This window comes from Sutterella massiliensis, from assembly GCF_016899755.1.
Classification (GTDB): Bacteria; Pseudomonadota; Gammaproteobacteria; order Burkholderiales; family Burkholderiaceae_F; genus Sutterella; species Sutterella massiliensis.
Genome location: NZ_JACJJC010000002.1, coordinates 115343 through 230685, shown reverse-complemented (window position 1 = coordinate 230685; position 115343 = coordinate 115343). Strand labels below are relative to the sequence as shown.

Annotated in this window: 95 protein-coding genes, 2 tRNA genes, 1 other RNA gene and 1 pseudogene (2 of these 99 running past the window's edge); 66 read left to right on the top strand and 33 right to left on the bottom strand. The window is 62.2% G+C overall.

Going from position 1 to position 115343, the window contains the following annotated elements; genetic code table 11:
* From H6A60_RS02385 to H6A60_RS02345, 9 genes and pseudogenes are all read left to right on the top strand, one after another.
* Window positions 1-52 carry the 3' portion of a riboflavin synthase gene (locus H6A60_RS02385; RefSeq protein WP_205101819.1) on the top strand. The gene continues 566 nt to the left of window position 1, outside the view, so 52 of the gene's 618 nt are visible here — the last part of the coding sequence; its start codon lies off the left edge, out of view; its stop codon occupies window positions 50-52.
* Window positions 53-307: 255 nt separating this feature from the next.
* Window positions 308-1396, top strand: coding sequence for an NADH:flavin oxidoreductase/NADH oxidase (locus tag H6A60_RS02380; protein ID WP_205101818.1), 1089 nt, complete (start codon window positions 308-310; stop codon window positions 1394-1396).
* Window positions 1397-1648: 252 nt separating this feature from the next.
* Window positions 1649-2152 carry a 6,7-dimethyl-8-ribityllumazine synthase gene (gene ribH, locus H6A60_RS02375; protein WP_205101817.1) on the top strand — a complete coding sequence of 168 codons (504 nt, stop codon included), beginning with the start codon at window positions 1649-1651 and terminating at the stop codon, window positions 2150-2152.
* A gap of 2 nt (window positions 2153-2154) precedes the next feature.
* Complete coding sequence (nusB, locus tag H6A60_RS02370; RefSeq protein WP_205101816.1) at window positions 2155-2667, top strand: transcription antitermination factor NusB; 513 nt, start codon at window positions 2155-2157, stop codon at window positions 2665-2667.
* A gap of 119 nt (window positions 2668-2786) precedes the next feature.
* The gene (thiL, locus tag H6A60_RS02365) at window positions 2787-3779 is read left to right on the top strand and encodes a thiamine-phosphate kinase (protein WP_205101815.1); all 993 of its coding nucleotides are present in this window, start codon (window positions 2787-2789) and stop codon (window positions 3777-3779) included.
* Between the two features lie 38 nt (window positions 3780-3817).
* On the top strand, window positions 3818-4345 hold the full coding sequence (locus tag H6A60_RS02360) for a phosphatidylglycerophosphatase A family protein (protein ID WP_205101814.1): 528 nt from the start codon (window positions 3818-3820) through the stop codon (window positions 4343-4345).
* Between the two features lie 166 nt (window positions 4346-4511).
* A complete protein-coding gene (locus H6A60_RS02355; protein ID WP_439145072.1) occupies window positions 4512-5042 on the top strand; it encodes a CinA family protein in 531 nt (176 codons plus the stop codon).
* A gap of 96 nt (window positions 5043-5138) precedes the next feature.
* Window positions 5139-6440, top strand: a pseudogene (locus tag H6A60_RS02350) (hemolysin family protein); the annotation flags it as partial.
* A 394-nt stretch (window positions 6441-6834) separates the two neighbouring features.
* Complete coding sequence (locus H6A60_RS02345) at window positions 6835-8151, top strand: hypothetical protein (RefSeq protein WP_205101811.1); 1317 nt, start codon at window positions 6835-6837, stop codon at window positions 8149-8151.
* Window positions 8152-8255: 104 nt separating this feature from the next.
* On the opposite strand, the gene pyrF is transcribed toward H6A60_RS02345, so the two are convergent.
* The gene (gene pyrF, locus H6A60_RS02340; protein WP_205101810.1) at window positions 8256-9071 is read right to left on the bottom strand and encodes an orotidine-5'-phosphate decarboxylase; all 816 of its coding nucleotides are present in this window, start codon (window positions 9069-9071) and stop codon (window positions 8256-8258) included.
* Window positions 9072-9410: 339 nt separating this feature from the next.
* Between pyrF and H6A60_RS02335 the strand changes: the two genes are divergently transcribed.
* On the top strand, window positions 9411-10040 hold the full coding sequence (locus H6A60_RS02335) for a hypothetical protein (protein ID WP_239477534.1): 630 nt from the start codon (window positions 9411-9413) through the stop codon (window positions 10038-10040).
* 135 nt (window positions 10041-10175) lie between these two features.
* On the opposite strand, the gene groL is transcribed toward H6A60_RS02335, so the two are convergent.
* Both groL and H6A60_RS02325 read right to left on the bottom strand, forming a co-directional pair.
* The gene (gene groL, locus H6A60_RS02330) at window positions 10176-11810 is read right to left on the bottom strand and encodes a chaperonin GroEL (RefSeq protein ID WP_205101809.1); all 1635 of its coding nucleotides are present in this window, start codon (window positions 11808-11810) and stop codon (window positions 10176-10178) included.
* A 61-nt stretch (window positions 11811-11871) separates the two neighbouring features.
* Window positions 11872-12159 carry a co-chaperone GroES gene (locus tag H6A60_RS02325; protein ID WP_205101808.1) on the bottom strand — a complete coding sequence of 96 codons (288 nt, stop codon included), beginning with the start codon at window positions 12157-12159 and terminating at the stop codon, window positions 11872-11874.
* A 470-nt stretch (window positions 12160-12629) separates the two neighbouring features.
* On the opposite strand from H6A60_RS02325, the gene dacB reads away from it, so the two are divergent.
* Window positions 12630-14282, top strand: a complete 1653-nt coding sequence (gene dacB, locus H6A60_RS02320) for a D-alanyl-D-alanine carboxypeptidase/D-alanyl-D-alanine endopeptidase (protein ID WP_205101807.1) — start codon at window positions 12630-12632, stop codon at window positions 14280-14282.
* Between the two features lie 63 nt (window positions 14283-14345).
* Here dacB and H6A60_RS02315 read toward each other — a convergent pair whose 3' ends face one another.
* From H6A60_RS02315 to H6A60_RS02305, 3 genes are all read right to left on the bottom strand, one after another.
* Window positions 14346-16685 carry a protein-disulfide reductase DsbD family protein gene (locus H6A60_RS02315; RefSeq protein ID WP_205101806.1) on the bottom strand — a complete coding sequence of 780 codons (2340 nt, stop codon included), beginning with the start codon at window positions 16683-16685 and terminating at the stop codon, window positions 14346-14348.
* 18 nt (window positions 16686-16703) lie between these two features.
* Window positions 16704-17993, bottom strand: coding sequence for a glutamate-1-semialdehyde 2,1-aminomutase (gene hemL, locus H6A60_RS02310; protein WP_205101805.1), 1290 nt, complete (start codon window positions 17991-17993; stop codon window positions 16704-16706).
* Between the two features lie 369 nt (window positions 17994-18362).
* Window positions 18363-19526: an outer membrane beta-barrel protein gene (locus H6A60_RS02305; protein WP_205101804.1), complete on the bottom strand. Its 1164-nt coding sequence runs from the start codon at window positions 19524-19526 to the stop codon at window positions 18363-18365.
* Window positions 19527-19728: 202 nt separating this feature from the next.
* Here H6A60_RS02305 and rnpB point away from each other — a divergent pair.
* The 17 genes from rnpB (at window position 19729) to lpxC (ending at window position 40526) form a co-directional block, all read left to right on the top strand.
* An RNA gene (gene rnpB, locus H6A60_RS02300) (RNase P RNA component class A) lies at window positions 19729-20040 on the top strand.
* 366 nt (window positions 20041-20406) lie between these two features.
* A complete protein-coding gene (locus H6A60_RS02295; RefSeq protein ID WP_239477533.1) occupies window positions 20407-20862 on the top strand; it encodes a division/cell wall cluster transcriptional repressor MraZ in 456 nt (151 codons plus the stop codon).
* A 44-nt stretch (window positions 20863-20906) separates the two neighbouring features.
* Complete coding sequence (rsmH, locus tag H6A60_RS02290; protein WP_205101803.1) at window positions 20907-21908, top strand: 16S rRNA (cytosine(1402)-N(4))-methyltransferase RsmH; 1002 nt, start codon at window positions 20907-20909, stop codon at window positions 21906-21908.
* A gap of 14 nt (window positions 21909-21922) precedes the next feature.
* Entirely contained in the window at window positions 21923-22360 is a 438-nt protein-coding gene (locus H6A60_RS02285; RefSeq protein WP_205101802.1) for a hypothetical protein, read from the top strand.
* On the top strand, window positions 22357-24195 hold the full coding sequence (locus H6A60_RS02280) for a peptidoglycan D,D-transpeptidase FtsI family protein (protein ID WP_205101801.1): 1839 nt from the start codon (window positions 22357-22359) through the stop codon (window positions 24193-24195). The genes H6A60_RS02285 and H6A60_RS02280 overlap by 4 nt, the downstream gene beginning before the upstream one ends.
* Window positions 24196-24220: 25 nt before the next feature.
* Complete coding sequence (locus H6A60_RS02275) at window positions 24221-25792, top strand: UDP-N-acetylmuramoyl-L-alanyl-D-glutamate--2,6-diaminopimelate ligase (protein ID WP_239477532.1); 1572 nt, start codon at window positions 24221-24223, stop codon at window positions 25790-25792.
* Between the two features lie 31 nt (window positions 25793-25823).
* Window positions 25824-27305, top strand: a complete 1482-nt coding sequence (locus tag H6A60_RS02270; protein ID WP_205101800.1) for a UDP-N-acetylmuramoyl-tripeptide--D-alanyl-D-alanine ligase — start codon at window positions 25824-25826, stop codon at window positions 27303-27305.
* Between the two features lie 68 nt (window positions 27306-27373).
* Entirely contained in the window at window positions 27374-28528 is a 1155-nt protein-coding gene (gene mraY / locus H6A60_RS02265; RefSeq protein WP_205101799.1) for a phospho-N-acetylmuramoyl-pentapeptide-transferase, read from the top strand.
* 36 nt (window positions 28529-28564) lie between these two features.
* Window positions 28565-30115, top strand: coding sequence for a UDP-N-acetylmuramoyl-L-alanine--D-glutamate ligase (murD, locus tag H6A60_RS02260; RefSeq protein WP_205101798.1), 1551 nt, complete (start codon window positions 28565-28567; stop codon window positions 30113-30115).
* Between the two features lie 38 nt (window positions 30116-30153).
* The gene (gene ftsW, locus H6A60_RS02255; protein ID WP_205101797.1) at window positions 30154-31350 is read left to right on the top strand and encodes a putative lipid II flippase FtsW; all 1197 of its coding nucleotides are present in this window, start codon (window positions 30154-30156) and stop codon (window positions 31348-31350) included.
* Window positions 31350-32456, top strand: a complete 1107-nt coding sequence (gene murG / locus H6A60_RS02250) for an undecaprenyldiphospho-muramoylpentapeptide beta-N-acetylglucosaminyltransferase (RefSeq protein WP_205101796.1) — start codon at window positions 31350-31352, stop codon at window positions 32454-32456. The genes ftsW and murG overlap by 1 nt, the downstream gene beginning before the upstream one ends.
* 173 nt (window positions 32457-32629) lie before the next feature.
* Window positions 32630-34027, top strand: a complete 1398-nt coding sequence (murC, locus tag H6A60_RS02245) for a UDP-N-acetylmuramate--L-alanine ligase (protein ID WP_205101795.1) — start codon at window positions 32630-32632, stop codon at window positions 34025-34027.
* Window positions 34028-34106: 79 nt separating this feature from the next.
* Window positions 34107-35051 (top strand): D-alanine--D-alanine ligase, encoded by a 945-nt coding sequence (locus tag H6A60_RS02240; protein ID WP_205101794.1) that lies wholly within the window; start codon window positions 34107-34109, stop codon window positions 35049-35051.
* Between the two features lie 60 nt (window positions 35052-35111).
* Entirely contained in the window at window positions 35112-36770 is a 1659-nt protein-coding gene (locus H6A60_RS02235) for a cell division protein FtsQ/DivIB (protein ID WP_205101793.1), read from the top strand.
* Window positions 36767-38017 carry a cell division protein FtsA gene (gene ftsA / locus H6A60_RS02230; RefSeq protein ID WP_205101792.1) on the top strand — a complete coding sequence of 417 codons (1251 nt, stop codon included), beginning with the start codon at window positions 36767-36769 and terminating at the stop codon, window positions 38015-38017. The genes H6A60_RS02235 and ftsA overlap by 4 nt, the downstream gene beginning before the upstream one ends.
* Before the next feature lie 125 nt (window positions 38018-38142).
* Window positions 38143-39405 carry a cell division protein FtsZ gene (ftsZ, locus tag H6A60_RS02225; RefSeq protein ID WP_205101791.1) on the top strand — a complete coding sequence of 421 codons (1263 nt, stop codon included), beginning with the start codon at window positions 38143-38145 and terminating at the stop codon, window positions 39403-39405.
* 176 nt (window positions 39406-39581) lie between these two features.
* Window positions 39582-40526: a UDP-3-O-acyl-N-acetylglucosamine deacetylase gene (gene lpxC / locus H6A60_RS02220; protein WP_205101790.1), complete on the top strand. Its 945-nt coding sequence runs from the start codon at window positions 39582-39584 to the stop codon at window positions 40524-40526.
* A 31-nt stretch (window positions 40527-40557) separates the two neighbouring features.
* Here lpxC and H6A60_RS02215 read toward each other — a convergent pair whose 3' ends face one another.
* Window positions 40558-42699 carry a hypothetical protein gene (locus tag H6A60_RS02215; RefSeq protein ID WP_205101789.1) on the bottom strand — a complete coding sequence of 714 codons (2142 nt, stop codon included), beginning with the start codon at window positions 42697-42699 and terminating at the stop codon, window positions 40558-40560.
* Between the two features lie 472 nt (window positions 42700-43171).
* Here H6A60_RS02215 and secA point away from each other — a divergent pair, with 472 nt between their 5' ends.
* The 3 genes from secA (at window position 43172) to H6A60_RS13910 (ending at window position 48259) form a co-directional block, all read left to right on the top strand.
* Window positions 43172-45901, top strand: a complete 2730-nt coding sequence (gene secA, locus H6A60_RS02210) for a preprotein translocase subunit SecA (protein WP_205101788.1) — start codon at window positions 43172-43174, stop codon at window positions 45899-45901.
* A 191-nt stretch (window positions 45902-46092) separates the two neighbouring features.
* On the top strand, window positions 46093-47481 hold the full coding sequence (locus H6A60_RS02205) for a hypothetical protein (RefSeq protein ID WP_205101787.1): 1389 nt from the start codon (window positions 46093-46095) through the stop codon (window positions 47479-47481).
* 97 nt (window positions 47482-47578) lie between these two features.
* Entirely contained in the window at window positions 47579-48259 is a 681-nt protein-coding gene (locus H6A60_RS13910; protein ID WP_338054826.1) for an NUDIX domain-containing protein, read from the top strand.
* 130 nt (window positions 48260-48389) lie between these two features.
* Here H6A60_RS13910 and H6A60_RS02195 read toward each other — a convergent pair whose 3' ends face one another.
* The 6 genes from H6A60_RS02195 to H6A60_RS02170 all read right to left on the bottom strand — a co-directional run bounded on the left by H6A60_RS02195 (window position 48390) and on the right by H6A60_RS02170 (window position 53418).
* The gene (locus tag H6A60_RS02195) at window positions 48390-49952 is read right to left on the bottom strand and encodes an ABC transporter substrate-binding protein (RefSeq protein ID WP_205101786.1); all 1563 of its coding nucleotides are present in this window, start codon (window positions 49950-49952) and stop codon (window positions 48390-48392) included.
* A 301-nt stretch (window positions 49953-50253) separates the two neighbouring features.
* Window positions 50254-50508: a DNA gyrase inhibitor YacG gene (locus tag H6A60_RS02190; protein ID WP_205101785.1), complete on the bottom strand. Its 255-nt coding sequence runs from the start codon at window positions 50506-50508 to the stop codon at window positions 50254-50256.
* Between the two features lie 59 nt (window positions 50509-50567).
* Window positions 50568-51335 carry a cell division protein ZapD gene (gene zapD / locus H6A60_RS02185; protein ID WP_205101784.1) on the bottom strand — a complete coding sequence of 256 codons (768 nt, stop codon included), beginning with the start codon at window positions 51333-51335 and terminating at the stop codon, window positions 50568-50570.
* Window positions 51336-51567: 232 nt separating this feature from the next.
* Window positions 51568-52188: a dephospho-CoA kinase gene (coaE, locus tag H6A60_RS02180; RefSeq protein WP_205101783.1), complete on the bottom strand. Its 621-nt coding sequence runs from the start codon at window positions 52186-52188 to the stop codon at window positions 51568-51570.
* Window positions 52189-52322: 134 nt separating this feature from the next.
* A tRNA-Pro gene (locus tag H6A60_RS02175) sits at window positions 52323-52399 on the bottom strand.
* A gap of 20 nt (window positions 52400-52419) precedes the next feature.
* Window positions 52420-53418, bottom strand: a complete 999-nt coding sequence (locus tag H6A60_RS02170) for a polyprenyl synthetase family protein (protein ID WP_205101782.1) — start codon at window positions 53416-53418, stop codon at window positions 52420-52422.
* Between the two features lie 368 nt (window positions 53419-53786).
* Here H6A60_RS02170 and rplU point away from each other — a divergent pair, with 368 nt between their 5' ends.
* From rplU to H6A60_RS02140, 6 genes are all read left to right on the top strand, one after another.
* Window positions 53787-54098, top strand: coding sequence for a 50S ribosomal protein L21 (gene rplU, locus H6A60_RS02165; protein WP_205101781.1), 312 nt, complete (start codon window positions 53787-53789; stop codon window positions 54096-54098).
* Between the two features lie 36 nt (window positions 54099-54134).
* Complete coding sequence (gene rpmA, locus H6A60_RS02160; protein ID WP_205101780.1) at window positions 54135-54398, top strand: 50S ribosomal protein L27; 264 nt, start codon at window positions 54135-54137, stop codon at window positions 54396-54398.
* A 195-nt stretch (window positions 54399-54593) separates the two neighbouring features.
* Window positions 54594-55694 carry an Obg family GTPase CgtA gene (gene cgtA / locus H6A60_RS02155; RefSeq protein WP_205101779.1) on the top strand — a complete coding sequence of 367 codons (1101 nt, stop codon included), beginning with the start codon at window positions 54594-54596 and terminating at the stop codon, window positions 55692-55694.
* Between the two features lie 253 nt (window positions 55695-55947).
* Window positions 55948-57075 carry a glutamate 5-kinase gene (gene proB / locus H6A60_RS02150; RefSeq protein WP_205101778.1) on the top strand — a complete coding sequence of 376 codons (1128 nt, stop codon included), beginning with the start codon at window positions 55948-55950 and terminating at the stop codon, window positions 57073-57075.
* A gap of 98 nt (window positions 57076-57173) precedes the next feature.
* Window positions 57174-58409, top strand: a complete 1236-nt coding sequence (locus H6A60_RS02145; protein WP_205101777.1) for a sugar transporter — start codon at window positions 57174-57176, stop codon at window positions 58407-58409.
* An 89-nt stretch (window positions 58410-58498) separates the two neighbouring features.
* A complete protein-coding gene (locus H6A60_RS02140; RefSeq protein ID WP_205101776.1) occupies window positions 58499-60253 on the top strand; it encodes a proline--tRNA ligase in 1755 nt (584 codons plus the stop codon).
* Window positions 60254-60422: 169 nt separating this feature from the next.
* Here H6A60_RS02140 and tolA read toward each other — a convergent pair whose 3' ends face one another.
* The 4 genes from tolA to ybgC are packed head-to-tail and all read right to left on the bottom strand — an operon-like array spanning window position 60423 to window position 63498.
* Window positions 60423-61850: a cell envelope integrity protein TolA gene (gene tolA, locus H6A60_RS02135; protein WP_239477531.1), complete on the bottom strand. Its 1428-nt coding sequence runs from the start codon at window positions 61848-61850 to the stop codon at window positions 60423-60425.
* Window positions 61851-61889: 39 nt separating this feature from the next.
* Window positions 61890-62321, bottom strand: a complete 432-nt coding sequence (locus H6A60_RS02130; RefSeq protein WP_205101775.1) for a biopolymer transporter ExbD — start codon at window positions 62319-62321, stop codon at window positions 61890-61892.
* A 6-nt stretch (window positions 62322-62327) separates the two neighbouring features.
* Window positions 62328-62996: a protein TolQ gene (tolQ, locus tag H6A60_RS02125; RefSeq protein ID WP_205101774.1), complete on the bottom strand. Its 669-nt coding sequence runs from the start codon at window positions 62994-62996 to the stop codon at window positions 62328-62330.
* A gap of 58 nt (window positions 62997-63054) precedes the next feature.
* Window positions 63055-63498 (bottom strand): tol-pal system-associated acyl-CoA thioesterase, encoded by a 444-nt coding sequence (gene ybgC, locus H6A60_RS02120; RefSeq protein WP_205101773.1) that lies wholly within the window; start codon window positions 63496-63498, stop codon window positions 63055-63057.
* 317 nt (window positions 63499-63815) lie between these two features.
* Here ybgC and H6A60_RS02115 point away from each other — a divergent pair, with 317 nt between their 5' ends.
* From H6A60_RS02115 to H6A60_RS02100, 4 genes are all read left to right on the top strand, one after another.
* A complete protein-coding gene (locus tag H6A60_RS02115) occupies window positions 63816-66062 on the top strand; it encodes an ABC transporter substrate-binding protein (protein WP_205101842.1) in 2247 nt (748 codons plus the stop codon).
* Complete coding sequence (locus H6A60_RS02110) at window positions 66059-67036, top strand: ABC transporter permease (protein ID WP_205101772.1); 978 nt, start codon at window positions 66059-66061, stop codon at window positions 67034-67036. The genes H6A60_RS02115 and H6A60_RS02110 overlap by 4 nt, the downstream gene beginning before the upstream one ends.
* A gap of 101 nt (window positions 67037-67137) precedes the next feature.
* Window positions 67138-68739: an ABC transporter permease gene (locus H6A60_RS02105; RefSeq protein WP_205101771.1), complete on the top strand. Its 1602-nt coding sequence runs from the start codon at window positions 67138-67140 to the stop codon at window positions 68737-68739.
* A gap of 1067 nt (window positions 68740-69806) precedes the next feature.
* Window positions 69807-71756, top strand: coding sequence for a dipeptide ABC transporter ATP-binding protein (locus H6A60_RS02100; RefSeq protein WP_239477529.1), 1950 nt, complete (start codon window positions 69807-69809; stop codon window positions 71754-71756).
* Window positions 71757-71775: 19 nt separating this feature from the next.
* Here the strand turns inward: H6A60_RS02100 and ruvB are convergent, their stop codons facing one another.
* From ruvB to ffh, 4 genes are all read right to left on the bottom strand, one after another.
* Window positions 71776-72825, bottom strand: a complete 1050-nt coding sequence (gene ruvB, locus H6A60_RS02095; protein WP_205101770.1) for a Holliday junction branch migration DNA helicase RuvB — start codon at window positions 72823-72825, stop codon at window positions 71776-71778.
* A gap of 192 nt (window positions 72826-73017) precedes the next feature.
* The gene (gene ruvA, locus H6A60_RS02090) at window positions 73018-73593 is read right to left on the bottom strand and encodes a Holliday junction branch migration protein RuvA (protein WP_205101769.1); all 576 of its coding nucleotides are present in this window, start codon (window positions 73591-73593) and stop codon (window positions 73018-73020) included.
* Window positions 73590-74234: a crossover junction endodeoxyribonuclease RuvC gene (gene ruvC, locus H6A60_RS02085; RefSeq protein WP_205101768.1), complete on the bottom strand. Its 645-nt coding sequence runs from the start codon at window positions 74232-74234 to the stop codon at window positions 73590-73592. Before ruvC ends, ruvA begins: the two co-directional genes overlap by 4 nt.
* An 8-nt stretch (window positions 74235-74242) precedes the next feature.
* Window positions 74243-75655: a signal recognition particle protein gene (ffh, locus tag H6A60_RS02080; protein WP_205101767.1), complete on the bottom strand. Its 1413-nt coding sequence runs from the start codon at window positions 75653-75655 to the stop codon at window positions 74243-74245.
* A 330-nt stretch (window positions 75656-75985) separates the two neighbouring features.
* Between ffh and H6A60_RS02075 the strand changes: the two genes are divergently transcribed.
* The 4 genes from H6A60_RS02075 (at window position 75986) to H6A60_RS02060 (ending at window position 78561) form a co-directional block, all read left to right on the top strand.
* Window positions 75986-76792: a cytochrome C assembly family protein gene (locus tag H6A60_RS02075; protein WP_205101766.1), complete on the top strand. Its 807-nt coding sequence runs from the start codon at window positions 75986-75988 to the stop codon at window positions 76790-76792.
* A 7-nt stretch (window positions 76793-76799) separates the two neighbouring features.
* Window positions 76800-77081, top strand: a complete 282-nt coding sequence (locus tag H6A60_RS02070) for a PP0621 family protein (RefSeq protein ID WP_205101765.1) — start codon at window positions 76800-76802, stop codon at window positions 77079-77081.
* 5 nt (window positions 77082-77086) lie between these two features.
* On the top strand, window positions 77087-77764 hold the full coding sequence (gene ampD / locus H6A60_RS02065; RefSeq protein WP_239477528.1) for a 1,6-anhydro-N-acetylmuramyl-L-alanine amidase AmpD: 678 nt from the start codon (window positions 77087-77089) through the stop codon (window positions 77762-77764).
* 245 nt (window positions 77765-78009) lie between these two features.
* On the top strand, window positions 78010-78561 hold the full coding sequence (locus tag H6A60_RS02060) for a YggT family protein (protein WP_239477527.1): 552 nt from the start codon (window positions 78010-78012) through the stop codon (window positions 78559-78561).
* Window positions 78562-78738: 177 nt separating this feature from the next.
* Here the strand turns inward: H6A60_RS02060 and H6A60_RS02055 are convergent, their stop codons facing one another.
* From H6A60_RS02055 to H6A60_RS02030, 6 genes are all read right to left on the bottom strand, one after another.
* A complete protein-coding gene (locus H6A60_RS02055; RefSeq protein ID WP_205101764.1) occupies window positions 78739-79755 on the bottom strand; it encodes a carbohydrate kinase family protein in 1017 nt (338 codons plus the stop codon).
* A gap of 178 nt (window positions 79756-79933) precedes the next feature.
* A complete protein-coding gene (locus H6A60_RS02050) occupies window positions 79934-80785 on the bottom strand; it encodes a zinc-ribbon and DUF3426 domain-containing protein (RefSeq protein WP_205101763.1) in 852 nt (283 codons plus the stop codon).
* 30 nt (window positions 80786-80815) lie between these two features.
* The gene (prmA, locus tag H6A60_RS02045; protein WP_205101762.1) at window positions 80816-81727 is read right to left on the bottom strand and encodes a 50S ribosomal protein L11 methyltransferase; all 912 of its coding nucleotides are present in this window, start codon (window positions 81725-81727) and stop codon (window positions 80816-80818) included.
* Between the two features lie 219 nt (window positions 81728-81946).
* Entirely contained in the window at window positions 81947-83308 is a 1362-nt protein-coding gene (gene accC / locus H6A60_RS02040) for an acetyl-CoA carboxylase biotin carboxylase subunit (protein WP_205101761.1), read from the bottom strand.
* A 17-nt stretch (window positions 83309-83325) separates the two neighbouring features.
* A complete protein-coding gene (gene accB / locus H6A60_RS02035; RefSeq protein ID WP_205101760.1) occupies window positions 83326-83799 on the bottom strand; it encodes an acetyl-CoA carboxylase biotin carboxyl carrier protein in 474 nt (157 codons plus the stop codon).
* Window positions 83800-84231: 432 nt separating this feature from the next.
* Entirely contained in the window at window positions 84232-84924 is a 693-nt protein-coding gene (locus tag H6A60_RS02030; protein WP_205101759.1) for a hypothetical protein, read from the bottom strand.
* A gap of 330 nt (window positions 84925-85254) precedes the next feature.
* On the opposite strand from H6A60_RS02030, the gene mpl reads away from it, so the two are divergent.
* The 6 genes from mpl (at window position 85255) to mgtE (ending at window position 92676) form a co-directional block, all read left to right on the top strand.
* A complete protein-coding gene (mpl, locus tag H6A60_RS02025) occupies window positions 85255-86694 on the top strand; it encodes a UDP-N-acetylmuramate:L-alanyl-gamma-D-glutamyl-meso-diaminopimelate ligase (protein WP_205101758.1) in 1440 nt (479 codons plus the stop codon).
* Window positions 86695-86831: 137 nt separating this feature from the next.
* The gene (locus H6A60_RS02020) at window positions 86832-87509 is read left to right on the top strand and encodes a YqiA/YcfP family alpha/beta fold hydrolase (protein ID WP_205101757.1); all 678 of its coding nucleotides are present in this window, start codon (window positions 86832-86834) and stop codon (window positions 87507-87509) included.
* 236 nt (window positions 87510-87745) lie between these two features.
* Window positions 87746-89761, top strand: coding sequence for a ribonuclease catalytic domain-containing protein (locus H6A60_RS02015; RefSeq protein ID WP_205101756.1), 2016 nt, complete (start codon window positions 87746-87748; stop codon window positions 89759-89761).
* A gap of 20 nt (window positions 89762-89781) precedes the next feature.
* Window positions 89782-90369 carry a YrbL family protein gene (locus H6A60_RS02010; protein ID WP_205101755.1) on the top strand — a complete coding sequence of 196 codons (588 nt, stop codon included), beginning with the start codon at window positions 89782-89784 and terminating at the stop codon, window positions 90367-90369.
* A 1-nt stretch (window position 90370) separates the two neighbouring features.
* Window positions 90371-91015, top strand: coding sequence for a YrbL family protein (locus tag H6A60_RS02005; protein WP_205101754.1), 645 nt, complete (start codon window positions 90371-90373; stop codon window positions 91013-91015).
* 134 nt (window positions 91016-91149) lie between these two features.
* On the top strand, window positions 91150-92676 hold the full coding sequence (gene mgtE / locus H6A60_RS02000) for a magnesium transporter (RefSeq protein ID WP_205101753.1): 1527 nt from the start codon (window positions 91150-91152) through the stop codon (window positions 92674-92676).
* 92 nt (window positions 92677-92768) lie between these two features.
* Here mgtE and H6A60_RS01995 read toward each other — a convergent pair whose 3' ends face one another.
* Window positions 92769-93056, bottom strand: a complete 288-nt coding sequence (locus H6A60_RS01995; protein ID WP_205101752.1) for a KTSC domain-containing protein — start codon at window positions 93054-93056, stop codon at window positions 92769-92771.
* A 348-nt stretch (window positions 93057-93404) separates the two neighbouring features.
* Here H6A60_RS01995 and H6A60_RS01990 point away from each other — a divergent pair, with 348 nt between their 5' ends.
* Entirely contained in the window at window positions 93405-94451 is a 1047-nt protein-coding gene (locus H6A60_RS01990; protein ID WP_239477526.1) for a lytic transglycosylase domain-containing protein, read from the top strand.
* Window positions 94452-94504: 53 nt separating this feature from the next.
* On the opposite strand, the gene H6A60_RS01985 is transcribed toward H6A60_RS01990, so the two are convergent.
* A complete protein-coding gene (locus H6A60_RS01985; protein ID WP_205101751.1) occupies window positions 94505-95248 on the bottom strand; it encodes a 16S rRNA (uracil(1498)-N(3))-methyltransferase in 744 nt (247 codons plus the stop codon).
* A 127-nt stretch (window positions 95249-95375) separates the two neighbouring features.
* Between H6A60_RS01985 and H6A60_RS01980 the strand changes: the two genes are divergently transcribed.
* The 5 genes from H6A60_RS01980 (at window position 95376) to pepT (ending at window position 102318) form a co-directional block, all read left to right on the top strand.
* Entirely contained in the window at window positions 95376-96449 is a 1074-nt protein-coding gene (locus H6A60_RS01980; RefSeq protein ID WP_205101750.1) for a glycosyltransferase family 9 protein, read from the top strand.
* 149 nt (window positions 96450-96598) lie between these two features.
* On the top strand, window positions 96599-98608 hold the full coding sequence (gene tkt / locus H6A60_RS01975) for a transketolase (protein WP_205101749.1): 2010 nt from the start codon (window positions 96599-96601) through the stop codon (window positions 98606-98608).
* Window positions 98609-98631: 23 nt separating this feature from the next.
* Entirely contained in the window at window positions 98632-99645 is a 1014-nt protein-coding gene (gene gap / locus H6A60_RS01970) for a type I glyceraldehyde-3-phosphate dehydrogenase (protein ID WP_205101746.1), read from the top strand.
* A gap of 95 nt (window positions 99646-99740) precedes the next feature.
* Window positions 99741-100940, top strand: a complete 1200-nt coding sequence (locus H6A60_RS01965) for a phosphoglycerate kinase (protein WP_205101743.1) — start codon at window positions 99741-99743, stop codon at window positions 100938-100940.
* Window positions 100941-101055: 115 nt separating this feature from the next.
* On the top strand, window positions 101056-102318 hold the full coding sequence (gene pepT / locus H6A60_RS01960; RefSeq protein ID WP_205101740.1) for a peptidase T: 1263 nt from the start codon (window positions 101056-101058) through the stop codon (window positions 102316-102318).
* 124 nt (window positions 102319-102442) lie between these two features.
* Here the strand turns inward: pepT and H6A60_RS01955 are convergent, their stop codons facing one another.
* Entirely contained in the window at window positions 102443-103105 is a 663-nt protein-coding gene (locus H6A60_RS01955; RefSeq protein ID WP_205101735.1) for a VTT domain-containing protein, read from the bottom strand.
* Between the two features lie 225 nt (window positions 103106-103330).
* Between H6A60_RS01955 and mutL the strand changes: the two genes are divergently transcribed.
* Both mutL and miaA read left to right on the top strand, forming a co-directional pair.
* Window positions 103331-105601 carry a DNA mismatch repair endonuclease MutL gene (gene mutL / locus H6A60_RS01950; RefSeq protein ID WP_205101734.1) on the top strand — a complete coding sequence of 757 codons (2271 nt, stop codon included), beginning with the start codon at window positions 103331-103333 and terminating at the stop codon, window positions 105599-105601.
* 3 nt (window positions 105602-105604) lie between these two features.
* On the top strand, window positions 105605-106582 hold the full coding sequence (gene miaA, locus H6A60_RS01945) for a tRNA (adenosine(37)-N6)-dimethylallyltransferase MiaA (protein WP_205101733.1): 978 nt from the start codon (window positions 105605-105607) through the stop codon (window positions 106580-106582).
* Window positions 106583-106705: 123 nt separating this feature from the next.
* On the opposite strand, the gene purM is transcribed toward miaA, so the two are convergent.
* Window positions 106706-107734, bottom strand: a complete 1029-nt coding sequence (gene purM, locus H6A60_RS01940) for a phosphoribosylformylglycinamidine cyclo-ligase (RefSeq protein WP_205101731.1) — start codon at window positions 107732-107734, stop codon at window positions 106706-106708.
* 288 nt (window positions 107735-108022) lie between these two features.
* Between purM and H6A60_RS01935 the strand changes: the two genes are divergently transcribed.
* The 6 genes from H6A60_RS01935 to rfbC all read left to right on the top strand — a co-directional run bounded on the left by H6A60_RS01935 (window position 108023) and on the right by rfbC (window position 112341).
* Window positions 108023-108784, top strand: coding sequence for an HdaA/DnaA family protein (locus H6A60_RS01935; protein WP_205101730.1), 762 nt, complete (start codon window positions 108023-108025; stop codon window positions 108782-108784).
* A complete protein-coding gene (locus H6A60_RS01930) occupies window positions 108781-109479 on the top strand; it encodes an HAD family hydrolase (protein ID WP_205101728.1) in 699 nt (232 codons plus the stop codon). The genes H6A60_RS01935 and H6A60_RS01930 overlap by 4 nt, the downstream gene beginning before the upstream one ends.
* The gene (pcnB, locus tag H6A60_RS01925; protein ID WP_205101727.1) at window positions 109472-110944 is read left to right on the top strand and encodes a polynucleotide adenylyltransferase PcnB; all 1473 of its coding nucleotides are present in this window, start codon (window positions 109472-109474) and stop codon (window positions 110942-110944) included. The genes H6A60_RS01930 and pcnB overlap by 8 nt, the downstream gene beginning before the upstream one ends.
* Before the next feature lies 1 nt (window position 110945).
* Window positions 110946-111440: a 2-amino-4-hydroxy-6-hydroxymethyldihydropteridine diphosphokinase gene (gene folK / locus H6A60_RS01920; protein ID WP_205101724.1), complete on the top strand. Its 495-nt coding sequence runs from the start codon at window positions 110946-110948 to the stop codon at window positions 111438-111440.
* Window positions 111441-111543: 103 nt separating this feature from the next.
* Window positions 111544-111627 (top strand) — tRNA-Leu (locus tag H6A60_RS01915).
* A 141-nt stretch (window positions 111628-111768) separates the two neighbouring features.
* The gene (rfbC, locus tag H6A60_RS01910; RefSeq protein WP_205101723.1) at window positions 111769-112341 is read left to right on the top strand and encodes a dTDP-4-dehydrorhamnose 3,5-epimerase; all 573 of its coding nucleotides are present in this window, start codon (window positions 111769-111771) and stop codon (window positions 112339-112341) included.
* A gap of 19 nt (window positions 112342-112360) precedes the next feature.
* Here the strand turns inward: rfbC and mog are convergent, their stop codons facing one another.
* Entirely contained in the window at window positions 112361-113917 is a 1557-nt protein-coding gene (gene mog / locus H6A60_RS01905; protein ID WP_205101717.1) for a molybdopterin adenylyltransferase, read from the bottom strand.
* A 97-nt stretch (window positions 113918-114014) separates the two neighbouring features.
* Window positions 114015-114587 (bottom strand): ribosome biogenesis factor YjgA, encoded by a 573-nt coding sequence (gene yjgA, locus H6A60_RS01900; RefSeq protein ID WP_205101710.1) that lies wholly within the window; start codon window positions 114585-114587, stop codon window positions 114015-114017.
* 90 nt (window positions 114588-114677) lie between these two features.
* Here yjgA and H6A60_RS01895 point away from each other — a divergent pair, with 90 nt between their 5' ends.
* On the top strand, window positions 114678-115343 hold the beginning of the coding sequence (locus H6A60_RS01895; protein ID WP_205101708.1) for a metallopeptidase TldD-related protein. It continues 768 nt past the right edge of the window; the window shows 666 of its 1434 coding nt (coding positions 1-666); it begins with the start codon at window positions 114678-114680; its stop codon lies off the right edge, out of view.

Here is a 115343-nt window from a genome sequence, read left to right as displayed (position 1 = left end):
GCGCTACATCGAGCGCATGGTGTCGCTGCGCGACGACGACGCGCTCTTCTAAGTTCCGAAGGAACGGGGCTCGAGCGCTGACTCGAATGCCTTCTTAGCGTTCCATTCTTTTCGGACGGCCAACACAAAGCCCGCGGCGCCTTCGGCGCACCGCGGGCTTTGCTTTGGGATGAAAAAGCCGAGCGACTTTTCAATGCGCCAAAAGCGCTTTTCGGCGGACGGACGGATAATGGATGTCGCTGCGGCTCGGACATCTCGACGCGTTTCGAGTGTGTGGAGCCGAATAAAAACAAGGAGGCAGTCCAAAATGAATCCCGTGCTTTTCACGCCGCTTAAGCTCGGCGAAGTGACGGCGGCAAACCGCATCGCCGTGCCGCCGATGTGCATGTACAGCGCCAAGATCGGCGTCGCTCAGCCCTTCCACCTCGCGCATTACGCGAGACTCGCGCAGTCGGGCGCGGGACTCGTTTGCATTGAAGCGTGCGCGGTGACGCCCGAAGGGCGCATCACCGAGGGCGACCTCGGACTTTGGTCGGATGAGTGCGAAGCGGGCATTGCTGCCGTTGTTGACGCGATGCGCACTGCCGCGCCGGGCGTGAAGATTCTTATTCAGCTTTCGCACGCCGGACGCAAGGCGAGCCGCACGGCGCCCTGGCTCGGCAGCAAGCCCCTTGGGATTGCCGAAGGCGGCTGGCGCGTGCGCGCGCCGAGCGACATTGCTTTCGGCGCCGACGGCCCCAGGCCCCTGCCGCTCGACTTCGACGAGTGCGGCGCACTCGTTCGCGCATTCGCCCAAGCCGCCAAGCGCGCCGAACGCGCGGGCGTCGACGGCATTGAACTTCATATGGCACACGGCTACCTCATTCACGAGTTCCTTTCGCCCTTGTCGAACACCCGCATTGACGAGTACGGCGGTGCCTTTGAAAACCGCACGCGCTTTGCCTTTGAGACGGCCGACGCCGTCAAGAGCGCCGTTGCCGCGCGCACGGCCGTGGGGCTGCGCGTCTCGGCAACCGATTGGGTCGAGGGCGGCTGGACGCTTGAGGAGACGATCGAACTCGTGCACGGCATGAAGCGTCACGGTCTCGACTTTGTCGACGTCTCGACGGGCGGACTCGTGCCGGACGCTCGCATTGAAGAGGCGCCGGGCTACCAAACGTCTTTTGCTGCGCGCGTCAAGGCTGCCGTCGACATGCCCGTCTTCGCGTGCGGGTGCATCACCGAGGCCGAACAGGCCGAAACGATTCTTCGCGCTGGCTTGGTCGACGGCATCGATGTCGGGCGCGGCATGCTCGACGATCCCAACTGGGGCTGGCACGCTGCGCGTGCGCTCGGCCTCAAGGCCGTGCCCGGACTCGCGGTGCCCCCGCAGTACGAGCGAGGACTGCGGCTCTGAGGCTAAGCGGCGTAGGCGCTTATGCCGAAAGTTGGGGGCTCGAAAGAGAATTCCTCAGGGCTTCAAGGTAAAATGGAGAGTTCAGCGACGGCGCGCCACTGCGGTGCGCCGCTCGCGGGTTTGTGCTTAATTGGCCGGTGGCGGCGCGGGGCGAAACAGCGCTTCTGTGCGGTGCCGGCACTCGAATCAATGCTTCCAGCCGCTGCGCGCGTTTTGAAGAAGTGCGCGGCAAGACTCGAAGAGGAGAAAAAAATGGCTGTTGATGTGATTCCCACTTCCCTCGACGGAACGGATCTCCGAATCGGGATTGTTGTCGCCCGATTCAACGAATACGCCGGCCGCGGCGAATACGAGGCCTGCATGGATGAGCTGCGCAAGCTCGGTGTGATGGACGAAGACGTCACCAAGGTGTCGGTCCCGGGGGCGCTCGAAATTCCGCTCGCGCTCCAGAAGCTCGCGCAGACCGACGAATACGATGCGCTCATCGCGCTCGGCGCCGTCATCCGCGGTGAAACCTATCACTTCGAAATCGTTTCGAACGAATCGGCCGCCGGCATCATGCGTGTGTCGCTCGACTTCGAAATTCCGATCGCCAACGGCGTGCTTACCACGAACGACGACGAACAGTGCGAAGAGCGCATTGACATGAAGGGCCGCGACTGCGCCCGCTGCGCCGTCGAAATGGCCAATCTCGCCAAGGAGTTCGTCTCGGCCGAAGATTTCGAACCCGAAGACGACGAAGAAGAGGACCGCTGAGCATGACCGGCACGCAAAAGACGCATCGTCGTCCGCACTCCGCGCGACACCTTGCGCGCGTCTTCACGCTGCTCGGCCTCTATCAGTGGATCGCCGACCCGACGCTGCGCTACACGGAAATCGAGTCGCACCTCGCGGGCCTCATCAACGAAGAGAGCGGCGAGCTTGAAGGCAGCGACATTTCGCCTGCGGACTTCGAGCGCGCCGACAAGACGCTCTTTCACGATCTGCTCTCGGGGGTGCTCCTCGATGCGCAGGCCGTTGAAGAAGTCTTCAAGGCCTTTGTCGACCGCGATCTCAAGCGCGTTTCGCTCGTTGAGCGCGCGATTCTCTTTCTCGGCACGTACGAGCTGATGAAATGTCCGCAGACGCCCTACCGCGTTGTGCTCAATGAGTCGATTGAGCTCGCCAAGCAGTTCGGCAGCGGCTACCGCTTCACGAACGCCGTGCTCGAGCACGTCGCGCAGACCGTGCGTAAGACTGAGTTCGACGCCGATCACGCGGCTAAGGCTTAATGCGCTTGACTGGGTCGACGGCACAAAAGCCGGACGCTCGGAAAGCGAACGGAGGCTCTCCGGCGGTGCGAAAGCGCTCCGCGGAGGGCCTTTTTTGCGCGATTGAGGAGAAGAAAAAAATGGCGCAAAGAGGGGAATTCCAGATTATTGAACGCTTTTTCACGCACGAAACATTCGGTGCGTGGAAAAGTCAGGGCGTGGGCGACGACTGCGCGATCATCGATACGGGTGCGGGCCGTTTGGCCGTGACGACCGATATGATGGCGCTCGGTACGCACTTTTTGCCCGATGCGGATCCCGAGGACGTGGGCTACAAAGCGCTTGCCGTCAATCTCTCGGACCTCGCGGCAGCGGGCGCCGTTGCGCGCGCCTTTTTTCTCTCGATCGGGCTGCCGCGGCGCGACGACGGGTGGCTCGCGGACTTTTCGCGCGGTCTCATGAGACTCGCCGAAACCTCGGGCTGCGCGCTTTTGGGGGGCGACACCACGCGTACGCCCGAAGTGAACGGGCGGCACGCGCCCGTGACGATTTCGATCACGGCGATGGGCGACCTGCCCGCGGGCATGGGTCTCACGCGCGCGGGCGCCAAGCCGGGCGACGATATCTGGGTTTCGGGCACCGTGGGCGACGCTTACGCAGCGCTCAAGTGCCGCTGGGGTCACTGGGACCTCATGCCTGATGCGCAGGCCGCCTGCTTTGCGCGCATGGATCGTCCGACCCCGCGCAATGCGCTCGGCGAAGCACTTCTGCCGCTCGCGCATGCCTGCGCGGACATTTCCGATGGACTGCTTGCGGACTTGGGGCATATTCTCGAGCGCTCCGGCGTCTCGGCCGAAATCGACTGGGAGTCGATTCCGATTTCGCTTGCGCTCAAGTCGCTCACGATCGCCAAGCAGCACGAAGCGGCGCTCGCGGGCGGCGACGACTACGAGCTTGTCTTCACGGCTGCGCCCGACATGGCCGAACGCATCTGGGCCGCGGGGCTCGCCACGGGCACGCCCGTGACGCGCATCGGCCGCATCACAGAGCAAAGCGCGAGGAACCTCACGGTGCGCGACGCCCAAGGGCTCCCCGTCGTCTTCGAGCGGGCGGGGTTCGATCACTTCGCCTGACAAGCGGTCCCTAGAGAGGCCTCCCCAAAGGAAGAGCATTGTTTTCGAAATACGATCCCTCGAATCCCGCCAACCGCGTGCGGCTCACGATGCGCTTTGCTTGGGCCAAGCCCTCGCACGTCGCGGCGACTTTCTTCGGTGCCGGGGCGCTTCGCCCCGCTCCGGGCACTTGGGGTACGGCTGCGGGCGTTGCCGTTTATGCGCTTCTTTCGCCCTTCATGGCGCCTTGGGGATTTGTCGGCTGGGCGGTTCTGTCGGCTGCGGTCTTTGCGCTTGGCGTCTGGGCTGCGAACGACGTCGCGCGCGATCTCGGCGTAGAGGACCACGGCGGGATCGTTCTTGATGAGGTTGTTGCCGTGTGGCTCGTCTGCGCGGGCGGGCCAGACGATTGGTGCTGGTGGATTGCGGCCTTCTTTGCTTTTCGCTTCTTCGATATCGTCAAAGTCTGGCCGGGCTCTTGGGCCGACCGCACTATTCATGGCGGCTTCGGCGTCATGGTTGACGACCTCTTTGCGGCGTTTTATGCCTGGGGCTCCCTGCGGCTTTGCGAGATGTTCCTTCGTTGATTGGGCGACGCGAACGTGCCGGTCGTGTTGTTCGCATGCTCGAGTGAGTGCCTGTTGACGCGTGCGTAGGCAACCGCATGCAAGGTATGCTAAACGTCGACCATCAATTCTTTCGGGCGCGCAGCGAACGATCGACCAAGCCGGCGCGCAGCTTCCAATGGCAGATTTGAACGAGCAGGCGGCGCTTGCCGCCGAAATCCTCGGCAGCCTCGCGCTCGAAGGCCGCCACACGATTGCAACGGCCGAGAGCCTCACGGGGGGCGCCGTTTCGGCGGCGATCACGAGCGTGGCGGGCGCTTCACAGTGGTTCGAGCGCGGGTTTGTCGTTTATACGGCGCGCGCCAAAAGCGAGATGCTCGATGTGCCGCCCGAACTCATTGAAAAAGAGGGCGTCGTGTCGCTTGCCGTCGCGCACGCGATGGCGCGCGGCGCCGCCGCAAGAAGCACCGCCGACTTGTCCGTTGCGCTCACGGGCGTTGCAGGTCCCACGGGCGGCACGCCCGAGACGCCTGTCGGCACCGTTTGCATCGGCTGGGGGCAGAAACTCTTTGACGGTACGGTCGTGACGGCGGCGCGCCGCATCAACGTGCCGGGTAGCCGCGCCACCGTCATTGCGGGCGCCAAGCGCGTTGCGCTGCAAGGGCTCATCGCACTCATCAAGGGCGAAAATCCCGCGGGGATGCCCTGCGAATTTTGACCGAGATCCGATCGACATCGACCGAACTTATGGCTGCGGGGCAGCCCCATTGTCGCTTCGGATCCCAACCACACTTTTCGAAAAAGGCAACCGACTATGTCGAGCTGGCTGGACGTACTCATCCTTCTCTTTCTGATCGGCCTCAACGGCGCCTTTGCCATGAGCGAAATCGCGCTCGTGACGAGCCGCAAGGCGCGCCTGCAGCTTCTTGAGGACGATCGCGTCGCGGGCGCGGCCCGTGCACAGGAACTCAATCGCGATCCCACGCGCGCGCTCTCGACCATTCAGGTCGGCATCACGTCGATCGGCATTCTCTCGGGCATTGTCGGGGAGTCGGCGCTTGCCGCACCGGTCGCGTCGCTTTTGACGGCGCTCGGCGTGGCACCCGCCACCGCCAAGGGGGTGGGGCTTCTCGTCGTGGTTGTTCTCATCACGTACTTCTCGATCGTTTTGGGCGAACTTGTCCCGAAGCGAATCGGGCAGCTCTCGCCCGAGCGCATCGCCTGCCGCATTGCCAATCCCATCCATTACCTGTCGATCGCTGCGGCGCCCTTTGTGAAGCTTCTGAGCTTTTCGACTCACGCGATCATGCGCCGGCTCGGCGCCGATGAGAAGCAGGACGCGGGCGTTACAGAAGAGGAAATTCACGCCATGATCGACGAAGGCGAAGAGTCGGGCGTGATCGAGTCCGTGGAGCGCGACATGGTGCGAAATGTCTTTCATTTGGACGATCGTCAGGTGGGCTCGCTCATGACGCCGCGCGCGAACATCAGTTGGATCAATCTCGAAGACAGCCGCGAAGTCAACATTGAAAAGATCTGCCGCTCCAAGCGCTCGCGCATGCCCGTGTGCGAAGGAAGTCTCGACAATGTCAAAGGCTTTTGCTCGACGCGCATTCTTATGCAGCAGATGCTCGAAAACGGCAAGCCCAATTTCCGCAACAACTTGGCGCCCGCTACCTATGTACCCGAGTCGCTCACGGGCATGGAGCTCATGGAGCATTTCCGTAAGACCGACAGCCCCATGGCGCTCGTCGTTGACGAGTACGGCGAAGTGCAGGGGCTCGTGACGCCGCGCGATCTTCTCGAGGCGATTGCGGGTGAATTCAAGCCCGAGACGCCCGAAGCGGCAAGCGTGACGCGCCGCGAGGACGGCTCGCTTCTGTTGGGCGGCATCATTTCGATTCCGGAAATGAAGGACGTGCTTGACATCCGCAGCGTGCCGCTCGAAGACGAGGGGCGCTACCAGACGCTCGCCGGGATGATCATGCTGCTTTTGGGGCGCATGCCCAAAGAGGGCGATATCGTCGAGTGGTCCGGTTGGCGCTTTGAAGTGGTCGATATGGACGGGCGACGCATCGACAAGGTGATTGCTTCGCGCCCGAAGCCCGGCGCCGCCGTGAAGGCCGCACTCGTGAAGATCAGTAAGCCCATTGCGCTCGCAGCCGACGCGGCCGTGAAGTCGACGAAGGCCTCGTTCTCGGCGGCAAAGGTTCCGGCTAAGACCGCTGAGAAAGCGACGGACAAGGCAGCCGATAAAACGGATAAAGCGCCCGAGAAAGTGCTCGGACGCGTGTCGCTCAAGCTCGAGCAGCGTGCGAGCGCGGCTGCCGGGACGCGAAAGACCGTGCAAGCGGCACGCGATCGAGCGAGCGGAGTGCAGCAGACACCAACGAATGAAGAGCCGCTGCGTGACCGGTCGGCGGTAAAGCGGGCGGCACCGGACCCGGTGACGCGCGCCGATCAGGGTGCGCGCACGCTGAGCACGGACCATCCGACGAGCGAGGACAAAGATGAATAAAAAACTCATTGGGGGTGTCGTCGCGGTTGCTCTCGCCGCAGCAGCGGGCGTGGGGCTCGTTGCGACGGAAAAGCGCGCATTTGAGACGGCGCTCCGCGATTTTGCGGCTGCCGCACCCGAGGGGGTTTCGATTGAAGCGGACATTACCGGGTCGGACTTCCTTTCGACCGAGTTTTCCGTTCGCATCGGTGAGGCCGCGGGGAACTTTGCCGCGCGCTGGCAGGGTCGAGCTGAGTACGGCTTCGGGACCGTGGTGCGTGCGTCACTCGACGATCGCCGCGATCTCGGCCGCGTCTTGGCGGATATGGGCGTAGCGGGTTTTCGCGACGAACTTGAAATTGAATGGGCGCCGTGGCGCAAAGAGGTGCCGGTCCGTTGGCGGACAGCCGGGTTTGACTATCTGCCCGACGGCAAGGCCGGTCCCGGAGCGCTCACCTGCACGGTCGAACCCTTGCGGTTCGAGGGGGCGGTGAAGGACGGCCGCTTCGTGCGGTTCGATTACGCGGGAGAAGGCTTCGGGTGCAGTGCGGGCGGCAGGCAGCAGCTTTCCGTCAAGGACTTTGCACTGTGCTATGAAGAAAAAGCAGCACCCGACGCCGAAACGCTCAAGCACCTAGCACCCCTCTTTCCGAGCGAAGCTTCGCTTCGCGTCGGCGTGATTTCGGGTGAAGGTTTTTCGATGAAGTCGCTCGCGCTCGCTTCAACGCTCGCGAAAGCGGCCGATGCGGAAAAGACCGGCAAGGCCGAAATGTCGGATAAAACGCAGAAGACCGCTGCCGGTGAGAAGCCGGATGCCCGCTGGCGGCAGACGTTCGACGGCGCCGTCGAGTCGCCTGTCTTTGAGAATGCGGCAATCGGCGACCGAATCGCGGTGCGTCTGCATCTCGAAGGTTTGACGCAGACCTTGGCCGACAATCTTGTGGGGCTGCAGGTCGCAATGCTCGCGCTCGGCGACGAGTCGCTTTTGGCGGCGGGTGCCGTCAAGGCCGTTGAAGATGCGTTCATGCGCGGCGGTCTCGCGCTCAACCTTGAAACGCTCTCGCTCGAGCACAAGGGCGAGCGCGCCGAAGCCGCCGGGCGCATCGCCTTCATGGGCGACGCCGAACGCGACCGTGCGGCCGCATTCGATCCGAATCGAGGCGTCTCGCTCGGTGCGCTCTCTGTATCGGTTCCGGCCTCAATGATCGACGAAAAGACGGCGGCTCCCTTTATTGAAAGCGGTGCGCTGCGTCTTGTATCGGGCTTCTACCAGTCGCACCTCGAATTGTCGACGGCGGGCGTTCGCGCCAACGGCGTGCCGATTTTCTGAGCGCACCGAGCGCACGTAAGCGAAGCACTCAAGAAAAACGGGCGCCCTCGATCGGATCGGGACGCCCGTTTTGTTCGGCGCGTAGAGCGCCGGAGCGGCTCGCTTTAGAGGCGGGCGCTATTGATCGCGTCGCGCGTTTCTTCGGCGGCGATTTTGGCTTTTTCCTGCCAATCTTCACCCTTGCTCGCGTAGATGATCGCTCGGCCCGAGTTGATCACCATGCCGTCGCCGCGCTCGGTACGGCCGGCCTTGACGCAGTCGTTGATGCTGCCGCCCTGCGCGCCGATACCCGGCACAAGGAGCGGTACGTCGGGCGCAATGCTGCGAACGCTCGCGAGTTCAAGGGGATAGGTTGCACCCACGACGAGGCCGAGCTGTCCGTTTGTGTTCCAGTCACTGGAAACGAGGCGCGCGACACGCTCGTAGAGGCGTTCGCCGTCGATCTTGAGCATCTGTAAATCGTCGCCGCCCTTGTTGGAGGTGCGGCAGAGGATGAATGCACCCTTGTCGCGGTAGGCGAGGTAGGGTTCGATCGTGTCGAACCCCATATAGGGCGAGAGCGTTACGCAGTCGGCCTTGTAGCGTTCAAACGCTTCGCGCGCGTAGTGTTCGGCCGTCGAGCCGATGTCGCCGCGCTTGGCGTCGAGAATCACCGGAATGCCGGGATGATTTTCGTGGATGTAAGCGATCACGTCTTCGAGCTCGCGCTCGGCGCCGCAGCTCGCAAAATAGGCAATCTGCGGCTTGAAGGCGCAGACGGCGTGCGCCGTGGCGTCGACGATGCCTTTGCAGAAATCGTAGATCGCGCCGGGCTTGCCCTGAAGGGGCAGCGGGAAGCGCGCCGGGTTCGGGTCGAGGCCGACGCAAAGAAGCGAATTGGCGCTTTGCCAGCGCGCGGCAAGCATCTCGGTGAAGGTCATGGCGTCAAAAAATATAAAAAGCCGGGGAAACGATTCTCGAGCGCAAGGGCCCGAGCGCGCAAAAGGGCTGCACTCGGTCGAGCCCGAAGAGGTCGGGCGTCATTCTACCGAAGCGCCTGCAGTTGAACCAGACATTTTGAGGCGCTTTGCGAAGCCGATTGGGCAGGATCGAGGCGAAATCGGGCGCAATCGGTTGATTACAGGACTGCATGATTGCGCTACGATGAAAGCCGACTCGACGCAAACGTCCTCGTCGGGACTTGGCGGCCCGAGCGCTCGCTCGGGCGGTCGAAGGCATCCCGCAGGGCGCATGCACCGCGACTTCTATGGGAGGAAAGCATGAGCTTTAACTATCGAATGGACCGCCGCAGCGCGCTGCGTGCGGCCTTTGCGGCCGGTTTGGCCGCGGCGGGCGCCTCGGGCGCACCGCTTCTTGCGAACGCCTACGAGTCAAAGTGGCCCGCCAAACCCCGCGTGCCGACGGACCTCAATCTCGAAGAGCTCTTCGTCGAGCTTGAAAAGGGCGGCAAGGGCCTGCGCATCTCCGAAGTCAAAGACGCGCCCACTGTCTACATGCTTTTCGATACCCAGTGCAGTTGGTGCGTTTGGGAAGAGGCGCAGTTTGAACCGTTCTTTGACAAAGTGAACTTCGTTTGGTTCCCGGTGGCGCTTCTCTCCCCTTGGAGCCCGCTTCAGGGGGCGGCCATTCTCGCGGCCAAGGACCCCATCGCGGCTTGGAAGTTGCATCGCGATCACTTCAAGGATCCGGACTTCCGGGGCTTGGACGTGCGCAAGATGGATATTCCCTTCGATATGCAGAAGGCCGTTTGGGACAATTCGAAGATTTATCGCCGCGCGGGCGGCCGTGAGGTGCCCTTCGGCGTGATGAAGACGACGAACGGTCGCTATGTGCCGATTCCGGAAATGAAGCGCGAAGAGTTTGTGTCCGTGACGGGCATCGATCTCTAAGGTTGAACCCCGTCGAGAGCAAGACTCGACAAAAAAAGGGCGTCCTCCGCAAAAGAGGACGCCCTTTGAATTCCTGCATGCGTCGGCGCTCGTTAAAGCGCCTGGCGCATGCTTGAAGCCAAGAAGCGGCGAAGATTACATCATGCCGCCCATGCCGCCCATGGCATCCATGCCGGCCGGGGCCTTTTCTTCAACGGGGAAGTCGGCCACCATGCAGTCGGTCGTGAGGATGAGCGAGGCGACGGAGGCCGCGTTCTGCAGCGCCGTGCGGGTAACCTTCGTCGGGTCGAGAACGCCCATTTCGACGAGGTCGCCGTATTCGCCCGTCTGGGCGTTGTAGCCGTAGTTGCCTTCACCGTTGGCGACGTTGTTCACAACGACGCTCGGTTCGTCGCCGGCGTTGGCGACGATCTGGCGCAGCGGCTCTTCCATCGCGCGCAGCACGATCTTGATGCCGGCGTTCTGTTCGTCGTTGGCGCCCTTGAGGTCCTTGATGGCGAGCTTGGCGCGGATGAGCGCAACGCCGCCGCCCGGGACGATGCCTTCTTCAACGGCAGCGCGCGTGGCGTGCAGCGCGTCTTCGACGCGGGCCTTCTTTTCCTTCATTTCGACTTCGGTCGCAGCACCCACCTTGATGAGCGCAACGCCGCCGGCGAGCTTGGCAACGCGTTCCTGAAGCTTTTCACGGTCGTAGTCGCTCGTGGCGGCTTCGATCTGCGTGCGGATGTTCTTCACGCGGTTTTCGATGGCCTCGGCAGAGCCGGCGCCGTCGATGATCGTCGTGTTTTCCTTCGAGACTTCGATCTTCTTGGCCGAGCCGAGTTCGGCGAGCGTAGCCTTTTCGAGCGAGAGGCCGACCGTGCTCGTGATCACCGTGCCGCCCGTGAGGATGGCGATGTCTTCAAGCATGGCGGTGCGGCGGTCACCGAAGCCCGGCGCCTTGACGGCGCAGACCTTGAGGATGCCGCGGATCGAGTTCACCACGAGCGTGGCGAGCGCTTCGCCGTCGATGTCTTCAGCGATGATGAGCAGCGGACGAGCGGCTTTGGCAACCTGTTCGAGGATCGGGAGCAGTTCGCGAATGTTGCTGATCTTCTTGTCGTGCAGAAGAACAAACGGATTTTCGAGAACGGCAGCCTGCTTTTCGGGCTGGTTGATGAAGTAGGGCGAGAGATAGCCGCGGTCGAACTGCATGCCTTCGACGACTTCGAGTTCGTTCTTGAGGCTCTTGCCGTCTTCGACCGTGATCACGCCTTCCTTGCCCACCTTGTCCATGGCTTCAGAGATGATTTCGCCGATTTCATGGTCGGAGTTCGCGGAGATGGCGCCCACCTGAGCGATTTCCTTGTTCGTGGTCGTCGGCTTCGAGAGGAGCTTGAGCTCTTCGATGGCGGCGGCAACAGCCTTGTCGATGCCGCGCTTGAGATCCATCGGGTTCATGCCGGCGGCAACAAACTTCATGCCTTCGTCAACGATGGCCTGCGCGAGCACCGTAGCGGTCGTCGTGCCGTCGCCGGCGTTGTCGCTCGTCTTCGAAGCGACTTCGCGAACCATCGCGGCGCCCATGTTTTCGAACTTGTCCTTGAGTTCGATTTCCTTGGCGACCGAAACGCCGTCCTTCGTGACGGTCGGACCGCCGAAGGCGCGTTCGAGCACGACGTTGCGGCCCTTCGGACCGAGCGTGACCTTGACGGCATCGGCGAGAACATTGATGCCGCGAACCATCTTGGAGCGGGCGTCGTCACCAAAGAGAACCTGCTTAGCAGCCATTTTCTTCAATCCTTAATCAGTAAATTCGTATCGGAAATTGTGTGCGCGAAATCAAAGGCGATTATTCGAGAACGCCCATGATGTCTTCTTCGCGCATGACGAGAAGCTCTTCACCGTCGACCTTGACGGTCTGGCCGGAGTACTTGCCGAAGATCACGCGGTCGCCGACCTTGACGTCGGGCGTGATGATGCGGCCGGCTTCATCGCGCTTGCCCGGACCCACGGCGATGACTTCGCCCTGATCGGGCTTTTCACCGGCGGCGTCGGGAATGACGATGCCGAAGGCGGTCGTCGTTTCGGCTTCAAGGCGCTTGATGATGACGCGGTCATGCAAAGGACGGATCTGCATCTCAGATATCTCCAATCAACAAACTTGGTTGCCGTCTCCGCGGGTGCCCTTCCTGGGGCCGCCGAATCGGGAGGCGGACGAAGAAAAAACCGGCCGAAGGCGCAGCTGCGAGCGGGCATCCGACCCGACTTCGCGGCGCTTTCGCCATGCATACTCCCCATATGGGGACGGGCCCAATTTTTTTCAAGAGCGTCAGGCAAAAAAATATTTCGATTGTTTTCAGTGACGGAGGCGCTTGTCGAAGCAGGGCCGAAAGTCTGTCAAAAGGCGGCAAAAAGGCGCGAAAAAGCGTTTAGAGACGACGTAATTGCGTGAAATAAAGACGGCGTCGTAGTGCGGAGCTCGCTTTTCCGTTGGAGGTATCATCAAAAGAAGTCCGCAGAAAAAGTGTGGTGCATTTTCTTTTTTTTTCCTTCGAGGGTGAGCCCGTGAGAGCATCTTCAGCACGATTCCTAAAGCAGAGCACGCCGATGCGTGCTCTTGGCGCCGCGCTTTGCGCGGCGTGCTTCACGCTCTGGGCTGCAAGCCCTGCGGCGGCGCAGCCCAAGCCGAGCGAAAGTGTCGCCAAGACGGCAAAGGCCGTCTCGAGTGTGCCCGAAGCGATTGCGGGCGCTGCCAAGCGCTACAAGGTCGATCTTGACGATGTCGTGATTGCCGTGATGCCGCTCGAAGGCGTGAGGCTCGACGCGTCGGGCCGCTCGAACGTCTCGACGCTGCCGCTGCGCTACGGACTTAATGCCGAGCGCAGCGTGCGGCCCGCTTCGACCGCGAAGCTCGTGACGACGCTTGTCGGACTCGAGACGCTCGGCGCGGGCTTTCACTGGTACACGCGTTTTTTTGCCGATGCCGAACCGGACGCCAAAGGGCGGCTCAAGGGCAACATCTATGTACGAGGCGGCGGCGACCCGACGCTTGTGATCGAAGACTTTGCACTTCAGGTCGACAAGCTCGCACAGCTCGGCGTCAAGCACATCACGGGCAATCTCGTTGTCGATCGCTCGTACTTCAACGTGCCGCCGATCGACGAGAGCGCCTTTGACGGCAGAAGCTCTCGCCCCTACAACCTCGGACCCGATGCGGCGCTGCTCAACTACCGCAACCTCTCGCTCGAACTCGTGCCCGATCGCGAAGCGGGCGTAGCGCGCGTTGTCGCGCTACCGCCGATGGCGGGCGTGCGGCTGCCGAAAACCGTGAAGCTCACCAAAGGCGGGTGCGGCGACTGGAAAACGAAGTTGGGCTTCAAGCTGCGCACGGAGAAAACAGGCGCCAAGCGCGTCGTCTTCAACGGGGGACTGCCGCGCGCATGCGGTCCGAAGGTCTACAACGTGATTGCGTTCGAGGCTGACGAATACTTCGAGCGCGTTTTCCGCGCACTTTGGGAAAAGGACGGTCGCACGTGGAAGGGGCGCGTCGTCGAGGGACGCGTGCCCGAATCGGCTGAGCGGCTCTTTACGCGCATGTCGCCTTCGCTCTCCGAAGTGCTCCCCCTCATTAATAAATGGTCCAACAACACCATGGCCCGGCACGTCTTTCTCACGCTCGGCCAAAAGAAGGTGAAAGAAGAGGAAGAGGCGGCTCGAAAAGCCGAAGCCGCCGAAGAAAAAGCGGCCAAATCCGAGAAAGCTGCGAACGCCGGGAAGGCCGCCGCCAGCAAGAACGCGTCGCCCAAGGCGGTTGAACTCAAGGAATTCCCGCGCGGCACGACCCTCGAAGACGCCCGCACGGTTGTGGCCGAGTGGCTGCGCGAGCGAGGCATTGACGAGAAGGCCGTCTACATCGAGAACGGTTCGGGGCTTTCGCGCGAGACGCGCGTGACGGGCCGCGTCATGAGCGAGATTCTCGCCGCAGGCTGGCAAGGACCGTACTGGCCGGAATTTGCCGCATCGCTTCCGATTTCCGGCGAGGACGGCACCATGGTCCGGCGCAAGACGGCCGTCGCGCACGGGCGCATCAAAACGGGGTTCTTGAACGACGTGCGAGCGATCGGCGGCTACGTGCAGACGCGTGCGGGCGAGCGCTACGCGATTTATGCGAGTGTGCACGGCGCTAAAAGCGTCGCTCGCGGGATTCCGTTTCTCGACCGGGTGATCGACTGGGTGTATGAACTGCCCGCCTCCCGCTGAGAGCGATTGCCGCCAACGAAAAACGGCGTCCGAACCGGACGCCGTTTTTCTTGGCGAGCGCTTTTACTTTTTCCCGATCGCCTCGAGCACGATCGAGGGTGTTAGAAGCTCGGGGAGCACCTCAACACCGCCGCCCGGGCGGTAGATGAGGTAGAGTGGCACGCCGCTGCGGCCGAACGCTTCGAGAACCGATGTGATCGCGGGATCGCGGTTCGTCCAGTCGCCCATGAGGCGCACGTAGCCGAGTTCGTTGAAGCGTTCGACAACTTCGTCGCGCTCCAGTGCGGCAAGCTTGTTGGCCTGACACGTAACGCACCACGCGGCCGTGAAGTCGACAAAGACCGGTCGGCCCTGCGCGAGTGCGGATTCGACGGCCGCTTCGCTCCAAGGCTGCCAGCCCTCGGCAACGGTGCGGTCCGCACGCACGAACATCTCGAGGTTCGCCGCCGCGACGGAAGCCGCCGCGAGAATCGCCATGGCAGCCATGACCGGGCGGTTGCGCCCGAGCCCCCACTGCTCGCGTCCGAGGAGCCAGCAGAAGACGGCTGTCGCACCGAGACCGCAGACGACCACAAGCATGCCGAAGAAGTCGACCTGCTTGCTGAGCACCCAGCCGAGCCAGATGACGGCTGCGGCCATCGGAACGGCCATGATTTTGCGGAAGGTTTCCATCCAGGGACCGGGCTTGGGAAGGCGCTTGGCCCACTGCGGGAAGACGCAAAGGAGCAACCACGGCATCGACATCCCTAGCCCGAGCGCCACGAAGACGAGAAGCGCCTCAATGGCGGGCTGCGTGAGTGCGTAGCCCAAAGCCGCTCCCATAAAGGGTGCCGTACAGGGGCTCGCGACAATGACGGCGAGTACGCCCGTGAGGAACGAGCTTGCCAAGCCCGTCTTCGGTGCGTCGCGCAGCACTTTGGCGTCGGCAACGCGCGACCCAGCAGTGAACTCGAAGAGCCCTGCGAGGTTCATCGTGATGGCGCCAAAGAGCAGAATGAGAAGCGCCACCACCCAGGGCGACTGCAGCTGAAAGCCCCAGCCGAGGGCGCCCCCCATCGCGCGAAGTGCGAGAAGCACGCCCGAGAGCACGGCCATCGTGAGGACGGAGCCCGACGTGAAGGCGAGACCGTGCCCGAGGAGGCGTTCGCCGCGTTGCGCGCCGCCGATGAGCTGCAGGAGCTTCAAAGAAAGCACCGGGAAGACGCACGGCATCAGATTGAGAATGAGGCCCCCCGCGAAGGCGAAGACGAGCGCCGAGAGCGTCGTGAGGGACTGCGCCGCACAGGCGCCGCGATCTGCAAAAGCAGCGCCCGCGCCTGCGTCGCTTGAAGCCGCGGCACTTCGAGGCGCCGCAGGCGGCACGATCTCGCCCGCTTCAAGCGGAATCGACGCTTCGATCGCCCAGCCGCCAGCGGCGGGGCCGCCGTCGGCGACGAGAATGCCTTCAATGGCTTCCGTAGGCGCGTTGGCGAACTTTTCGTGCGCGGCGATATAGAGCGAACTCGCCGCGGCGCGCTCAAGCGTTACGTCAGCCGAGGACGACTGTCCGTCGGCTTCGCTCAACGCTGCGGCCCGCGTTTCGAAAACGGGGGCTTCGGCGTAGTTGACGACGTTGCGTTCGCTCGGGAAGAAGTCGAGCGAACGCTTCACGGGCAGGCCCGCGAGCTCGTCGATGCGGATCTTCGTGCCGTCGATCACGGCGCGTAGCGACTCGGCGCTCGCGGGCGTTTCGGGAATGCGTTTGAGCGCCTCGCCGATCAGGGCGGCATCGGGACCGGGCTTGGCGGAAACGCGCAGCGGCAGCCGCAACTCCGCGTCGGCCGATTCCGGCACGCACATGTCGCGGCAGGCGAGATAATCGACGTGCAGCCGAATACGAACGCTTCCCGAGGTGCCCGCCGAGCGCGGGATCTCGACGCGAAGCGGGAACGCGGTTTCACCCCCGTAGCCAAAGCTCGTGATGTTGCCTGTGAGGAGCCGCTCGGGGAGCGGGAATGCGGGCGCCGTGGCTTTGAAGCCCGGCGGCAGCGTAAAGGTGAATTCCGGGGGCAGCCCCGCTTCGCCCGGATTCTTCCAGTAGGTGTGCCAGCCCGCCTCGTGCTCGAAGACGACGGCCAAGCGGTTCTCCGCCTGCGGCGTCAACGCATCGTTTTCGGCCGCAAGGCGCACGCGCACGTGGCGCGGCTCCGTTCGTTGGCCGGATGCCGCACCCTTGGCTGCGTCGATCGCCGAGAGCCACCCGTCGCCAGAAGGCGCCGCAGCGGCAGGCGCGGCGACGCCCGCGCCTAGGGCGAGCGCCGTGCCGAACGCGAGTAGCGCCCGAGCGGCGTCTTTCGCTGCCGAGTGCGCGTTCTTCAAAAGTGAACCGAGGGCGCGCGGCATGCTGAGACCGTACGTCTTCATAAAAGCTCTCTCAAGGGATTAGTGCTTGGCGATGTCGGCGAACGTTTCGCGAGCCGCTTCGATCGTCTTTTCGATCACCGCATCGTCGTGCGTGATCGAAACAAACCCGGCTTCGAAGGTCGAGGGCGCGAAATAGACACCGCGCTCGAGCATGCCGTGGAAGAAGCTGTTGAAGAGCGCCTGGTCGGCCTTCATTACGTCGGCAAAGCCCTTGGGCTGCTCGGGCAGGCAGTAGATGCCGAACATGCCGCCCACGCTGTCGCCGCAGAAGTTTTCGATGCCCGCTTCGCGCGCGGCGGCCGTGAGGCCCGCGATGAGTTTTTCAGTCTGACTGCCGAGCTTTTCGTAAAAGCCCGGCGTCTGGATGAGACGCAGCGTCGCGAGGCCGCTTGCCACGGCAACGGGGTTGCCAGAGAGCGTGCCCGCCTGGTAGACCGGACCGCAGGGCGCGACCTTTTCCATGATGTCGCGGCGCCCGCCGAAGGCGGCAACGGGCATGCCGCCGCCGATCACCTTGCCGAGCATCGTGATGTCGGGCGTGACGTTAAAGAGCGACTGCGCGCCGCCCAGGGCCACGCGGAAGCCCGTCATCACTTCGTCAACGATGAGAAGCGCGCCGTGTTCGGTGCAGAGGCGGCGCATCGTGTCGATAAATTCCTGCGTGCCGCGCACGAGATTCATGTTGCCCGCGAACGCTTCGACGATCACGCATGCAATGTCGTCGCCCCACTGACGGAAGGCGTCTTCAAGCTGTTGCGGGTTGTTGTATTCGAGCACGAGCGTGTGTTCCGTAACGGAAGCAGGAACGCCCGCCGACGAGGGATTGCCGAAGGTGAGGAGCCCGGAGCCCGCCTTCACGAGAAGCGAGTCGGAGTGGCCGTGGTAGCAGCCTTCGAACTTGATGATCTTGTTGCGGCCCGTGTAGCCGCGTGCGAGGCGGATGGCCGACATTCCCGCTTCGGTGCCCGAGGAGACGAGGCGGACCTCTTCGATCGAAGGCACGAGCTTCACGATTTCCTGTGCGATGCGCACTTCGCCTTCGGTCGCCGCGCCAAAGGAGAGACCGTTGTCGACGGCGGCCTTGACGGCGTCGACCACTTCGGGGTTGTTGTGTCCGAGGATCATCGGACCCCAGCTGAGTACGTAGTCGATGAAGGCCTTGCCTTCGACGTCCCACATGTAGGGACCCTTGGCGCGTTCGATGAAGCGCGGCGCGCCGCCGACGGAACGGAAAGCGCGCACGGGCGAATTGACGCCGCCCGGGATCAGTTCCTGCGCACGGTCGAAAAGGCTCTGGTTGAGATCCATCTTGTGACTCCAGTTTTGTCGCTGCCGAGGCCGGCGATGCCGCTCGCGGTTCGTCGGGAACGAGCCGCAAGTGACGCGCGGGCGCATCGGCCCGCCGGTTGGTCGGATTTTGTTGGGAAGTGTGTGAAAAAGTCGGTTCGCTAGTCTTTCGAAAATCCGAATAGTCTAGTGACACTAGCGTGTTCGGCTTTTGCTCTGTTTTCTCGAAAAGGTGCTCGCTGTGGAAAACCGCAGACGGCGAGCTTGCGAAATATGCGGCATTTTACGGGCTTACGGTGAAGGGAAAATTATTGCGCGCAAAATGCGGGAACGCCGCACCCGCACGAAGCGTGCGGTGCGGCGTTCAAGCGAGATTCCTTGCGAGCCCGGTCAGAAAGCCAGACCGACACTCAGCGTGAATTCAGTGGGCATGCCCTTCAGCACGTAGTCGTTGTCGCGCCCGTCGACGACGCCCTTAAAGCGCGAGATGTTCGTATCCATGCTGCCAGTGATGTGGATGAGATCGGTCGCCGCCCACGTGAAGCCCATGGTGAGTGCGGGGTGCACATTCCAGTCGGAGCCCGCGTCCGACTCGGCGTGCGAAACGCCGAAGCCGCCGCCCGCAAAGAGACGGAAGGTCTTGGCGACATCGATGTTGTAGGCGATCGTGAGCGAGTAGGTCTCGATGTCGAGCGACATGTCCTTGCTGCCCGGGACCTTCACGTCGTGCGAACCCTTCTTGTAGCGCAGGTCCGTCTGCCAGCTGCGCCCCGAGTAGTGGCGCAAGCCCACACCCCAAACCGAGTCGTTCTTGACCGTATTCGGCGACTCTTCTTCGCCGTTGTCGACGTAGCGCCACCCCCAGCTGCCGTAGAGGAGGTTCGGCGTCTTCACCCAGGGGCTCTCGGCCGAAAGCGGCATCTTGCGCGAACCCGCGTTGTCGATCGCGATCGACGTGTACATGAAGAAGACGTTCGTAAACGGAATGTACGTCGTGTAGAAGGAGACGGTGTCGGTCCCCACCTTCACGACCGGCAGCGGCAGCGGGCAGGGCAGCCACATGTAGTCGCCTCGCATCGTGATGCCGGCCAAGTAGCCCGCACCCCAGTGCAGCCCCGTGTTGCCGATCGGCCAGCGCGCCACCCACGAGTAGCCCACCATCGGCTCGACACGGTAGTTCGAGTCGACAAAGCTCACGAGAAAGAACATGCGCTCGTTGCCGCGATCGTCAATCACTTGGCGGGCGAGCCCCATGCCGAAGGGATAGGCGTTTTCTTCGCTGCGATTGTCCCAATTCCACGCCGGGTGGTTGGTGAAGGTCGGCACGACCCAGAGGTCGCTGCCGTTTTCCATGATGTAGCGGGCGCCTTCTTTGGTGTCCGACCAGAACGAGGCCCAGTCGCCCGGGCGCGAGGCGGAGGACTTGGCGAGGCCTGCGGGCGTCGTGTCGATGACGGCTTCGAGCGCGTCGGAGAGTGCGGACGCTTGGGCGCAGCCCGCAAAAAGAAGAGCGGCGCCGCTCGCGGCCAGGAGCGGGAGTTTGGTGCGATTCATTTTGACGAAAGGTTGGTGCGCACGGACTTCGCGGCCGAGTGGCCGGTCCGATGCGTCGAATTGGCCCATCATTTTCCCACAAACGAAGAATCGCTTCTTTGACGAGGCGTTGACGGCGTCGGCGGCACCCTGGGTGCGACGAAGGCGACGCCTCGCGCTTGAAAGTCCTCGGGCGCTTCTATAAAGTAGCGCTCCTGCAGCGGGAGTTCTCCGGGCGATCGTCGGCAGCCTTCGGGCTGCGGGAGGAAAGTCCGGACTCCGCAGGGCACCGTAGGAGGTAACGCCTCTCCGCCGTGAGGCGCGGATTAGAGCAACAGAGACGAGTCGGTCTTCGGATCGGGTGAAACGGGCAATCTCTACGGGGAGCAACATCAAATAGGCAGCCACACGGACCGGCCCGGTTTCGGCTGCGGGTAGATGGCTTGAGGCGGCGCGCGAGCGTCGTCCTAGAAGAATGATCGCCGTCGTCGGGCTCCCGACGAAACAGAATCCGGCTTATAGGGGAGGTCCCGCTGCAACATCCTTTCTCTCTCTCGTCTTTGCGCCGAGACCGCGGCTTTTCTTTTTGCTCTTCCTACTTTTGCGGTTTTCGGGCGTTCTGCGCACAGCTCTGCCGCGTCTTTTCCTCGGGTTCATTTCCTGCGTGCCTTTCCAGAGAAGTGCACGCTTGCGTTGTCGTGTCTTCGGGGCCGGTCGATGCGGGTGCGCCGCCGCAAAAAATCTTCACGAATCGATTCGTCGGGAGCCGCTCCCCACGCTCGTGCGGCCTGCATTTGTGGGAAAATGTGGGTTTTAGCGGCAGCGGCGAGAAAGACTCGCGCCGACGCTTCTTCGATGATCGGAAAATATCCGCAAGACCACTGCGGCAGAGGCACTTTCAATGATGCCCGCTTTCGAGGGAACGGCGCTCGTGACGCTTGATGCAAAGGGACGGTTCGCCGTGCCGGCGCTCTTTCGCGATGCGCTTTTGGGCTCCGAGCAAACGTCCGACACCGGCTCGACGCCGGGCACGGTCGTGCTCACGCGCCACCCCGACGGGTGCCTTGTCGTCTATCCCGAGTCGGTCTGGCGCATCAAGCGCGAAAAGCTCGCGGCGCTTCCCTATTCGGCGCGCGCCTTCGTGCGGCTTGTGCTCGGCAGCGCCCGAACGATTGCGGCCGACCGTGCGGCGCGCCTTTTGGTGCCCGCCGATCTGCGTACGCTCGCCGGCATCGAACGAAACGCCGTGCTGATCGGGCTCGGCGCCCATCTCGAGCTCTGGCCGCGCGAAGCGTATGAGGCGATGCAGGCCGAGGCTTTCAATGTGCCGCTCGAGACGGCCGACTTTACTTTCTGACGGTCCTCCCCGGGGCCGCGACTCTTGCGGAGAGCAGATTTGCCATGACTGAAGCGTTCGTTCATCTCTCGGTTTTGGGCGTCGAGGCGCCGCGCGCACTCGTCACCGATGCCGACGGGCTCTACGTGGACGGGACGTTCGGCCGAGGCGGCCACAGCCGCCGCATCCTTTCGATGCTCTCCGAGAAAGGGCGCCTGATTGCGTTCGACCGAGATCCGGAAGCGGTGAAGGCCGCGGCCGACATTCGGGATCCGCGCTTTCAAATCATTCACGCGCCTTTTTCGCACATGCGCGAAGCGTTGGGCGAGATCGGCGTCACGGCCGTGAACGGCGTCTTTCTCGATATCGGCGTCTCCTCGCCGCAGATTGACGACGCCTCCCGCGGCTTCTCCTTCCGCTTTGACGGTCCTTTGGACATGCGTATGGATACGACGCGCGGCGAGACCGCGGCCGAGTGGCTCGCGCGTGCGCCCGAGGGCGACATCGTGCGCGTTCTTGCCGATTACGGCGAAGAGCGCTTTGCCGGGAAAATTGCCCGCGCGATCGTTGCCGAGCGCGAAAAGTCGCCCATTGAAACCACCAAAGCGCTCGCGTCGCTCGTCGAGCGCGTCGTGCCGCGCAACCGCCGCGATGCGGTGCAGCACCCCGCCACGCGTACTTTTCAGGCCGTGCGCATTCAGGTGAACGGCGAACTTGACGAACTTTCGAGCGCGCTCGAAGCTGCGGGCTCGCTCCTGCTGCCCGGCGGGCGCTTGGCCGTTATCGCTTTCCATTCGCTCGAAGACCGCATCGTCAAGCGCTTCTTCGAGCGTACGGCGCACCCCGAGCGCGCCATCGATCCGCGTTTGCCGATCCCTGTCGAGCAGCTGCCGAAGCCGCTCTTTGAGGCGCCAGAACGCATCCTGCCGAGCAAGGCCGAGTGCGAAGCCAATCCGCGTGCGCGCTCGGCCGTGCTGCGCGCGGCCGCGCGAACGGCCGAGCCGTGGCGCGCGACGGACGCCGCGCCCGCATCGGGCGCGAAGTCTGCTTCGAGTCGACAGCGCTAGTCGGAGGCGTTCGGATGCGAAGCGTCTCCCGTGCCGAACTCGTTGCGGTGGCGTTCCTCGGAGCGATTTTATTCGTCAGCGCCCTCGCGCTCGTCGAGCTCCACTACCGCGCTCGACTGCTCTTCGTGACGCACGAGCACGAGGTCGGCATCTCGCGCCGTCTGCTTGACGATCAAGCCGAGCTCCAGATGAAGGTGCGCCGCGCGGCGCTCCCCGGCGTTATCTCGTCGAGCGCGCAAGCCTACGGACTTGAGGGAGCAACGGGTGCCGTGACCTATACGCTTGTGATCGATGACGCGGGTGGCATCGCCTACGCGGAAGAGACCGCGGCGCGTCTCGTGCCCGAAACCCCTGCGGGTGAAACCGTCGGTGCGGCCAAGTCGAACGACGCAGCTGGCGGGCAGGGCGTCAAGCAAAAAAGCGCCGCCGGCCGCTCGGAGGGTGCGCGATGAGTTCGCCCCTTTCACTTCTCAAGGAGATCGCCGCGGCCGTCTGGCGTGCGGTGGTCGAAGTCATTCGCCGCGACCGTGCGGCCAAAAAGGCCGAGCCGCGTGAAGCGGCGAGTCCTCTTCTTGTTATTCCGATCCCGCCGCGGCGCACCTATATCGCGATGGGCTGTATTTCGCTCGGGTTTCTTGCCCTCGCAGGGCGTGCGCTCTGGCTGCAGCTCTTCTCGTCCGACTTTTTGAAGGGACAAGGTGAGGCGCGCTACGCGCGCACGCTCACGATTGCGGGCGTGCGCGGCGAGATTCTCGACCGCAACGGCGTCGTGCTTGCGTCATCGCAGCCCGTTCGCAGCATCTGGGCGGACCCGGCCTTCGCGAAGAAAGCAACGCGCAGCGAACTTGAGGCGCTTGCCAAAGTGCTCGAGGTGCCCTATGCAACGATTCGCGACAAAATCCGCAAGAACGAACAAAAAAATTTCGTCTATCTCGCCCGTCAAAAGGACGTGACGACCGCAGAGGCCGTTCGCGCGCTCGCGATTCCCGGGATCGGCATCACGCCCGAGGTGCTTCGCGAATATCCCGACGGCCCCGTCATGGCGCACGTTGTGGGCTACACCGGCTGGAACGACCGGGGGCAGGAAGGCGTCGAGCTCTCCTGCGACAAACTTTTGGCCGGCGCACCCGGTGCGCGCCGCGTCATCCGCGACCGGCTCGGGCGCATCGTCGACGACGTCTGGGCCAAGGAAGCCGTGCCCGGGCGCGACGTGACGCTCTCGATCGATTCGCGCGTGCAGTTCATTGCCTACAAGGCGCTCGGCGAGCAGATGGAAAAAAGTGAAGCGCTCGCTGGCGCCGTGGTCGTTGCCGACATCGAAACGGGCGAAATCCTTGCGCTTGCGAACGCGCCCACGTACGACCCGAACGATCGCTCGACGATGGTCTTCGATCGCACGCGCAACCGCGTCATCACCGACCAGTTTGAGCCCGGCTCGACCATGAAGCCCTTTGCGATCGCCAAGGCGCTTGATCTTGGTATCGTGCGGCCGTTCACGACGATACAGACGGCGCCGGGCAAACTTACGATCGGCGACCGCACGATCGGCGACGTGCACGACTACGGGCTTTTGACCGTTTCGGAGATCGTCTCGAAGTCCTCCAACATCGGTACCGTCAAGATCGCGCTCGAAATGTCCCCGCAGACCTTGTGGGACATGTACACGGCGCTCGGCTTCGGGCGTGCGCCCGATATCGGCTTTCCCGGCGCGACCGCGGGGCGCCTGCGTCCAGCGAAATCCTGGCGCCCGATCGAGCAGGCGACGATTTCCTACGGGCACGGCGTCACGGTTTCGCTCCTGCAGCTCGTTCGCGCGTATACGGCCATTGCGCGCGAGGGCGACGTGATCAATTTGACGCTGATGAAGCGTAAGCCCGGCGAAGCGGTCAAGGGCGAGCAGGTCTTTAAGCCCGAGACAATGCGACTCATGCGCGCGATGATGATGAATACGGTGCGCCGCGGCGGCACCGCGACGCGCATCAGCGTGCCGGGCTACACGGTGGCGGGCAAAACGGGTACGGCCAACAAGGTGAAGGACGGTCGTTACGTGCGCGACACGGTGGCAAGTTTCGTCGGGATCGTTCCCGCCACGCAGCCGCGTTTCATTGTGGCCATCATGATCGACGAACCGAAAAAGGGCAGCCGCTTCGGCGGCGCCGTAGCGACCCCGATCTTCAACAAGGTGGCTTCGGGCGTGCTGCGCACGTTCATGGTGCCGCCCGACGATCCGCTCCCCGCGCCGGGTACACGGCTCGCGAGTGCGGGTGCGCGAAAGCGCGCCAATTGATTTTTTTGGAAGAAGAAATTCGCAAATGACTGCAGAACGCAAGGAAGAAAACGCCATGGCGATCGAAAAGGACATTGCCGAAGCGGCAGCGTGGGTGAAGAGCCTCGCGCACGAAGGCGCGCACCTGCGACTCGACAGCCGGGCCGTGCGTCCGGGCGACGTTTTCGTCGCGGTGCCGGGTGCAACGGTCGACGGGCGAAACTTCATTCGCGTCGCTGCCGCCCGCGGGGCTGCGGGCGTGCTCTACGAAGCGCGCGACGATGTGCCTGCGGGCGAACACTATCCGGTTGCCGCGCGCGGCGTGAAAAATTTGAAGGCTCACTTAGGCGAAGTCGCCGCCGCTTTTTACGATATGCCGAGCGCGCGCATGACCGGGATTGCGGTGACGGGGACGAACGGCAAAACGACGACCGCTTTCTGGACGGCGCAGCTTTTGACGAAGCTCGGCGCCCCCTGCGGCGTGATCGGGACGGTGGGGACGTTTTTCAACGGGCGCACCTTTGAGGCGCCTGAGCTGACGACCCCGGACGCCGTGTCGCTTCAGGGGATTTATGCCGATCTCGCCGCCGCGGGCGCCAAGGCTTTTGCGGTGGAAGCGAGCTCGGTCGGGCTCGAACAGGGGCGCTTGACGGGCTCGGCCTTCTCGGTCGGCATTTTCACAAACCTCTCGCGTGACCACCTTGACTACCACCGAACGATGCAGGCTTACGAAGACGCCAAGGCCGAACTCTTCCGCTGGCCCGGGCTCGGTGCGGCGGTACTCAATGCGAACGACCCCGTGAGCGCGCATTTTGCGTCCGTTGCCTGTGAACACGGCGCCGCGCTCTGGTTCACGGGCACGGACGGACGTGCGAGCGAACTCGCGCGTGCGTGGCCGGGTGCCCGCGTCCTCGAGGCCGACCAGATTGCCATGGGCGAGCGCGGCATGCGCTTTCGCCTCACGTTCGGCGAACAGGTCGAGACCGTTGAGATTGCGCAGCTCGGCGTTTTCAATATCGAGAACATGCTCGGCGTTGCTGCCGCAGCGCTCGCCTGCGGCTATTCGTTTGACGCGGTCGTCGCGCAGCTTGGTGCGCTCGAAGCGCCTCCGGGGCGTCTGGAACCCGTTTACGCTGAAGGCATGCCGCTAGGCGTCGTCGATTTTGCGCACACGCCCGACGGGCTCGAAAAGACGCTCGAGAGCCTTGCGCCCGCCGCGCGTGCGCGCGGCGGCAAGCTTTGGGTCGTGTTCGGCTGCGGCGGCGACCGGGATCCGGGGAAGCGCCCGATGATGGGCGAGATTGCCGCGAAGCTCGCCGAGCGCGTCGTCGTCACGAGCGACAACCCGCGCTCGGAGCCGCCCGAAGCGATCTGTCGTGCCGTCGAAGCGGGGGCCAGGCGCGTTGAGAGCGCTTCTCCCGTCGATGTGATCGTTGACAGGCGCGAGGCGGTGATTCACGCCGTGCTTGAAGCCGAGCCGCGCGACATTGTGCTCGTTGCCGGCAAAGGTCACGAAACCGAACAGATCACGCGCGAGGGCGCGCATCACTTCAGCGACGTCGAAGTGCTGCGCGAAGCCTTCAACGAGCGCCGCGTGCGGCTCCTCGCAAAGGCGTGATCGAAGGAATGCCTCTTCGGAGAGATGAAAAATGACGCAACGCCAACTGATAGATACCGAAAGTCTCGCGTGGCTCCGGGACGCCCTCTCGCCCCTTTTGATCGAGTCGACGCTCGGCGAGGAAGCGCTCTCGCTGCGGTTTGCGGCGATTGAGACGGATTCACGCGTCCTTGAAGCGGGTGTCGTCTTTGCGGCGCTCTCGGGCGAGCGCTTCGACGGACACGACTATGTCGAAAAAGCGCGTGAAGCGGGTGCCGTAGCGGCGATCGTTTCGCGCAGGCTCCCCGTCGATATTCCGCAGCTCGTCGTTGCCGACGTGCGCGAAGCCTTCGGACTAGCCGCCAAGCGCTGGCGTGCGCGCTACTCGCTCGGGCTTGCGGCCGTGGGCGGCAGCAACGGCAAAACGACGACGACGCAGATGATCGCCTCGATTCTGCGCGCGCGCTGGGGTGCGAATCGGATGCTCGCCACCGCAGGGAACCTCAACAATGAAATCGGCGTGCCGAAGACGCTCTTCGGGCTGCGTTTTGCGCATCGGGCCGCCGTCGTCGAAGCCGGCATGAATCACCCGGGCGAAATGGCGCGCCTGGCCGACTGGATTCGTCCGAGCGTTGCGGTTCTCACGAACGCGCAGCGCGAACATCAGGAGTTCCTCTCGAGCGTGGCGGAAACCGCGCACGAAAACGGACTTCTCATTGCGGCGCTCGCCGAGAGCGGCGTGGCCGTTTATCCGACGGACGACCCCTCTTGGGGCGTCTGGGCGTCGCTCGCGCTCGCGCGCGGCGTTCGCTCGGTGCGCTATGCCGCGGGGGCGCCCGTTGCGGGCGCCGAAGCCGACCTGACGGGCGAGACGCGTGAAGACGGTGCGCTTCGCATCCGGGGCGTTGTTCTCGGGCGCACGGTCGACTTCACGCTCAGGCTGGCGATTGCGGGCGAACACAACCGCCACAACGCCGTTGCCGCCGCTGCCGCAGCACTTGCGCTCGGCGTCGACGAGGCGTCGATCGTCGCCGGACTTGAAGCCTTTGAGGCGCTCGCTGGGCGAGGCCGCCGGCTCTTCTCGAAAAAGCGACCCGTGATTCTGATTGATGACGCTTACAACGCCAACCCCGACAGCGTTCTCGCATCGATGGCGATGCTCGCCGCCGAGCCGACCGCAGCCGATCGGCGCGTCTTCATTCTCGGCGACATGGGTGAAATCGGCGCGGACGCGCTCGAGCGCCATGCCGAAATGGGTGAACGGGCCAAGGCGCTCGGCATTGGCCGCTTCTGGACGGTGGGCGCCCTTTCCGAGGCGGCCGCGCACGCCTATGGCGAAGGCGCCAAGCATTTTCCGACGCGCGAAGCGCTCCTTGCGGCGCTCGACGAACTCTTGGCGGCGCTTCCCGGCGAAGGCGACGAAGGACCCGCCGCACGCGTCGTCGTGAAGGCGAGTCACGCCGCAGGCCTTGAAAAGGCGGTGGAAGCGCTTGCCGAGCGGCTCGACTGCCGGGGTGCGGGTGCAGCCGACTGAAACGAAGCGGGGCCTTTACGGCTCCCGAAACGATTGAAAAACTTCCAAGCAAAAAGAGATTCATAAAAATGCTGCTCGAACTGCTGCGCTCGATTGCCCAAACGCATTCGGACTTCGGCGTATTCAACTACCTCACGCTGCGCGCGCTTCTCGCGTGCCTCACGGCCTTCGTGCTCGGGCTCGCGCTCGGGCCCACGATGATTGCGCGCCTGAAGCGCATGCACTTCGGGCAGGCCGTTCGCACCGACGGCCCGAAGACGCACCTCGTCAAGGACGGCACGCCGACGATGGGCGGCGCGCTCATTCTCTTTGCAATCACGGTGTCGACCCTTCTCTGGGCCGACCTCGGCAACCGCTTCATCTGGGTGGTGCTCTTCGTGATGCTCGGCTACGGCGCGATCGGCTGGATCGACGACTATCGCAAGATCGTGCATCACAACCCGCGCGGCATGAGCGCACGTGAGAAGTTCTCCTGGCAGTCCGTGATCGCGATTGCGGCGGGCTTTTATCTTGCTTTTGCGCTCTCGGTGAAGCCCGGCGAGGGCTTGGGCGAGGCGCTCGCGGCTTGGTACGACGCGCGTTTTCCGCTCGACATGTCGGAGAACCTTCACCTCTTGATTCCGTGCTTTAAGGAAATTGCCTTCCCCTTCGGCCTGCTCGGTTTCATGATCTTCACCTTCGTCGTGATTGTGGGCTCGAGCAACGCGGTGAACCTCACCGACGGGCTTGACGGTCTGGCGATTCTGCCGACGGTTTTGGTCGGGAGCGCTCTCGGGATCTTTTGTTACGCGGGCGGGCGTCCCGACTACGCGCAGTACCTCTTTATTCCCTACATTCCGGGTGCGGGTGAGCTCGTCGTTTTCGCGGGCGCCCTCGCGGGCGCAGGCCTCGCATTTCTCTGGTTCAATGCGCATCCGGCGCAGGTCTTCATGGGCGACGTCGGCGCACTCGCGCTCGGCGGCGCCTTGGGAACGATGGCCGTTGTAGCGCGCCAGGAGCTCGTTCTCGCCGTCATGGGCGGGGTCTTTGTGGTCGAAACGCTCTCCGTCATGATTCAGACGGTGTACTTCCGCCTCTCGCACGGCAAGCGCGTTTTCCTGATGGCGCCGATTCACCACCACTTCGAGCTGAAGGGCTGGAAGGAAACGCAGGTCGTCACGCGCTTCTGGATCATCACCTTCATGCTGGTGCTTCTCGGGCTCGCGACGCTCAAGATCCGCTGATTTTTCGCTTCTCGCGCATAGGAAAGGACAGGAAAAATGTCGAAGAAAGCACTTGTGGTCGGACTCGGCGCGTCGGGACTGGCGGCTATCGAGTATCTGGTGCGGCGCGGCTGGTCGGTAGAAGCGGCCGACACGCGAGAGGCGCCGCCTAACGCCGAAAAGGTGCTCGCCGCCCACCCGGGCATGGTGCTTCATCTCGGGGGACTGCCCGAGACGCTCGCCGACGGGATCGACCTTCTCGTGATGTCGCCGGGCGTTTCGCCCTACTACGGGGCTGCCGCTGCGCTTGTGGCGTGCGCACGCGCGCGCGGCGTCGACATTGCGGGCGAAATCGAACTTTTTGCGCGCGAGCTCTCGCGCTTGAAGGCGGAGACGGGCTATGCGCCCAAGGTGATCGGCATTACGGGGACGAACGGCAAAACGACAACCACGTCGCTCACGGCGAAGATGATGGCCCAAGCGGGCTTTTCGACCGTCGCGGCGGGCAATATCGGTCCGAATGCCGTCACGGAGCTTCTTCGCGCCGAAGACGAGGGCAAGCTCCCCGACTGCTGGGTGCTCGAGCTCTCGAGCTTTCAGCTCGAGACGACCGCGACGCTTCGCTGCGACGCGGCGGCTTTATTGAACGTCACCGAAGACCACATCGACTGGCACGGCTCGCTTGAGGCGTACGCAGCCGCCAAGGCGCGCATTTTCTCCGAGTCGACCGTTCGCGTCGTCAATCGTGATGACGGCCATACGCTTGAAGCGGCGCGGCACGCAGGCGTTCGGGCGGGCGCATCGCCGAAGATTCTCACTTTCGGCGCGGATAGTCCGAAGGCGCCGGGCGAATACGGCCTCGTGGAAGCCGAAGGTCTCTCGTGGCTCGCGTTTGTGCCCGCGCCTGAAGGCGAAACACTTGCGGCGGGTTCGGTCAAGCAGCGTGCCAAGCGCGTGCGCGCGAGCGAACCGGGCGCGGCCGATGTCGAACGGCTCATGCCCGAAGACGCACTTTTGATCCGCGGACGCCACAACGCTATGAATGCGCTCGCGGCCGTGGCGCTCGCGACCGCAGCCGGTGCGTCGCTCGGGCGCGTGCTCGCGGCGCTTGCCGCCTATAAGGGCGAGCCCCACCGCGTCGAATACCTGCGCACGGTCGACGGCGTCGACTTCATTGATGACTCCAAGGGTACGAATGTCGGCGCCGTTGCAGCGGCCGTCAAGGGCTTTGCCGCGCAGAAGCGCCGCATTCTCATTGTTTTGGGCGGCGACGGCAAGGGACAGGACTTTTCGCCGTTGGCTGAGGCGCTCGCGGGGACGGCGGGCGCCGTGGCCCTGATCGGACAGGATGCGCGAAAAATCGGTGTGGCGCTTGACTGCCACGGCGCGTTTGCGGCGCCGAAGGCCTATTTCGAGACGCTCGAAGCCGCTGTCGACTGGCTTTGGACGGCGCACCGTCCGGGCGACGTGCTTCTGTTGTCGCCCGCGTGCGCTTCTTGGGACATGTTCCGCAACTACGCGCACCGCAGCGCCGTTTTTGCCGAGTGCGCCGCGCGCATTGCGGCCGATCTCGGCGCAGAAGACGATGCGACCGCTTCGGGCAACTGACCGCTCGGCGGGCGTTCAATGAAGGAGATGCGGGCGAGATGATCAAGCGAGACGACATGCGTGCGGCGGGCCGCTGGGACGCGCGAGCGAGCCTCGAGGCGGCGCCGAGCCTCAATTGGGAAGTCATCATCTGCGTGGCGTCGCTGCTAGCGATCGGCTGCGTGATGGTGTTTTCCGCCACGTCGGCTTTCGCGCAGAGCCCGAAGTTTCATGTCACGGAGACGACCTTCCTCGTGCGGCACCTCACGAGCATCGCCGTTGCAGTGACAGCGGCCGCCATTGCGTTTCGCTTTCCGATGTCGTTTTGGTTCCGCTGGTCGGTGCCGATCGGCATCTGCGTCTTTTTTCTCCTCGCGCTCGTCTTCATGCCGGGGGTAGGCCGCACGGTAAACGGCGCGCGGCGCTGGATTTCCCTCTTCGGCGTCATGAATCTGCAGGTCTCCGAGATGGTGAAGGTTGCCGCGCTCATTTTTACGGCCGCCTTTACCGTGAAGAAGCAGGACTACATGCATTCGTTCCTTTCGGGCTTCTTCCCGATGGCGTTCGTCATGGTCCTCATTGCGTTCCTCTTGATGCAGCAGCCCGACCTGGGCGCCACCGTCGTGATTGCCGTCGAGATCATGGGCGTGCTCTTTCTGGGGGGATTGTCGATCAACATTTTCCTCTCGGTCGCCTCGATTCTCGTTGTCTTCGTCGGCTGGATGATTTACGCGACGCCCTGGCGCTTCGGCCGCATTCTCGCGTACCTTGACCCGTGGTCGGACGAATACGTCCTCGGGCAGGCCTATCAGCTCTCGCATTCGCTCATTGCTTTCGGTCGCGGGGAGCTCTTCGGCGTCGGGCTCGGCGGATCGGTGGAAAAACTCAATTACCTTCCCGAGGCTCATACGGACTTCATCATGGCGGTGATCGCCGAAGAGACCGGATTTGTTGGTGTTATTCTCACACTCTTTATTTTTTACTGGCTCATTCGCCGCGCCTTCGAAATCGGGCGCCAGGCGGTGAAGCTCGAACGCCCCTTCCAGGGGCTCCTTGCGCAGGGCGTCGGCCTTTGGTTCGGCGTACAGGTCTTCATCAACGTGGGCGTCGCTTCGGGGGCGCTTCCCACAAAGGGGCTCACGCTGCCTTTCGTGAGCTTCGGCGGCTCGGCGCTGCTCTCGTCGATGATCGCTGTCGGTCTTTTGCTGCGCGTGGACCGTGAAAACAAGATTCTGATGCGCGGAGGACAGGTTTGATGACTGCGAAGAATGGCGAAAAAACGCTTGTCATTGCGGCGGCGGGCACGGGCGGGCACGTGATGCCCGGGCTTGCGGTGGCGAGGGTGCTCGAGTCGCGCGGCTGGCACATCGAGTGGATCGGCACGACGACGGGCATGGAGTCGGATCTTGTCGGCAAGCGCGGCATCGCGTTCCACGGGATTGACTTTCAGGGCATGCGCGGCCGCGGCATCGTGAAGATGGTGACGGGCGGCTTCAAGATGATGGGCGCCATTTGGAAGGCGCGTGCGCTTTTGAAGTCGATCCGCCCGGCGGGCGTCTTTTCGACGGGCGGCTACATTGCCGTGCCCGTGGGCTTTGCCGCGCAAAGCCTCAAGCGCCCGCTCGTTCTCATGAACTGCGACGCCGATCTTCTGATGTCGACGAACACCCTGATGCCCTTTTGCGACGCGCTCGCCTGCGGCTTTGCGGGCGGCGCGCGTACCTTCGCGGGCGCCAAGGGCCGCACGACGGGCAACCCCGTTCGCCGGGAGATCGCTTCGATCGCGGCCCCCGAAGAGCGCTTTGCGGGGCGCACGGGCCCGCTCAAGCTCTTTGTTTTCGGCGGCTCCTTGGGGGCACAGGTTTTAAACGACGTGATTCCCGAGGCGATCGCCAAGCTCGCGCCCGAAGCGCGACCGATCGTTCTGCACCAGACGGGCAAAGGCCGAGATGAAGAAGTACGCGCTCACTACGAGCGGCTCGGCGTTGAGGCCGAGGTCGTGCCCTTCATCGACGACATGGCCGCGCGCTACGCCGAGTGCGACCTCGTCATCTGCCGTGCGGGGGCGACGAGCGCCTCGGAGCTTTGTGCGGCGGGCGTCGCCTCCGTGCTCGTGCCTTTTGTCGCGAAGACGACGCACCACCAGGTCGGCAACGCCAAGTACCTCGCCGACCGTCACGCGGCCGAACTGATCGAGCAGCCCGACTTTACGGCCGAGCGCGTTGCCGAGATGCTTGCCGGGACGACGCGCGAAGCGCTCCTCGAACGAGCGAAGAACGCCCGTGCGATCGCCGCGCCCAACGCCGCGGAGGCGGTGGCCGACTTGATCGAAGAGACAATCGCGCGCCGCCGTCCGCGTTGACGGATGCTGCGGGCAGCGGATAAAAAGATTTTTTGTAGAGCCCTCAAGCGCAGAGAAGCGCCCACGTTAAAAGCGAACACGTTTCGTCCGGTTGTTTCCCCGAGAGCAGCGAAGCCCCGCCGGGGCCCGTGAAGACTTTCGCCGCGGACGGACTAAAGGAAAGGAAGGTCAAATTGAAGTTTCTGGTCAATCATCTTCACTTCGTCGGCATCGGCGGCGCAGGCATGAGCGGCATCGCCGAGGTGCTCCTCAATCTCGGGTACGTCGTGAGCGGCTCGGACATCGCCAAGAGCGCCGTCACCGAGCGGTTGCAGCGCCTCGGCGCGCGCGTCTCGCTCGGTCACGACAAGCGCAACATTCGCGGCGCAGACGCCGTGGTGATCTCTTCGGCCGTCAAGAACGACAATCCGGAAGTCGTTGCGGCGCGCGAACTCGGCATCCCCGTCGTACCGCGCGCGGTGATGCTTGCCGAACTCATGCGCCTGCGCCGCGGCATCGCCATTGCGGGCGCGCACGGCAAGACGACAACGACCTCACTCGTTGCCTCGCTCCTTGCGGCGGGCGGACTCGATCCGACCTTCGTGATCGGCGGTAAGCTCAACTCGGCGGGTGCCAACGCACGGCTCGGCACGGGCGAATTCCTCGTAGCGGAAGCCGATGAGTCGGACGCGTCGTTTCTCAATCTCACGCCCGTGATCTCGGCCGTCACGAATATCGACGAAGACCACATGGACACCTACGGGCACGACTTCGAGAATCTGAAGACGGCGTTCGTGCAGTTCCTCGAGCGGCTGCCCTTCTACGGCGTTGCCGTTCTATGCATGGACGACGAGAACGTGCGCTCGATCCGCTCGCGCGTCACGAAGCCCGTCGTGGGCTACGGGCTCGCAAGCGACGCCGATGTGCGCGCAATCGACGTGCAGGCCGTGGGCACGCGCATGCGCTTTACGGTGCTGCGCCCGGACCATCCGCCGCTGCCCGTCGAACTCAATCTGCCCGGGATGCACAACGTGCGCAACGCGCTCGCGGCCGTCGCGATCGCGACGCTTTGCGGCGTTTCCGACGAAGCGATCGTCGAGGGGCTTTCGACCTTCCGCGGCGTCGGCCGGCGCTTTGCGCAGTACGGCGACATTGCGCTCAAGGACGAAACGGGTGAAGTGGCGGGGACCTTCTCCCTTATCGACGACTACGGGCACCACCCGCACGAAATGGAGGCAACGCTTGCGGCTATTCGCGGCGCCTGGCCCGAGCGGCGCGTCGTTGTCGCGTTCCAGCCGCACCGCTACACGAGAACGCGCGACTGCTTCGACGCTTTCGTGAAGGTGCTTGAAACGGCCGACGAGGTCATTCTCGCCAACGTTTATCCGGCGGGCGAAGCCCCGATCGAAGGCGCCGACAGTGAACATTTGGCTCAAGCGATTGCGGCAACCTCCAAAATGCGTCCCGTCGTGGTGCCTGTCGAAGCGGTACCCGAAGCAATTCTGCGCACCGCCAAGCCCGGCGACGTTGTCGTGACGATGGGCGCGGGCTCGATCGGCCGCGCGGCGCCCGCGCTCGCCGGTCGTCCTTGAGATTCGAAGCAGCACCCAAGCGCACGCAAAGATCGGACACAAAAACATTCAACACCAAAGAAACTGGACGAAAAACAAAATGACGGAAAGTAAGAAGCGCGTCGTCGTCTTCATGGGCGGCATTTCCGCGGAGCGTGAAGTTTCGCTCATGTCGGGGCAGGGCGTGGCGGCTGCGCTTGTCGAGCGCGGCTTTGACGTGACGACGTTCGACCCGGCCACCGATGCCTTCGAGACGCTCGAAGACGGCAAGTTCGATGCAGCCTTCATTGCACTGCACGGCAAGCTCGGCGAAGACGGTTCGGTGCAGGGGCTCCTCAACTGCCTCGGCATTCCCTATACGGGTCCGGGCGTGCAGGCGAGCGCCGTTGCGATGGATAAGGAGTTGACGAAGCTCGTTTGGCGTGCGGCGGGCATTCCCGTTCCCGCAGGGGTGCGCATGACGAAGCGCGAGGCCGCGGACGCGGCCCGAATCGAGCGCCTCATTGCCGATTTCGGCGCCGAAGGCCTCGTCGTGAAGCCCGAACGCGACGGCTCGTCGATCGGCGTCACGAAGCTCGTGAAGGCGGCGCTCTCGGCCGAGGCGCTCCGCGAAGCGATTGAACTCGCCGCGGGCGAGGAAGGCGCCGCGCTTGTCGAAGAGTACGTGCACGGGCGCGAATTCACGATTGCGCTCCTGGACGGCAAGGCGCTCCCCGTCATTGAAATCCGCGCTCCCGAAGGCGCCTACGACTACCAGAACAAGTACTTCACGAACGTCACCGAGTACGACTGCCCGGCTGCGCTCGACGCAGAAAAGAGTGCAGAACTCGCGGCGCTCTCCGAGCGCGCTTTCGCCGCGCTCGGCTGCCGCGGCTGGGCGCGCGTCGATGCGCTCTCGCGCCCCGACGGCAGCTTCGTGCTGCTTGAGATCAACACGTCGCCCGGCATGACGCCGCACTCGCTCGTGCCGATGGCCGCGCGCGCGGTCGGTCTCGACTACCCGGCGCTCTGCGAGCGCGTGCTTTCGCTCGCCGACCTCGACTGATCGAGTCGGCGCGCGCGTGCGCCATTTCCATCTTTACCCTTGTAGCCGCTCGCCCGAGTCATGTCGTTTTGGAAGCGCAGAAAAACGGATCCCTCCGCCGCAGCGGGTGCCGATCGCATAGAGCCGATCGAACCCCTTCTGCGGCAGGAGCCGCTTGAGCCCGCTAAGCCGCTCTCGGTCGAGCCGAGTGCCGCAGCGGGCCAGAAGGCCGTGCCGAGCGCGCAGACGGCAGCGCCCTCGCAGCGAGCGGCGTCGTGCGCTGCTGCGGCTTCGCCGAGCGCCTCGAATTCGGCGGTGAAGCATGCGCCCGCCGCATCTGCCGCATCCGAGCCGACGCTTGCGCCGCTCGAGCGCATCAAGGCCGAGCCCGATAGCCCGGCCGCAGACGAAGCCGAGCAGGAAGCCGCGCGTGCGAAGAGCGCGCAAAAGCGGCTCTTTCGTGCGAAGTGCCGCAGCGCGCTTTGGGGCCTCGGGAAGGTCACTCTTTTCGTGCTTTGCTGCATCGGACTCGTCAAGGGCGTGCAGCTCGCAAAGACACTTCCCTACTTCAATTTGACGCGTCTCGTTCTCACGGGCGACACGCAGAAGGTGCCGCTGTCGCGCATGAAGGAGGCCGTCGAAAGCGTTCTCGTCGGAAACTTCTTCACGGCGAACCTCGACCTTGTGCGCGAGGCGGCCGAGCACGTCCCTTGGGTGAAACACGCGGCCGTCAAGCGCGTCTGGCCCGATACGCTGGCAATCGAGGTCGACGTGCACGAAGCCATGGCGCTTTTTGAGGACGGGCGTTTGGTGAGTACGGAAGGCGTGCTCTTTGCGGCGAATCCGGAAGAGGGCCGAGAGGCGAAATCGCTGCCGTCCTTTTACGGAAACGCCGCGCAGATCGGACGCATTGCCGCGCGGTATCGCCGGTTCGGCACGATTCTCGCGCCGCTTGAGGCAACGATTACGGACGTGATTCTTTCGGATCGCGGCAGCTGGTCGCTTGTCTTTGAGAGCGAGACGATTCCGCCCACGAAGGTTGAACTCGGGCAGCTCGCGCAGGCGCGTCCCGACGATCGGGCGCTGGCACCGGCAAGCGCCGAGATGAGCGAGGCCGAGGCGGACGAAGCGGCGGGCGAGCAGCTCGCGCGCGCCGTGAACGAAATGTTCTCGGGGGCGGCAACGGACGACTCTGCGGCGCTTGCCGTCGTGCGGATTCCCGCCGACGAAATCGAGCGGCGCCTTGAAATCGTTGTGAAGAGCTATCCGCTTGCTGTGCGCCTCATGGGCGGGCCGCCCGCGTCGATTGACGCGCGCTACGAGCGTGCCTTTGCGGCGGGTGCGCCCGATCCGGTGGCGATTGCGCTTCATGCCGAGCGCGTGGCGGCCGCCAAAGCGCGGCGCGCCGCGATCGCTGAAGCGGCTGCGCGCGCGTCGCAGACCGCCGATTCGCTCGACGGGGCCGATGCCGCGCAAAGTGCCGAAGGCGTTCTCGATCCGCTTGCGGCGCCCGAGCCCGTTGCGGGACTCGATGAGGCGGACGACGATGCGCTCGATTCCGAAGGTGCGCCCGCAGCCGAAAACACGCCCGAGCGCGGTGCCGGTACGCTGGCGTCGACCGACGCCGACGGCGCCGAAGCGTCCGCGAACTGGCACAATGATGCTTCGGCGAATTCGGACGAGCGTGAACGCACGGGTGCGCGCGATCGCCGCAAAAACGACAGCGAATCGAGCAAATGAGCAGCAGAAGCAACCGGAAAGAGAAAGTCTTTGTCGCCCTTGACGTCGGGTCAAGCAAGGTGCTCTGCGTCATTGCGTCGACTTCCGAAGAACCGCGCCGCTACCGCATTCTTGGCATCGGCAATACGCCGAGCGCCGGGGTGCGTTTCGGGACCGTGAGCGATGTTGAAGACGCCGTGAACGCCATTCGCGAGTCCGTTCGCGAGGCCGAATTCACGGCCAATGTCGGCACGGTTTCGCGCGTTTGGGCGGCCATCGGCGGCCAGACGCTCAAAAGCCGCAACTGCACGGGCGTTTCGGTTCTCAAGGGCCGCGAAGTCACGGCCGAAGACGTTTCGCTCGCCGAAGCGAACGTGCGCCGCCACGCCCTGCGCGAGAGTCAGGGCCGGGATCTTCTCAAGCTCATTCCGCAGGGCTTTGCCTGCGGAGACGTTGCGGCCGTGCCGCGCCCGATCGGCCTGATCGGGCAGAAACTCGAGGCGCGCATGCACGCCGTCTACGGTTCGAGCTCGAACGCCGAGAACCTCAAGCGCTGCATTCAGCGCGTGGGACTCGAACTCTTGAATTACGAGCCGCACCCGTGGGCAGCGGCCAAAGCCGTTCTCTCGGACACCGAAGCGATCTGCGGCGCGGCCGTGATCGACATCGGCGCGCAGACTTCGTCCCTGATCGTCATCTCCGAGGGGATCGTGCAGCTCACCGACGTGCGCCCCTTCGGCGCCGAGATCATGACGCGCGACTTGGCCGTCGTGCTCGGTCTTTCGCTCGAAGAGGCCGAACTTCTGAAGCTCAATTCCGGCACCTGCAGCCTCGAGGCGATTGTCCCGGGCGAAACCGTCGACGTTTCGAGCCGCATGGGCCGCACGAAGCGCGTATCCTGCTCGCGCGAGCTGCTCGCAAAAACGCTCAAGAGCCGCGCGCAGGAACTTTTCTCGATTTATCGGAAAATATTGGTCGATTCGGGTCTTTTCGAGCGCGTACAGATCGTTGTCCTCACGGGCGGCGGTGCGCTCCTCAAAGGGATCGCCGCGGAGGCGGAGTCGGTTTTGCGTAAGCGCGTCCGTTTGGGACTGCCGCGCAACATCGAAGGCGAGGCCCCCTTGCTGCAGCGGCCCGATGCGGCAGTGGCGCTCGGACTTATTCGCTGCGCCGACGAGGCGAGCGAAGCGGACTCTGGCGCGCAGGGGGTGCGTCGCATGCCGACGCTCTACGAACGGTTGAAAACGCTTTTGATCGGCGACTATTGAGTGCGTCCAGCAGACATCAGTAACAATTCAATCCGCTTAAAAGGCCTGCGCGCGTCGCGCAAAGCCGTGCAGTCGAATCAAAACTAGCGGATAATTTGAAGATTCACCCATTGCAGAGGAAGACGATGGCTTTCGAAGTCCTTCAAGAATTTGACCCGCTCAACACTGTCATTAAGGTTATCGGCGTCGGCGGCGGCGGCGGGAACGCCGTCGAGCACATGATCACGCACGGCGCCAAGGGCATTGAGTTCATCTGCGCCAATACGGACCACCAGGCGCTGCAGCGCTCCAAGGCGCACGTCAACATCCAGCTCGGCAGCACCGGGCTCGGTGCGGGTGCTCGTCCGGAAATCGGTGCCGCGGCCGCGCAGGAAAAGCGCGAACAGGTCGCCGAAGCGATCAAGGGCGCGAATCTGCTCTTCATCACCGCCGGCATGGGCGGCGGCACGGGTACGGGTGCGGCGCCCGTTATTGCCGAAATCGCCAAGGAGCTCGGCATTCTCACGGTCGCCGTCGTCACGAAGCCCTTTAGCTTCGAGGGCGCGCGCCGCATGCGCACGGCCGAAAAGGGCATCGAAGCCCTCAAGGACAAGGTCGACTCGATGATCGTCATCCTCAACGAGAAGCTCGAAGAGGAGTGCCCGCCCAACGCGACGATGAAGGAATGCTTCGAGACGAGTAACGAAGTGCTCTACAAGGCCTGCGTGGGTATCGCCGAAATCATTCACACGCCCGGTACGATCAACGTCGACTTCGAAGACCTGAAGACCGTCATGAGCGAGCGCGGCAGCGCCATCATCGGTCTTGCTACGGCGTCGGGGCCGGACCGTGCGCGCGTTGCGGCCGAAAAGGCCATTGCCTGCCCGCTTCTCGAAGGCGCGAACCTTCAGGGCGCGCGCGGCATGCTCGTGTACTTCACGGGCAACGAGTCGCTTACGCTGCAGGAAATCAAGGAAGCCATGGGCGTTCTCAACACGTTCGTCGTCAAGCAGGCCAACGTGATCTTCGGCTCGGCCCTTTCCGAAGAAATGGGCGACGAAGTGCGCGTCACGGTGGTGGCGACCGGCCTCGATCGTCCGTTCGAACAGGGCGAAGGCATCGAAGTGCCGACCTTCAAGCAGCCGAACGTTTCGAATGTGTTCAAGCAGAACGGTGCGCAGCCCGAGCGCACGGCGCCTTCGCTTGACGGCGCCGCTTACAAGGTCAACACGATTGAGGATCTCAAGGCGCAGCCTCGCCCGAGCGAGTCGGAAGCGCCGGCGCCTTCGATCGAAGCCGAGGCGCAGCCCGCTCAGCCTGCCGCAGCCGCACCTGCCGCGAAGACCGAGGTGCCGAACATCTCGTCCTTCACGATCCCTACCTATCTGCGTAGCGGCGGCTCGCGCTGATTGCCGCCCGCAGAGCCCGCACTCGGCCGCGTCGCACGGCGCGGGCGGCGGGACGCATGAAAACCGGAGGCCGATCTGCTTGACGGATCGGCCTCTCGTCAAATTCCGACAACTGTCCTCAACCCGACAAAGTCGCCCGACGGGCGTCGGTGTCACTTAAAGAAGTTCCTCCGCTCATGTTCAAGCAGCGTACGCTCGGCGAATCGATCGCCGCCGTCGGTATCGGCCTGCACAGCGGCCGCAAGATCCGACTCGTTCTTCGACCCGCCGAGCCCGATACGGGCATCGTTTTCCGCCGCGTCGACCTGACGCCGCCCGTCGACATTCCGAGCCATCCGCTCAACGTGAACGACACGCGCATGGCCACGACGGTCAACATCGGACCGGCTGCCGTCTCGACGATCGAACACATGATGAGCGCCTTCAACGGACTCGGCATCGACAACTGCATCGTCGAAGTGAATGCGCCGGAAATCCCGATCATGGACGGCTCGGGCGCGAGCTTCGTGTACCTCATTCACAGCGCGAAGGTGCTCGAGCAGGACGCGCCCCGCAAGTTCGTGCGTGTTCTCAAGCCCGTCGAAGTGCGCGAGGGCGACAAGTGGGCGCGACTCGAGCCCCACGAAGGCTTCCGACTCTCCTTCACGATCGATTTCGGACATCCCGCGATCGATGCCACCGTGCAGTATGCCGACGTGGACTTCTCCAAAGTCGGTTATGAGCAGGCCGTGATGCGCGCGCGCACGTTCGGGTTCGTCCAGGACGTCGAAATGCTTCGCGCGCTCGGCCTTGCGCAGGGCGGCTCGCTCGAGAACGCGATCGTGATGGACGAATTCCGCATTCTCAACCCCGGCGGCCTGCGCGACGGCGACGAATTCGTCAAGCATAAGATTCTTGACGCCATGGGCGACCTCTACGTGCTCGGCGCGCCGCTCATCGCGCACTACACGGCGATGAAGTCCGGGCACGGGCTCAACAACAAGCTTCTGCGCGCGCTGATCGCGGATCCGTCGAGTTTCGAAATCGTCACCTTCGAGGACGCGCGCGACTGCCCGGTCGACTTTTGGCCCAGGCGCACCGCGATGCCCAACGAGTCCGTGCTCGAGCAGCTCGAAGCCTGATCGAATCGCTCAGAGTGTTTGCTTCATTGCCTTAAGCGGCGCTCGTCGGTGCGAGTGCCGCTTCGAGCGCGTCCACGCGGGCGACGAATCCGTCGATGATTTCGCCCTCGAGATTGAAGCCCGAGGTGACGGCCGCGCGCAGCGCTTCGTCTTCGGCCTTGAGTTTTTCGGCCGCGTCGGCGAGTTCGGCGCTTCTGGCGTGACGCGCCAGCATGCGCGCTCTGAGCCCCGCAAGCATGGGGCTTTTTTCGGCGTCGGCTTCGCTCGGAATGAGTTTTTCGTCGACAGGGGCGGGCAGCCGCTCGAGGAGTCGTCCGAGCCGTTCGTGCTCGGCAAAGAGTCTCAATGCAGGCGTGAGCGCCGCGTCTGCAGCCGGCTGACCGGTCGCGGCGGCGTTTCCCGCAGCCCTTTCGAGCGCGGCAAGTTCCGCCTGCGCGAGTTCCTCAAGCCGCGCCTGCAGCGCCTGCGCTTCGTCTTCGATCAGCGTCAGGCGGTCGGCGAGTGTTTCGGCTTCTTCCTCGTAGACGTGCGCCTTGTCCGAGAGGCGCGCCCGCATGCCTTCGAATGCGACGACGGCTCCCGCAAAGGCGGCCGGGTCGCTCGACGAAGCACATTTTTTCAGCCGCGACTTTTCGTCGTTCAGTCGGAAAACGAGTCCCGAGACATCCTCGCGCAGTACGCGCGCTTCGCCCGCGAGTTTGGCAATCTGCGTCGGCACGAAGAGGCGCAGCGGCATCTTCGTGCGCTCGGCATCTTCGGGCGCAATCTGCGGCAGCCCGGCGAGTCCCTCGAGGACGCTTTGCGCGAGCGAACGCGCGTCTCTGGCGGTGAGGAGAATGCGGTTAAGCGCTTCGAGAAGTTCTTCGAGCACCTCTTCGGGCGTTCTCGGCGGCGCGGGCGCAACGATCGGTTTTCTCGCTTCGCGAAGGCGCTTGGCGTCATAGTCGTCGAGTTCGGCGCCGAGCGCTGCGATTTTGTGTACGAGTGCGACGACTTCGGGTTCGGCGGCGAGATAGTCCGCTTCGAGCGGCTCAACCGTGTCGCGAGAAAGTCTTTGAAGGCCCGTTTCAAGCCGCTCTCGCGCGAGGACCTCGGGCGAAGCGCAGGGCGCGGGGCCGGTCGCGTCCGGGGTTTGGGATGCCTTGCCGTGCGTGCTCTTCACACGCTTGCCGCTCTGCGCGCCGATTGTGGCGTTCGGCAGATCGGACTTGGGCGGCGTGTGCTTTTGGGGCTTTTGCCAGGCGCTCGGCACGGGGAGGCCGAAGCGCTCAAAGTCCATCGCGTTGAGGTGTCCGGCGGCTGCCTCCGCTGGCGTCTCGACTGCTGCCGCTTCGCCCTCGGCGTCCTCTTCTTCGAGCGGATCGGCCGCGGCTTCGGCGAGCGCATGCAGTGCGTCCAAAAGCATCTGCGTGCGGCGCATTTCACGCTCGAGTCCTTCGGCCGCTTCGCGCATGGGCGCTTCAAAGTGCCGGCGCGTGAGGAGGCGCTCGAGCATGCGTTCGCGCACCTTGGCGACGCCTGCGTCGATTTTCGCGAGCTTTTCCGACGGAATGAGCTTCTCCTGCGGCGCTTTGGGTAGCCGCGCCAAGAGCCCCTGCGACGCGATGAAGCCCGCGCGCGCCATTTTGGCGAGCGCTTCGAGCGACGCGTAGAGGTCGATCGTTTCACGCCCGGGCGCGGGCTCGAGCGCGTCGGCTAGCCGCGAAAAAAGTTCGGCCAAGGTCGGACTCGCGTCGCCCTTTTGCGCGGCGGCGCGCAGGCGCAGGGCGCCGGCAATCGAGCCGTGGCGCTGCGGCAGGGGCGCGGGGGCCGGGGCTTCTTTCATTGACTTCGGCCGAATGCGAATGTCGAGCGACTTAATGGGCAGGCCGTGGCTGCAGATCGCTGCGAGGAGGCTCGGCTCGAGATTTCGCAGGCGCGAATGCTGTGTTGCGTTGCGTGCAAAGAGAATGAGCCGCTCGCTGTTTTCCGGATCGAGCCGGCAGTTCGCCGGGTTTGTAAAGTCGATCGCAAGCCGCACCTTCTTTACTTCGGGTGCGATCGCTTCGCCTGCGCGGCGCGCGATCGAGAGCGCCTCCATGAGCGAACTCGTGCGCTCACCCGCGCCGAGCACGCCCGCGATGGTGCGCGCGCGGCGTCGTTTGAGCTTGAAGTCGGCATTCATGCTTGTCACGGTCGGTCCTCAGGGAAAACGGGCGCGCGGCCGATGCCGAACGCCGAAGCCTTCGTTTCGCCGCGTGAAAAAGCGGATTTCGCTCGGCGAAACAAACGCTAGCAAAAGCAAAGGAAATCCGCGTAAATGCGAGAAAAGGTTAAGAATTCCGTGCGTCTCGATGTGCGATAATCCCCAAGTTTCCCCGTTTCGGCGGGGGCTCGGACCGCGCGATGCGCTTTTTCGGTTCGGGTCCCGCAGCCCTTTCGGGCGCTCCCGCATTCGTCAGCTGCACCACGCTCGCGCGAAGACGCCTCCTGCATCTCGGCCAAGTCTATTCGATCCGATGCAGAGCGCGCCCTCGAGCCCGAAGGCGCGATGTCCGGCGCGGATGCGCGTGATTTTTGAAAGCGTGCGAATTTGAGAGCCGCGCGCCGCGCAAGTCCCTTTCGGGCTGCACGACGCTCGCAGTGCCACACCGAAGTGATAGACGATGTTTGACGAACTTCTCACCAAAATTTTCGGCAGTCGCAACGACCGCCTGATCAAGCAGTACCGCCGCAAGGTCGATGCGATCAACAAGCTCGAGCCGCAGATGGAAAAACTCTCGGACGAAGAGCTCCAGGGCAAGACCCAGGAATTCCGCGACCGCATCGCCAAGGGCGCCACGACCGACGAGCTTCTCGTAGAAGCGTTCGCCGTGGTGAGAGAAGCCGCCAAGCGCGTGCTCGGCATGCGTCCCTTCGACGTGCAGCTTATCGGCGGCATGGTTTTGAACGACGGCAAGATCGCCGAAATGCGTACGGGCGAAGGCAAGACGCTCACGGCGACGCTGCCCGTCTACCTCAACGCGCTCCCGGGCAAGGGCGTTCACGTCGTGACGGTGAACGACTATCTCGCTTCGCGCGACGCGGACTGGATGGGGCGCCTCTACAACTGGCTCGGTCTCTCGGTCGGCAAGATCCTCACGCAGCAGGACAACGAAACGAAGCGCGCCGCGTACCGCGCCGACATCACGTACGGCACGAACAACGAATTCGGCTTCGACTACCTGCGCGACAACATGGAGTACGACACGGCCAATCGCCGCCAGCGCGGGCTCTACTACGCGATCGTCGACGAAGTCGACTCGATTCTTATTGACGAAGCTCGCACGCCGCTCATCATTTCGGGTCCGGCCGACGACAATACGGACCTCTACGTCAAGATCAACGAGATCCCGCCGCTCTTGACGCGCCAGGCCGAAGAAAAGGGCGAAGGCGACTACTGGGTCGACGAAAAGGCCCACCAGGTCTACATCTCCGAAAGCGGCCACGAAAAGCTCGAGCGCATCCTCGCCGAGCGCGGCCTCGTGGGCGAGGGCGAGTCGCTCTATTCGCCCAAGAACATCATCCTGATGCATCACCTCATGGCCTCGCTCAAGGCGCACACGCTCTTTAAGCGCGACCAGAACTACGTCGTGCAGAACGGCGAAATCGTGATCGTCGACGAATTCACCGGCCGCCTCATGCCCGGCCGCCGCTGGAGCGAAGGCCTGCACCAGGCCGTCGAAGCCAAGGAAGGCGTCAAGATTCAGCAGGAAAACCAGACGCTCGCTTCGATCACGTTCCAGAACTACTTCCGCATGTACGAGAAGCTCTCGGGCATGACGGGTACGGCCGACACGGAAGCTTACGAATTCCAGGACATCTACGGCCTTGAAACGGTCGTCATTCCGACGCACCGCAAGATGATCCGCATCGACGAGCAGGACAAGGTCTATCGTACGGTCGGCGAAAAGTACACGGCGATCGTCGAAGACGTGAAGCGCTGCCACGCGAAGGGCCAGCCCGTGCTGCTCGGCACGACGTCGATTGAAAATTCGGAACTCCTCTCGCAGCTCCTCACGAAGGAAGGCATTGCGCACAACGTTCTCAATGCCAAGGAACACGCCAAGGAAGCGCAGATCGTTCTCGAAGCCGGCCGTCCCGGCATGGTGACCGTTGCGACCAACATGGCCGGCCGCGGTACCGACATCGTTTTGGGCGGCGGCATCAACAAGCAGATCGATGCGATCCGAGAAGACGAAACGCTCTCCGAAGCGGAAAAGGACGCGAAGATCGAAGCTGCGCGCGCCGAGTGGAAGAAGCTCCACGACGCCGTGGTGGAAGCGGGCGGCCTGCGCATCATCGGCTCTGAACGCCACGAATCCCGACGTATCGACAATCAGCTGCGTGGCCGTTCGGGCCGTCAGGGCGACCCGGGGTCGTCGTGCTTCTATCTTTCGATGGAAGATCAGCTCCTTCGCATCTTCGGCGGCGACCGCATGCGAGCCATCGCCGACAAGCTCAATCTCGAGCCTGGTGTGGCGATCGAGTCGAAGATGCTTACGCGCATGATCGAATCGGCGCAGCGCAAGGTCGAGGGCCGCAACTACGACATCCGCAAGCAGCTCCTTGAGTTCGACGACGTTCAGAACGATCAGCGTCACGAAATCTACGGGCTTCGCAACGAAATTCTCGAGTCGAGCGACTGCTCCGAGATGGTGAAGAACCTGCGCGAGGGCTATTTCACGGATCTCTTCCGCAGCTTCGTGCCCGCCGAAACGGTCGAAGAGCAGTGGGACCTCGCCGGCCTCACCGAAAAGCTCAAGAACGATTTCGGCATCGATATTCCGCTGCAGAAGATGCTCGACGAGTCCGATCAGACGACGGACGAAGATCTGCTTGCCGAGCTTATCAAGACGGTGAATGCGCTCTACGCTTCGAAGGAAGAACTCGTCGGCCACGAAGCCTTTGCGCAGTTCGCCCGTTCCGTGCTCCTGCAGGTGATCGACCAGCTGTGGCGTCAGCACATCGCCGCGCTCGACGCGCTGCGTCAGGGCATCTATCTGCGCGGCTACGCGCAGAAGCAGCCCAAGCAGGAATACAAGCGCGAAGCCTTCAACATGTTCGAGCAGCTTCTCGACTCGATTCGCGAAACGACGGTTTCCGTGCTCATGCATGTCGAAATCAAGATGCGCGAAGAAGCGCAGGCTGCGGCCGAGGCGGCCCGCGAAAGCGGCGAAGCGCGCGCTGCCGCTGCGCGCCTCGATCAGCCCGAATCGAGCCAGAGCACGCTCGACGTCCTCTCGAAGGAAGAGGAAGCGCAGCGCCGCGCCATGTTTGCGCACGTCGGCCGCAACGACCCGTGCCCCTGCGGCTCGGGCAAGAAGTTCAAGGACTGCCACGGCAAGCTCGCTTGATGAACCGACAATGAGCCGCTCGGCTGAGCCGCCCGCGTTTTGGGCGGCCGACGGCCGAGACGAACCTCACAAGCCCGCGCATGCGACGGCCTTTCGGGTTTTCGACGCATGTTGGCGGGCTTTGTTTTTGCGTGTCTGTTGCCTCGGTTCGCAACGCTTGCCGAGGTAAAGCGATTCTGCGGAGCGTCGCTATGCCGATTGACTTCAACGCATTCCGGATGCCGGGCCTAAGCTGCCGATTTGCGCGAGAAGCGCCGGGGGGCTTTTCGCTGCACGCATTCGCGTTTGACGACAGGGCGCTCGCGTGCGGCGCAGCGCTTCGCGTACGTACAGGCGGGCTGGCAGACGGCGCCCCGAAAGCACTTAAATCACTCGCCGAAGAAAAGGGCGTTTTTAGCGGCTCGGTGCTCGCCAAAACGCTTTTCGTCGTGACGACGGGCTCGGCCAATACGGGTGCGGGCACGGTGTCTGATCTCACCGAAACCGGCTTTCTGTCGGAAGCGAAGCGCCGATGGGCGGAAACGGCTGCGTCAGCGCCTCGGGGCGCGCTCTTTCATTTTGCGAGCGGCGCGCTCGCGCGCGGCTTTGAGGCGGGACGCTATCTCGAGCTGTTGGATGCGGTGCTCGCCAAAGATCCGCTGTCGACTGACGAGGGCGCAGAAGCGCGCCCCGAAGCGTGTCTTCAAAACGTCGAGCAAAGCCGCGCATCTTCGACGGGCATCGTGCGCAGCCGTTCGATTCCCTTTTATTCGCCCGACGGCGAAGCGCAGTTCGCTGCGGCGCTCTTTGCGTCGGACGACTTCGGGTTCGGTGCGAAGACGCTTGTCGCCGCAACGGATTTGCCCGTCGCGTCGCGCGTGCTCGAATTCATGGCCGATCGTTTTTGGCTTCATGCTTTCGGTCGGTGGCCGGGTTTTGAAGCGCCGGGCGACGCGCTCTTGATTCTCTCGACAGGGGCGGCCGCCGCCCGAGGGGTCACGCCGATTGTCGAGCTGTCCGACCCGCGGCTGGAACCCGTCGCGGCAGGATTTCGCGCGGCAATGTTTCCGAGACTCGCGTGTCCGGGCGCTATGTCGGACGCGCTTGAGGGACACAGCTCGGAGCGGTTTTTGCCGAATGTGCCGAGTTTTGCCATCGACTTCGTTTTGCGCGGTGCCGCCGATGCGGCGGAGGCCGAACGTGTGCGGCGCGCAGCGCTGATGCGTCTCGTTCGCTGGCGAGAGTGCGCTGCTGCTGAAGCGTTTCGCGCTCGCGAGCGCCAAAAGGCAGTGAATTCGCTCGCACTTCTCTCGTCGCTCTTTTGCGTTCTCAATTCGGCGCTCTTTGTCGACGCGGGGATTGCCGGTCTTGAACGTGCTCCGATCGCGTGCTTTGTGAACGACAGCTTTCTCATGCGAAAGGGGCGTCCTGCCGTCGCCCTCGCCTCGGGGCGCGTACCTGAGGCGCAAACACCGGAAGCGGCGCTCTTTGAGACGGTTGCGGGTTGGCTCGCGCTCCTTGACGAGCGCGCGGCGCGGGCGCCCCTTGTGATCGAACTTTCGCTCGGGCGCGGCTCGCTCGAGTGCGACGGCTGCCTTTGAATTCGCGCCGCTGCCGCTATGCATGCGCCGCGAAGCGGTAAGATCGGAAAAGTGCGAAGAACAATAACGACGTCCCAAGACGTCAGGAGAAGAGCAAGTGGAAAAAATCGTTGATGTTGCCGTCGGCGTTCTGATTCGCGAAGACGGTCGCGTGCTGCTTTCGTCGCGCCCCGAAGGCAAGCCCTACGCAGGCTATTGGGAGTTCCCGGGCGGCAAGCTTGAAGCGGACGAGACCGTGCACGATGCGCTTGCGCGCGAGCTTCGCGAAGAGCTCGGATTGGAGCTCCTCGATTCGACGCCGTGGTTCGTGACCGAGCACCGCTACGAGCACGCCCACGTGCGGCTGCATTTCCGCCGCTCGCACCATTTCAAGGGCACGCCCGAGTGCCGCGAGGGTCAGCAGTGCGGCTGGTTTGCTTCGAATGAACGCACGCCGGGGTTGCTCCTGCCGGTTGATCAGGCGATCGTGAACCGTGCGTCGCTTCCCGAAGTGTTCGACGACCGCACCGATACGCTTACGCTCTCTCGTACGGCGCTTCAGGCGACGGTCGTGCGCGACCGCAAGGCGCGCTGGGTGGGCGCGCGCGTCGAGACCCTCGACGATGTTCTGAAGGCCGTTGCCATGGCGTTCGATTTCGTGATCGTCGAGCCCGAAAACTTTGATGCGCTCCTCGTTGACGGTGAGCCGCGCATTCCGACTTATGTGAACCGCGCGCCTGCAGCAGACCTCGAAAAGTGGCAGAAGAAGGGGGCGCACGGCGTCAAGCCCGAAGCCTGATTGCCGCGTAAGAGCGTCCGGCTTGCGTCAAGCCGTCCGCAGTGAACAAAAAACGCCGCAGCGCGTCCGAAGAGGACGCGCATGCGGCGTTTTCTTTGGGTTTCAGTCTGGTTGTAGCGGTTAGTTGCCGTCACTCCTTCCACTCGGCGTTGTAGAAGTCGAAGCCCGAGTCGAGCGTCGGGCGGAAGTTCTCGAGGTGCTTCGAGACGCCGGCGAGAATGTTGTCAAAGCCAAGCGGAACCGCCGGCACGTCTTTCCATAGGATCTTCTGGATGTCGCTGTAGATCGCAGCGCGCTTCTCGGCATCAACTTCACCGAGACCCTGGTCGAAGAGTGCATCGACCTTCGGATTCACGTAGTAGGACGTGTTGTTGAGTGCAGGGGGCACGGCACGCGAATCGAAGAACGGCCGAAGACCCCAGTCGGGCTCGCCCGTCGAATTGGACCAGGTGACGAACCAGAGACGCACGGGCGCCTTCTGCGGGTCGGTTTGACTGTCGACTTCGTCCACCATGATGCCCGCTTCGAGTGCGCGCGGCGTCGTCTTGATGCCGACCTGGCGCAATTGCTGCTGCAGGAATTGCAGCCCCTTATTGACGGTCGAATTGTTAAAAGCGCCCCAGAGCTGCGTTTCAAAGCCGTTCGGGTAGCCGGCCTCCTTTAGAAGTTCGCGTGCCTTCTTGGGATCGTACGGCCATTCGTCGAACGAAACTGCGCCGGGGATTTCGGGCGGCAGCACGCTCGCGGCGGGCCGGGCAAAGCCGTCGAAAACGACCTTCGCATAAGCCTTCTTGTTGATGGCGTAGGCAATTGCCTGACGAACGCGAATATCGTCAAAAGGCTTGTGAAGCATGTTGATCGTGAGCCAGCGCTGGTAGATCGACGGGAAGTTGAAGAGCTTGATGTCGTTTCGATCCGTCAGGCGCTTATAGAGTTCCGGCGGAAGGCTGTGGACGTAGTCGGCTTCACCCGTGAGCAACATGTTGACGCGTGTCTGGTTTTCCGGCACCGGAAGCCACGTAATGGAATCGAGTTTGGGAAGTCCCTTGATGCGGTAGTTCGGGTTCTTGACGACTTCGAGCTTCGTGCTCGGATTAAAGGACTTCAGCAGATACGGGCCTGTGCCGCAAGGTCGAAAGGCAAGTCCGTCATTGCCTTCCTTTGCAATGGCGCTCGGGCAGATCATCTGGCCCGTACCGTTTGCCAAGCGTGCAATGAAGGCCGACATCGGCGTTTTTAGCGTGAAGCGAACCGTGTATTTGTTAACGACTTCGACCTTGTCGACGAAGTTGAAGTAGGTGTAGCGGGTGAGCCCGTTCTTCTTGTCGAGAACGCGCTCGAAGTTGACTTTCACGGCCTCTGCATCGAATTCGGAGCCGTCATGGAACGGGACGCCCTGCTTGAGCTTGATGGTGTAGACCAAACCGTCGGGGCTCGCTTCGTAAGATTCGGCGAGCTGCGGCTGCGGCTTCATGTCCTTATCGAAGGCGAAGAGTCCCTCGTAGAAGGATTTCGAAACCTGACGAGAAACGACGTCCGTCGCATCGTAAGGGTCGAGCGTCGTGAAAGAGTTGGCGAGTGCGACCGTGATGCCGCGTGCAGCCGCTTCAGGCGAGCCCGAAAGTGCAAAAGCGGAAAAAACGGCGAGAGCGGCCGCGGATAGATGCTTGATGGGATGGAGTACCGAGGTCATGATGTGGGCCTCATTCTTTTTGGTCTGTTGCTGCTTTTGTCCGGAACTTTTTCAGTCCGAATCTTCCTTGTTTTCCAGGCTTTTTTCATTCTCCGGTATCAAGTGCTTCGAAGCCGCTGCATCGCATAGGCAGAAAAACCGACACCTTCTTTGCGGGATCAAACCGGACTTCGATTAGTCGTCTTCTGCGAAACATTTGTTGCCGAAAGCGTGATCTGAGGATTGGCGGCAACAAAAACGCCGCAGCATGTCCGAAGAAGACATGCGCTGCGGCGCGGTTCGTTGCAGCGAAGGCGGACGGTCAGCGACGACGCTTGCTGCGTTTGGCTTCGGCTTCGGCAATGTGCTCGGCGCGGCGAAGCGCAGCTTGTGCCGCGTTGTCGAGGTCCTGTTCAGAGAGGCTCATGGCCGAGCCGGGTTCGCCCTCAATGAGGTATTCGTCGTTGGCCCAGGCGCCGAGGTCGATGAGTTTGCAGCGCTCGCTGCAAAAGGGGCGCCAGGGATTTTCGGGCGAATATTCCGTTTCCTGTCCGCAAGTCGGACACTTTACTTTCACTTCTTATCTCCTCGATGAGAGGCAATGGTTGCACTGAGCGCCATCGGTTGAGCGAGCTATCAACCGCACAGCCCGAGCTTGAAGTCGACCGACTCCTGCACCGCGTGCAGACGCCGGCGTTCGTCGGGTCGCGAAAAACGGATCCAGAGCATGTATTTGTTGGCGCTCACTTCCGGAATGAGCGTATCGTTCGCGTCCATCCAGATGCGCGCGAGTGTATAGGCTTTGCCCGACATCGGGAGCTGGTACATGCCGTGGTCGGCATGGCACGCCTTTTCGGCCATAGAGGCGCGGATGTGGCGAAGCACAAGTTTTACGGCGCGCTTGGTCGTTTCGAGCGACGCAGCCCAGGATTGGAGCTCGGCCTGGCGGTGTGCGGGCGGCATGGAGAGCCACCAATGCAGCATCGGCATGTCGAATTCGCAAGTGCCGCCCGGAATCGACTGGCGGGTACGCACGAGCTGCAGCCACTCGTTTTCGCGAATCGTCTGGCCGCTGCGCCCGACGATGCGGCTCGTGTCGCTTACTGTCGCTGCAATTTCGTCGAGCGCTTCCTTCAAAGCAGTCTGGTTGACATCGTTTCGGCCGCGCAGGCGCAAAAGCGTCTGTCGCTGGCGCGCGAGCTCCTGCAGCAGTTCGTTTCTGAGGTCAGAGCGTGCGGTGGCGTCCGCCAAATCGAAAAGGGCGGAAAGAGCTGCGTGATGGGCATACGGACTCTCCTCGCTGCAGAACCACTCGAAGCGCTGAAAGAGCGTTTCGAGCCGCAGGTACATGCGAATTTTCTCATTGCAGGGAAATTCGTAGAGGATGAGGCCGGTTGAATCCATTGGGCGAGCGGGCTGGAAGAAGTCGACGGTATCTGCGCGCAGTCTGCGTACCGAAGGCGCCCCGAAGCGGAGGCGAAACGGGCCGCAAGTGCCTCGAAGGACGCAGAAGTTTATCCCCGAAATATTAGCGTTTGAGCGAGGCTTTTTGAACTGCGTGCCGGGCAATCGGAAGAATTTTGTTACGCATTCGCGAAAAGAACTTCGCGCGGATTGACCAGGCGGCTCGTGCGGATCAGTCGGCTCGCGCTAAATAGCGTTCGAGAAGTGCGGCAAGCGCGCTCCGGAAGTCTTCGAGCGAGCCGCCGTTATAAATAATGTCGTCGGCCTGTGCGAGGCGCGCCTGGCGCGGAATCTGTGCACGAATAATCGAGCGCACGCGCTCGGGCGTGAGGCTGGAGCGCAGCGCGACGCGTCGAATCTGTTCTTCTTCGCAGAGATCGATGACAAGCAGTCGATCGACGACGGTGCGCGCTTCGGGCCATTCGCAGAGGAGCGGACAGTCGAATACCGCAAAGGCTTTGCCTGCCGCGTCGGCAAGCGAGCGCGCGCGCTCGAGCGCTTCGAGCGAGGCGCGGCGAATGAGCGGACGCATGACGCCTTCGAGCCGCTCGCGCGCCTTTGGGTCGTCAAAAACAAGTTCGCGCATCTTGGCGCGGTTCATGGCGCCTTCGGGGGTGATGAAGTCGGCGCCGAATTCGTTCGCGATCGCGGGGATTGCGGCGCCCCCGGGATAGGTGAGCGAGCGGGAAATGGCGTCGGCGTCGACAACGGGGTAGCCCGCCAGCGAAAACCAGGCGCTCGCCGTGCTTTTGCCAGAGCCGATGCCGCCCGTGAGTCCGAGAATCCAAGCCATTTGCGCCTCCCGAAAGCCGATGGCGCTTTCTTGAACACGGGCACGGGGGCGCTCGCGCTCAGGATGCGCGCCGAGATAAGCAGATAAGGGATAAAGAAAAAGGGCCGTTCCACAGAACGACCCTTTCGAATTCCTGGTCGGGGTGAGAGGATTCGAACCTCCGACTCCTACGTCCCGAACGTAGTACTCTACCAGGCTGAGCTACACCCCGACACTCTTTCACTTGAGCGCTTATCGATCACGCTTAACAGTGAAGGACAGCAAGTTTAGCAGACTTTCGCTGAAAATGGAAGAGGGAATTTTCGAAAGTGCCTCACGACCTCGTTCCAGTTCCTTTTCAGCGCGAGCTCTGCATCGCTCAAGAGAATCAGATCTTATCACAATCTCAGAGATTTTGTCAAAGTCTCCGTCGCCTTTTTTGACGGCCTCGTCAATAAGCGCCCGATCGGCGTCGCTTGCCGTCTCTCTCGCATAGATGAGGGGGAGCGTCATTTTGCCTTCGCGCAGGTCTGCGCCGAGGTTCTTGCCGATCGAGGCCGCGACCCCCGTGTAGTCGAGAATATCGTCGGCGATCTGGAAGGCGTTGCCGAGCGCGAGCGCATACTCGGCGACGGCCTCCTCTTCTTCGGGCGTGCACTCGGCGATGGCAGCGGCCATGCGGGCCCCGGCCTCAAAAAGGCAGGCGGTCTTGCGTTCGATCACGCGGAAGTAGCGCGCCTCGTCGACGAGCGGGTCGTGCGCGTTGACCATCTGCACGACTTCGCCTTCGGAGAGGCGATTGGCGGCGTTCGAGAGCGCTTCCATGACGCGAAGATTGCCGGCCTTGACCATCATCTGGAAGGAGCGCGTGTAGAGGAAGTCACCGACGAGCACGGCTGCGCCGTTGCCCCAGCGCGCGTTTGCTGTCGGACGGCCGCGGCGCATGGCGCTTTCGTCAACGACGTCGTCGTGCATGAGCGTTGCCGTGTGCAGCAGTTCGATCGTTGCGCCCAGGTACTGGTGCAGCGTTCCTTCGTAGCCGAGCGCGCGGCTGATCAAGATGAGGAGGGCCGGGCGCATGCGTTTGCCGCCTGCGCTCGTGATGTACTCGCTGATTTCCTCCATCCGGCTCACGTCGCTCGAGAGCTCTTCTCGAATGATGTCGTCGACGGCCTTCATGTCGTCGGCAATCGGCGCAAGCAGCGCTTTGACGAGCGCTTTGGGATCCTCGCTGGGGATGGTCTCGGCCATGATGATGCTTTCTCAGTAATAAATAAGAGCGTTTCCGCTGCGTTCCGCGAGCGCTGCTGACAGCGCGCGCGGGAGCGCGCGAAAGAACGCAAAAGAAGCTTTGGCGGCCCAAGTATATCCGAGCGTCTGCGCGCCGCGGCACGCGAGTGCTTGCCGAGATGCCCGAAGCGGCACGGAAAGCGCAAGAAAAACAGTGGTTTCGCTTGACTCGCTTTTCTGCGCGTGGAATAATGCGCTCCTTTCCCACGCATCGGGCGCGATGTCTGCGGCTTTCGGGGATTCCCTCCGAGCGCGGTCGCGTCAAGTACAAAAAGGTTTCGCGCACGGCTCTTTCCTTGAGCCCGAAGCGGAACGGCGAGGTTTATCACATGTACGCTATCATCAAGACGGGCGGTAAGCAGTACCGCGTCAGCATCGGCGACACGGTCAAGGTCGAATCCCTCGGCCTCGAAGCCGGCGCCCAGGTCACCATCACCGAAGTGCTCGCCGTGAGCGGCGAAGACGGCCTCAAGGTCGGCAAGCCCCTCGTTGAAGGCGCTTCCGTCACCGCGACCGTTGTTTCGAACGGCCGTCACGACAAGGTCCGCATCTTCAAGTTCCGTCGTCGCAAGCACTCGATGAAGTCGGGCGGTCATCGCCAGGCCTACACCGAGCTCAAGATCGACGCGATCGCGGCTTAATTTCTCTTATCACCCTATTTTTGAAGAGCAAACAAAATGGCACATAAGAAAGGTGGCGGCTCCACCCGCAACGGTCGTGACTCCCAGGCCAAGCGCCTCGGCGTGAAGGTTTTCGGCAACGCTGCCGTTAACGCCGGCGGCATCATCGTCCGTCAGCGCGGCACGAAGTTCCACGCCGGCGACAATGTCGGTATGGGCAAGGATCACACGCTCTACGCGCTTGTCGACGGCGTCGTCAAGTTCGAAGTGAAGGGCGCTTTCAACCGTCACTACGTCAAGGTTGAACCGGCTTCGCTCTAATCCCCGAGCTGAAACCGCAAGCCCGCAGCGCACAGTCTGGCGCTCGCTCGAGAACGTACCGAGGCGACAAGCCTCGGAGCGCTTTTGAGAGACACGGCACTCACCGCGCAGCATGAAGAAGCCCAGGCCGGAGACTCCGTCTGGGCTTTTCAATTGTCTGCCATCCGCATTTTTCATCACACGCAGAGGTTCGACGTGAAGTTTGTCGACGAAGCCAGAATCGAAGTTCAGGGCGGCAAGGGCGGCAACGGCGCCGCTAGCTTCCGCCGCGAAAAATTTATCCCCAAGGGCGGTCCCGACGGCGGCGACGGCGGCCGCGGCGGCTCTGTTTGGGCCGTTGCCGACCGCAACATCAATACGCTCGTGGACTATCAGTACACGAGAAAGTATTTCGCGCCCAACGGCGAAAACGGCCGCGGCGCGGACTGCTACGGCGCGGGCGGCAAGGACATCGTTCTGCGCATGCCCGTCGGCACTGTGATCCGCGACACGGATACGGGCGAAGTGATCGCCGACCTCAATCATCACGGCGTCAAGGCGCTGCTGGCGCAGGGCGGCAAAGGCGGTCTCGGCAACCTCCACTTCAAGAGCTCCGTCAATCGTGCGCCCAAGCAGTTCACGCCGGGCGAGCCCGGCCAGTACCGCTCGCTCGAGCTGGAGCTCAAGGTACTTGCCGACGTGGGTCTGCTCGGCCATCCGAACGCCGGGAAGTCGACCTTCATCACCGCCGTCTCGAACGCGCGTCCGAAGATCGCCGACTATCCCTTCACGACGCTGCACCCGCATCTCGGCGTCGTGCGCGTCGGTCCCGAACAGAGCTTTGTCATTGCCGACGTGCCGGGTCTCATCGAGGGTGCGGCCGAAGGTGCCGGTCTCGGTCATCTTTTCCTGCGCCACCTCTCGCGCACGAAGGTGCTGCTGCACGTCATTGACGCGGCGCCGCTCGACGAAGAGGCCGATCCGGTCGCGCAGGCGAAGGCCCTGGCCGAAGAGCTCGAAAAGTACGACCCGGCGCTCGCCGCTAAGCCTCGCTGGATCGTACTCAACAAGATGGATCTTGTACCCGAAGAAGAACGCGAGGCGTTGATTTCGCATTGGCGCGAAGCGTTCGCCAAGGAAGGCGAACCCGTCTTTGCGATTTCGGCAGCTGCCCGCCAGGGCGTCGAAGCGCTTGTGAAGGCGCTCGCGCAGAAGATCGACGAAGACCGCCGAGCGGAAATGGCGTTCCTTGACGACGAACGCTTCGAGGGCGAGGACGCCCCGGCGTACGAACCGTACGATCCGACGGCGCATTAACGCCCGTGCGACCGCAGTGCTGCTCCTCGAGGCAGCAGCGAGGAATTGCTCTACGCAAAAGATCGGACGCCGACTGAGGCGGGCCGATCTTTTGCTTTTTTGGGAGCGTTTTTTCCAAAAGCCTTGCCCGAGTGCGCGTATCCTCAGAACTCAATCCATGAGAGAACGGGCGGTGAAGGCGGGTGGCCGCGCTTCCCTGTCCCGATGCAACAGACGGCTAGGAAGCTTTGGAAGGCCAAGGAAGGAACCGCACATGTCCTCGCTACTCAAAGACGCTAAACGCATCGTTGTCAAAGTCGGCAGCGCGCTTGTCACGAATGACGGCCGCGGACTCGACGAGTCCGCCATCGAACGGTGGGCGACGCAGATTTCCGCGCTTCGTGCGCTCGGGCGCGAAGTCGTGCTCGTGAGTTCGGGCGCCGTGGCAGAAGGCGTGCTGCGTCTCGGCTGGGAAAAGCGCCCTTCGCGTCTTTACGAGCAGCAGGCCGCAGCGGCCGTCGGGCAGATGGGGCTCGTGCAGGCCTATGAAACGCATTTCCGCTCGCACGGGATCGGGACGGCGCAGGTGCTCCTCACGCACCAAAATCTTTCGGACCGAGAGCAGTATCTCAACGCCCGCATGACGCTCGTCGAGCTTCTCAACCTCGGGATCGTGCCCGTCATCAACGAGAACGACACGATTGCAACGAACGAAATCAAAGTGGGCGACAACGATACGCTCGGCGCGCTTGTGACGAACCTGATCGAAGCCGACTGCCTCGTGATCCTCACGGACCAGCGCGGGCTCTATACGGCCGATCCGCGCTCGAACCCCGACGCCGAGTTCGTTGCGACGGCGACGGCTGGCGACCCCGCACTCGAAAGCATGGCGGGGGGCGCCGCGAGTACGCTTAGTAAGGGCGGCATGATTACGAAGATTCTCGCCGCAAAGCGCGCAGCGCGCTCGGGGGCGGGCACGATCATTGCGTCGGGGCGCGAGGAGAATGTCCTTGTGCGCTTGGCCGAAGGCGAGCATATCGGTACGCACTTGAAGCCCGCCGCCTCCAAGCTCCACGCACGCAAGCAGTGGCTTGCCGATCAGCTGCGCTCTGCCGGGCGCCTCGTCCTTGACGACGGGGCCGCCAAAGCGCTCTTTGAGCGCAATACGTCGCTCTTGCCCGTGGGCGTCGTCGACGTCGAAGGTGAATTCGTGCGCGGCGAACTCGTTTCATGCGTCACGCGCTCGGGCGTTGAGGTTGCGCGCGGACTCGTCAATTATTCGAGCGCCGACGCCAAGCGCATCTGCCGCTGCCACACCGAAGAAATTGTCGAGCGGCTCGGCATGATCGACCGTCCGGAAATCGTGCACCGCGACAACATGGTGCTTGTGGACAAAAACTGAACGGCCTCTTGCCAACAGGATCGGCCGCACGCCGCTTCGCCGGCGCGCGGCTACAATTGCGCTCCCACTAACAGTAAACGCTTTGTTTCTCTTTCATCATGAGCGCGCCCGAGCCCGTCAAGTACGGCATTCGAGCCTGGCTGCCCATCGTCGGGCTCGCCTTTGCGGCTTTTGTCTTCAATACTTCCGAATTCCTGCCCGTGGGACTCTTGCCCGACATTGCGGGCGACCTCGGTGAAACGGTGGCCTTCACGGGCCTCGTCATCACGGGTTACGCTTGGGTGGTGGCGCTTATGTCGCTGCCGCTCACGATCGCAACCGCGAAGCTCGAGCGGCGAAAGCTCCTCCTTTGCCTCATCGCCGTCTTTGCGCTCGCGCACTTTGTCGTTCTTTGGGCCGAGAGCTTTGAGAAGCTCTTTGCCGCCCGCATAGCGGTTGCGCTCACGCATTCAATCTTCTGGTCGATCATGACGCCGCTCGCAGCGCGCATGGCGCCGCGCGGCAAGCGGGCGCTCGGGCTTGCCGCCGTCATGGGCGGCACGATCGTCGCAACGGTCTTGGGGGTGCCGATCGGCACGCAGCTCGGGCACATGTTCGGCTGGCAGGAGGCCTTCTTCATCATCGGGATCGCCGCGGCGCTCGTCTTTGCGCTTATTTATTTCGTGCTCCCTGAGTGCGCTTCGAACCGCGCGGGCTCGATGAAGAGCCTGCCCGTCATCCTGAAGCGCCCTGCGCTCATTCAGCTCTACTGCCTCACGGCTGTTACGGTGCTCGGCCAGTACACGGCCTACTCCTATATCAGTCCGATCCTGCAGACAGTCGGGGGCTTTGGCGAAACGGATGTCGTGACAACGCTCTTTGTCTTCGGGATAGCGGGGATTCTCGGCACGGTGCTGAGTTCGAAGCTCGTCGAGCGCTTCCCCTCGGGTTCGCTCGCCGTGCCCCTGATCGTTATTGCGGCAAGTCTCTTTTTGATCGTGCCGCTCTGCGGTCACTTCGGTCTCCTGATGGCGCTTGTTGTTGCCTGGGGTGCTGCGATGACCGCCGTCTGCATGGCATTCCAGACGATGCTCTTAAATGCGGCGCCCGACGCCGCCGACATCGCCGCTTCGCTCTACTCGGGGATCTTCAATATCGGCATCGGGGGCGGCGCCTTCATCGGCAGCGGCATCCTGCGCGTGAGCGGCTACGAGCCCATCGCCTACACGGGCGGCGCCATTGTGGCGGTATCGGCGATTTCGACCATCGTCGTCTGGCTTCGTACGGGTTCGGCCGTTCTCAAGAGCTCGGTTGCGGCGGACGAAGCTAAAACGACCGAAGCCGAAAAAGCCTAAAATTATCCTTTTGCCCGCGGCGTTTCGACACGAGCGGCGCAACCGAACGTTTTTGACAATTACAACCACTCAAACGGAAGCACTGCGATATGCGAGCTCGCTCCTTTTTTATTTCCACGCTCAAGGAAGCGCCGGCCGATGCCGACGTCGTCAGCCAGCAGTACATGATCCGCGCGGGCATGATCAAGAAGCTCGCGGCAGGCGTCTACACCTACATGCCGATGGGTCTTCGCGTCATCCGCAAGATCGAAGGCATCATTCGTGAAGAAATGAACCGCGCCGGTGCGGTCGAGCTCCTCATGCCGATCGTGCAGCCGGCCGAGCTTTGGATGGAGACGGGGCGCTGGGAAAAGTACGGTCCCGAACTCCTTCGCATCAAGGACCGTCATGACCGCGACTTCGTGATTCAGCCGACCTCCGAAGAGGTTGTCACCGACGTGGCGCGTCAGGAAATCAAGAGCTGGCGTCAGCTCCCCGTGAATTTCTGGCACATCCAGACGAAGTTCCGCGACGAGCGCCGTCCGCGCTTCGGCGTGATGCGCGGCCGCGAATTCACGATGAAGGACGCGTACTCGTTCGACCGCGACGAAGCCGGGGCCGGCGTCTCGTACCAGAAGATGTACGACGCCTATCAGCGCATCTTCTCGCGCATCGGTCTGCTCTTTCGCGCCGTTCGCGCCGACACGGGCGCCATCGGCGGCTCGCGCTCGCACGAATTCCAGGTGATCGCCAATGCCGGCGAAGACGTGATTGCCTACTGCCCGGATTCCGACTACGCGGCGAACATTGAACTCGCCGAAGCGCAGTCCGTTCTGGGCGGCCGCGGAGAAGCCAAGGAAACGCTTGAAAAGCGCGCTACGCCCGGCCAGGAAAAGTGCGAACTCGTCTCCGAATACCTCGGCATCGATTTCTTGAAGTGCATCAAGAGCGTCGTGCTCGCTGCCGACCGCACGAACGAAAAGGGCGAACCGCTTCCGGCGAAGATCGTTCTCGTGCTCCTGCGCGCCGACCATGAACTGAACGAAGTGAAGGCGGGCCACATCCCCGAACTGAAGGACGGCTTCCGCTTTGCGACCGACGAAGAAATCCTCGCCGCCTTCGGCTCCAAGCCCGGGTACCTCGGCCCGATCGGCGCGCGCGAAGACGTCGCGATCTACGCCGACCTCACGGCCGCCGACATGACGGACTTCTGCTGCGGCGCCAACGAAGAGGGCTACCACTACACGGGTGCGAACTTCGGGCGCGATCTGCCCGAACCCGTGAAGATGGACCTGCGTAATGTGGTCGAAGGCGACGCTTCGCCCGACGGCAAGGGGACCTTGAAGCTGCAGCGCGGCATTGAGGTCGGCCACGTCTTCTTCCTCGGTACGCGCTACTCCGAGCCGATGCAGGCGACCTTCCTCGACGAAAACGGCAAGCCGCAGCCGATTCAGATGGGCTGCTACGGCATCGGCGTTACGCGCGTGGCGGGCGCTGCGATCGAGCAGTGCCACGACGACAAAGGCATCATCTGGCCCGAAAGCATCGCGCCCTTTGAAGTCGTCATTTGCCCGATGAACTACTCGAAGAGCGAAGAGGTGAAGAAGACCGCCGACGCGCTTTACGAGTCGCTCAAGGCCGAAGGCGTCGATGTCATTCTCGACGACCGCGACATGCGTCCGGGCGTGATGTTCGCCGACTGGGAACTGATCGGCGTGCCGCACCGCATCGTGATCGGCGACCGCGGCCTCAAGAACGGCGAAGTCGAATATGCCGACCGCCGCAACCTTGCCGAAAAGACGATGGTGAAGACCGAAGAGGCGGTGGCTTTCGTGAAGTCGCGTCTCAAGAAGTTCGCCGCGTAACCGGCTTGAACCGATAGCGAGAGGCGCTCGCGTTGCGCAAGCGCTCCCTCGCAAAAGAAAGGGCGTGTCGATCTTCGGACGACGCGCCTTTTTCTTGCCTCGCAAAAATAAGAAAGGCGCGATTCGAGCGTTTCGAATCGCGCCATCTTCGAGGCTTATGCGCGCGGAACTACTTCTTCTTGTCTTCGACGGGGTCGAAGCTCAAGGTGAGGTCCGAAGGCACCGCTTCACCCGTGTCGGGACGCGGGAACGGGTTGCAGCGGCGGATGGCGCGCTCGATCGCGAGGTCGTAGGCGTCCCAGCCCGAGGCCTGTACGCGCTCGAGGCTGTTGGGGAACTGCTCGCCCGTCGGCATCAGCTTCACCTTGTAGATCGCCTGATACTGTCCGCGAACGATGGAGGCGGGCACTTCGATCTCGATGAACTGACGCACGCAGGCCGCTACGCGCGCCGAGTAGCGTGCGAGCGCCGTGCCGCGCAGACTGCGGCGGTAGTTGCGCTTGTCGCCCGTTGTCGTACCAGAGCGCGTCGCGTTCGGGTCGACCTTGCTCGAGAGACGCGCGAGCTCCTGCTCGCGCATCACGCGCGCGATGCGCTGGCGCTCGGCACGTTCGGCTGCGGCCTTTTTCGTCTTCTCTTCGGCAATGCGCTTCTCTTCGGCGAGGCGCTTTTCTTCCTGCGCCTTCATTTCGGCGGCAATGCGTTGAGCTTCGGCTTCGGCGCGCTGGCGCTCTTCTTCGGCGGCCTTTTCCTGAGCGATGCGGGCTTCTTCAGCCTTCTTCGCTTCTGCGGCGAGACGTTCTTCTTCCGCGAGGCGCGCTTCCTCAGCCTTTCGGGCTTCTTCGGCGAGGCGAGCTTCTTCGGCTAAGCGCGCTTCTTCAGCGGCTCGGGCCGCTTCCTGGCGAAGGCGCTCTTCTTCAGCGATGCGCTTCTCTTCTGCGAGGCGCTCCTGGGCAATGCGCTCTTCTTCGAGACGCTGCTCTTCGAGTTCTCGCTGGCGTTCGGCTTCAATCGCTTCGGCGCGGGCGCGTTCAATCTCTTCGGCGCGTGCACGCTCCTGCGCAAGGCGCACTTCTTCGGCGCGGCGCGCTTCTTCCTCTTCGCGAACCTGTTCGGCAATGCGTTCGGCTTCGACGCGTTTTTGTTCGGCTTCGGCGCGCAGGCGTGCCTCCTCGGCAAGCTCTTCAGGCGTCGGACTCTGGGGTTCGGGTGCCGGTGCCGGTTCTGGTTGCGGCTCGGGCTGCGGCGTGGGTTCCGGTTCCGGGGCGGCCGGCTCTTCGGGGGGCGGCGCAGCCTCGGGCGCGGGATCGGGGTCGGGTGCCGGTTCTTCGGGGGCGGCATCGGGCGACGGGTTCGGATCGACGGGCAGCTTCTCGGCGACGCCCTCCGGATCGGGCCCGCCGGAGATGTCTTCGGGGGCCCAGAGTTCGGCGTAGACGGGTTCGTTGCTCGTATTCCACTGCATCGCAACGAACAGGCCCGCGACGAGCAGCGAATGGACGACCGCCGAGAGGACCGCGGCGGGAATGGTGTCGCGGCGGTCTTCTTTTCGGTAGAGGGCCTTGAGTCGGTCCGTTTCGGTCTCAATGGGCTTCAAGTGGAAACTCCTCGAGCTCGGTGTGGCGTGAGCGGGTGATTACTTCGCAGCGGCGGAGCGCTCGATGCGAAGCGAGAGCCCGACGCGGGCCACTTCGGCCTCCTGCAGGCGCTTCATGACGTTGACGACGTCTTCGTAGCGCACGTCTTTGTCGGCGGCGATCACGACGGGCGTGTCGGGCTTGTCGGCCTGCGCGGTCTTCACCGCGGCGACGAGCCCGGGCATGTCGATCGGCGTCATGACCTTGCCGCTGCGCATCGAGAGGCGGCCGTCGGGGTAGACGATCACTTCGATGAGCGTCTCGGGTGCCTTGGAGGCCTTGTTGACCGACGGCAGATTGACGACCGCCGGGTTCACGAAGGGCGCGGCGACCATCAGAATCACGACGAGCACGAGCATCACGTCGATATAGGGCACGACGTTGATCTCGGCCATCAGGCCGCGGCGCTTGTTGTTTGTTCTGAGCGACATGACCGATTAGCTCCGGGACTGGCGCTCGAGGATGTTCAGGAATTCATCGCTGAAGCCCTCGATGCGGTTGGAAAGACGCCCGACGCGGTTGTTGAAGTAGTTGTAGGCGGCAACGGCCGGAATGGCGGCAAAGAGGCCGATGGCAGTCGCAACGAGCGCTTCGGCAATGCCCGGGGCCACAACGGCGAGGCTCGCGTTCTCAAGAGTCGAGAGGCCCGTAAAGGCGTTCATGATCCCCCAAACCGTGCCGAAGAGGCCGATATAGGGCGAGGTCGAACCGATCGAGGCGAGCATCGGCAGGCCGCTTTCGAGATGATCCATTTCGCGGGCAAAAACCGCGCGCATCGCGCGCGAAACACCGTTGACGGCATCACGGGCGCTCTTTTGCTGCTTGAGAAATTCGTTCATGCCCGCGGCGAAAATGCGCTCTTCCATGCCGGAGGCTTCGCGGTTGCGGTTGGCGACCTCAAGGAGCTTCGTGAGCTCGGTGCCGCTCCAGAAGCGGCTTTCGAATTCGTCCGTCTGGCGTAGCGCCCGGGAGACGGCGAAGAACTTGCGGAAGATCACCGTCCAGCTCAGGAGCGAAAGCAGGATGAGGATCGCAAGCACGATCTGCACCACGGGACTGGCCTGGGTGATGAGCGTCAGGATGGAAAGATCTGCGGTGGGATTCATGGAAATCTCTTCTAGGACAATCTGTGTCTGCGGCTGCCGCGGCGAGCGGTCGACGCGGTTATTTTGCGCCTTGCTCGAAACCGAGCGTGCGGGCGAGGCTGTTGACTTTTTCGTAAAGCTCGTCGGGCATGGGCGAGGGCGTCATGGTGGCGCGGCTGATGGTGCCTACGCGCACTTCGCCTTCGGTGATGAGTTCGTCGCCGCGCCAGACGTTCTGCTCAAAAACGATCGAGGCGCGCCCGAGCGACTTAACGCGTGTGCGCACGACGAGCTCGTCGTCGAGCTTGGCGGCGCGCCGATAGCGGATCGAAACGGAGGCGGCTACGAAAAGCAGTCCCTCGGGGTCGCTGCGTTCGGCCTCTTGCGAGATGCCGAGCGAGCGGATGAGTTCTGAGCGCGCACGCTCCATGAACTTCAGATAATTGCTGTGGTAAACAATACCGCCCGCGTCCGTGTCTTCCCAATAGACGCGCACGGGAAAGGAGCCCGTTGAATCTTGCATAGGACGAAAGTTTCGTTGCGAAAGGAGGGAACGCCCGAGGCGGGCGTTCGGCAAAGATTCCCGTAGTATAGGCGGAAGGGTCGTGAAATCGGGAAAAAGAGCGGCGAGAGAAGATGCTCGAGTCTTTTGCCCTTGGGCAAAGCCGGCGACGGCGTCGGCGGACGCGGGCCGTAACGAATGCTTTCGTTTGTTACCTGGAGAAATAAATGGAGAAACTTGAGGACGCGGATGCGAAAGTCGGCCGCTGCCGGCCTTTGGGCGCAGCGGCCGCTGCGGGCGGCGAGAGCGGCGCTCGCCCGACGCCCGAAGCGCGGCTCATGAAGCGCCTCGGCTTGGCTGCGCTCGCTGTGGCGGCCCTCTCGCTTCTGCTTTCCGTTTTGCTCCCCGAGGTAACGAACAGTCCGAGGCCGCTTGCCGAATACGGGGAAAAGACGCTCTTTTCCGCTTTCGGCGGGCGAAGCCCGCGCACGCTCGACCCGCAGCGCTCGTATTCGAGCGACGAAACGGCGTACACCTATTCGATTTACGAACCGCTCTACCAATACGCCTACCTGAAGCGCCCCTATACGCTCGAGCCTTTGGCGGCCGAGTCGATCGCCAAACCGAAGTACTTCGACAAGAACGGACGGGCGCTGCCTGAAAACGCCGATCCGAGCGAAATCGCCGAGTCGCACTACGAAATTCGCATCCGGGAGAATGTGTTCTATGCACCGCATCCGGCTTTCGCGCGCAATGCGGCGGGCGAACTTCTTTACGAGAATCTCGACCGCACGATCGACCCCGAACTCGCGCGCTCGCTCGAGAGCCCGCTCGATTTGCCCGAAAAGGGTACGCGTGCGCTCGAAGCGCGCGACTTCGCTTATGCGATTCGCCGCATGGCAAGCCCCTTGGTCGTGAGCCCCATTTTCGGCACGATGAAAACGCGCATCGTGGGGCTGGCCGAATACGGCGAAAAGCTCAATGCCCGCTACCGGGCGATGAAGGAAGCGGCGGGCGGCGATGTGCGCGAGCGGCTCGATCTCTGGGCCGATCCGCTGCCGGGCGTCGAAGTGCTCGACAAGCGCACGCTTCGCATCCGCGTGATCGGGAAGTACCCGCAGTTCTCGTACTGGCTGGCGATGACTTTTTTTGCGCCCGTTCCGGAAGAGGCGGAGCGCTTTTACGAAGCGGCGGTGCTGCGCGAAAAGAACATTTCGCTAGACACCTGGCCCGTGGGGACGGGGCCCTTCATGATGACGGTCTTTGAAGAAAATCGCCGTCACGAGATGCGCCGCAATCCCAACTATCGCGTCTCGCCCTATCCGTGCGAAGGGGAACCCGCTGACCGCGAAGCCGGCCGGCTCGCCGATTGCGGGAAGCCCTTGCCCATGGTCGACCGAATCGTTTTCGATATCGAAAAAGAAGCGGTGCCGCTCCAGACCAAGTTCCTGCAGGGGTACTACGACAGTCCCTTCATCGATCGAGTTGATACGGGGCTCGGGTACTTGGTTGCCATGGAGGACGATCCCGAAAAGCGTTCGCTCTATAGCGGCAAGGCGCTGCAGTTCCCGAAAACCGTTCAGGCAGGACTCTGGTACCTGGGCTTCAATTGGCTCGATCCGGTCGTGGGCGGCGGAAAGACGCCCGAAGAGGCGCGGCGCAACCGGCTTCTGCGGCAGGCGCTCACGATTGCGGTCGACTGGGAAGAGAATCTCGCGATCTTTCAGAAAAACCAGGGCACGCCTGCGAGCGGGCCCGTGCCGCCTGGGCTTTTCGGCTGGCGCGACGACGGTCCGGAGGCCTTCAATCCGATTGCGTACGAAATGCGGGAAGTGGGCGGCGTGAAGCGCCCCGTACGGCGCTCGATCGAGGACGCGAAGAAGCTCCTCGCCGAAGCGGGCTACCCCGACGGGCGCGATGCGAAGACGGGCGAGCCGCTCATCCTTGTTTTCGACTACCAGCAGGCGGCGCAGGGAAGCAAGGCCTATCTCGAGTGGTATCAGCGGCAGTTCGCCAAGCTTGGCATTCAGCTCGAAATCCGCGCGACCGACTACAACCGCTTCCAGGAGAAGATGCAAAAGGGTGCGGCCCAGATTTTCTTCTGGGGCTGGAATGCGGATTATCCGGATGCGGAAAATTTTCTCTTCCTCTTCTACGGGCCGAACGGCAAGGTGAAGCACGGGGGTGAAAATGCGTCGAACTATGAGAGCAAGCGCTTTGACGAAGCGTTCCGCGCTATGCGCTACCTCGAGGACGGCGAAGAAAAGCAGGTGCTTATCGACCGCATGACGACGATTCTGCAGGAGGACGCACCGGCGATCTTCGGCTATTACCCGCCGGGAGCGGCCGCGTATCAGTCCTGGGTCGGCAACGTGAAGCCTTCGGGACTCGTTCAGAACGGCCTCAAGTACCTGAGCATCGACGCCGAGAAGCGGCTCGAGCGCATTGTCGAATGGAATGCACCCGTGCTCTGGCCGCTTGCGCTGCTTCTTTATGCGGCGGCAGCACTCGCCGCGGGCGGCGCCTACATTCTTGAAAAGCGCAGCGAGTCACGCGCGATCGATCGAACGGGGGACGCATCATGATCGGCTACGTACTGCGGCGGCTCTGCTACGGGGTGTTGATTCTCGTGGGCGTCAATCTGCTGACGTTTCTCCTCTTTTTTGCGGTGAATACCCCCGACGACATGGCGCGTCTCAATCTCGGCGGCAAACGCGTGACCGCAGAAGCCGTCGAGGCGTGGAAGGCGGCGCACGATCTTGCCGATCCGCTTTTCTTCAATGAAAAAGCCGAAGGGCTCGAGCAGGTAACCGAGACCGTTTTCTGGAAGAAGAGCGTGCCGCTCTTACGCTTTGAGTTCGGCCAGAGCGACTCGGGGCGCGACATCGGCTACGAGATCTCGACGCGCATGTGGCCTTCGATCCTCCTGGCGCTGCCGACTTTTCTGCTCGGCGTTTTCGTGATGGTGAGCTATTCGCTGCTTCTTGTTCTTTTTAGGGGCACGCGTACGGAGTCGGCCGCCGTAGGACTTTCGGTACTTCTGATGTCGATCTCCGGGCTCTTTTACATCATCGTCGGGCAGTGGCTCTTTGCGAAGGTGATGCAGCTCTTTCCCGTATCGGGCTACGCCGACGGTCCGGGAGCCTTTGCCTTTCTCGTGCTCCCGATTCTGATCGGCGTACTTTCGCGCTTGGGGAGCGACACGCTTCTCTATCGGGCGATGTTCCTCGAAGAAATCGGCAAGGACTACGTGCGCACGGCGCGTGCCAAGGGCTTGTCCGAGGGCGCGGTGCTCGTGCGGCACGTGCTTCGCAATGCGGCGCTTCCGATCGTCACCTCGACCGTTGCGGTGATTCCGATGCTCTTTATGGGCTCGCTCATCATGGAAAGCTTTTTCGGCATTCCCGGGCTCGGCAGCTACACGATCGATGCGCTCAATGCACAGGACTTTTCCGTTGTGCGCACGATGGTCTTTCTCGGCACCGCCGCTTATGTGGCGGGGCTTCTATTGACGGACATCGTCTACGCAATCGTCGACCCGCGAATTCGTTTGCAATAATGCGCGCTTTGTAGATCGCGCTTTTGAGGCCGCTCTTTTGCGTCGCTTGGACGTGCCGTGCGCAAGAAGCGACCCAACCAGAACACATTTCAGCCAGCAGCATGCAGTTTGTCTTTCTCCCGACCGATGCCGTCCTCTGGGCGATTCTTCTCGCGCTCTTTTTCGCCGTGCGCCACGTGCGGCGCACGCCCGAGCTCTCGCGCAAGTGGGCAATCGTCTTCTCGCGCCCGAGCGCAAACGCCTCTGCCGCGATTCTCGCCTTCCTGCTTTTGGTCGCAGGCCTCGATTCGATTCACTACCGTGAGGCGCTGCCGCAAACGCAGACCGCGTCGGGCGTGCCGACCGTGCAAGCTTATTCGCCTGTCGTCAAGTCCGCGCTCGACGCGTTCGTGCTCGACCGACTGAAGGCAGCAGGCACCGAGCGAAGCTATTCCGCACCCTTTGCACTCAAGGAGTTCGATAAGTCGACCGCGATCGTCGAGGGCGTCGCCAAGCGCGACTATCAGCCTTTGAAGCACGCCGGCAAGCGCATCGGTCCGCACTCGAATCGCGCGATGTCGATCGCGAAGTACACGCTCATTGCAGCGATCGCGGGCGGCGTGACGGCCTTTGCCGCCTGGCTCGTGACGGCGGCGGTGGTGGCGCGGCGGCGCGGCAAGACGTCGTTTCTCGACGGGCTTGCGCTCCTAGGCAACGCCGACGGGACGTTCCCGTGGCGGCCGGCGATGCTGACGGGAAGTCTCATCTGGATGCTCGTCACCTGGGTGATGCTCCTTTGGCCCGACTGGCACATTTTCGGCACCGATGCCGTTGGCAACGACGTGCTCTACGAGGCGCTCAAAAGCATTCGCACGGCCGTTGTGATCGGCACGCTCGCCACACTCGCGACGCTGCCCTTTGCCCTTACGCTCGGTATCGCCGCGGGGTACTTCAAGGGCAAGGTCGACGACGCGATTCAGTACCTCTATACGACGATCTCCTCGATTCCGAGCGTGCTGCTTATCGCGGCGTCGGTTCTCATGGTGACGGTGTTCTTGGACGAGCATCCCGACCTCTACCAGACGAGTCTTGAGCGCGCGGATCTGAAGCTCATGCTGCTCGCCGTCATCATCGGCATGACGGGGTGGGCGACGCTTGCGCGACTGTTGCGCGCAGAAACGATGAAGGTCTCGACGCTCGACTTTGTGACGGCTGCGCGCGCGCTCGGCGTCTCGCACGCGACGATCATGCGCCGGCACGTGCTCCCGAATGTGCTCCACATTGTCCTCATCGTGACCGTGCTCGACTTTTCGGGCATCGTTCTCTACGAGGCGGTGCTTTCGTACGTAGGCGTCGGTGTCGACCCGTCGATGCACTCCTTCGGCACGATGATCAATGCGGCGAGAAGCGAACTCTCCCGTTCGCCCATGGTGTGGTGGAACCTTGCCGCGAGCTTCCTCTTCCTGCTCGCGATCGTGCTGCCGGCGAATCTCTTCGCGGCCGCCGTGCGCGATGCGTTCGATCCGCGCGTTGTCGCGCGTTCGGGTGCCGCTGCCGCCTCGCTTCGAAAGACCGTCTCCCCCGCGCTCGGGGCGGACGACGCGCTGCCGGGGGCTGCACCGGACGCAGAAGCCCGGGTCGAGAAGCATGCCGGCGAACCCGCTGCGCCAAGTCGATCGAAAGCGAGGTCGTCTGCGCGCAGCGGTAAGCGCAGAGCAAGGTAATTCAAGTCGGTTTCGGATACTAGCCGCCTCGGTTTGAGGCGGCTTTTTTTATCGAAAAACAAGGAATCCCTAGTGCGGCAGCTGAAATTAGCCGTTTCCTCTGACGGCATTCGAAGGTGCGAAAAGCCTTTGTTTTTACCTTTAATCCGATAACTTTCTTAGTGCTGCAGGGAAACTTATGGAAGCGCGAGAAACTCTCAAGGCTGCCGGAATCGGGCGGTCGGATCGTAGAAAAAGCGGGCAGAGCAGAAGATCTAATTTAGAGCAGTTTCACTTCAGAAAACATCTGATTCGCAGTGAAACTTGTCGAAGTAATCACCCACCATTTTGATGCTAAAACGAGGGAGACGCACTCGGTCTGAAGGTGGCAAAGCAGAGAAAAACGCTTTCTGCGCCAAAGGAAGCCGTTTTTGAGCGGTGATTCTTGTTATTCCCTGAGCCACAGGGAAACTTAATGGTCGATTTTCAGAAAAAAGCGCGGCAGATGGGTAAGAATAGGCATCTCTAAACAGAAGGCTGAACATGGCCGCAATGACAGCTCGAGAAGTCCCTTGTCTGGGTGTTATATTCTTAACTACGCTAGTGCTACAGGGAGATGCAGGCTGCGCGACAATTGCGCAGGCTTTGACCGATATAGTGGGCGACTCTCGGCTGCAGATCACTTGAGCTTAAGGGAGCTCAAGCGCCAAAATAAAATAATTTTCCGTAAGTAATTCTCTAAGCGCCAAGGAAACTTGACGGAGTGACCACTCTTCAGGCGCTCTCTGAAGGCAGGCGAGACAACTTTGATTCAACGGCGTCTTGGGTTCGAAAAAGACCTTGAAGAGATCCTGCAGAGCGAAGGCGGCTATTTTTGTTGCTTAAATCTTGCAACGCCTAGTATTGCAGGGAAAGTTAATGATCGATCCTTTGAAAACCGCGCGATAGAATCGCAATCGTTCGGTGTTTACGAAAGGAGTCGGCTAGTTCGCCAGCAACGAATCGGATAATGGAAAATAGGCGGGTTGCGCTTGTGAGGCGCAGTCCCAAGCGCTTGTCGGAGAGAGCGAGCACCCGTGAGGAAGGAAATGGAAAAAAGCGCGGCAAAGAAGAGTGACGGCATGCAGTCCGATCGGGTCAATCGAGCGTCTCGCAGGGCGGCACTCGACGAGCCCGTTCTTAGCGTGCGGGATCTCACCGTTGAGATTGCGACGCCCGAAGGTGCGATCGAACCCGTTCGCAGCGTGTCGTTCGATTTGAAGCGCGGCGAAGCGATGGCGCTTGTCGGCGAATCGGGCTGCGGCAAGAGCTTGACCGCCATGGCGCTTATGCGGCTATTGCCCGAAAACGCGCGGATTCGCCGCGGCGAGGTGCGTCTTTTAGGCCGCGAACTTCTCTCGCTCTCCGAGCGCGATATGGCACCCGTTCGCGGTGCGGGGATCGCCGTTATCTTTCAGGAGCCCGCAACGAGCTTCAATCCCGTCATGACGGTGGGCGAGCAGATCGTCGAAATGATTCGGGCGCACGAGCGGATTTCGCATGCGAAGGCGCGCGAAGAGGCGGTGCGCTGGCTTGAACGCACGGGCGTGCCCGAACCCGAGCGGCGCTTTTCGAGTTACCCCCATGAGCTTTCGGGCGGGCTCAAGCAGCGCGCGATGATTGCAATGGCGCTCGCCGCAAAGCCTGCCGTCGTGATTGCGGACGAGCCGACGACGGCGCTCGACGTGACGGTGCAGGCGCAGATTCTTGAGCTTCTGAAGTCGCTGCGCGAAAAAGAGCAGCTCACGCTCCTTCTCATTACGCACGACCTGGCGCTGCTGCCGGGAACGGTTGACCGCGTGGCGCTTATGTATGCGGGCGAAATTGTCGAAAGCGCGCCCACCGACGCTTTCCTTCGCTCGCCCAAGCACCCCTACGGGGCGGCGCTCGTTCGGGCGGTGCCGAAATGTCCGAAGGCGGGTGAAGCCGCTTCGGGCGGCGGGCGCCCCAAGCGCCTCCATGCGCTCGAGGGCACCGTGCCGAAGGTCGGTCCGGGGTACGTCGGCTGCGCTTTTGCGAGCCGCTGCAGCGAGCGGCGGCCGCTTTGCGGCACGCGCTCGCCCGAACTCGCACTCGTTTCGGACGACGCCGCTGCGGCGCACTTTGTGCGGTGCTTCGCCAGTCCGGCCGCTGCCCGCGTTCCGACGATCGACACCGACCTAGCGAGTGCCGAGCATTCGAGTGCGCCTCAGACGGACGTTCGAAAGGGCTCTCAGCCGATTTTCTCGGCCGAGAATCTGCGCGTGCGGGTGCCCGTGCGCGGGTTTTTCTCTCGAACGCCCGAAAAGACGCTGATTGAAGGGGTGTCCTTTGAACTCGCACGCGGCGAGACGCTCGCGCTTGTCGGCGAATCCGGCAGCGGCAAAACGACCTCCGCGATGGCGGCACTGGGACTCCTGCCCGCGCATTTGTCGCTCGAAGGCACAGTGACGCTCGAGGGCGAATCGTTCGCCGCGTCTGCGCCCCGCGGGCGGCCGTTTCGCAAAGCCGTGCAGATCGTCTTTCAGGATCCCTTCTCTTCGCTAGACCCGCGCATGACGGTCGAGACGCTTTTGAGCGAACCCTTTGAGGCGCTTATGCCTTCGATTTCGGGGGCGCAGCGGCTCGCACGCATGAAGGCGCTTCTCGAGGAAACGGGGCTTCCCGCCTCGGCGCTCAAGCGCTACCCGCACGAATTTTCCGGCGGACAGCGCCAGCGCATCGCGATTGCCCGCGCGCTCGCGGCGGAACCCAAGGTGATTGTCTGCGACGAACCCACGTCCGCGCTCGACGTTTCGGTACAGGCGCAGATTCTGAATCTGCTGATGCGCTTGAAGGACGAGCGCGGCCTCAGTTACCTTCTCATCACGCACAACTTCGGCGTTGTCGCTTTTGCGGCCGACCGCATCGCCGTCATGAAAGACGGGCGGATCGTCGAAACGGGCGCGGCGCGCGACGTGCTCGCGCACCCGCAGACGCCCTACGCACAGACGCTTCTCGCGAGCGTGCCGCGGCTCTGAGGCGCGTGAGCTCCTCGCCTCAGAGTCCCGAAAAGAGCGAACCGTTCAAGTTTTGCGCCGCGGGCGGCGTGAGTTCAAAGTGCTGCCAGGCCAAGGGCGCGGCGACGCGCCCGCGCGGGGTACGCTGCAGGAATCCCTGCTGAATCAGATAGGGTTCGACCACGTCTTCGAGCGTGTCGCGATCTTCGCCGATCGCAGCGGCGAGGTTGTCGATCCCGACGGGGCCGCCCGAGAATTTTTCGAGAATCGTGAGGAGGAATCGTCGGTCGATCTGGTCGAGTCCGACGGGGTCGACGTCAAGCATGCGAAGTGCGTTGGCGGCGACTTCGCGCGTGATGCGCCCGTCGTGCTTGACTTCGGCATAGTCGCGTACGCGGCGCAGAAGGCGGTTTGCCACACGCGGCGTGCCGCGGCTGCGGTGCGCGATTTCGGCTGCGCCGTCGCTGTCGATCGCTACGCCCAAAAGGCGAGACGAGCGTCGAACGATCGTGACGAGTTCGTCGGGCGTATAAAACTGGAGCTGATTGACGATCCCGAATCGCGCACGAAGCGGGTTCGTGAGCGAACCCGCGCGCGTCGTTGCGCCGATGAGCGTAAAGGGCGGCAGATCGAGCTTGATCGAGCGGGCCGCGGGGCCCTCGCCGATCATGATGTCAATCTGATAGTCCTCGAGCGCGGGGTAGAGAATTTCTTCAACGACGGGCGAGAGTCGATGGATTTCGTCGATGAAGAGGACGTCGTTCTTCTCGAGATTCGTCAGAATCGCGGCCAGGTCCCCCGGGCGCTCAAGCACCGGGCCCGAGGTCTGGCGCAGATTCACGCCCATTTCGGCGGCGACGATGTGCGCGAGCGTCGTTTTACCGAGTCCGGGCGGGCCGAAAAGGAGCAGGTGGTCGAGCGGCTCGCCGCGGCGCTTGGCGGCTTCAATGAAGATGTGAAGCTGCTCGCGCACGGCGCGCTGCCCGACATAGTCGGCAAGACGCGTCGGGCGCAGCGCTCGGTCGATGTTCTCTTCGTTGGGACTCGCGGCCGCACCGCCGACAAGCCGGGTTTCGTTCTCAATCGTCATTTCAGCCTTTCGAGAGGGCGTCCGCTTTCAGAGCGTCCGTCGGTGCGCGTCAAGGGGACGACGCGCGGGGATTCGGTGGTTTCCTGAGCGCTGTTGCTTCCGGAAGCCGTGCGAAGAAAGGATAGCGAATCGGGCGGCGGGCGGCGTCGTTGATGCGCCAAAGAAGCGCTTCGCGCACCGACACGTCGCGCTTTAGCGCGCGAGCGCTTTGAGTGCGAGTCGAATCCCTTCGGAGACGCCGACGTCCGCGGGGAGCGTCTTCACGGCGCTCATCGCTTCGCGCTCGGAATAGCCGAGCGCGCCGAGCGCGCTCACGATATCGGCGCGCGAAGCGCCTTCGGCGCTCGAGAGACCCGCGAAGGCGGCGCCCTTGAGTTTGCCCTTCAATTCCAGGATCAGGCGCTCGGCCGTTTTCTTGCCGATGCCGGGAATGCGCGTGAGCAGTCCCGCTTCGCCCGCTTCAACGGCGCCCGCAAGCTGCTCGACCGTGAGGCCCGAGAGAACGGCGAGCGCGATGCGCGGACCGACGCCCGAGATGCGGATGAGCGCGCGGAAGGCTTCCCGTTCGGCAGCGGTGGCAAACCCGTAGAGAAGCATCGCGTCCTCGCGCACGACAAAGTGCGTGAGAAGCGTCACTTCCGCACCCGCTTCCGGAAGGTTGCAGAAGGTCGACATCGGGACATCGACTTCGTAGCCGACGCCCGAGACGTCAAGCAGAATGGCGGGCGGCGCTTTTTCAAGCAGCGTACCCTTGAGGCGGCCGATCATGGCGTATTTCCTTTCTTTTCGATCAGGTGCGTCCAGGCGGCGCGTGCACCGCGCCCCGTCGCGCCGCGACGGGCGGTCGCGTAGGCGCGGGAGGTTTCGCCCGACTTTTCGATCGCGCGAAGCCGCAGCATGTTTGCGCACGAAATGGCGCAGGCAAGCGAGTCGGCTTCGTCGGTGCGCGGGAGCGCTTCGAGCGCGAGGAGGCGCTTGACCATCGTCTGGACCATGAGCTTGTCGGCCGTACCCGTCCCGGTGACGGCCTGCTTGATTTCGCTCGGCGTGAATTCTTCGACGCGAAGTCCTTCGAGCGCAGCGGCGGCAATCGCCGCGCCGCGCGCCTGGCCGAGCCGCAGCGTGCTCTGCGGGTTGACGTTCACGAAAACGCGCTCGATGGCACAGAGGTCGGGCGAATAAGTGCGCGCAACGAGCGACACTTCGCGCGCGATGTAGGCAAGGCGCTCGCCGAGTTCACCCGCCGGCGGGTCGATAACGCCGGACGCAACGCGCGCGAGGCGCGAGCCCGAGACTTCGACGACGCCCCAGCCCGTGTGGTTGAGCCCGGGATCCAGCCCGAGAATGCGAAGCGCGCGCGGACTCTCCGGCCGCGCGCAGCACTTCGCTTCCTGAAGTCGGTCGGTCACGACCGCGCTCAGCGCTTCATGCCGGGGAACCCGGGGAAGCCGCCGCCGAGGCCGGGGAAGCCCCCGCCCGTAAGGCCGCCGAACATGCGCATCATGCGCGAGAGGCCGCCCTTTTTCATCATCTTCATCATGTCCTGCATCTGCTCGAACTGCTTGAGGAGGCGGTTGACCTCCTGCACGGGCACGCCCGCGCCGGCGGCAATGCGCTTCTTGCGACTCGCCTTGATGAGTTCGGGCTTGCGGCGCTCGAGCGGCGTCATCGAGTCGATGATGCCGAGCGTGCGGCGAAGGTTCTTCTTGACATCGTCGTCGCTCACCTTGCTCGCGGCCTGCTGGAACTGCGCGGGGAGCTTGTCGAGGATCGAGGAGAAGTCGCCCATGCCGTTCATCTGCGCGAGCTGCGCGCGGAAGTCGGAGAGGTCGAAACGGTTGCCCGACTTGATCTTTTCGGCGAGCTTCTGGGCCTGCTCGATGTCGATCGACTTCGTGACGTCCTTGACGAGGCCGACGATGTCGCCCATGCCGAGGATGCGCGAAGCCATGGCTTCGGGGTCGAAAGGTTCAAAACCCGTGAGCTTTTCGGCCGTACCCATGAACTTGATGGGCTTGCCGGTGACGTGGCGAACGGAGAGCGCCGCACCCCCGCGGCTGTCGCCGTCGGCCTTCGTGAGAATGATGCCCGTGAGCGGGAGCTTCTCGTTGAAGGCGCGCGCCGTATTGACCGCGTCCTGACCGAGCATCGCGTCGATCACGAAGAGCGTTTCGGCGGGCTTCAGATAGCTGTTGAGCTCAGCGACTTCGTTCATCATCGCTTCGTCGATCGCGAGGCGCCCCGCCGTGTCGACGATAAGCACGTCGTAGAAGCGTCGGCGCGCTTCGGCAACCGCGGCGGCAGCGATGTCGATCGGCTTTTCGCCCGTCGTGCTCGGGAACCACGTGGCGCCAGCCTGTTCGGTAACGGTGCGAAGCTGCTCGATAGCGGCCGGACGGTACACGTCGCACGAGACCGTGAGCACCTTCTTTTTCATCGTTTCGACGATGTGCTTGGCGAGCTTGCCGGCGGTCGTTGTTTTACCGGCACCCTGCAGACCCGCAAGGAGAATCACAGCGGGCGGCTGCACGCGCAGGTTGAGCGAGCGTTCCTCGGGCGAGAGGTCGCCGCCGATGATCGCGGTGAGTTCTTCCTGCACGACGCCCACCAAGGCCTGTCCCGGGTTGAGGCTGCCGACAACCTCGACGCCCATGGCCTTTTCTTTAATGCGCGCGAGCACCTCGCGCACGACGGGCAGCGCCACGTCGGCTTCAAGAAGCGCAAGACGCACTTCTCGGAGCATGTCCTTCGTATTGGATTCGGTAAGACGCGCCTGACCGCGCATCGTCTTCACGATTTTGGAAAGGCGCTGGCTAAGTGAATCGAGCATGAAAAGTATCCGGGACGAATGGAATTGCAGTTGGAAGAGGAGCCGTGCGCGACAGGGCGCCGCGCGCCGAGCATAGCTTCGGGCGGGTGCACGCGTTTCAGCGTCCGCTAAGCCCTCGAGCTTATAAAATGAGTTTTGCCGACCGCTTTTTTGCGGTCGCCGGCGCGCGCGATGCGCGGCGCGGGCGGCTTCTGGAAGCGGCGCAAACATCGCATTTTAAAAGGAACCGGCCGAATCTGCAGAGCCCGCGGCGGGCTTGGGCGACGGACCCTGCGGCTGCGCCTTCGCTATAGGGCGCGCCGCTCCATCAATACGCATCGGACAAGCACCATGACTTCGCTCACCATTACCACCGCGATCGCGGCGCTTCTTTACATGGCCTCGGGCATCGGCATCGTAGCGGCCATGAAGGGCGGCAGGGACGCCAAGGCGTCGAGTCTTCTGCGCTGGCCCGTGTTGCTCGGGCTCGTGCTTCACGGCTACGCCATTCAGGGCGAAATGTTCCAGGTTTCGGCCGTGCATTTCGGTTTCGGGTACTGCGTCTCGGTGATGTGCTTCTTTGCCGTGGCAACGCTCTTCATTGAGACCATGGTGCACCGCATTCACGGCCAGTTCGGCGTGATTCTGATTGCGGCGGCCTTCGGCGCGCTCTTCCCGACGGTCTTCCCGGGCGCGCCCATTGCGGCGGCCGAGTGGACGACGCTCTTTCGCTGGCACCTGCTCTTTGCGATTGCCGCCTATAGCTTCATGATGATCGCGCTCGTGCACGCCGTGCTGATGGGGCTGCAGAATCGCTACCTCAAAACGAGCGTCGAGCAGCCGAAGTTCCTAGACTCCATGCCGGGCCTCGTCGTGATGGAGCGCATTTTCTTCCGCATCGTTGCGGTGGGGTTCCTCTTCATGACGGCCGTGCTCGTGCTCGGCGCCTTTGCGACCGAAGAGGCTTACGGGGTCTTCTTCCGCTTTGACCACAAGATGATCCTTACGTGGATCGCCTGGGTGCTCTTTGGGATTCTCCTCGTCGGCCGCCGTTATGCGGGCTGGCGCGCGAAGACCGCGCTTCGCTGGTTCTGGGCCGGGTTCGTCGTCTTTGTGATCGCGTACCTCGGCTACAGCTTCATTCTCGAAGTCTTCTAAAGCCTCTATGAGCCGCATTCTTTTCTTTCTCGGGATCATCGTCGTCATCGCGGTTTCCTGGGCGATCTCGCGCCGGCGAAACCGCCTCTCCAACGAAGAGCGCGTTGAGCTCGAAGCCTTTCGCAAGGCCGAGCGCGAGCGCGGCCGCAAGACGCCGCAGGCGATCGGCGAAGCCATGGAGAAGTGCGAGCACTGCGGCGTCTTCTTCCCGCGTCGGGAAGCCGTTCGAAGCGGCACGCACGTCTACTGCTCGGCGCGCTGCCGCGACGCCGCGCAGGGCGACGCGTAACGGTCATGGCGGCCGAAATGTCGGTTTGGGACGAGTCCGGCATTGTGCCGAGCGCTCTCGACAAAGCCTCCGGCGAGCAACGTTCGGGGCGATTCCCAGCGTTTGTGCAGCGCTATTCGCCGCATTTTGATGCGCGTCCCGCGGGAGAAACCGTTTCGCTCGCGGTGCTCCACTTCATTTCGCTGCCGGCAGGCGACTTCTCGGGTGAGGACGTCGAGCGCCTCTTCCTCGGCACGCTCGACGCTTCGCGGCCGGGCTACGAGAGCCTGGCGGGCCTACGCGTCTCATCGCACTTCTTTATCCGCCGCACGGGTGAGGTGCGCCAGTACGTCGACGTTTTCGATCGTGCCTGGCACGCGGGACTCTCGAACTTTCGCGGGCGCGACGCCTGCAACGACTTTTCCGTCGGGATCGAACTTGAAGGCACGGAGGCCGTGCCTTTCGAAGACGCGCAGTACGAGGCGCTTGAAGCGCTTTTGCGCCTTCTTTCGGCGCACTTGCCGATTCGCTGGGTAACCGGGCACGAATTCATTGCGCCCGGGCGCAAAATCGATCCGGGCCCGTATTTCGACTGGGCGCGCGTGCGCGCATTTCTCCCTGAAGGCGTGGCGCTCGCCATTGCGCCCGAAGACTGCGACCGCGAAATGATCGAGCGTCGCAGGCGTCTGCTCGAGCGGCAGTAGACGCTTTGACGTCAGGACGCCCTTCGCGTGCTAAGAGCCACGCGTTTGCGTTTCGATTGCCTGCAATTTGCACGCCCAAGATCGCCTGCGGCAGGGATGGCCTTCGGTTATATTTTCAGGCGATCCGGTGCGGCGAAAGCTTCAAGAAAAAAGCGTCAGGCATCAGCACCGGGCGGCCGCACGCGCGTCGTGCGTTCCGTTTCGTACATTGCTCATTACCCTTTTTCTTCTGGAGTCGGGAATTCATGCTGACAGCGCTTCTTCAATTCGTTTTCGGCGTCGTCACCTCCATTCTCGGGGCGCTCCTCATTCTGCGCGCCTGGCTTTACTACTGGGCGCTCTCTCCGCGTCACCCGCTCGTTGAACTCGCTCGCCGCACGACCGACTGGCTCGTCGTGCCGCTCGGTAAGCTCATGCGCCCCAAGCGCGGCTGGGACTGGCCGTCCCTGGTGGGCGCGCTCGTCGTGGCGTTCGTGTCGGTGCTCCTGCACCGCGTGATCGGCGGGCTCCCGGCAACGCCCGTCGGTCTTTTGATCGCGCCCTTTGCCATGATGGCGCGCTGGGTGCTTGAAATGATTTCCTGGGGCGCCATCATCTGGGCGGTGATTTCTTGTGTGAGCCCGCAGAACCCCATGGGCTACACGATCGAGATGCTGCTGCGACCGTTCCTCACGCCCATTCGCCGCATTCTGCCGACCTTCGGGCGCATCGATCTGAGTCCGCTCGTACTCATCGTGATCGCCAATGCGCTTTTGATCGTCGTCGTGCCGTTCTCGCGCGGCTTCGTACTGCTCTGAGGTTCGGGAGCGGTGAATTTGGGGGCGGCGATTGAAATTCGCCGCAAGAATTTGCGCGGGCGCGCAGCCCGTGCAGATCGATATCGAGGGTCGTCCGCAAACGGGCGGCCCTTTTTTTGCTTTGTTGCCTCGGGCGTTACGGGGCGCCAAAGCGCGAGCGCGGCGGCCGTTTCTCGATCAGAAGGGTGCCTCACCCCAAAGCGACGCGTAGGTCCGGCGAACGTCGGCCAATGTTGTTACGTAGTTCTGTACGCCCGAGGCGTTCACTTTGATAGCGCCCATGATCGAGGCGATGCGTGCCGAGACGACGGGGCCGAGCCCCGAGGTAAGACCGAATAGAAGACCGCCGCGGTAGGCGTCGCCCGCGCCGACGGGGTCGCGTGCTGCGCCGCCCGGCACGGGCGCGGCTGGGACGGCGACGGGCGCCTGGGCGTTCGCGAGCCACACCGAAGAGCCGCGCGCGCCGTGCGTGTGAAAGACGATCTTGCCGAGCTTGGCGATCGCTTCGGGCGAGAGCCCAGAGGCGCGTTCAATGAGTTCGGCTTCGTAGTCGGAGAAGGCGACCGCGTACGCGCGCTCGATAAAGCGGCGCAGCTCCTCGCCCGAGAAGAGCGGTGCGGCCTGACCCACGTCGAAAATGTAGGGAATGCCGCGCTCGACGCAGATCTCCGCATGGCAGCCCATGGCGATTTTGCCGCCCGGGGAGAGCATCGCGAGCGTGACGGGGCCGAGGTCTTCGAGTTCGGCAAGCGCTTGGGCGCCGGTGCGCACCCGGCCGTCTGCGCCCGTTGCGGTGTCGATCTCGGGAAACGGTACTTCCTGCGTGCGATCCATCGCGCCGCCGTGGAACGTCGTGAGCTGATTGCCCGACGCGTCCGTCGTAATGAAGGCCTGCGGCATCCAACTGTCGTCGAGCACCTTGAGGCCGAAGGTGGAGATGCCGAGCGTCTCAAGGTGCTTCATATAGGGGGCGGCATCTTTGCCCATGGCGCTCCAAAGGAGCGGCTTGCCGCCCAAACACTTGAGCGCATAAGCGACGTTGGCGGCGCAGCCGCCGAACTCTCGGCGCATGGCGCTTGCCGGGAACGTGAGGTTGAGGTGCGCAATCGCTTCCGCGTGCAGTGAATCGGCGAATCGCCCGTCGAAGGAAAGGATGGTGTCGTAGGCGATGGAGCCCGAAATGAGAACGCTCATATTCGTTCGGCGAGTGAGAGGATGCGGTTTGCTTGGAGGAGGCGCACCGCAAGTGTGGCGCGCCGGGAAGTTCAGGTGCTTGTCGAGGGTGTGCCCGTCAACAAACGCGAAGCGCCGCGCGGGCGCTTCGGGGCTCGCTGCGGCGCTCGAAAGCATTCAGGCGGGATGAGCCCGAGCGTTATTGCAGCTCGACGGGGGAAACCGAAGCGCCTGCCGCGTCGTAGGGGAGCGGTGTTTCGACATGCACGAGCACGTCGACCGTTTCGCCGGCGGGAAGCACGGCGGGCTGTGTCGCAATGCCGTATTCGGCGGGCTCGAGAATCCGCTGCACGATGGTGTCGCCCGCAGGGTCGAGGATCTTGAGTTCGATGATCGGCATGCGCTGCGGGTGCGCGGAGGTGTTGCGCAGTGTGATGCGAACGTCCGGGCGCTTGAGATCGGCGGTTTCGCCGAGCACGACTTCGGCTGTGCCTTCAAAGGCCTTGGGCTGCGCCCAAACGAAGCCCGGGCACGGCGCCTGCGTGCAGACCTTTTCATAGACGGGCCGCAGATAGGGGACGCTCTTCAGAATCGGCTCGTGGAAGTAGAGCGCGGCGCACACCCCGATGGCAAGAAGTGCCGCGATGCCAAAGAGCACGGCGAAAAAGCGTCCGATGGCGCTCCCCGACTTGGTCGGGCGCACTTCGGGCATATCGGCGGGCGGCTCGGCGTGCAGCCCCTTGGCTGCCGCAGCGGCCTCCGGAGCGGCGCCCCCCTCGAAGGACGACATGTCGGCCGCAATCTTCGTCATGAGCGCCTCGCCCTCGCGCGCCTGCGCCGCTTCACGAGCGCGGCGGGCTTCTTCACGGGCGAGCTGCGCCTCGCGCTCGGCGATGCGCGCTTTGAGCTTTTCATCGTCGACTTCGGCCGTTTCGGCCTTGTCGGTCGAGAAGACCGTGCCGCACTGGCCGCAGCGGCAGCGGGCTGGAAGCGTTTCGCCCGTAAGGCGCCAAAGCGCGCCGCAGGCGGGACAGCGAAGGATTTTGGCCATGACGAAGATCTCCTTCTCGATCGAATGTCTTTAGTTGTGCGTAGCGGCAGCCTTGCGGCCGGCAATGCAGACCCAGTCGCCTTCGGTACGCCAAAGTTCGAGCGCGATTGTCGGATCGATCGTTCGGTAATGCGCGATGATCTCGTCGGCCTGCTTGGCGAGGATGCCGGAAAGGACGAGCGCACCTTCGGGCTTGACTCGCGCGCAGAGCGCGGGCGCGAGAAGCTTCAGGGGGTTGGCGAGGATGTTGGCCACAACGATTTCGAACGTGCCATCGCGCATCGCTTCGGGAAGCACGAATTCGGCTTCGGTTTCGTTCTGTTCGGCATTGAGCTTCGCGGCTTCAACGGCCTGCGGGTCGATGTCGGTGCCGATCACGGACTTCGCGCCCACCTTCTTTGCAGCAATAGCGAGAATGCCCGTGCCGCAGCCATAGTCGAGCACGTTGTCTTCAGGCTTGACGTTCGCGTCGAGCCACTGCAGGCAGAGGTGCGTCGTCGGGTGCGAGCCCGTGCCGAAGGCAACGCCCGGGTCGAGACGAACGTTGACGGCTTCGGGGTCGGGGAGTTCACACCAGGTGGGCACGATCCAGAGACGGTCGGAGACGCGCGTGGGTTCGAACATCGCCTGCGTGACGCGCACCCAGTCCTGGTCGACCACCGTTTCGCTCGAAAGCACTTCGGGCGCTTCGGTCGAGAGCGACGCGGCCGCTACCGAAAGGACGGTCTTGATGTCGAAGTCGTCGTCGGCGAGTACCGAGATCACGGAGCGCGGCCACGCACGGTTTTCGGGCTCCATTCCGGGTTCGCCGTAAAGGGGCTGTTCGTCGGGACGGTCGGCGTCGGCGTCTTCGATCGCGGCGGAAAAGGCCCCCGCGTCGAGCAGCATGTCGGAAAGCGCCTCGGCGCTGCGTTCGTCGGCAAGAAGTTTGAATTCGCGCATGTTTTTGTCGGTCGTTTCCGAATCTTTGGCGCTCGCGCGGGCCGGCGTTGCAGCACGGTGCACGGTGGCGTCGAAGCACTCGAAAAGAACGAAAAAGTAGAAATCGGACGGCTTGCGGCGGAAAAGGGCGCGGGCGCCCGGGCCGAAAGCGTGAACAATCGAAAGCAGAAAAAAAGCGGAGGCTTTTCGTCAAGCCTCCGCTTGGAGAGTTTAGCCGCTTCAGGCGACGCCTGAGGCCGAACGCGCCCTCAGTTTTTCCTCAAGATAATGGATGCTCGTGCCGCCGCGGGCGAACCGTTCGTCCGCGAGCAGCATTCTGTGAAGCTTCACATTGGTCTTGATGCCTTCGGCAGCAAATTCGGAGAGCGCCACGCGCATGCGGGCGATCGCCTGATCGCGCGTGTCGCCGTGCGCGATGATCTTGCCGATCATGCTGTCGTAGTATGGCGGGACGCTGTAGCCAGCAAAGACGTGCGTGTCGATGCGGATGCCGGGGCCGCCCGGCAGGTGCCAGCCCGTGACCTTGCCCGGGCAGGGCACGAACGTGAACGGGTCTTCGGCGTTGATGCGGCACTCGATCGCATGGCCGCGGATCTGAATGTCGCGCTGCTTGTAGCGAAGACGTTCGCCCGCGGCGATGCGGATCTGTTCGCACACGATGTCGACGCCCGTGATGAGTTCGGAGACGGGGTGCTCGACCTGCACGCGCGTGTTCATTTCGATGAAGTAGAACTCGCCGTTTTCGTAGAGGAACTCGAACGTACCGGCGCCGCGGTAGCCGATGCGCTTACACGCGTCGACGCAGCGGCTGCCGAGCTTGTCGATCAGCTTGCGGGGAATGCCGTAGGCAGGCGCTTCTTCGAGAACTTTCTGGTTGCGGCGCTGCATCGAGCAGTCGCGCTCGCCGAGGTAGATCGCGTTCTGGAAGTTGTCGGAAAGAACCTGAATCTCGATGTGGCGCGGATTCTCAAGGAACTTTTCCATGTACACGGTCGGGTTGCCGAAAGCAACGCGCGCTTCTTCGCGCGTCATGCTCACCGAGGTGAGGAGCGCGGCTTCCGTGCGAACGACGCGCATGCCGCGGCCGCCGCCACCGCCCGCGGCCTTGATGATGATCGGGTAGCCGATCTTGCGCGCGATGCTGATGATCTCTTCGGGGTCGTCGGGGAGCGCACCGTCGGAGCCGGGCACGCAGGGCACGCCCGCGGCCTTCATGGCCTGCTTGGCGCTCACTTTGTCGCCCATGAGGCGAATGCTTTCGGCGCGCGGGCCGATGAAGGCAAAGCCCGACTTTTCAACGCGCTCGGCGAAGTCGGCGTTTTCCGAGAGGAATCCGTAACCGGGGTGAATCGCCTCGGCGTCGGTCACTTCCGCTGCCGAAATGATGGCCGGGATGTTGAGGTACGAGAGATTGGACTGCGCGGGGCCGATGCAGACGCTTTCGTCGGCAAGACGCACGTACTTGGCGTCGGCGTCGGCCGTCGAATGCACGGCCACCGTCTTGATGCCCATTTCACGGCAGGCGCGCTGAATGCGCAGCGCGATTTCGCCGCGATTGGCGATAAGAATCTTTCCGAACATGTTCGATCGCGAGTTGGTTACTCAAGGTAGACGAGCGGCTGGCCGAATTCGACGGGCTGACCGTTTTCGGCGGCAAAAGCCTTCACGACGCCGTCCTGATCCGCTTCGACTTCGTTGAGGAGCTTCATCGCTTCGATAATGCCGATCACCTGACCCTTCTTGACCGTGTCGCCGACTTCAATGAAGGGTGCGGCGCCCGGGCTCGGCGCACGGTAGAACGTACCCACCATCGGGCTCGTGATCGCGGGGCCGGCGTTGTCGGCGGCAGGGGCGGCAGCCGCAGGCTGTGCGGCGGGTGCCGGCGCCGATTGAGCGGGCGTAACGGGAACGGGAGCAGGCGTCGCGACCGTCACCAGGTTCTGGACGGGCTGCGCGGCGGCGCTCGTGCGGTTGACGATGCGCACGCGGTCTTCACCTTCAGTGATTTCGAGTTCGGCCACGCCGCTTTCGCTGACGAGGTCGATAAGGGTCTTGAGTTTACGCAGATCCATGGCTGGTTCTTGAAAAGGTATGTTGTCTTCAGGGGGACCGCATTTCATCGAAACGCGGCACGAACGGCAAAAAGCGGCAAGTCCGCGCCCGATCGGGGTACGGCTTCCGCGTCGATTGCCCGCACGGCGCGTCGAGGCCGTGAAAGTGCGGCATTTCGGTCGCTACGTGCGGTAAAACCGTTCATTTTTCGCAATTCTGCGCACTTGAGCGGGCGTTGTCAAAGGGCGAGCCCGGCGGGGCGTGCCAAAACGCGCCTCAAAAGTCGGCTTCTTCAGCCAAACGGACGATAACTTGTTCGATTTGTAATCGAGCTTGATTGAAGCGGGCGCAGGATTCGCAATGAGTTTATCGATCGGGATTTTCTGTGGGATGCCTCGAAGTGGCTAATCCTTCCGCTCAGTCGGCCTCAAACGCCTTTTTGAGGTACTCGATCAGTCGTCCGAGGCTGCGAGAAGTGCCTCGAGCATGCTTCGATCGACAGCGCCGGACGCTTCGAGTTCGCTCTGGTAGGCATCGGGCGAAACGGGCTTCGGAAGCGGCATCGGACGGTCGGGGACGCGGATCAGGACCGGTTCGCCGCCCGCGTGGACAAGGAGCGTCGTCATCGCGCCGCGGGCACGCCGCGCGTAGGCGGTGGGATAGGGCGCATCGAACACCTCGGGTTCGAACCCGGCATTGAGAAGCGCAAGCGAAACAGTCTTGTCGTCGAGCGGTTCGCCCGAGGCAAGCGAGAGGGCGACAAGCTCGACGGCGGAGCGCGCCGTCGCGCTGCCTTCGAGCACATGACCGACAAGCCGCAGCTCGAGGCCGCTCGCTCGAGCGGCGGCAAGCATGACAAAGCGGGCGGCCTCTCGCTTTTCGCGCAAGAGCTTCGCGTGCGCTTCGGGCGCAAAGAGCGCGAAGCGCGCTCTGAGCGCATGTGCGATCGCTTCGCTCTTGAGTTCGCAGCCGAAGTGGCGGCGCGCTTCTTCCTGGGCGGTTTTCCAAGCGGCGCCTTCTTCGGCAATGCGCCTAGCGGCGTAATCCGCGGCGGCAGCGGCCGTTCGGTCGACGGGAAAGCCTGCTGTCGGGCGTTGCGCGGCCAGTGCGGCGGGAGAATCGAAGTCGTCGGGCATAAAGCGCATCTCTACTGTTCGTTAAGACTGGTTCCGGCTAGTTCCGGGCGAGAAAAGGTAGCGCACCAGTGCTACAGGGCGTCTTCGCGCACCACCGGAATGAAATTGTTTCGATTTTCGAGCGTCGAAGCCGCGCGAGCGGACCGTGCGTAAGCGGGCGGCGCACTCGAAACGCGCGAGAATACGGAATCCGCGCTTTTTTGCGCTTTTACCGCTTTCTTCGCATTTCATTGTTTTTCGACGCCTTCACGCACCGAACTCGCATCTTAGGGGATCGGGCGGCCGGACTTGCGGCAGCGCGGCGCTCAATCGCCCGCGAGGGGTGAAAGGACACGAACCATGCATATTCATATTCTCGGCATTTGCGGCACCTTCATGGGCGGCGTCGCGCAGCTTGCCCGCGAGGCGGGCCACACCGTCACGGGGTGCGACAAGAACGTCTATCCGCCGATGAGCGACGCGCTCGAAGCGGCGGGTATCGGACTGATTGAAGGCTACGGCGTTGATCAGCTTGCCGTAAAGCCCGATCTCTGGATTGTGGGCAATGCCGTTTCGCGCGGCAATCCGCTCCTTGAAGCGATTCTCAATGCGGGTCTCCCTTATTCGTCCGGACCGCAGTGGATGAGCGAAAACATTCTCCAGGGCCGGCATGTGCTTGCCGTAGCGGGTACGCACGGCAAAACCACGACGACCTCCATGCTCGCTTGGATCCTCTCGCATGCGGGCTTGAATCCGGGCTACCTCATCGGGGGTGTGCCCGCCTGGGGCGAAAAGAGCGCGAAGCTCGGCGACGCAACTCGGGCGTTCTCGCCCTTCGTGATCGAAGCCGACGAGTACGACACGGCTTTCTGCGACAAGCGCAGCAAGTTCGTGCACTACCGTCCGCGCACGGCGATTCTCAATAACCTCGAGTACGACCACGCCGACATCTTCCCGAATCTCGAAGCGATCGAAACGCAGTTCCATCATTTGGTGCGAACGATGCCGAGCGAGGGACTCGTCGTTGCCAATGCGCTTGCGCCGGCGCTCGACCGCGTGCTCGCGCGCGGCTGCTGGTCGAAGGTCGAGCGCTTTGACGTGCCGCCCGAGAGCGAGAACGGCTGGGCGCTCCTTGAGAACGACGGGGGCGTCTCGGACGCGCCCTGGCGCATTGCGCGCGACGGACGCATTTTGGGTGAACTCCGGCTTGCGATGCCGGGGCGCTACAACGCGCTTAACGCGCTCGCGGCAGTTGCCGCTGCGGGAAGCGTCGGCGTTTCGCCCGAGCGCGCGCTCGAGGCGCTCGCGGCTTTCCCGGGCGTACGTCGCCGCCAGGAAGTCAAGGGCCGTGCCTACGGGTGCGCCGTGATCGACGACTTTGCGCACCACCCGACCGCCATTCGCGAGACCGTGGGCGCCGTCAAAGACAACATGAAGAGGCTCGGCCTCAACGGGCGGCTCCTCGCCGTGCTCGAGCCGCGCAGCAACACGATGAAGCTCGGCACGATGAAGGCGGCGCTGGCCGAGTCGCTCGCTCAGGCGGACCGGGTTTTCTGCTACGCGGGCGCGGGCGTACGCTGGGAGCCCGGTGAAGCACTTGCCCCCTTGGGCGATCGCGCCTATACGACGCACGACTTTGAGGCGCTTCTTACGCACATCGTCGATGCGGCTCGCCCGGGCGACGCGATTCTCTGCATGAGTAACGGCGCCTTCGGCGGCATTCACGGGCGGCTCCTTGAGCGCCTCGCGCAAAAGGAAGCGCAGCGTGCGTCGCAAGCCGAGCGCGGTCGAGAGGCGTGATGCAATGGCTGCGCTCTAGGGGACGTTCTGCCAAATGGTTCTCCTCCGGGCGCAGCGAACTTTGGGAGTGTCGCTCGCCGCGAAAGGGGCCGAAAGGCGGCACTCGTTTTGATAGGCATGGGTACGGGGGAAACGCCATGACGCAGGAGCGCGCTTTGGGTAGCTGGGGTAGCTTGGGTAGCGGCACGCACACGATTCTTTATTTGCACGGGTTTCTTTCTTCGCCCGCTTCGTCCAAGGTAACGGCGCTCGCGCGGGGTGCGGCCGACTGGAATGCGGCCGAGGGCGAAGCGCGCGGCATCCGCTTTGAAGTGGCTGCGCCCGACCTCAACGTGCCGCCCCGCTTGGTGGACGAGTACCTGCGCGCGCTCGCTGCGACCTATCCGAGCGAGCGCATGACGATCGTGGGCTCGAGCCTCGGCGGCTTTTATGCCGGGCGGCTAGCCAACATCACGGGCGCGCCCGTCGTGCTGCTGAACCCCTGCCTCAATCCGTGGGCGTTCGTCCAAAGCGAAACGGGCGAGCAGACGATTTTCGGCACCGAGCGCCGTATTTCGGTGGCCGAGCACTTTGCCGAGGATTTCCGCTCGCTTGCCGACGCTGTCTCGCCCGTGCCGACAGCGCTCGAGCGCACGCTCGCAATTCTTTCGACCGCCGACGAGGTGCTCGACTGGCGGCTCGCGTGGCAGTCGCTTCAGGGAGCAGGCATCGTTCTCTCGACCGGAGACGACCATCGCATTTCGCGCTTTGCGGCATTTGTGCCCGAAATTCTGCGATTTGCCGCGCCAAATCATGCTGCGAACGAGTCGCGCTAAAAAAGTCACAGCGCCCATCCGGTCAATTTCATCGCCTCATCCGATTTGGTGAGGCCCTATTTCAGGCAAAATAAATGGTTTTCCGTTTGGCGCCCTATCGTGTCGCATCGCACCGCTTCGAGATGCTTTTCGGTTTGGTGGTGCGTGTGCGGACGGCGCGCGGCGCTTGTGTGCCGCGATAGAGGACGCATTGACTCGGGGCGCGGCTCCGAAAGACTGGTTGACGAGACTTTAAGATGAATCTTTACTTTGAAGAAGACGGCGCCTTCAAGGCGGGTACGGTGCTCACGCAGACCGGCAACGCCTATCAGGTGGAACTCACGACGGGGCGCCGCACGAAAATCAAAGCTTCGCACGTCTTCTTTTCTTTCGAGTCGCCGAGCGCAGCGGCGTTGATGACGGCTGCGCCCGAAGAAGCCGCCGGGCTCGACCCCGCCTTCCTCTGGGAGGTGGCCCCCGAAGACGAATTCGGTTTTGACGAGCTCGCGGCCGAATACTGGGGCGGCGAAGCCTCGCCTGTTGAAAAAGCAGCGCTCCTTCTCGCACTGCACGGCAACCCCGTTTACTTCTACCGCAAGGGACGCGGCCGCTACCGGCGTGCGCCTGCCGACATCCTTGCCAAGGCGCTCGAAGCGCTTGAGCGCAAGCGCCGTCAGGAAGAGCAGAAGGTGCAGTGGGTGAAGGAAATGACGGAAGGGACGCTTCCCGATGCGATTCGTCAGCGCGCGATGATGCTTCTCATTGCGCCCGACAAGAACGGCATCGAGTGGAAGGCTTTGTCCGACGCTGCGGCCGCGACGCGCCAGACGCCGCTTAGACTCCTTCTTTCGCTCGGCGCCATTGCGTCGCCCTGGCGCTGGCACGTCGACAGCTTCTACGCGATCAATTTCCCGAAGGGGCGCGGCTTCCCTGCGGATCTGCCTGCTCCCGTCGCAGACGGCTGGGCGAACCTTCCCGTTGCAGACGTCGACGCGTTTTCGATCGACGACTCGGAAACGACGGAAATCGACGACGCGGCGAGCGTTACGCACTTGGGCGACGGTCGCACGCGCGTGGGCGTTCACATTGCCGCGCCCGCGCTCGGCATTCTGCGCGACGACGCGCTCGACGCGGTTGCGCGTGCGCGCATGAGCACGGTCTATGCGCCCGGCCTCAAGACGACGATGCTGCCCGAAAACTGGGTGAAAGCCTTTTCGCTCGACGAAGGCGTCGAAGTGCCGTGCCTCTCGCTCTACATCACCGTCAAGGACGAGACCTTCTCGATCGAAACGACCGAGACGCGCCTCGAGCGCATTGCCGTCAAAAAGAACCTGCGTTACGACAAGATCGATTCGCTCGTAACCGAAGAAGCGATCGAGAGCAATACGCTTGATATTCCCTACGCGCACGAAATCGGCTGGCTCTGGCACTTTGCCAAGCGCCTGCAGCACCGTCGCGAAGAAGTGCGAGGTCGTCCCGAGCCGGTCGGCCGCATCGATTGGTTCTTTGCGCTCGAGGGCGAGGGCGAAGACGCCAAGATCCACGTTAAGGGCCGCCGCCGCGGTGCGCCCCTGGATCTCCTCGTGGCCGAGCTCATGATTCTTGCGAACGAAACCTGGGGCCTCTGGCTCGAAGAGCACGGCACGGCCGGCATCTACCGCTCTCAGCGCATGGGGCGCGTTCGCATGAGCACCTCGCCCGGTCCGCACGACGGACTCGGCGTCGAGCGCTATGCCTGGAGCACGTCGCCGCTTCGCCGCTACGTCGACCTCATCAATCAGCGCCAGATGATTGCGGTTCTGAAGGGCGAGTCGCCCGTTTATGCGGGGAACGACGTCGATCTCTTTACGATTGTGAGCCAGTTTGACGCGCTCTACACGCTCTATCGCGACTTCCAGACGCGCATGGAGCGCTACTGGTCGCTGCGCTGGATCATTCAGGAAGGCCTCAAGCGCATCGAGGCGATCGTCGTCAAGGGCGACCTCGTTCGCATCGAAGGGCTGCCCTTCATGCAGCGCGTGCCGGGGCTTCCGGAAGATTTGCCGCGCGGGCGCAAGGTCGAGCTGCAGATTCTGGGTTGCGACCTCATCGACCTCGTGATGGATGCCAAACTCGTGAAGGTGCTCGACGAGTCGCTTTCGCCCGAAGACGAAGCGGCGTTCGAGGCAGAGCTCGAAGAGGCGCTGCCCGAAGCTGCAGAGGAAACATCAGAAGCGTCTGAGACGGCGTCTGCAGAAGAGGGTGCGAATTCGTCCGCTCCTCAGGTAAATTAAGGAAAATTGGAGCCGCGATCATGAGAATTGAAGTCGATATGGCGGATTATCCGACCTACTTTGCCAAGGGGTCCGACAAAGTTTGTTTTGTGGGCGAGAAGTATCCCGACCGCATTCTCAAGGTGAGTCCTTTGGAGAACTGCCGTCCCATGAGAATCGAGGTCTCGTATCTTGAGCGCCTCGAACGTCTGGGAAGAACGGCCGACTTCATGCCGAAGTATTACGGCTGGTTCAAGAACGACAAATACATCGGCTACGTTCATCAGCTCGTCAAAAGTGATTCAATTATTCCTCTTCAGAAATATATTGATTTACATGCAGATGACTTGAGTCTGATTGAAGAAAAATTGGCCGAATTGAAGGAAAAGATCCTTTCTTCGAAAATATTGGTGCTCAATATTCACGCACAAAATATTTTGGTTGACGTCAGCAATATGCATCTATGGCTGATCGATGGTTATGGAACACCTGAGGCGATCCCGCTGCCATATTGGTTTGATGTTTGCCGACGTCGTAAGGAAGAATCCCATTGGGCGAAGTTTGAACGTCGTTATGGAAGATTGAAGGCTGCGGCGCAGTTGCGTTTGCGTGAACGAAAGGCGGATTGAAATGGCCCAGAATCCCGCTTTTAAGATTAGCGACTTTGATCGTTATTTTAGTCGTGGGACTGACAAAGTTTGCTATATCAGTGAAAAATTCCCTGGAAAACTTTTAAAGATCAGTCCCTTAGCCAAAGCCAATCAGATGATTCGAGAAATTCAATACTTCGAATATCTGACCACAAAGGGTATTTCTCCGAGTTTCATGCCGAAATTTTTTGGTAGATGCTCAGATAAGGAGAATATTGGATTCGTTCAAGAGTTGTTGGTCGGCAATAACATTAAATCGTTGATCGATATCGTTCGCCGATATTACTTGACGGATCTTGCAAAAGTTGAAGATGCCTTGATGGCATTGAAAAACGAAATGTTGGAAAAGAACATAATCGTTCTTGACCTACACGGTGCAAATATCATTGGCGATATTGAGACATTGAAGCTTTGGATTATTGACGGATACGGGACGCCGGAGTTTATCCCGTTGCCAAAGTACTTTCGTTTTTTTGGGCGAATGAAAATCGAGAGACAGTGGAAGAAGTTTGTTTATCGTTACTCACTGCTCGTGACCGGACTCTCTAGAGAGCACGGGGTTTGGATGCCGAGCAAAATTGCGTCGGGACCGATTGAACCCAAAGAAAGACATCGTCCACGGTAACAGTAGAGAGGGCAACAGGCTGACTGCAATGTGTTAGCCTCTCGCCTGCGTCGAGTCGGGACGGATCTGTCGGTCTTTCCGTTCCGATTTTGAGTTGAAGAAAGAAACCGGCGTCTAAACGGAAGGAGTCGACGATGTCCGCCAGCCCGAGCGATGACGAAAAGGAAGAGCGTCACACGGCAGAGACGACCGTCGAAGAGTCTGATGCTTCTGCGCTTACGCTCGACTCCGATGAGGCGAGCCGTGCGCTTGCGCGCGTCCAGCAGATTTTTGATGAGGACGAAGAGCGCACAAAAGACTGCCCCGTTCACAATGCCGACAAGAACGACGAAGCGCTGCCGATAACGCCGGCGGCGGCATATCTTCTCAAGGAAGTCCTCGAACCGCTGCACCCGGCCGACATTGCCTGGGTGCTCGAGGCCCTGCCGCTCGACGAGCGCTTGGCCGTTTGGAACCAAGTTCGCAGTGACTCCGACGGCGACATTCTTCTTGAAGTCAATGAGGGCGTTCGTCAGACCCTGATTGACGCAATGGACCGCAGCGAGCTCGTCGACGCGGTCGAAACGCTCGATACCGACGAGATCGCCGACCTTGTCGACGACCTGCCGCCCGACGTTATGGCGGAGGTCCAGGAAGGCCTTTCGCACGAAGAGCGCGCACAGCTGCGCGCGGCCATGTCGTACCCGGAAGAGAGCGTCGGTGCGCGCATGGACTTCGAGATGGTGTCGATTCGCGAAGAAGTCACGATCGACATGGTTCTTCGCTATCTGCGCCGCTATAAGACGCTGCCCGACCACATGGACCAAGTCTTTGTAGTGGACCGACGCGGGATCCTGAAGGGCACGCTTTCGGTTGCGCAGATTTTGACGAGCGACCCGACGAAACAAGTTCGTCGGATCATGCACACGGAAAGCTTCACGCTCAATCCGCTCGATGACGTGAGCGAGGCTGCGCAGGCGTTCGAGCGCTATGACTTGGTGTCGGCAGCCGTCATTGATGAAACCGGGCGCTTGGTCGGTCGACTCACCGTCAACGAAATCGTTGACGTCATTCGTGAAGAAAGCGAAGAGGACGCTTACGGTGCGGTGGGTCTTGATGATGAACAGGACCTTTTCGGCAGCGTCTGGTCGTCGGCAAAGAGCCGCTGGCTATGGCTCGGCGTCAATCTGTGTACGGCCTTCTTTGCTTCACGCGTCATTTCCGCGTTTGACGGCACCATTGAGCGCGTTGTGGCGCTCGCGGCCTTGATGCCGATTGTGGGCGGGATGGCCGGCAATTCCGGCAATCAAACGCTCACGCTCTTGGTCCGCTCGCTCGCCATGGGGCAAGTGACGCTTTCGAACACGGCGGATATTTGGCGTAAAGAGGTGGGCGTTGCGATTCTCAACGGCCTCATCTGGGGCTGCATTGCGGGCTTGCTCGCTTGGGCGCTTTACTGGGATACGCCCGAGGGGCAGAAACTCGGCATCGTGATGGCGTTGGCCATGTTCCTCAACATGCTGCAGGGTGCAGTTGTGGGGCTTGCCGTACCGTTTGTTTTGAAGAAGCTCGGTCGTGACCCCGCGATGGGCGGCTCCGTGCTGCTTACTTTCATGACGGACTCGGGCGGTTTCCTGATCTTCCTCGGACTCGCGACTGTCTTTTTTGGTATTTCTGCGTAAACGAAGCAGTTTGGGCTCGGTGCAGGCCTAAAAAATCAGGCCTCTGAGCTGCGGCGCGTCAGAGGCCTTTGGGAAAGCAACGAATTCGGCTATCACAGGTCGCCGAAGAGGCGTTTCAGGTCGTCAATGCTTTTTTTGGGCTTGCTGCCTGCGGCCTGACTTTCCTTGTCCGAAATCTCACGAATCGTGTAGTTCTCTTCGAGCTCGTCCTTCCAGTAGCTCATCGGCGACGCCGAGCCGAGGAAGCGTTCGGCAGTTTCAAGACCGACGTTTTCGCATCGAAGAATGCGGTGCGTATCAAATTCAACATCCAGCCAGCGGCGCGTCGGATCGTAGCCCGCTGAGAGAATGCCGCCTCGGTGAATGGGTCTGCGCTTCATGGTGGTCCTCCGCAACTATAGTTCGACGGTTTGCTGCTCTTTTGGGCAGTCATCTCAGCACTTTCTTGCGCTCTCTAAAGATGTCGTGCATAACGGACATTTTATGCACAGCGAGCGGCAGTGAAGCAACGCTTCACTTTTCGAATTCTGAAAGGTGATTGCTTTCTTGCGGCTAAAAATACTTGAAGAAAACTCCCTAAAAATCAAAAAGATAATGTGCTGATTGACGGCAGGAAGAGAAAGAAAGCAGGAATTTCACTCATTTAGTAAAATCCGACGCTTTCGTATTTTCTGTTAGGCTCGAACCTGACGCGAGTGAGGACGCGTCCGCCAAACGACACGCTATTGATGAAAAAGAAAGACAAAATACTGACCGACCGATGTGCCGAGCCCCGCGAGACGTGGCGGCCGCTCGCGCAGGCGGGTGCGCCAAAGAAGCCCTTCTTGGGCGGTTTCGCCGTGCCCGCAATGCTTGTGGCCTCAGTGCTTGTCTTTTTTGCTGCCGGTGCCGAACAGCCTGACGACGAGGTGCCCGCGGCCGACTCGATCGAAATGGTGATCGCGAGCGAAATGGAGCCGTTGCCGCCCTCATTGACGGATGAGTCGCCGTCAGTCGTTTCCCGGTGGGACAATGACAGGCTTTCTGCAGACGAAGCAGACGATCCCCATGCGCTCGATGCTGCTGGCGAAGGCGTTGCCGCTTATGTGAGCCGAAGCTACCGCGTGCCGCTCGAAGAGGCGCGGCAGATGGTCGGCTGGTCGCTGGAGGTAGGTGCGGGGCTCGATGTCGATCCGCTTCTTATCCTCGCCGTCGTGGGGACGGAGTCGAGCTTTAATCCCAAAGCGAAAAGCAAAGCGGGGGCCGAAGGCCTGATGCAGGTGATGACTAAAGTGCACCAGGAAAAGTTCAAGGCGTTTGGCGGTCGATCCGCAGCTTTCGAACCCTACCCGAACATGGTCGTCGGTACGAGCATTCTGAAGTCGCTCATCAATCGCACCGGGAGCGTCACCAAAGCGCTCAAATGGTATAGCGGTGCGGCCAATCACAAAACCGATTATGGGTACGGCGCCAAGGTGCTCCAAGAGCGCAGTCGTCTCTTGGTTGCGGCTTCCGGTGACTCGAATGGGGCTGTGAAGCTCCTTAGAACCAAGCAGAGTGGGCCGAGCTACCGCAAGAACGTCGTGGTTGCGAGTCTCGATTATTCGCACTGGGCCGACGTTTCTGTAAAAGCCCGGGATGCTTCCGACGATCTTCGCGACGAGGCTTCGGCGAGTGCGCCGCTCGCCGTTCGGGAGTCCGTGCGCAGCGATTCGGCGAGCGAGAAGAGGCGCGTCGCCGAAACGAAGCTTGACTCGGCAAAAGGCAAGAAGTCCGAGGCCGTCGAGGTCAACTGAGAGTCGGGGCGCCGCTTGCTATCGGCGCCCGCGCCTTACCTCCAATCATCTCATCAGCGGCGCGGGTAGTCGCCCGCAAGCGTCTGCAGCCAAACCGCGGCTGCAAGCCCCGCCGTTTCCGTGCGCAGCACGCGCGGGCCCAATAGTTGTGCCCGCCAGCCGAAGGATTCGGCAGCAGCAATCTCCTCTGCGTTAAAGCCGCCTTCGGGGCCGATGGCAACGGCGACCGATGCGAGACCGGGTCTCAGACGTTCTGGGGGCGTTCCCGCGTTTGCGCCCGGCGCAAGCACGAGCTTCAACTCGGCCGTCGAATCAGAAAAGGCGGCTGAAAGCGACGGATAGGCACGAATCGCCGGAACAACGTTTCTGCCGCATTGTTCAGCGGCTGCGCGCGCAATGTCGCGAAGCCGCTGCAAGCGCTTTTCCAGCCGTTCGCCCGAGAGCTTCGTGACCGAGCGTGCAGCGGGCGCAAATACGAATTCGTGCATACCGGCTTCAACGCCCTTTTCAACGATCCATTCCGTTTTTTCGGGAGAAACGAAACTCTGTAGGAGCGTGATACGTAACGGCGACTCCGTTTGCGGCGCTTCGACCTCATTGATGTCAACCCAGGCGCTCTCGTTCGAGAAGCCGATCGGGCCGCGCCAGAGCCGGCCGCGACCGTTGAAGACGTCAACGATTTCACCGCTCGCGAGTCTGAGCGAGCGGCCGGCATGCTTGGCCGCGTTAGCTGGCAGAAGGATGCGGCCGGAGAAAAATTCGTCGGGCTCGTCAATAAAAAAGCGCGGGTTGGCCATTGGGATCCTCAGGGCGTACTAAATGCCGCGTAGGGTAAATGTGTTCGCTCGTCTTGTCGAGGCTTTGACGTATCCGGAAGAAAATGCACACAATACGGCTTTCGTCAGCTAACAGCGGATTTTGCTCATGCGGGTACTGATCGTTTCCATGCGTTATTTGGGGGACTGTGTTGTTTCGGCAGCTTTGGCGCGTGCCGTCAAAGAAAAAATGCCGGACGCCGAGGTCTGGATGCTCACCTTCAAGCGCAATCTGCCGATTCTCGAGGGCATCGACATTCTCGATGGCGTGATCGGAGTGGAAGCGAAGCCGAGCTACCTGAAGCAGCTCAAGGAAATGGCCAGTGTCTGGAAAAAATTCGACTGGTCGATCATTACGCATCAAAGTACTCGTACTTTTCTTTACGGAGCCGCGGCTGGCCGACGTCAGTCGATGTTTGATGTGCCTGCCAAGTCTCAGAACGGTTGGCAGCGACTCTTCATTTCCGACTTTGTGCCGAAGTTGGGCGGCATTCACAAGCTCGACGCCATTTCGGTTGTTTTAAAGCCTTTGCTTAACGAGGTGCCGCATCCGGATCCCGTTGCGCCGAACGCGCCGCTAAGCGAGGAGATTCTCGCGGATCTCGGGGACGGTCCCTTTGTTGTATTTCACCTTTGTTCCCAGTATTCCGACAAAAATGCGTCCAATACCGGGTGGCGGGCGCTGGGCGAAAAAGCCATCGAGGCGGGCTTCCGCATCGTATTTACGGGCGGTGGTTCGGACTACGAGGCCAAGCAGATTGCGGAGGTCTCCGATGGGTGGGCCGCGGAGCACTTCCGTAACTATTCCGGTCGCCTCTCGTTCGGGCAGACGGGGGCTTTGATTCGACGGGCTAAAGCATTTGTCGGGGTAGACACTGCAACGGTGCATGTGGCAGCTGCGACAGGCTGTCCGACGATTGCGCTTTTCGGGCCGACCTCCGTTGCGCACTGGGGGCCGGCGCCTCAGCACGGCGAGAGAAAGTATCGCGACGATTTGGCGCTGCAGCGATCCGGCAACGTTTCCGTTCTTCAGCATCCGAAATACATCGACTGCAGATCGTGCAGAAGCGGGCACAAGCAGCGTTGTCCGTTGTGGCCGGATCCGTCGCTTGCGGCCTGTTTGCAATCGATGCCTGTCGATTTTGTTTGGGAGGAGCTGAAGTACCGACTGAAGCTCGCTTGAGCGGCGTCGCGGTGCGTTTCGCAGAGGAAAGTCGACAGAGAGCTCGCGACGTGCGGGCCCTCTGAATTAAAATGCCCGCCATACTGAGAATGCCCTAGCGGGTTTCTCAGTCGATGGTTTCTTTTTATTTCCTCTATTCGGAATTTTCGATGTCAAACGTCTCCGCTCAGACGATGGCGAACGCGATTCGCGCGCTTTCCATGGATGCCGTTCAAAAGGCCAAGTCCGGTCACCCGGGCATGCCGATGGGCATGGCTGATATTGCGACGGCGCTCTGGTCTCGTCACCTGCGCTTCAACCCGACGGATCCCAAGTGGATCGGCCGCGACCGCTTCATTCTTTCGAACGGTCACGGCTCGATGCTGCAGTACGCATTGCTGCACCTGACGGGCTACGACCTTTCGATGGAGGACATCAAGAACTTTCGTCAGCTGCACAGCAAGACGCCCGGCCACCCCGAAGTCGACGTGACGCCCGGCGTCGAAACGACGACCGGACCCCTCGGCCAGGGCATTGCCAACGGTGTCGGCATGGCGCTTGCCGAAAAGCTTCTCGCTAAGGAATTCAATCGCGAGGGCTTCCCCGTCATCGACAACCGCACGTACGTCTTCTTGGGCGATGGTTGCCTGATGGAAGGCATCAGCCACGAAGTGTGCTCGCTTGCGGGTGTCTGGGGCCTCAACAAGCTCATCGCGATTTACGACGACAACGGCATCTCGATTGACGGCGATGTGCGCGGCTGGTTCCGCGACGATACGCGCGGCCGCTTCGAAGCCTACGGCTGGAACGTGATCGGTCCGGTCGATGGCCACGATATCGACGCGATGGACCGTGCGATTGCCGAGGCGAAGGCCTCGACCGAGAAGCCCACGCTCATCATTGCTAAGACGACGATCGGTAAGGGTTCGCCGCATCGCGCCGGTACGGCCAAGGTGCACGGTGAAGCGCTCGGTGACGAAGAAATTGCTGCGACGCGCGAAGCGCTCGGCTGGACACATCCGCCCTTTGAAATTCCGCAGGAGGTCTACGACGCCTGGGATCACCGCAAAGAAGGCGCTCGCATCGAAGGCGAATGGCAGAAGCTTTTTGCCGCCTATGAAGCCGAATACCCCGAACTCGCTGCGGAACTTAAGCGCCGCTTGGCGGGCGATCTTCCCGCCAACTGGGATAGCGTCGTGCTTGACGCCATTGCTGCCGCTGCTGAAGCCGCTGAAACGGTTGCTACGCGCAAGGCGAGCCAGAAGGCGCTTAACGCACTCGCGCCAGCGCTTCCGGAACTCCTCGGCGGCTCGGCCGACCTGACGGGGTCGAACCTTACCAACTGGTCGGGGTCCGTGAGCCTCAATTCCGGCGACTTCCTTGCCCGTCACATCAGCTACGGCGTGCGAGAATTCGGCATGTCGGCCATTCTGAACGGCATTGCTCTCTACGGCGGCTTCATCCCCTACGGTGCGACCTTCCTCACGTTCAGCGACTATTCGCGCAACGCGCTTCGCATGTCCGCGCTCATGAAGCAGCGCGTCATCAATGTCTTTACGCACGACTCCATCGGTCTCGGCGAGGACGGTCCGACGCATCAGTCGGTCGAGCACGTTCCGTCGCTGCGTCTTATCCCCGACATGGATGTTTGGCGTCCTGCCGACACCGTTGAAACGGTGGTCGCTTGGGCGAGCGCCATCGAGCGCCGCGACGGTCCCTCGAGCCTCATCTTTACGCGTCAGAATGTGCCCTTCATCGATCGCGACGAAGTGGATGCCGACGCAATCGCCATGGGCGGCTACGTGGCTGCCGATGCGCCCGCGGGCGCCGGCGAAGCCGACGTCATTCTCCTTGCCACGGGCTCGGAAGTCGGTCTCGCGATGGCTGCGCGCGCGGAACTTACCGCCCGCAACATTCAGGTGCGCGTCGTTTCGATACCCTGTACGAACCGCTTCGATCGCCAGTCGCGCGAATACCGCGAGTCGGTGCTCACACCGGGTACGCCCGTTTTGGCGATGGAAGCTTCTAAGAGCGACCTTTGGTGGAAGTATTTCTCCGGCAAGGGCGACGTGCTCGGCGTCGATCGTTTCGGCGAAAGCGCTCCGGCCAAGATTCTTTGGGATCGCTTCGGCTTCACTGTCGAAAACGTGATCGCCAAGGTTGAAAACCTCATCAAGTAAACACCTGCTTAGGAAAGAAGAAAATGACAATTCGCGTCGCCATCAACGGCTTCGGTCGCATCGGTCGCAATGTTCTGCGTGCTCACTACGAATCCGGCAAGAAGCACGACATTGAAATCGTCGCCGTGAATTCCCCGGGTGATGTGAACATCAATGCACATCTCCTGCGCTACGACACCGTTCACGGCCGCTTCAATGCGACGGTCGAAACCGACGGCGATTACATGATCGTCAACGGCGATCGCATGCGCGTCTTCGGCACGCGCGATCCGCGCGAACTGCCTTGGGCCGACCTTGGCGTCGACCTCGTGATGGAATGCACGGGCGCTTTCAACTCCAAGCCCAAGAGCCAGGTGCATCTTGATCAGGGTGCGAAGAAGGTGCTGCTTTCTGCGCCCGGCAAGCCTGCCGACGCGACGATCGTCTACGGCGTCAACCAGCACGTTCTGAAGGCAACCGATACGGTCGTCTCGAACGCCTCCTGCACGACGAACTGCCTCGCGCCGCTCGTCAAGCCCCTGCAGGAAGCGATCGGTCTCGAACGCGGTCTGATGACTACTGTTCACGCCTACACGAACGACCAGGTTCTCACGGACGTCTATCACAAGGACCTTCGTCGTGCCCGTTCCGCCACGCATTCCATGATCCCGACGAAAACGGGCGCCGCCGCCGCTGTTGGCCTGGTGCTCCCGGAACTCAACGGCCTTCTCGACGGCTTTGCCGTTCGCGTGCCCACGATCAACGTGAGCTTTGTCGACCTGACCTTCATCGCCAAGCGCGACACGTCGGTTGAAGAAATCAACGCGATCATGAAGGCTGCCGCCGAATCCGAATCGCTGAAGGGCATCCTCGGCTACAACGATCAGCCGCTTGTGTCGATCGACTTCAACCACGACTCGCACAGCTCGACCTATGACGCGACGCTCACGAAGGTCTCGGGCGGCCGCCTCGTCAAGGTTACGTCCTGGTACGACAACGAATGGGGCTTCTCGAACCGCATGCTCGATACGGCTTGCGCCATGATGGCCGCCAAGTAAGCAGAACCGGTTTGACCGATTGAACTGACTGATTCGAATAGGGCCGCACAAGACCGAAGGGCTGTGCGGCCCTAGATTTAAAGAAGGAGCGAAAAATGCAGGTTTTGACGCTTGAAAAACTGGCTCAGAGCGGCGAATTGAAGGGCAAGCGCGTGCTGATCCGCTGCGACCTCAATGCGCCGCATGACGCCGAGGGCCATATCACGAACGAAACGCGACTCGTGGCGAGTGTGCCCGCTATTCGCACGGCGCTCGATGCCGGGGCTGCCGTCATGGTGATGAGTCACTTGGGCCGTCCGACCGAAGGTACGGTGCGTCCCGAAGATTCGCTCGCGCAGGTCGCCAAGCGCATGGGCGAACTCCTCGGCTGCGAAATGCCGCTCGTGACCGATTGGGTCGACGGCGTTGAAGTGGCGCCCGGCCACGTCGTAATGCTTGAAAACTGCCGCTGCAATGTGGGCGAAAAGAAGTGCAACGATGAGCTCTCGAAGAAGTACGCGGCGCTTTGCGACGTCTACGTCAACGACGCTTTCGGCACGGCGCATCGCGCGCAGGCGAGCACGGTAGGTGTGGCTCGCTATGCCAAGACCGTTTGCGCGGGTCCCCTGATGGCGGGCGAAATCGATGCGCTCACGAAGTCGCTCGAAAAGCCGCAGCGTCCGCTCGTGGCGATCGTGGCAGGTTCCAAGGTTTCAACGAAGCTTACGATCCTCTCGAACCTCGCTGAGAAGGTCGACGGTCTCATCGTCGGCGGCGGCATTCTCAACACGTTCCTCCTCGCGGCTGGTAAGCCCATCGGCAAGTCGCTCGCCGAACCCGAACTCGTTGACGAATGCAAAAAGGTGCTCGCAATTCTTGAAAAGAAGGGCGCTACGCTTCCGATGCCCGTCGACGTTGTTGCCGCCAAGGCCTTTGCGGCGGATGCGGAACACCGCGTCGCTTCCGTTGACGACGTGCAGGACGACGAAATGATTCTTGACGTCGGTCCCAAGACGGCTGCCATGCTGGCCGATGTTGTCCGCAAAGCGGGCACGATCGTTTGGAACGGCCCGGTCGGCGTCTTTGAAATGGCGCCCTATGCTGAAGGCACGAAGGCGCTTGCCGAAGCGATTGCCGAGGCGACCGACAAGGGGGCCTTCTCAATCGCTGGCGGCGGTGACACGGTTTCGGCCGTGAGCACGTTCGGCGTTCAGTCGCGCATTTCCTACATCTCGACGGGGGGCGGCGCCTTCCTCGAATTCCTCGAAGGCAAGAAGCTTCCGGCGCTTGCCGTTCTGGAAGAACGCGCCGAATAATACCGGTGCCACTCGATTTTGAGGGTCGCATTCTTCTGGCGGCTCTCAAAAGACGGTTTTTGTGCGCTCGAGGTGATCGGCCTTGGGCGCATTTCGTTTGCGGGAAGACACTGTCATGGAAGAAAAAATCAAAAGAGAGGAAGCGCTCCTTGAGCGCTTCATGCGCTACGCAGCCGTATCTTCGCAGAGCGACGCCAAGGCGAAGAATGTGCCGAGCAGTGAAGGGCAGCGTGCGCTTGCCGAACTGCTTGCAAAAGAGCTTCAGGCGCTCGGGTTCGAGTCGATCGAAATCTCCGAGCACGCAGTGTTGACGGCGCGACTGCCGAGCAACCTGCCGCAGGGCGTCAAGGCGCCGGTCGTCGGCTGGTGTGCACACTTGGATACGGTTGACGTCAATCTCTCGCCCGACGTGAAGCCCTGGGTGCTGCGCCATTATGCGGGTGGTGATATCTGTCTCAATGAGGAAAAAGATATTTGGCTGCGTGCAAGCGAGCATCCCGAACTCAAGCGCTTTGTCGGTGAGGATTTGGTCCTCACCGACGGCACATCGGTGCTCGGCGCCGACAACAAATCCGCGATTGCCAACCTGATGACGGCATTTGCAATCGTGCGCGAAGAAAATCGACCGCATGGCGAGATCTACGTTGCTTTCGTGCCTGACGAAGAAATCGGGCTTCGTGGTGCGAAGAAGCTCGACGTTTCGAAGTTTCCCGTCGATTTCGCTTACACGATCGACTGCTGCGCGTTGGGTGAAGTCGTCTATGAAACCTTCAATGCCGGCAGCGCCCTTCTCTCGATCGAGGGTGTGACGGCGCATCCGATGTCTTCAAAGGGCGTGCTCGTCAATCCGACGCTGATCGCCGTTGACTTTGTCAATATGCTCGATCGAGGCGAAACCCCTGAATGCACGGCCGATCGCGAAGGTTTTGTGTGGGTGCACGCGATTAACTCCAATGCGTCAAAGGCGACGGTATCGATCAAAATCCGCGATCACAACCGCGCACGTTATGAAGAAAAGAAGGCACTTCTCGAGGCGGCAGCCGCCTTCCTGAAGACGCGTTATCCGAGAGCGAAGATCGAACTTTCGATTTCGGATACGTACGGCAACATCGCCGACGCCATCAAGCCCGAAAACCGTGCCTGCATCGATATGCTCTACCGCGCGCTCGCCCTGGAAGGGATTGAACCCAAGACGATTGCGATGCGAGGGGGCACGGACGGCTCCTTCATTTCGACGCTCGGGATCCCGACGCCGAATTACTTTACGGGTGCGCTCAATTTCCACAGTTTTTCGGAATTTATTCCGATGGGCGACTGGGAACGCAGTCTCGCAGTGACGCTTGCGCTCGTCGATCTGGCGGCCGGGCGGCGAAAGTAAGTTTCCGCGCCGAGCGAGATCGAAAGAAGGCTGACGTGGCCTTGTAAGAAAAAGAGCGGGCAGTTTTACGTGAACTGTCCGCTCTTTGGCGCCCGTGCCCGGCACGGGGAAACTGTCAGCGTTCTTAGGCGCTCTTCTTGGCGTTCTGGCGCGTCTGAAACCATCGCCAGGCAACACCGACGATGACCGGGCCGATCGCTGCGGCAAAAATGCCGAGCACGAGAATCAGCGAGAGATTGTTCTTGATGAACGGAATGTTGCCGAATAGGTAGCCCGCCCCCACAATCGTCACGGCCCAGAGAACGGCGCCCGCACCGGAAAAGAGTTCGAAGCGCAGATAGTCCATGCGGGCCGCCCCCGCAATCAAAGGCGCAAAGGCGCGTACGATGGGCACGAAGCGCGCGAGCAGAATGGTTTTGCCGCCATGGCTCACGTAAAAGGCGTGTGCGTGCTGGAGCTTCGCTGCATTGATCCAGCTGATGCTGCCGTCGTAGATTTTCGCGCCGAACCATTTGCCCGTCGCATAGCCCACCGAGTTGCCAAGGATGGCACCGAGCGCCACGGCGAACATGATGACCCAGGGGCTGGCTGTGCCGGCGGCGGCGACGGTGCCTGCTACAAAGAGAAGCGAGTCGCCCGGCAGGAAGGACATGACGACGAAGCCGGTCTCAAGAAAGAAGATCACGAACATCGCCAAATAAATCAGCGTGACGTGATGCGTCGCCAAAGTGACCAGAAAGTGGTCGGCGTTTGTAAAAAGTTCGACGATGAGACCGATGATGTCCATGGTTGGCTGAGTGAGACAATCTGTCCGTCAATCGGCCGATAACAACTATTTCGGCGAGTCTGTTCGAATCGACGGCACGTGTAAGCATGACCTGAAACAGCCAATTATCATACTGAAAGCCGACCGAAACGGCGGATTGCGGCAATCAAATTGCAAGCGATTATCTACGGCGCTTCGCTTCGTGGAAGGAGCTGTTGTGCCCGAAGAATCGGAGTGAGGGATTTCTTGAGCCAGGACGAACAGAAGACGGTCGAAGTCGACCGCATCAGTGAAGTTGACGGAACGATCAAAGCGCCGCGGCGCGAAATTCGCGAGCTGCCCTCGCTCTTGATCAGTCAGATTGCCGCAGGTGAGGTGATCGAGCGTCCCGCTTCGGTCGTGAAGGAACTTGTCGAAAACGCAATCGATGCCGGTGCCGAACATGTCGAAGTACGTGCCGATGCCGGCGGCTTGAAGCGTATTGTCGTCGCCGATGACGGCTGCGGCATTCCGAAGGAGGAACTCCCGCTCGCATTGAAGCGCCACGCGACAAGCAAAATCCGCTCGCTTCTTGAGCTCGAAAACGTTCGAAGTCTCGGGTTTCGCGGCGAAGCGCTCGCGTCCATCGATTCCGTTTCAGACCTTTCGATCAAGAGTCGTACGGCCGATTCGGCCGTGAGCTGGCAGATTCGCGGCGGCGAGGTGCAGCCTGCGCCCGGGATGCCGCGCGGGACGCGCGTTGAGGTCGACGATCTTTTTTATAAAACGCCTGTTCGCCGCAAGTTCATGCGTGCCGAGAGTACGGAAACCGCGCACATTGTCACGCAGCTCGAACGTGTGGCACTCGCGAATCCGGACGTTGAATTCCGCTTTTTCTCAAATGGCCGCGAGACCCTGCATCTGCCCAAGGCGTCGCAGGCCGATCGAATTCTTGCGCTGATGCCTAAGGACTTCGCGGGTCATTGCCGTGCGGTTGAGGCGCGTGAAGGCGGCATGCGGATTACGGGACTTGTGGGACTGCCGACCGTCTCGCGAACGCGCGGCGATGCTCAGTACCTTTTCGTCAATGGGCGTTTTATCCGCGACCGCGTGATGTCGCACGCCGCGCGTGCGGCCTATGAAGATGTGCTCCACAACAAAGCGCAGCCGATGTACTGCCTTTTCCTCGAAATTCCGCCGACGGAAGTGGATGCGAACGTTCATCCGACGAAGTCGGAGGTGCGATTCCGCGAATCGGGGCGCGTGCACAAGCTGATTGAGTCGGCTGTTGAGCGGGCGCTTGCCGTTTCGTCGGCAGGCATCGTTGACGACACCGAGGCGGGCGAGGATCTCGTACCGAGCTCGGGCGCTGCGCTCAAGGATGTGTCGCTCGGTAGCGACTCTAAGAACGCTGGAAGTGACAAAACGGAAGCGCCGAGCCTCTTTGAGGCGCGCGACGTTTCGATCGGCCTCAACGCCTTCTCCCGTGTCGAGGTGCCGCCTGCGGCCGAATGGGAGCGACAGTTCGGCGTGACGCGCGGCAGCCCCTATCCGAAGCCCTTTGAATCTTCGCGTCCCGGATTCGGCAAGACCACCGTGCAGGCGAGCGCTGCCCATCCGAGCAAGCGCGCGGTCGAAAACGCCATGTCGCTTTACGGTGCGCCGCGCGATTTTTCGCTCGAGCGAGCGGACAATCGCGTTCCGCAATCTGCCATTGCGGCGCCGCCAGCCGAAGCAAAGGACGAGCTGACATCAAGCGACACGGTGCGTGCTGAAGCGGCAGCAGATCGTAGTGAGGTCGAAGCGCCGGAAGTCCACGATCGCGTGATCGCACAACCGACTGCAGAGGCTACAGTGGATCCGGTAGCCGTTGCACCGCTTGGTTTTGCAGCTGAGGCGCCTCTCGCGTCAAGTTCCGCACAGGCGGCCGGTTCGACGGTGCTTGCCGGAAGTCTCGGCCGCCCGATCGCGCAGGTGGCAGGCATCTACATCCTCGCCGAAAACGAAGAAGGCCTCGTTATTGTCGACATGCATGCGGCAGCCGAGCGCGTGCTCTACGAACGGCTGAAGACGCAGATTTCGCAGAAAAAGCTTGCACTCCAGCCGCTCTTGATTCCGATCGTCGTCCGCGTGACGCCGCTCCAGTTCGCTGCTTTCGAAGAGCATCAGACGCAGCTCGAAGCCATGGGACTCGAAGTAACGGGGGGCGGCGACTCGACGATCGTTCTTCGGACGATTCCCTCGATTCTCTCCAATGTACCGGTGCCAGAACTTGAAGCGATGCTTCGCGAGGTGCTCGAAGATGTGAAGGACTTCGGCGCTTCGGAGTGGATTGAGGTCGAAAAGAACAAAATTCTCGCTACCATGGCCTGCCACAGTGCTTTTCGCGCCAATCGCAAACTTTCTCTTCCGGAAATGGATGCGCTTTTGCGAGACATGGAGCAGACGGCGCGAGCCGACCAGTGCAACCACGGGCGACCGACCTGGACGAAGCTCACCGTTGCCGAGCTCGACAAGCTCTTTATGCGCGGGGAGTGAGCCATGACGAAAAAGGAAATGACGATATTCGGCGCCTCAAGGCCAGAGGCGCTTTTGCTCCTTGGACCCACCGCGAGCGGCAAATCCGCGCTCGCTTTGGCGCTTGCGGAACACTTTGAGATCGAAATCGTTTCCATCGACTCTGCGCTCGTTTATCGAGGCATGGATATCGGCAGCGCCAAGCCGACAGCCGAGGAGCTGCGGGCGGCGCCGCATCATCTCATCGATATTCGAGAAATCGACGAGCCGTATAGCGCAGCCGATTTTGTGACGGATGCCGTTAGGCTTGTTGCGGAGATCCGAGAGAGAGGGCGCTTTCCGTTAATCGTAGGCGGCACCATGCTTTACGCCAAAGCGCTTCGCGAGGGGCTCAACGATATGCCGACCACGTCACCCGACGTTCGCGCAGGGGTTCTTGCAGAAGGCGAACGGGAAGGATGGCCTGCGATGCACGCGAAGCTTGCGGTGGTGGATCCGACGACTGCTGCGCGCCTTGCGCCCAACGACAAGCAGCGCATCGGCCGTGCACTTGAAGTCTTCAGAATGACAGGACGCCCCCTGTCGAGCTTTCATGCGGAAAGAACGGTCAAGCCGTACCTCAAGCTCTGCACGGTCGGACTGGTGCCGGAAGATCGCGCCAAGCTTCACGCGCGGATTGCCGAGCGTTTCGATGCGATGCTTGCGGCTGGTTTCCTTGACGAAGTGAAGCGCCTCATGGCGCAGCCCAATTTCGATCCCGAAAGTCCCGCCATGCGTTCTGTCGGCTACCGGCAGGCGATCGATTTTCTTTCGGGGCGCCTCGACGAGAAGGCGTTCCGCGAAGCGGGCATTGCGGCAACGCGCCAGCTTGCCAAGCGGCAGCTCACGTGGCTGCGCGGCATGACCGACATCATTCGCATTGATCCTTTTGTGAGCGACGTAGCGGCAATCGTCGAGGCGCTCTCGGCATATCTGGACGATTTCGGTGTTCGGCGCAAGTAGCCGCCGATTCGTTCGACCAGCAAAAAGCCCGAAGCGACTTCAGTGGCTTCGGGCTTTGGGAGCGACTGATGCGTGCCGACCGATCGGTCGGCACGGCTGCGCTTCAATGCGTATGGCTTGCGATCAGAGCACGACGCAGGGCGCTTCGCCTTCGGGGCGCTCAACGATCTCGCCGATGCGGAAGACCTTTTCGCCCTGAGCGCGGAAGGCTTCCATGGCCTTGTCGGCTTCTTCGGCCGAAACGATAACGGCGAGACCAATGCCGTTATTGAAGACACGGAACATCTCGTGGTGTTCGATGTTGCCCTTTTCCTGGAGCCAATCGAAGATGGCCGGACGCGTCCAGGTGCTGCCGTCGATCTTGGCCTGCACGCCTTCGGGCAGGACGCGCGGCACGTTTTCCAGGAGGCCGCCGCCCGTGATGTGGGCCATGCCCTTGATGTCGACCGACTTCATCACTTCAAGAACCTGCTTGACGTAGATGCGGGTCGGTTCCATCGCGCGGTCGGCGAGCGTAGCGCCGTCAAAGGGCATCGACCAGTCGGCGCCCGAGACTTCGACAACCTTGCGGATAAGCGAGAAGCCGTTCGAGTGCGGGCCGCTCGACGCGAGGCCGAGAACGACGTCGCCCGGACGAATGCGCGTGCCGTCAATGATGCGGTCCTTTTCAACGACGCCGACGGCAAAGCCCGCGAGGTCGTACTCGCCTTCCGGATACATGCCGGGCATTTCAGCGGTTTCGCCGCCGATCAGCGCGCAGCCCGCGAGCTCGCAGCCCTTGGCCACGCCCGCAACGACGCGCGAGGCCACGTCGACATCGAGCTTGCCGCAGGCGTAGTAGTCCAGGAAGAAAAGGCTTTTGGCGCCCTGAACGAGAATGTCGTTGACGCTCATCGCGACGAGGTCCTGGCCGACCGTGTCGTGGCGGCCGAGCTTGAAGGCGAGCATGAGCTTTGTGCCCACGCCGTCCGTGCCCGTCACAAGAACCGGGTTTTTATAATCCTTGCTCACTTCGAAGAGAGCGCCGAAGCCGCCGATCGAGCCGAGGACGCCGGGAATCATCGTGCGCTTGGCTGCGGGCTTGATGCGTTCGACGAGTTCATCGCCGGCATCGATGGAAACGCCGGCGGCAGCATAAGAAAGCTGAGTCATGGAATTCTCGCTGTTTGATGTGCGAAGACGTCCGGCCCCTCTCTCGGGGCCGCACCGACGCAGGGTGCGGCGGCAGTCTCCGAAGGACGAAATGAATTGGCCGAGAGTATAAGGGAGCGGGCCCGTCGAAAGGGAAAACGACGCAATCAAATGCTGTAGGGAAAGATAACTCGACCGACCGAAAGAGAACGGCCGATCGCGATACACTTGAACCTTTGTGAGGCCGTTGCTTCTGCGACCCGCTCGAGGCGCGTTGAGCGGCATGATGAAATACGAGAAATCACAGGCATGCAGACGCCCGACCAGTATCTTCTTGACCTGCCTGAGCTTCAGGAGCGTGACCGGCCGACCTTTGAGAACTTTGTTCCGGGCAGAAATGCGCCCGCACTTGCGGCGATCTGCGAAATGGCTGCCGGCAGGGGACCGCGGCTTCTGTATCTTTATGGCGTCGTCGGTGTCGGGCTCTCGCATTTGTTGAGCGCTTTTTCCGAGGGCAGGAGCGAAACCGAACGCGTACCCGCGTACGAATCGTCGCGCAACCGCTACGCGGTCGACGACGTGGAGCTTCTTGACGCGACGGGCGCGGAAGCACTTCGCCGGCTGCTTGACGCCGTGCTCGGGTCTGCTGAGGGCCGCATCGTCTGTGCCGGGCATGTCTCGCCCAATCGTTTGCCGCTTCCCGAGAACGTCAGGAGCCGCATTGCAGCGGGACTTTGCTATCGAATCGAGCCGCTCGGCGAAGCCGATTGCTTCCGGGAGCTCGGTCGACTCGCGGCACTCAGAGGCATCGTTCTCACCGAAGATATTGCCGCCTGGATGTCGATGCGCCTGCCGCGCGATATGCGAACGCTTACGCGCGTTCTCGATATTGCCAATCAGCTTTCGCTTCACGCGAAAAGCCGCGTCGATCTCGCCGCCGTCAAAGAGGCCGCGCGCATTGCGATCGAGTCAGGCTTTCTCGAGGAACGCCGTCCCGGCGCGTCGCCCGCTGCGCTTGAGGCGCGGCTCTCGGCATACATCAAAGGAACGAACACTTTAAACGAAGAATGAAAATTGCTGTTTTTGATCTCGACCACACGCTTCTGCCGATCGATTCGGGAGATGCCTGGTCTCGCTGGGTCGTCAAATGTGCGGGACTCGATCGCGACGCTTTCGAGGCGAAAATCAAGGCCTATGCAGACGCCTATCATGCGGGCAAATTCGATCCGAACGAATTCGTCACGTTTCAGTGCTCGCTTTTGAAAAGTGCGCCGAAGGCGCAGATGACGCTCTGGCGCGATCGCTTCATTGAAGAGATTGTGAAGCCCGCCGTGCGGTGCGAAGCGCTTTCGCTTTTGCAGAGCCGTCGTGCGGAAGGTTTTGAGATCGTGCTCGCTACCGGGACGCACAGCTTTGTGACGGCCGAAGTCGCGAAGCTTTTCGGTATCCGTTATCTCGCCGCCGCGACGCCCGAAACGGATGCACAGGGTGAATTTACGGGGCGCGCCGTTGGTTCGCACTCCTACGGCGAAGGCAAGCTTGTGCTTGTGAAGGCGCTTCTCGAAAAACTCGAAGCCGAACGCGGCGAAAAGGTCGAGGCACTCGAAGCCTGGAGCGATTCGATCAACGATCGGCCGCTCCTCGAATGGGCGGCGCAGACGGGGCGCGCGGTAGCGATCAATCCCGATGAGGCGCTCTGGAAGCTGGCCGTCAGCAAGGGCTGGGACGTGGTCGACATTTTCAAGAAGGAGCGCGCCGATGTTTGAGCGAATCGTCGAGCGCTTCAAAAGCTGGATGAATTCCGGACCTGCGGACGCGATCGTGAAGACGCCCCGCATCATTCCGAAGGAAGTACATCGCATTTCGCCCGACCTCGTTTCGTGGGAAGCCAAGCGTACGTGCGAAGCGCTTCAGAAGCGGGGCTTTCAGGCCTACATCGTGGGCGGCGCGGTTCGAGACCTGCTTCTTGGCGTGACGCCCAAGGATTTTGACGTCGCAACCGATGCGACGCCTGTTGAAGTGAAGCGCGCGCAGCGCCGCGCGCTCATCATCGGGAAGCGCTTTCAGCTTGTGCACGTCATTTTCGGGCGCGAAATCATCGAGTGCTCGACCTTCCGCGCGCTCGAAGGCGCGGGCGTTCGCAAAGACGCGGCAGGCCGCGTTGTTTCCGACAACGTCTTTGGTGAAATGTGGGAAGACGCCGCGCGACGCGATTTCACGATCAATGCGCTTTATTACGATCCCGCAACGGAAGCGCTTTACGACTATCACCACGGCTTTGAGGATATTGCCGCCAAGCGCGTACGCATGATCGGCGAACCCGAGGCACGCTACCGCGAGGATCCGGTGCGCATGCTGCGCGCGATCCGTATCGCCGCGAAGCTCGGCTTCACGATCGATTCTGCGACCGAACGCCCCATCGCCAAGATGGGCGCGCTCCTCAAGAACGTGCCGGCTGCGCGCCTCTCCGACGAGCTTCTCAAGATTCTTACCTGCGGTCAGGCGGTTGAGAGCATGAAGAAGCTCCGTGCAGCGAAGCTCAATCAGGCGCTGATGCCGATTTTGGACTTGATTCTTTCGGAGCCCGACGGCGAAAAATTCCTCATGCTCGCGCTTCGCCGTACGGATGAACGCCTTGCCGTCGGCAAGAAGATCTCGCCCGCGTTTCTTTTCGGCACGCTGCTTTGGCCGCAGGTCGCCAAGCGCTGGGTGCACAACGAAGAAAAGCGCGGTATGGGCCGTATCGCTGCTCTGCACGAAGCGTCGGTCGAAGTGCTTGCAACGCAGTGTCAGCAGTTTTCCATTCAGCGGCGCTACCAGGCCGACATGCACGACATTTGGCTCATGCAGGCAAAGCTCGAGCGCCGGACCGGCAAGGCGCCCTGGAGTCTCGTGCAGCACCCGCGCTATCGTGCGGGTTACGACTTCCTGCTTTTGCGCGCCATGACGGGGCACGTGCCGCAGTCTCTGCCCGATTGGTGGGATGCTTTCTCGCAGGCCGATGACGATTCGCGCCGCAGCATGATCGAAGCCGCGCAGCTTGAAGCGCGCCGCACGGGCGAAAAGGCTCGTCGTACCCGATCGTCGGGCGGCAGCGGAAAACCTGAGGATTCGGCAGCGGCTGGTGCTTCGGAAGAGGCGCGCACTCGTCGCCGTCGCCCGCGTCGTCGCCGTCGCTCTTCGGGGCGCTCGGGTGAGACGGGATCCTCGGTTTCCGGCGGAGAACGATGACATGCGTGCACTGATCGGACTCGGGGCCAATCTCGGCGCTCCGTTGGAAGCACTTCGTAAAGCACTCGAGGAAATCGCGGCGCTTGAGCAGGTCAAGCTGCTTGCAACCAGCAGCTTCTATTCCACGTCGCCCGTCGACTCGTCCGGCCCCGACTATGTGAACGCTGTGGCGCTCGTTGAGGCGGCCTGTTCACCCGAAACGCTTCTGCGGTCGCTCCAAGCGATCGAGAACGCGCACGGACGCGTGCGCCCTGCGGGCGTACACAATGCGCCGAGGACGCTCGACCTGGATTTGCTCGATTTCGGCGACGTCGTCATGACGAGCCACTTTTTGACGCTGCCGCACCCGCGCATGCTTGAGCGGCTCTTTGTCCTCGTGCCGCTTTCGGAAATCTGTCCGGATTGGCAAACCAAAGCGGGCGTGCCCATCACGACGCTTATCGAGCGGGTTCGCAATAGCGATCCGACGCAGCACATCCGCAAACTCGAGCATTGAAGACCGCGGTAAGCGGTACTTGTCGTTTGCCTCTTTTTCGGCGCTGTGGCATACTCTGCTCTCTCGCCCGATCAAGGCGAGAGCCAAAGTGATACGGTCCCATCCCCGGATGGCGGAATGGTAGACGCAGCGGATTCAAAATCCGCCGGGTAAAACCGTGAGAGTTCGAGTCTCTCTCCGGGGACCACGGAACGGCACGACAACGAAGGCCTCAGCAAATGCTGGGGCTTTTTGTTTAGGTGCGGCAGGTCGGAGACAAGCCTTGCTTGTTCCGCAGGAAAGGATCGTTCGGTGAAGAAATAATCATCAGCTGTCGACGTATCCCGCCATGACGAATTCTGCACTCACTGTCAGCGAACTCTCGCTTGCCGGCGTACTGCTGCTGCGCGACAAAAATTTTCGTGATGTGCGAGGGCGCTTCACCGAGCTCTGGAATGCCGAGCGGTATCGACTGCCGGGGGCCGGTGTCTTTTGTCAGGACAACTTGAGCGTGAGCGCAAAGCGCGGCACGCTGCGCGGCATTCACTTTCAGCGCGGCGCCGCCGCACAAAGCAAGCTCGTGCGTCCCGTGTGCGGCGCAGTGCGCGATGTCGTCGTCGATTTGCGCCCCGGGAGCACAACGTATCTCAAGTGGCTTGCCGTGACACTCTCGGCCCAGAACGCCGACGCGCTTTTTGTGCCCAAAGGCTTTGGTCACGCGTTTCTCACGCTCGAAGACGAAACGGTGGTTTTCTACAAGGTCGATACCCCGTACAGACCGGGCGAAGAGGGCGCTATCCGCTGGAACGACCCGACGCTCCAAATCGATTGGGGGTCCGAGCTTTTCGCACGAACCCCCATCCTGTCTGAAAAAGACGCAGCAGCGCCGCTATTGAGCGAGTGGCTCGAGCGCGGCTTTTGATTCTCTTCGGAACGCGCGCTCAGAGCGATCCGGCGCGCTCTGCCACGCTGGCGAGAAACGCCGCAATGTCGCCCATTTCTTCACCGCAAAGCTCGTGCTCCATCGGATAGGTGCGCCATGCAAGGTTAGGCACCGCTTCACGGATCACGCCTGCGGAGCGCATGGCGACCATCGGCGGCACGATGCTGTCGAAGTCGCCGTGCGCCATAAAGACGGGCGTTCGACGGCCTGCGGGCGTCGCTTCGGAAAAGAGGCGTCCCGCGAGCGGCAGATAACCCGAGAGGGCCACGACGCCGGCAAGCGGTGCTTCTTCACGAAGCCCTGCGTAGAGCGAGATGGCAGCTCCCTGCGAGAAGCCGCCCAAGACGATGCGGCTGCGCGGCACGCCGCTCGCTTCCACTTCGCGAATGAGTGCGGCAACGCGCGCCGCACTTTCGCGAATGCCGAGCGCATCTTCCTGATCGTCAATCTTGTTGCCAGGGAAATCGTACCAAGCGCGAATCGGATAACCGGGGTGCCCCGTGAGTTCGCGCACGGGGGCGTTGGGCAGAATGAAGCGGCAGACCGGGCCGCCGAAGTCGAGGATTTCGTCCGGAAACGGCGCGAAGTCCGCGTTGTCCGCACCCATGCCGTGCAGCCAAACGACGGCAAGTTCTGGGGTGCCGCCGCGACGCGGCATAACGGTGAGAAGTTCGTCGGCCCGGAAAGCGGGCTCGATGCGGGGCTTCGCGCTCTCTTCTGGGACGATGTGCTCAACCTCAATGCGTTCGGCTTCCGGCACCTTTTCGACGGCAGCCTTGATCGTCGACTCCGGCTGCTTTACGGGCGTTTGCGGTTGGTCGTTCTTCGCGGGAGCAATTGCTTCGGTTGCAACTGTTTGCTCAGGTGCCGTTTCAGTCATCGGGTCAACAGACTTCTCCGCTGTAGCTTCCGAAGCGGCGACCGTTTCGGACGCTTGGGCCGTGCTCGGCTTTCTTGCGCTCTTCGGGCGGAAAGCCTTCACAATCGCTTCGTTCGTTTCAATGTAAGGACCGCCGATCAAATCGATGCAGTAGGGGACGGCCGCAAAAATACCGTTCACAACGGTGTTGCCGTTTTCGTCTCGCAGGCCTTCAAGCGTTTCGGCAATGGCCTTGGGCTGCCCGGGCAAGTTGATGATGAGCGCTGCGTGGTCGGGCGTTTCACGAAGGACGCCGACCTGGCGCGAAAGGATCGCTGTCGGAACGAAGTGTCCCGAAATGGCACGCATTTGTTCGCCGAAGCCCGGCATCTCGCGCGTGGCGACAGCGAGCGTCGCCTCGGGCGTGACGTCGCGGCGCGAGGGGCCCGTACCGCCCGTCGTCAGAATGAGATCGCACCCGATGATGTCCACGAGCTCGCGAAGCGTCTTTTCGATGTCGAAGCGCTCGTCGGGAATGAGGCGCTTATGGACGCGGATCGGCGTCGAGATGGCCTTGCGGCACCAAGCTTCGAGCGTCGGGATGCCTTTGTCGTCATAGATGCCGCGGCTAGCGCGGTCGGAGATGGAAACTAGACCGAGAATAAGCTCGTTTTCTGCGCTGCGGGGCGGCTTCATGGCGTGACTCGCTGAGTATTTGGCAGTTGAATGGGAGAAATGCTTCAGAAACGGGCGACCGCAAAAAAACAGCCGCCCGAGAGCAGAGATGCTTCGATTAATTTTCTTCGGACGCTTCGCTCTCGTCGTCGACACGCTCGAGACTAACGGCCTCATCGAACATTTCGTGCAGCATGCGGTAGAGCGCGCGGGCGTTCTTCGGGGGCTTCTGCGCTTCGCGCTCCTTGCGCGCGACGCGGACGTGTTCGCGCAGCTTGCGGATGTCGACGTCGGGATGCTCGTCAATGAAGCGCTTCACCGCTTCGTCGCTCTCGAGCATCGCGTCGCGCAGACGCTCGCACTTGTGGTGCAGCGCAACTGCCGCCTTCGATTCGCCGGTGGCTCGGTCGATTGCTTCGCGCACCGCTTTCGGATCGAGGTAGCGCATCTTCTTGCCGATCAGCTGCAGCTGGCGGCGCTGCGCGCCGAAGCTCTTCATGCGGCGGAATTCGACAATTTCGACATACACGTCTTCGGGGAGCCCAACTTTTCGAAGCTGTTCGTCGCCGAGCTTCGTCATTTCTTTGCCGAGCGCCTGCAGCTCGAGCTGCTCGCGCTTCAATTGCGATTTCGAGGGGCCCAGGTATTCGTCTTCTTCGTCGTCTTCGGGCGGAAAGGCGTCTTGACGCATGATGGCGCTGTCTCCAAAGGAAAGAATTCTTATGAAGTCCGTATCATACGTTTTCTGATGTGAAGAGAGGCGAAGAGCCGGCAGGGAACCATGCGCGAAGCGAACTTTCAAGCGTTTTCAGGAGACGAATCGGCGTGCGAGGACGACACCGACATCACGGTGCTTCGACGCACAACCGTAGAGACGGCGCAGTGGTGCGTCGAGCGCGCCAAAGCGCTCGGCGCGAGCTCGGCGTCTGCAGAGGCGAGTTTTGATCGAGGCTTGTCCGCTTCGACCCGCATGTGTGAACCCGAGAGCATCGAGCGCACGGAAGAGAGCGTTCTTGTCGTCAACGTCTGGAAGGGCGCGCAGCGCGGAACGGCAAGCACGTCCGACCTCTCGGAAGCTTCGCTCGAGCGGACCGTTCGCGCCGCAGTGCAGATTGCGTCGCACGCGAAGCCCGATCCGGCCGGGGGGCTCCCCGACGAGGCCGATCTGGCGACCGAGTTTCCGGATTTGTCGCTCTACCATCCTTTCGCGGGGACGCCCGAAGAGGCTTTTCGACTGCTCGAGCGAACGGAAGCCGCGGCGCTCGCCGCAGACGCTCGGATTACGAATACCGAGGGTGCGCGTTTTGATACGTCGGCGGGCGTCTTTACGCTCGCGAATTCGCTGGGCTTTTGTGCGGGCTATGCCTACGGGCGCCACAGCATCGACTGTTGGCCGATCGCGCAGTCGCCCGAGGGCGAGTCGCAGCGGGACGGCTGGTGGTGCGAA

Coding starts and splice junctions, on each gene's coding strand:
- accC (WP_205101761.1), bottom strand. CDS start 83,308: ATGTTCGGAAAGATTCTTATCGCCAATCGCGGCGAAATCGCGCTGCGC.
- tkt (WP_205101749.1), top strand. CDS start 96,599: ATGTCAAACGTCTCCGCTCAGACGATGGCGAACGCGATTCGCGCGCTT.
- H6A60_RS02170 (WP_205101782.1), bottom strand. CDS start 53,418: ATGGCCGAGACCATCCCCAGCGAGGATCCCAAAGCGCTCGTCAAAGCG.
- rsmH (WP_205101803.1), top strand. CDS start 20,907: ATGACTGAAGCGTTCGTTCATCTCTCGGTTTTGGGCGTCGAGGCGCCG.
- ftsZ (WP_205101791.1), top strand. CDS start 38,143: ATGGCTTTCGAAGTCCTTCAAGAATTTGACCCGCTCAACACTGTCATT.
- H6A60_RS01930 (WP_205101728.1), top strand. CDS start 108,781: ATGAAAATTGCTGTTTTTGATCTCGACCACACGCTTCTGCCGATCGAT.
- thiL (WP_205101815.1), top strand. CDS start 2,787: ATGGCGCAAAGAGGGGAATTCCAGATTATTGAACGCTTTTTCACGCAC.
- H6A60_RS02055 (WP_205101764.1), bottom strand. CDS start 79,755: ATGAGCGTTCTCATTTCGGGCTCCATCGCCTACGACACCATCCTTTCC.
- H6A60_RS01965 (WP_205101743.1), top strand. CDS start 99,741: ATGCAGGTTTTGACGCTTGAAAAACTGGCTCAGAGCGGCGAATTGAAG.
- mraY (WP_205101799.1), top strand. CDS start 27,374: ATGCTGCTCGAACTGCTGCGCTCGATTGCCCAAACGCATTCGGACTTC.
- H6A60_RS02305 (WP_205101804.1), bottom strand. CDS start 19,526: ATGAATCGCACCAAACTCCCGCTCCTGGCCGCGAGCGGCGCCGCTCTT.
- ribH (WP_205101817.1), top strand. CDS start 1,649: ATGGCTGTTGATGTGATTCCCACTTCCCTCGACGGAACGGATCTCCGA.
- H6A60_RS02295 (WP_239477533.1), top strand. CDS start 20,407: ATGATGCCCGCTTTCGAGGGAACGGCGCTCGTGACGCTTGATGCAAAG.
- coaE (WP_205101783.1), bottom strand. CDS start 52,188: ATGGCTTGGATTCTCGGACTCACGGGCGGCATCGGCTCTGGCAAAAGC.
- H6A60_RS02100 (WP_239477529.1), top strand. CDS start 69,807: ATGGAAAAAAGCGCGGCAAAGAAGAGTGACGGCATGCAGTCCGATCGG.
- H6A60_RS02345 (WP_205101811.1), top strand. CDS start 6,835: ATGAATAAAAAACTCATTGGGGGTGTCGTCGCGGTTGCTCTCGCCGCA.
- H6A60_RS02015 (WP_205101756.1), top strand. CDS start 87,746: ATGAATCTTTACTTTGAAGAAGACGGCGCCTTCAAGGCGGGTACGGTG.
- pcnB (WP_205101727.1), top strand. CDS start 109,472: ATGTTTGAGCGAATCGTCGAGCGCTTCAAAAGCTGGATGAATTCCGGA.
- H6A60_RS02110 (WP_205101772.1), top strand. CDS start 66,059: ATGATCGGCTACGTACTGCGGCGGCTCTGCTACGGGGTGTTGATTCTC.
- nusB (WP_205101816.1), top strand. CDS start 2,155: ATGACCGGCACGCAAAAGACGCATCGTCGTCCGCACTCCGCGCGACAC.
- ffh (WP_205101767.1), bottom strand. CDS start 75,655: ATGCTCGATTCACTTAGCCAGCGCCTTTCCAAAATCGTGAAGACGATG.
- H6A60_RS01955 (WP_205101735.1), bottom strand. CDS start 103,105: ATGGACATCATCGGTCTCATCGTCGAACTTTTTACAAACGCCGACCAC.
- H6A60_RS02275 (WP_239477532.1), top strand. CDS start 24,221: ATGACTGCAGAACGCAAGGAAGAAAACGCCATGGCGATCGAAAAGGAC.
- H6A60_RS02140 (WP_205101776.1), top strand. CDS start 58,499: ATGCGAGCTCGCTCCTTTTTTATTTCCACGCTCAAGGAAGCGCCGGCC.
- proB (WP_205101778.1), top strand. CDS start 55,948: ATGTCCTCGCTACTCAAAGACGCTAAACGCATCGTTGTCAAAGTCGGC.
- purM (WP_205101731.1), bottom strand. CDS start 107,734: ATGACTCAGCTTTCTTATGCTGCCGCCGGCGTTTCCATCGATGCCGGC.
- ftsA (WP_205101792.1), top strand. CDS start 36,767: ATGAGCAGCAGAAGCAACCGGAAAGAGAAAGTCTTTGTCGCCCTTGAC.
- H6A60_RS02010 (WP_205101755.1), top strand. CDS start 89,782: ATGAGAATTGAAGTCGATATGGCGGATTATCCGACCTACTTTGCCAAG.
- H6A60_RS02020 (WP_205101757.1), top strand. CDS start 86,832: ATGACGCAGGAGCGCGCTTTGGGTAGCTGGGGTAGCTTGGGTAGCGGC.
- H6A60_RS02130 (WP_205101775.1), bottom strand. CDS start 62,321: ATGTCGCTCAGAACAAACAACAAGCGCCGCGGCCTGATGGCCGAGATC.
- ybgC (WP_205101773.1), bottom strand. CDS start 63,498: ATGCAAGATTCAACGGGCTCCTTTCCCGTGCGCGTCTATTGGGAAGAC.
- murG (WP_205101796.1), top strand. CDS start 31,350: ATGACTGCGAAGAATGGCGAAAAAACGCTTGTCATTGCGGCGGCGGGC.
- pepT (WP_205101740.1), top strand. CDS start 101,056: ATGGAAGAAAAAATCAAAAGAGAGGAAGCGCTCCTTGAGCGCTTCATG.
- miaA (WP_205101733.1), top strand. CDS start 105,605: ATGACGAAAAAGGAAATGACGATATTCGGCGCCTCAAGGCCAGAGGCG.
- ftsW (WP_205101797.1), top strand. CDS start 30,154: ATGATCAAGCGAGACGACATGCGTGCGGCGGGCCGCTGGGACGCGCGA.
- H6A60_RS02380 (WP_205101818.1), top strand. CDS start 308: ATGAATCCCGTGCTTTTCACGCCGCTTAAGCTCGGCGAAGTGACGGCG.
- ruvB (WP_205101770.1), bottom strand. CDS start 72,825: ATGACGATTGAGAACGAAACCCGGCTTGTCGGCGGTGCGGCCGCGAGT.
- rplU (WP_205101781.1), top strand. CDS start 53,787: ATGTACGCTATCATCAAGACGGGCGGTAAGCAGTACCGCGTCAGCATC.
- dacB (WP_205101807.1), top strand. CDS start 12,630: ATGCGTGCTCTTGGCGCCGCGCTTTGCGCGGCGTGCTTCACGCTCTGG.
- H6A60_RS02195 (WP_205101786.1), bottom strand. CDS start 49,952: ATGACCTCGGTACTCCATCCCATCAAGCATCTATCCGCGGCCGCTCTC.
- ruvA (WP_205101769.1), bottom strand. CDS start 73,593: ATGATCGGCCGCCTCAAGGGTACGCTGCTTGAAAAAGCGCCGCCCGCC.
- H6A60_RS02235 (WP_205101793.1), top strand. CDS start 35,112: ATGTCGTTTTGGAAGCGCAGAAAAACGGATCCCTCCGCCGCAGCGGGT.
- H6A60_RS02240 (WP_205101794.1), top strand. CDS start 34,107: ATGACGGAAAGTAAGAAGCGCGTCGTCGTCTTCATGGGCGGCATTTCC.
- zapD (WP_205101784.1), bottom strand. CDS start 51,335: ATGGATTCAACCGGCCTCATCCTCTACGAATTTCCCTGCAATGAGAAA.
- H6A60_RS02115 (WP_205101842.1), top strand. CDS start 63,816: ATGAAGCGCCTCGGCTTGGCTGCGCTCGCTGTGGCGGCCCTCTCGCTT.
- H6A60_RS02105 (WP_205101771.1), top strand. CDS start 67,138: ATGCAGTTTGTCTTTCTCCCGACCGATGCCGTCCTCTGGGCGATTCTT.
- H6A60_RS01985 (WP_205101751.1), bottom strand. CDS start 95,248: ATGGCCAACCCGCGCTTTTTTATTGACGAGCCCGACGAATTTTTCTCC.
- mog (WP_205101717.1), bottom strand. CDS start 113,917: ATGAAGCCGCCCCGCAGCGCAGAAAACGAGCTTATTCTCGGTCTAGTT.
- H6A60_RS02070 (WP_205101765.1), top strand. CDS start 76,800: ATGAGCCGCATTCTTTTCTTTCTCGGGATCATCGTCGTCATCGCGGTT.
- H6A60_RS01995 (WP_205101752.1), bottom strand. CDS start 93,056: ATGAAGCGCAGACCCATTCACCGAGGCGGCATTCTCTCAGCGGGCTAC.
- H6A60_RS01935 (WP_205101730.1), top strand. CDS start 108,023: ATGCAGACGCCCGACCAGTATCTTCTTGACCTGCCTGAGCTTCAGGAG.
- H6A60_RS02280 (WP_205101801.1), top strand. CDS start 22,357: ATGAGTTCGCCCCTTTCACTTCTCAAGGAGATCGCCGCGGCCGTCTGG.
- H6A60_RS02335 (WP_239477534.1), top strand. CDS start 9,411: ATGAGCTTTAACTATCGAATGGACCGCCGCAGCGCGCTGCGTGCGGCC.
- rfbC (WP_205101723.1), top strand. CDS start 111,769: ATGACGAATTCTGCACTCACTGTCAGCGAACTCTCGCTTGCCGGCGTA.
- folK (WP_205101724.1), top strand. CDS start 110,946: ATGCGTGCACTGATCGGACTCGGGGCCAATCTCGGCGCTCCGTTGGAA.
- prmA (WP_205101762.1), bottom strand. CDS start 81,727: ATGCGCGAATTCAAACTTCTTGCCGACGAACGCAGCGCCGAGGCGCTT.
- yjgA (WP_205101710.1), bottom strand. CDS start 114,587: ATGCGTCAAGACGCCTTTCCGCCCGAAGACGACGAAGAAGACGAATAC.
- tolQ (WP_205101774.1), bottom strand. CDS start 62,996: ATGAATCCCACCGCAGATCTTTCCATCCTGACGCTCATCACCCAGGCC.
- mgtE (WP_205101753.1), top strand. CDS start 91,150: ATGTCCGCCAGCCCGAGCGATGACGAAAAGGAAGAGCGTCACACGGCA.
- secA (WP_205101788.1), top strand. CDS start 43,172: ATGTTTGACGAACTTCTCACCAAAATTTTCGGCAGTCGCAACGACCGC.
- murD (WP_205101798.1), top strand. CDS start 28,565: ATGTCGAAGAAAGCACTTGTGGTCGGACTCGGCGCGTCGGGACTGGCG.
- accB (WP_205101760.1), bottom strand. CDS start 83,799: ATGGATCTGCGTAAACTCAAGACCCTTATCGACCTCGTCAGCGAAAGC.
- mpl (WP_205101758.1), top strand. CDS start 85,255: ATGCATATTCATATTCTCGGCATTTGCGGCACCTTCATGGGCGGCGTC.
- H6A60_RS02325 (WP_205101808.1), bottom strand. CDS start 12,159: ATGCAGATCCGTCCTTTGCATGACCGCGTCATCATCAAGCGCCTTGAA.
- H6A60_RS02285 (WP_205101802.1), top strand. CDS start 21,923: ATGCGAAGCGTCTCCCGTGCCGAACTCGTTGCGGTGGCGTTCCTCGGA.
- gap (WP_205101746.1), top strand. CDS start 98,632: ATGACAATTCGCGTCGCCATCAACGGCTTCGGTCGCATCGGTCGCAAT.
- hemL (WP_205101805.1), bottom strand. CDS start 17,993: ATGGATCTCAACCAGAGCCTTTTCGACCGTGCGCAGGAACTGATCCCG.
- H6A60_RS01980 (WP_205101750.1), top strand. CDS start 95,376: ATGCGGGTACTGATCGTTTCCATGCGTTATTTGGGGGACTGTGTTGTT.
- groL (WP_205101809.1), bottom strand. CDS start 11,810: ATGGCTGCTAAGCAGGTTCTCTTTGGTGACGACGCCCGCTCCAAGATG.
- H6A60_RS02270 (WP_205101800.1), top strand. CDS start 25,824: ATGACGCAACGCCAACTGATAGATACCGAAAGTCTCGCGTGGCTCCGG.
- H6A60_RS02060 (WP_239477527.1), top strand. CDS start 78,010: ATGCTGACAGCGCTTCTTCAATTCGTTTTCGGCGTCGTCACCTCCATT.
- H6A60_RS02145 (WP_205101777.1), top strand. CDS start 57,174: ATGAGCGCGCCCGAGCCCGTCAAGTACGGCATTCGAGCCTGGCTGCCC.
- rpmA (WP_205101780.1), top strand. CDS start 54,135: ATGGCACATAAGAAAGGTGGCGGCTCCACCCGCAACGGTCGTGACTCC.
- H6A60_RS02205 (WP_205101787.1), top strand. CDS start 46,093: ATGCCGATTGACTTCAACGCATTCCGGATGCCGGGCCTAAGCTGCCGA.
- H6A60_RS01990 (WP_239477526.1), top strand. CDS start 93,405: ATGAAAAAGAAAGACAAAATACTGACCGACCGATGTGCCGAGCCCCGC.
- H6A60_RS02030 (WP_205101759.1), bottom strand. CDS start 84,924: ATGCGCTTTATGCCCGACGACTTCGATTCTCCCGCCGCACTGGCCGCG.
- ampD (WP_239477528.1), top strand. CDS start 77,087: ATGGCGGCCGAAATGTCGGTTTGGGACGAGTCCGGCATTGTGCCGAGC.
- pyrF (WP_205101810.1), bottom strand. CDS start 9,071: ATGACCTTCACCGAGATGCTTGCCGCGCGCTGGCAAAGCGCCAATTCG.
- H6A60_RS02075 (WP_205101766.1), top strand. CDS start 75,986: ATGACTTCGCTCACCATTACCACCGCGATCGCGGCGCTTCTTTACATG.
- H6A60_RS02315 (WP_205101806.1), bottom strand. CDS start 16,685: ATGAAGACGTACGGTCTCAGCATGCCGCGCGCCCTCGGTTCACTTTTG.
- H6A60_RS02005 (WP_205101754.1), top strand. CDS start 90,371: ATGGCCCAGAATCCCGCTTTTAAGATTAGCGACTTTGATCGTTATTTT.
- H6A60_RS02050 (WP_205101763.1), bottom strand. CDS start 80,785: ATGGCCAAAATCCTTCGCTGTCCCGCCTGCGGCGCGCTTTGGCGCCTT.
- lpxC (WP_205101790.1), top strand. CDS start 39,582: ATGTTCAAGCAGCGTACGCTCGGCGAATCGATCGCCGCCGTCGGTATC.